Annotated in this window: 104 protein-coding genes, 1 tRNA gene and 1 riboswitch (2 of these 106 running past the window's edge); of the genes, 77 read left to right on the top strand and 28 right to left on the bottom strand. The window is 70.0% G+C overall.

Going from position 1 to position 115,343, the window contains the following annotated elements:
- The 15 genes from dop to AB0H36_RS14090 form a co-directional block, all read left to right on the top strand.
- A protein-coding gene (gene dop, locus AB0H36_RS14160; RefSeq protein WP_360521585.1) for a depupylase/deamidase Dop crosses the window boundary here: on the top strand, window positions 1-577 show its final stretch. Its footprint begins 944 nt before the window's first position; only the last 577 of its 1,521 coding nucleotides appear in the window; the start codon falls outside the window, past its left edge; it ends in the stop codon at window positions 575-577.
- A 57-nt stretch (window positions 578-634) separates the two neighbouring features.
- The gene (locus tag AB0H36_RS14155) at window positions 635-844 is read left to right on the top strand and encodes a ubiquitin-like protein Pup (RefSeq protein ID WP_132145168.1); all 210 of its coding nucleotides are present in this window, start codon (window positions 635-637) and stop codon (window positions 842-844) included.
- 8 nt (window positions 845-852) lie between these two features.
- The gene (gene prcB / locus AB0H36_RS14150) at window positions 853-1,695 is read left to right on the top strand and encodes a proteasome subunit beta (RefSeq protein ID WP_360521581.1); all 843 of its coding nucleotides are present in this window, start codon (window positions 853-855) and stop codon (window positions 1,693-1,695) included.
- Between the two features lie 37 nt (window positions 1,696-1,732).
- Window positions 1,733-2,578: a proteasome subunit alpha gene (prcA, locus tag AB0H36_RS14145; protein ID WP_360521578.1), complete on the top strand. Its 846-nt coding sequence runs from the start codon at window positions 1,733-1,735 to the stop codon at window positions 2,576-2,578.
- On the top strand, window positions 2,575-3,291 hold the full coding sequence (locus AB0H36_RS14140; protein ID WP_360521575.1) for an NUDIX hydrolase: 717 nt from the start codon (window positions 2,575-2,577) through the stop codon (window positions 3,289-3,291). Before prcA ends, AB0H36_RS14140 begins: the two co-directional genes overlap by 4 nt.
- A 138-nt stretch (window positions 3,292-3,429) precedes the next feature.
- Window positions 3,430-6,066: a beta-N-acetylglucosaminidase domain-containing protein gene (locus AB0H36_RS14135; RefSeq protein ID WP_360521572.1), complete on the top strand. Its 2,637-nt coding sequence runs from the start codon at window positions 3,430-3,432 to the stop codon at window positions 6,064-6,066.
- Window positions 6,067-6,102: 36 nt separating this feature from the next.
- Complete coding sequence (locus AB0H36_RS14130) at window positions 6,103-6,738, top strand: GNAT family protein (protein WP_360521569.1); 636 nt, start codon at window positions 6,103-6,105, stop codon at window positions 6,736-6,738.
- Window positions 6,739-6,743: 5 nt separating this feature from the next.
- A riboswitch (ZMP/ZTP riboswitch) is annotated at window positions 6,744-6,832 on the top strand.
- 30 nt (window positions 6,833-6,862) lie between these two features.
- On the top strand, window positions 6,863-7,696 hold the full coding sequence (locus AB0H36_RS14125; RefSeq protein WP_360521566.1) for a bifunctional 5,10-methylenetetrahydrofolate dehydrogenase/5,10-methenyltetrahydrofolate cyclohydrolase: 834 nt from the start codon (window positions 6,863-6,865) through the stop codon (window positions 7,694-7,696).
- Between the two features lie 1,446 nt (window positions 7,697-9,142).
- Window positions 9,143-9,511 carry a chorismate mutase gene (aroH, locus tag AB0H36_RS14120; protein WP_360521563.1) on the top strand — a complete coding sequence of 123 codons (369 nt, stop codon included), beginning with the start codon at window positions 9,143-9,145 and terminating at the stop codon, window positions 9,509-9,511.
- 7 nt (window positions 9,512-9,518) lie between these two features.
- Window positions 9,519-10,583, top strand: a complete 1,065-nt coding sequence (locus tag AB0H36_RS14115) for a prephenate dehydrogenase (RefSeq protein WP_360521560.1) — start codon at window positions 9,519-9,521, stop codon at window positions 10,581-10,583.
- A gap of 39 nt (window positions 10,584-10,622) precedes the next feature.
- Window positions 10,623-11,309, top strand: a complete 687-nt coding sequence (gene cmk / locus AB0H36_RS14110) for a (d)CMP kinase (RefSeq protein WP_360521557.1) — start codon at window positions 10,623-10,625, stop codon at window positions 11,307-11,309.
- Window positions 11,306-12,034 (top strand): lysophospholipid acyltransferase family protein, encoded by a 729-nt coding sequence (locus AB0H36_RS14105; protein ID WP_360521554.1) that lies wholly within the window; start codon window positions 11,306-11,308, stop codon window positions 12,032-12,034. Before cmk ends, AB0H36_RS14105 begins: the two co-directional genes overlap by 4 nt.
- On the top strand, window positions 12,027-13,406 hold the full coding sequence (gene der, locus AB0H36_RS14100; RefSeq protein ID WP_360521551.1) for a ribosome biogenesis GTPase Der: 1,380 nt from the start codon (window positions 12,027-12,029) through the stop codon (window positions 13,404-13,406). Before AB0H36_RS14105 ends, der begins: the two co-directional genes overlap by 8 nt.
- A 71-nt stretch (window positions 13,407-13,477) precedes the next feature.
- Window positions 13,478-13,551, top strand: a tRNA-Pro gene (locus tag AB0H36_RS14095).
- Between the two features lie 298 nt (window positions 13,552-13,849).
- Window positions 13,850-14,383, top strand: a complete 534-nt coding sequence (locus AB0H36_RS14090) for a group I intron-associated PD-(D/E)XK endonuclease (RefSeq protein ID WP_360521548.1) — start codon at window positions 13,850-13,852, stop codon at window positions 14,381-14,383.
- A gap of 38 nt (window positions 14,384-14,421) precedes the next feature.
- Here the strand turns inward: AB0H36_RS14090 and AB0H36_RS14085 are convergent, their stop codons facing one another.
- Both AB0H36_RS14085 and AB0H36_RS14080 read right to left on the bottom strand, forming a co-directional pair.
- The gene (locus AB0H36_RS14085; RefSeq protein ID WP_360521545.1) at window positions 14,422-16,581 is read right to left on the bottom strand and encodes an MMPL family transporter; all 2,160 of its coding nucleotides are present in this window, start codon (window positions 16,579-16,581) and stop codon (window positions 14,422-14,424) included.
- Window positions 16,582-16,626: 45 nt separating this feature from the next.
- Complete coding sequence (locus AB0H36_RS14080; protein ID WP_360521542.1) at window positions 16,627-17,175, bottom strand: TetR/AcrR family transcriptional regulator; 549 nt, start codon at window positions 17,173-17,175, stop codon at window positions 16,627-16,629.
- A gap of 117 nt (window positions 17,176-17,292) precedes the next feature.
- Here AB0H36_RS14080 and AB0H36_RS14075 point away from each other — a divergent pair, with 117 nt between their 5' ends.
- The gene (locus tag AB0H36_RS14075; protein WP_360521539.1) at window positions 17,293-18,237 is read left to right on the top strand and encodes a trypsin-like peptidase domain-containing protein; all 945 of its coding nucleotides are present in this window, start codon (window positions 17,293-17,295) and stop codon (window positions 18,235-18,237) included.
- On the opposite strand, the gene AB0H36_RS14070 is transcribed toward AB0H36_RS14075, so the two are convergent.
- The 3 genes from AB0H36_RS14070 to AB0H36_RS14060 all read right to left on the bottom strand — a co-directional run bounded on the left by AB0H36_RS14070 (window position 18,224) and on the right by AB0H36_RS14060 (window position 18,768).
- Window positions 18,224-18,409, bottom strand: a complete 186-nt coding sequence (locus tag AB0H36_RS14070; RefSeq protein WP_360521537.1) for a hypothetical protein — start codon at window positions 18,407-18,409, stop codon at window positions 18,224-18,226. The genes AB0H36_RS14075 and AB0H36_RS14070 overlap by 14 nt on opposite strands.
- Window positions 18,410-18,478: 69 nt before the next feature.
- Window positions 18,479-18,673 (bottom strand): hypothetical protein, encoded by a 195-nt coding sequence (locus AB0H36_RS14065; protein WP_360521534.1) that lies wholly within the window; start codon window positions 18,671-18,673, stop codon window positions 18,479-18,481.
- The gene (locus tag AB0H36_RS14060) at window positions 18,613-18,768 is read right to left on the bottom strand and encodes a hypothetical protein (protein WP_360521531.1); all 156 of its coding nucleotides are present in this window, start codon (window positions 18,766-18,768) and stop codon (window positions 18,613-18,615) included. Before AB0H36_RS14060 ends, AB0H36_RS14065 begins: the two co-directional genes overlap by 61 nt.
- 23 nt (window positions 18,769-18,791) lie before the next feature.
- On the opposite strand from AB0H36_RS14060, the gene AB0H36_RS14055 reads away from it, so the two are divergent.
- Entirely contained in the window at window positions 18,792-19,415 is a 624-nt protein-coding gene (locus AB0H36_RS14055; RefSeq protein WP_360521528.1) for a tetratricopeptide repeat protein, read from the top strand.
- Here the strand turns inward: AB0H36_RS14055 and AB0H36_RS14050 are convergent.
- Window positions 19,404-19,673 (bottom strand): helix-turn-helix transcriptional regulator, encoded by a 270-nt coding sequence (locus AB0H36_RS14050; protein ID WP_360521525.1) that lies wholly within the window; start codon window positions 19,671-19,673, stop codon window positions 19,404-19,406. The genes AB0H36_RS14055 and AB0H36_RS14050 overlap by 12 nt on opposite strands.
- A gap of 13 nt (window positions 19,674-19,686) precedes the next feature.
- Between AB0H36_RS14050 and AB0H36_RS14045 the strand changes: the two genes are divergently transcribed.
- Both AB0H36_RS14045 and AB0H36_RS14040 read left to right on the top strand, forming a co-directional pair.
- Complete coding sequence (locus AB0H36_RS14045; RefSeq protein WP_360521522.1) at window positions 19,687-20,001, top strand: hypothetical protein; 315 nt, start codon at window positions 19,687-19,689, stop codon at window positions 19,999-20,001.
- Window positions 19,998-20,054 (top strand): hypothetical protein, encoded by a 57-nt coding sequence (locus AB0H36_RS14040; protein ID WP_360521643.1) that lies wholly within the window; start codon window positions 19,998-20,000, stop codon window positions 20,052-20,054. Before AB0H36_RS14045 ends, AB0H36_RS14040 begins: the two co-directional genes overlap by 4 nt.
- 156 nt (window positions 20,055-20,210) lie before the next feature.
- On the opposite strand, the gene AB0H36_RS14035 is transcribed toward AB0H36_RS14040, so the two are convergent.
- Window positions 20,211-20,870 carry an MBL fold metallo-hydrolase gene (locus tag AB0H36_RS14035; RefSeq protein ID WP_360521519.1) on the bottom strand — a complete coding sequence of 220 codons (660 nt, stop codon included), beginning with the start codon at window positions 20,868-20,870 and terminating at the stop codon, window positions 20,211-20,213.
- Window positions 20,871-21,042: 172 nt separating this feature from the next.
- Between AB0H36_RS14035 and uvrA the strand changes: the two genes are divergently transcribed.
- From uvrA to AB0H36_RS13970, 13 genes are all read left to right on the top strand, one after another.
- A complete protein-coding gene (gene uvrA, locus AB0H36_RS14030; RefSeq protein ID WP_360521517.1) occupies window positions 21,043-24,108 on the top strand; it encodes an excinuclease ABC subunit UvrA in 3,066 nt (1,021 codons plus the stop codon).
- Window positions 24,109-24,227: 119 nt separating this feature from the next.
- Complete coding sequence (locus AB0H36_RS14025; protein WP_360521514.1) at window positions 24,228-24,395, top strand: hypothetical protein; 168 nt, start codon at window positions 24,228-24,230, stop codon at window positions 24,393-24,395.
- 6 nt (window positions 24,396-24,401) lie between these two features.
- On the top strand, window positions 24,402-24,851 hold the full coding sequence (locus tag AB0H36_RS14020; protein ID WP_360521511.1) for a DUF6507 family protein: 450 nt from the start codon (window positions 24,402-24,404) through the stop codon (window positions 24,849-24,851).
- Window positions 24,848-25,120, top strand: a complete 273-nt coding sequence (locus tag AB0H36_RS14015) for a hypothetical protein (protein WP_360521508.1) — start codon at window positions 24,848-24,850, stop codon at window positions 25,118-25,120. The genes AB0H36_RS14020 and AB0H36_RS14015 overlap by 4 nt, the downstream gene beginning before the upstream one ends.
- Window positions 25,117-29,478 carry a toxin glutamine deamidase domain-containing protein gene (locus AB0H36_RS14010; RefSeq protein WP_360521505.1) on the top strand — a complete coding sequence of 1,454 codons (4,362 nt, stop codon included), beginning with the start codon at window positions 25,117-25,119 and terminating at the stop codon, window positions 29,476-29,478. The genes AB0H36_RS14015 and AB0H36_RS14010 overlap by 4 nt, the downstream gene beginning before the upstream one ends.
- Before the next feature lie 120 nt (window positions 29,479-29,598).
- Window positions 29,599-29,982, top strand: coding sequence for a hypothetical protein (locus AB0H36_RS14005; RefSeq protein WP_360521502.1), 384 nt, complete (start codon window positions 29,599-29,601; stop codon window positions 29,980-29,982).
- Between the two features lie 206 nt (window positions 29,983-30,188).
- Window positions 30,189-30,527: a hypothetical protein gene (locus AB0H36_RS14000; RefSeq protein WP_360521499.1), complete on the top strand. Its 339-nt coding sequence runs from the start codon at window positions 30,189-30,191 to the stop codon at window positions 30,525-30,527.
- A 14-nt stretch (window positions 30,528-30,541) separates the two neighbouring features.
- The gene (locus AB0H36_RS13995; RefSeq protein ID WP_360521496.1) at window positions 30,542-30,847 is read left to right on the top strand and encodes a pore-forming ESAT-6 family protein; all 306 of its coding nucleotides are present in this window, start codon (window positions 30,542-30,544) and stop codon (window positions 30,845-30,847) included.
- A 100-nt stretch (window positions 30,848-30,947) separates the two neighbouring features.
- Window positions 30,948-31,325 (top strand): DUF6507 family protein, encoded by a 378-nt coding sequence (locus AB0H36_RS13990; protein ID WP_360521493.1) that lies wholly within the window; start codon window positions 30,948-30,950, stop codon window positions 31,323-31,325.
- Window positions 31,322-31,603, top strand: coding sequence for a hypothetical protein (locus tag AB0H36_RS13985; RefSeq protein ID WP_360521490.1), 282 nt, complete (start codon window positions 31,322-31,324; stop codon window positions 31,601-31,603). Before AB0H36_RS13990 ends, AB0H36_RS13985 begins: the two co-directional genes overlap by 4 nt.
- 65 nt (window positions 31,604-31,668) lie before the next feature.
- Window positions 31,669-38,940, top strand: a complete 7,272-nt coding sequence (locus AB0H36_RS13980) for a toxin glutamine deamidase domain-containing protein (protein ID WP_360521487.1) — start codon at window positions 31,669-31,671, stop codon at window positions 38,938-38,940.
- Window positions 38,937-39,461, top strand: a complete 525-nt coding sequence (locus AB0H36_RS13975) for a hypothetical protein (RefSeq protein ID WP_360521484.1) — start codon at window positions 38,937-38,939, stop codon at window positions 39,459-39,461. The genes AB0H36_RS13980 and AB0H36_RS13975 overlap by 4 nt, the downstream gene beginning before the upstream one ends.
- A gap of 42 nt (window positions 39,462-39,503) precedes the next feature.
- Window positions 39,504-39,743: a hypothetical protein gene (locus AB0H36_RS13970; RefSeq protein ID WP_360521481.1), complete on the top strand. Its 240-nt coding sequence runs from the start codon at window positions 39,504-39,506 to the stop codon at window positions 39,741-39,743.
- Between the two features lie 93 nt (window positions 39,744-39,836).
- On the opposite strand, the gene AB0H36_RS13965 is transcribed toward AB0H36_RS13970, so the two are convergent.
- Window positions 39,837-40,709, bottom strand: coding sequence for a hypothetical protein (locus tag AB0H36_RS13965; RefSeq protein ID WP_360521478.1), 873 nt, complete (start codon window positions 40,707-40,709; stop codon window positions 39,837-39,839).
- Between the two features lie 189 nt (window positions 40,710-40,898).
- On the opposite strand from AB0H36_RS13965, the gene eccCa reads away from it, so the two are divergent.
- The 6 genes from eccCa to AB0H36_RS13935 all read left to right on the top strand — a co-directional run bounded on the left by eccCa (window position 40,899) and on the right by AB0H36_RS13935 (window position 50,038).
- Window positions 40,899-44,924, top strand: coding sequence for a type VII secretion protein EccCa (gene eccCa / locus AB0H36_RS13960; protein WP_360521476.1), 4,026 nt, complete (start codon window positions 40,899-40,901; stop codon window positions 44,922-44,924).
- The gene (locus tag AB0H36_RS13955; RefSeq protein ID WP_360521473.1) at window positions 44,921-45,325 is read left to right on the top strand and encodes a hypothetical protein; all 405 of its coding nucleotides are present in this window, start codon (window positions 44,921-44,923) and stop codon (window positions 45,323-45,325) included. The genes eccCa and AB0H36_RS13955 overlap by 4 nt, the downstream gene beginning before the upstream one ends.
- A gap of 1 nt (window position 45,326) precedes the next feature.
- Window positions 45,327-46,376 (top strand): DUF6177 family protein, encoded by a 1,050-nt coding sequence (locus tag AB0H36_RS13950; protein WP_360521471.1) that lies wholly within the window; start codon window positions 45,327-45,329, stop codon window positions 46,374-46,376.
- 28 nt (window positions 46,377-46,404) lie between these two features.
- A complete protein-coding gene (eccD, locus tag AB0H36_RS13945) occupies window positions 46,405-47,727 on the top strand; it encodes a type VII secretion integral membrane protein EccD (protein ID WP_360521468.1) in 1,323 nt (440 codons plus the stop codon).
- Window positions 47,728-47,739: 12 nt separating this feature from the next.
- Window positions 47,740-49,293 carry a hypothetical protein gene (locus tag AB0H36_RS13940; protein ID WP_360521465.1) on the top strand — a complete coding sequence of 518 codons (1,554 nt, stop codon included), beginning with the start codon at window positions 47,740-47,742 and terminating at the stop codon, window positions 49,291-49,293.
- Window positions 49,294-49,477: 184 nt separating this feature from the next.
- A complete protein-coding gene (locus tag AB0H36_RS13935; protein WP_360521462.1) occupies window positions 49,478-50,038 on the top strand; it encodes a Rieske (2Fe-2S) protein in 561 nt (186 codons plus the stop codon).
- 57 nt (window positions 50,039-50,095) lie between these two features.
- Here AB0H36_RS13935 and AB0H36_RS13930 read toward each other — a convergent pair whose 3' ends face one another.
- Together AB0H36_RS13930 and AB0H36_RS13925 are read right to left on the bottom strand one after the other, a co-directional pair.
- The gene (locus AB0H36_RS13930) at window positions 50,096-51,316 is read right to left on the bottom strand and encodes a S8 family peptidase (RefSeq protein ID WP_360521459.1); all 1,221 of its coding nucleotides are present in this window, start codon (window positions 51,314-51,316) and stop codon (window positions 50,096-50,098) included.
- Window positions 51,317-51,463: 147 nt separating this feature from the next.
- Window positions 51,464-51,919 (bottom strand): DUF6194 family protein, encoded by a 456-nt coding sequence (locus AB0H36_RS13925; protein ID WP_360521456.1) that lies wholly within the window; start codon window positions 51,917-51,919, stop codon window positions 51,464-51,466.
- Between the two features lie 82 nt (window positions 51,920-52,001).
- On the opposite strand from AB0H36_RS13925, the gene uvrC reads away from it, so the two are divergent.
- The 3 genes from uvrC to yvcK are packed head-to-tail and all read left to right on the top strand — an operon-like array spanning window position 52,002 to window position 55,956.
- Window positions 52,002-54,068: an excinuclease ABC subunit UvrC gene (uvrC, locus tag AB0H36_RS13920; RefSeq protein WP_360521453.1), complete on the top strand. Its 2,067-nt coding sequence runs from the start codon at window positions 52,002-52,004 to the stop codon at window positions 54,066-54,068.
- Entirely contained in the window at window positions 54,068-54,931 is an 864-nt protein-coding gene (gene rapZ / locus AB0H36_RS13915; protein WP_360521450.1) for an RNase adapter RapZ, read from the top strand. The genes uvrC and rapZ overlap by 1 nt, the downstream gene beginning before the upstream one ends.
- 56 nt (window positions 54,932-54,987) lie before the next feature.
- Complete coding sequence (yvcK, locus tag AB0H36_RS13910; RefSeq protein ID WP_360521447.1) at window positions 54,988-55,956, top strand: uridine diphosphate-N-acetylglucosamine-binding protein YvcK; 969 nt, start codon at window positions 54,988-54,990, stop codon at window positions 55,954-55,956.
- Here the strand turns inward: yvcK and AB0H36_RS13905 are convergent.
- Window positions 55,953-57,428: a hypothetical protein gene (locus AB0H36_RS13905; RefSeq protein ID WP_360521444.1), complete on the bottom strand. Its 1,476-nt coding sequence runs from the start codon at window positions 57,426-57,428 to the stop codon at window positions 55,953-55,955. The two genes, yvcK and AB0H36_RS13905, sit on opposite strands and share 4 nt — an antisense overlap.
- Complete coding sequence (locus AB0H36_RS13900; protein WP_360521441.1) at window positions 57,425-57,931, bottom strand: SigE family RNA polymerase sigma factor; 507 nt, start codon at window positions 57,929-57,931, stop codon at window positions 57,425-57,427. The genes AB0H36_RS13905 and AB0H36_RS13900 overlap by 4 nt, the downstream gene beginning before the upstream one ends.
- Window positions 57,932-58,064: 133 nt before the next feature.
- Here AB0H36_RS13900 and whiA point away from each other — a divergent pair, with 133 nt between their 5' ends.
- From whiA to AB0H36_RS13860, 8 genes are all read left to right on the top strand, one after another.
- A complete protein-coding gene (whiA, locus tag AB0H36_RS13895) occupies window positions 58,065-59,048 on the top strand; it encodes a DNA-binding protein WhiA (RefSeq protein ID WP_328520667.1) in 984 nt (327 codons plus the stop codon).
- 92 nt (window positions 59,049-59,140) lie between these two features.
- On the top strand, window positions 59,141-59,362 hold the full coding sequence (locus tag AB0H36_RS13890; protein ID WP_360521438.1) for a hypothetical protein: 222 nt from the start codon (window positions 59,141-59,143) through the stop codon (window positions 59,360-59,362).
- A gap of 220 nt (window positions 59,363-59,582) precedes the next feature.
- Window positions 59,583-61,115 carry a M4 family metallopeptidase gene (locus AB0H36_RS13885; RefSeq protein ID WP_360521435.1) on the top strand — a complete coding sequence of 511 codons (1,533 nt, stop codon included), beginning with the start codon at window positions 59,583-59,585 and terminating at the stop codon, window positions 61,113-61,115.
- A gap of 196 nt (window positions 61,116-61,311) precedes the next feature.
- Window positions 61,312-62,319, top strand: a complete 1,008-nt coding sequence (gene gap / locus AB0H36_RS13880; RefSeq protein ID WP_360521432.1) for a type I glyceraldehyde-3-phosphate dehydrogenase — start codon at window positions 61,312-61,314, stop codon at window positions 62,317-62,319.
- Window positions 62,320-62,396: 77 nt separating this feature from the next.
- Window positions 62,397-63,599 (top strand): phosphoglycerate kinase, encoded by a 1,203-nt coding sequence (locus AB0H36_RS13875; protein ID WP_360521429.1) that lies wholly within the window; start codon window positions 62,397-62,399, stop codon window positions 63,597-63,599.
- Window positions 63,600-63,605: 6 nt separating this feature from the next.
- Window positions 63,606-64,418, top strand: coding sequence for a triose-phosphate isomerase (gene tpiA / locus AB0H36_RS13870; RefSeq protein ID WP_360521426.1), 813 nt, complete (start codon window positions 63,606-63,608; stop codon window positions 64,416-64,418).
- Window positions 64,415-64,648, top strand: coding sequence for a preprotein translocase subunit SecG (secG, locus tag AB0H36_RS13865; protein WP_337010487.1), 234 nt, complete (start codon window positions 64,415-64,417; stop codon window positions 64,646-64,648). Before tpiA ends, secG begins: the two co-directional genes overlap by 4 nt.
- Before the next feature lie 15 nt (window positions 64,649-64,663).
- On the top strand, window positions 64,664-65,023 hold the full coding sequence (locus AB0H36_RS13860) for an RNA polymerase-binding protein RbpA (RefSeq protein ID WP_360521422.1): 360 nt from the start codon (window positions 64,664-64,666) through the stop codon (window positions 65,021-65,023).
- Between the two features lie 48 nt (window positions 65,024-65,071).
- Here the strand turns inward: AB0H36_RS13860 and AB0H36_RS13855 are convergent, their stop codons facing one another.
- The gene (locus AB0H36_RS13855) at window positions 65,072-65,755 is read right to left on the bottom strand and encodes a response regulator transcription factor (protein WP_360521419.1); all 684 of its coding nucleotides are present in this window, start codon (window positions 65,753-65,755) and stop codon (window positions 65,072-65,074) included.
- Complete coding sequence (locus tag AB0H36_RS13850; protein ID WP_360521416.1) at window positions 65,752-66,882, bottom strand: sensor histidine kinase; 1,131 nt, start codon at window positions 66,880-66,882, stop codon at window positions 65,752-65,754. Before AB0H36_RS13850 ends, AB0H36_RS13855 begins: the two co-directional genes overlap by 4 nt.
- 111 nt (window positions 66,883-66,993) lie before the next feature.
- On the opposite strand from AB0H36_RS13850, the gene AB0H36_RS13845 reads away from it, so the two are divergent.
- Genes AB0H36_RS13845 through AB0H36_RS13835 form a run of 3 tightly spaced genes read left to right on the top strand, consistent with a single transcriptional unit; the run spans window position 66,994 to window position 70,123 of the window.
- The gene (locus tag AB0H36_RS13845) at window positions 66,994-67,914 is read left to right on the top strand and encodes an ATP-binding cassette domain-containing protein (protein ID WP_360521413.1); all 921 of its coding nucleotides are present in this window, start codon (window positions 66,994-66,996) and stop codon (window positions 67,912-67,914) included.
- On the top strand, window positions 67,914-69,326 hold the full coding sequence (locus AB0H36_RS13840) for an ABC transporter permease subunit (RefSeq protein ID WP_360521410.1): 1,413 nt from the start codon (window positions 67,914-67,916) through the stop codon (window positions 69,324-69,326). The genes AB0H36_RS13845 and AB0H36_RS13840 overlap by 1 nt, the downstream gene beginning before the upstream one ends.
- Window positions 69,326-70,123: an ABC transporter permease gene (locus AB0H36_RS13835; RefSeq protein WP_360521407.1), complete on the top strand. Its 798-nt coding sequence runs from the start codon at window positions 69,326-69,328 to the stop codon at window positions 70,121-70,123. Before AB0H36_RS13840 ends, AB0H36_RS13835 begins: the two co-directional genes overlap by 1 nt.
- On the opposite strand, the gene AB0H36_RS13830 is transcribed toward AB0H36_RS13835, so the two are convergent.
- From AB0H36_RS13830 to tkt, 7 genes are all read right to left on the bottom strand, one after another.
- Window positions 70,120-70,923 carry an isocitrate lyase/phosphoenolpyruvate mutase family protein gene (locus AB0H36_RS13830; RefSeq protein ID WP_360521404.1) on the bottom strand — a complete coding sequence of 268 codons (804 nt, stop codon included), beginning with the start codon at window positions 70,921-70,923 and terminating at the stop codon, window positions 70,120-70,122. The genes AB0H36_RS13835 and AB0H36_RS13830 overlap by 4 nt on opposite strands.
- Window positions 70,924-70,991: 68 nt before the next feature.
- On the bottom strand, window positions 70,992-71,762 hold the full coding sequence (gene pgl / locus AB0H36_RS13825; RefSeq protein ID WP_360521401.1) for a 6-phosphogluconolactonase: 771 nt from the start codon (window positions 71,760-71,762) through the stop codon (window positions 70,992-70,994).
- Window positions 71,759-72,937 carry a glucose-6-phosphate dehydrogenase assembly protein OpcA gene (locus AB0H36_RS13820; RefSeq protein ID WP_360521398.1) on the bottom strand — a complete coding sequence of 393 codons (1,179 nt, stop codon included), beginning with the start codon at window positions 72,935-72,937 and terminating at the stop codon, window positions 71,759-71,761. Before AB0H36_RS13820 ends, pgl begins: the two co-directional genes overlap by 4 nt.
- Complete coding sequence (zwf, locus tag AB0H36_RS13815; RefSeq protein WP_360521395.1) at window positions 72,934-74,484, bottom strand: glucose-6-phosphate dehydrogenase; 1,551 nt, start codon at window positions 74,482-74,484, stop codon at window positions 72,934-72,936. The genes AB0H36_RS13820 and zwf overlap by 4 nt, the downstream gene beginning before the upstream one ends.
- Before the next feature lie 19 nt (window positions 74,485-74,503).
- Window positions 74,504-76,108, bottom strand: coding sequence for a glucose-6-phosphate isomerase (locus tag AB0H36_RS13810; RefSeq protein WP_360521392.1), 1,605 nt, complete (start codon window positions 76,106-76,108; stop codon window positions 74,504-74,506).
- A complete protein-coding gene (gene tal / locus AB0H36_RS13805; protein ID WP_360521389.1) occupies window positions 76,105-77,226 on the bottom strand; it encodes a transaldolase in 1,122 nt (373 codons plus the stop codon). The genes AB0H36_RS13810 and tal overlap by 4 nt, the downstream gene beginning before the upstream one ends.
- A gap of 33 nt (window positions 77,227-77,259) precedes the next feature.
- A complete protein-coding gene (gene tkt / locus AB0H36_RS13800; RefSeq protein WP_360521386.1) occupies window positions 77,260-79,473 on the bottom strand; it encodes a transketolase in 2,214 nt (737 codons plus the stop codon).
- A 263-nt stretch (window positions 79,474-79,736) separates the two neighbouring features.
- Between tkt and AB0H36_RS13795 the strand changes: the two genes are divergently transcribed.
- Together AB0H36_RS13795 and AB0H36_RS13790 are read left to right on the top strand one after the other, a co-directional pair.
- Entirely contained in the window at window positions 79,737-80,651 is a 915-nt protein-coding gene (locus AB0H36_RS13795) for a heme o synthase (protein ID WP_360521640.1), read from the top strand.
- Between the two features lie 1,019 nt (window positions 80,652-81,670).
- Window positions 81,671-82,795, top strand: coding sequence for a ScyD/ScyE family protein (locus AB0H36_RS13790; protein ID WP_360521383.1), 1,125 nt, complete (start codon window positions 81,671-81,673; stop codon window positions 82,793-82,795).
- A gap of 58 nt (window positions 82,796-82,853) precedes the next feature.
- Here the strand turns inward: AB0H36_RS13790 and AB0H36_RS13785 are convergent, their stop codons facing one another.
- From AB0H36_RS13785 to AB0H36_RS13775, 3 genes are read right to left on the bottom strand one after another with little or no spacing between them, the layout of a single operon-like run.
- Window positions 82,854-83,780, bottom strand: coding sequence for a COX15/CtaA family protein (locus tag AB0H36_RS13785; protein ID WP_360521380.1), 927 nt, complete (start codon window positions 83,778-83,780; stop codon window positions 82,854-82,856).
- 28 nt (window positions 83,781-83,808) lie between these two features.
- Complete coding sequence (locus AB0H36_RS13780; RefSeq protein ID WP_360521377.1) at window positions 83,809-84,585, bottom strand: ABC transporter permease; 777 nt, start codon at window positions 84,583-84,585, stop codon at window positions 83,809-83,811.
- Window positions 84,582-85,298, bottom strand: coding sequence for an ABC transporter ATP-binding protein (locus tag AB0H36_RS13775; RefSeq protein ID WP_360521374.1), 717 nt, complete (start codon window positions 85,296-85,298; stop codon window positions 84,582-84,584). Before AB0H36_RS13775 ends, AB0H36_RS13780 begins: the two co-directional genes overlap by 4 nt.
- Window positions 85,299-85,488: 190 nt before the next feature.
- Between AB0H36_RS13775 and AB0H36_RS13770 the strand changes: the two genes are divergently transcribed.
- The 9 genes from AB0H36_RS13770 to AB0H36_RS13730 are packed head-to-tail and all read left to right on the top strand — an operon-like array spanning window position 85,489 to window position 92,648.
- A complete protein-coding gene (locus tag AB0H36_RS13770; protein WP_360521638.1) occupies window positions 85,489-86,193 on the top strand; it encodes a metalloregulator ArsR/SmtB family transcription factor in 705 nt (234 codons plus the stop codon).
- Window positions 86,190-87,602 (top strand): Fe-S cluster assembly protein SufB, encoded by a 1,413-nt coding sequence (sufB, locus tag AB0H36_RS13765; protein WP_360521371.1) that lies wholly within the window; start codon window positions 86,190-86,192, stop codon window positions 87,600-87,602. The genes AB0H36_RS13770 and sufB overlap by 4 nt, the downstream gene beginning before the upstream one ends.
- Window positions 87,602-88,801 carry a Fe-S cluster assembly protein SufD gene (gene sufD / locus AB0H36_RS13760; protein ID WP_360521368.1) on the top strand — a complete coding sequence of 400 codons (1,200 nt, stop codon included), beginning with the start codon at window positions 87,602-87,604 and terminating at the stop codon, window positions 88,799-88,801. The genes sufB and sufD overlap by 1 nt, the downstream gene beginning before the upstream one ends.
- Window positions 88,798-89,136: a non-heme iron oxygenase ferredoxin subunit gene (locus AB0H36_RS13755; RefSeq protein WP_360521365.1), complete on the top strand. Its 339-nt coding sequence runs from the start codon at window positions 88,798-88,800 to the stop codon at window positions 89,134-89,136. Before sufD ends, AB0H36_RS13755 begins: the two co-directional genes overlap by 4 nt.
- A 25-nt stretch (window positions 89,137-89,161) precedes the next feature.
- A complete protein-coding gene (sufC, locus tag AB0H36_RS13750; protein ID WP_360521362.1) occupies window positions 89,162-89,923 on the top strand; it encodes a Fe-S cluster assembly ATPase SufC in 762 nt (253 codons plus the stop codon).
- Complete coding sequence (locus AB0H36_RS13745; protein WP_360521359.1) at window positions 89,920-91,176, top strand: cysteine desulfurase; 1,257 nt, start codon at window positions 89,920-89,922, stop codon at window positions 91,174-91,176. The genes sufC and AB0H36_RS13745 overlap by 4 nt, the downstream gene beginning before the upstream one ends.
- Window positions 91,176-91,646: a Fe-S cluster assembly sulfur transfer protein SufU gene (gene sufU / locus AB0H36_RS13740; protein ID WP_360521356.1), complete on the top strand. Its 471-nt coding sequence runs from the start codon at window positions 91,176-91,178 to the stop codon at window positions 91,644-91,646. The genes AB0H36_RS13745 and sufU overlap by 1 nt, the downstream gene beginning before the upstream one ends.
- Entirely contained in the window at window positions 91,639-92,022 is a 384-nt protein-coding gene (locus AB0H36_RS13735) for a metal-sulfur cluster assembly factor (RefSeq protein ID WP_360521353.1), read from the top strand. The genes sufU and AB0H36_RS13735 overlap by 8 nt, the downstream gene beginning before the upstream one ends.
- Entirely contained in the window at window positions 92,019-92,648 is a 630-nt protein-coding gene (locus AB0H36_RS13730) for an acVLRF1 family peptidyl-tRNA hydrolase (protein WP_360521350.1), read from the top strand. The genes AB0H36_RS13735 and AB0H36_RS13730 overlap by 4 nt, the downstream gene beginning before the upstream one ends.
- Here the strand turns inward: AB0H36_RS13730 and AB0H36_RS13725 are convergent.
- The 3 genes from AB0H36_RS13725 to AB0H36_RS13715 are packed head-to-tail and all read right to left on the bottom strand — an operon-like array spanning window position 92,630 to window position 100,878.
- Window positions 92,630-93,190, bottom strand: a complete 561-nt coding sequence (locus AB0H36_RS13725) for a hypothetical protein (RefSeq protein ID WP_360521347.1) — start codon at window positions 93,188-93,190, stop codon at window positions 92,630-92,632. The two genes, AB0H36_RS13730 and AB0H36_RS13725, sit on opposite strands and share 19 nt — an antisense overlap.
- A gap of 3 nt (window positions 93,191-93,193) precedes the next feature.
- Complete coding sequence (locus tag AB0H36_RS13720) at window positions 93,194-93,724, bottom strand: hypothetical protein (RefSeq protein WP_360521344.1); 531 nt, start codon at window positions 93,722-93,724, stop codon at window positions 93,194-93,196.
- 26 nt (window positions 93,725-93,750) lie between these two features.
- Complete coding sequence (locus AB0H36_RS13715; protein ID WP_360521341.1) at window positions 93,751-100,878, bottom strand: hypothetical protein; 7,128 nt, start codon at window positions 100,876-100,878, stop codon at window positions 93,751-93,753.
- A 153-nt stretch (window positions 100,879-101,031) separates the two neighbouring features.
- Between AB0H36_RS13715 and AB0H36_RS13710 the strand changes: the two genes are divergently transcribed.
- The 13 genes from AB0H36_RS13710 to AB0H36_RS13650 all read left to right on the top strand — a co-directional run bounded on the left by AB0H36_RS13710 (window position 101,032) and on the right by AB0H36_RS13650 (window position 113,034).
- A complete protein-coding gene (locus AB0H36_RS13710; RefSeq protein ID WP_360521338.1) occupies window positions 101,032-101,493 on the top strand; it encodes a hypothetical protein in 462 nt (153 codons plus the stop codon).
- A gap of 164 nt (window positions 101,494-101,657) precedes the next feature.
- On the top strand, window positions 101,658-102,278 hold the full coding sequence (locus tag AB0H36_RS13705; protein WP_360521335.1) for a hypothetical protein: 621 nt from the start codon (window positions 101,658-101,660) through the stop codon (window positions 102,276-102,278).
- Window positions 102,278-103,081, top strand: coding sequence for a hypothetical protein (locus AB0H36_RS13700; RefSeq protein WP_360521332.1), 804 nt, complete (start codon window positions 102,278-102,280; stop codon window positions 103,079-103,081). The genes AB0H36_RS13705 and AB0H36_RS13700 overlap by 1 nt, the downstream gene beginning before the upstream one ends.
- A 76-nt stretch (window positions 103,082-103,157) precedes the next feature.
- Window positions 103,158-104,468: an ATPase, T2SS/T4P/T4SS family gene (locus AB0H36_RS13695; protein ID WP_360521329.1), complete on the top strand. Its 1,311-nt coding sequence runs from the start codon at window positions 103,158-103,160 to the stop codon at window positions 104,466-104,468.
- A gap of 12 nt (window positions 104,469-104,480) precedes the next feature.
- Window positions 104,481-105,383: a type II secretion system F family protein gene (locus AB0H36_RS13690; RefSeq protein ID WP_360521326.1), complete on the top strand. Its 903-nt coding sequence runs from the start codon at window positions 104,481-104,483 to the stop codon at window positions 105,381-105,383.
- Window positions 105,383-106,303 carry a type II secretion system F family protein gene (locus AB0H36_RS13685; RefSeq protein WP_360521323.1) on the top strand — a complete coding sequence of 307 codons (921 nt, stop codon included), beginning with the start codon at window positions 105,383-105,385 and terminating at the stop codon, window positions 106,301-106,303. The genes AB0H36_RS13690 and AB0H36_RS13685 overlap by 1 nt, the downstream gene beginning before the upstream one ends.
- A gap of 101 nt (window positions 106,304-106,404) precedes the next feature.
- On the top strand, window positions 106,405-106,623 hold the full coding sequence (locus AB0H36_RS13680) for a hypothetical protein (protein WP_132210455.1): 219 nt from the start codon (window positions 106,405-106,407) through the stop codon (window positions 106,621-106,623).
- Between the two features lie 5 nt (window positions 106,624-106,628).
- Window positions 106,629-107,042: a TadE/TadG family type IV pilus assembly protein gene (locus AB0H36_RS13675; protein ID WP_360521320.1), complete on the top strand. Its 414-nt coding sequence runs from the start codon at window positions 106,629-106,631 to the stop codon at window positions 107,040-107,042.
- Window positions 107,043-107,050: 8 nt separating this feature from the next.
- Window positions 107,051-107,551 carry a TadE/TadG family type IV pilus assembly protein gene (locus AB0H36_RS13670; protein WP_360521317.1) on the top strand — a complete coding sequence of 167 codons (501 nt, stop codon included), beginning with the start codon at window positions 107,051-107,053 and terminating at the stop codon, window positions 107,549-107,551.
- Complete coding sequence (locus AB0H36_RS13665; RefSeq protein WP_360521314.1) at window positions 107,541-108,269, top strand: Tad domain-containing protein; 729 nt, start codon at window positions 107,541-107,543, stop codon at window positions 108,267-108,269. Before AB0H36_RS13670 ends, AB0H36_RS13665 begins: the two co-directional genes overlap by 11 nt.
- Window positions 108,270-108,288: 19 nt before the next feature.
- Window positions 108,289-108,939, top strand: coding sequence for a hypothetical protein (locus AB0H36_RS13660; RefSeq protein ID WP_360521311.1), 651 nt, complete (start codon window positions 108,289-108,291; stop codon window positions 108,937-108,939).
- A 108-nt stretch (window positions 108,940-109,047) separates the two neighbouring features.
- Window positions 109,048-109,980, top strand: coding sequence for a hypothetical protein (locus tag AB0H36_RS13655; protein ID WP_360521308.1), 933 nt, complete (start codon window positions 109,048-109,050; stop codon window positions 109,978-109,980).
- 33 nt (window positions 109,981-110,013) lie between these two features.
- Window positions 110,014-113,034 (top strand): BTAD domain-containing putative transcriptional regulator, encoded by a 3,021-nt coding sequence (locus tag AB0H36_RS13650; protein ID WP_360521305.1) that lies wholly within the window; start codon window positions 110,014-110,016, stop codon window positions 113,032-113,034.
- A 91-nt stretch (window positions 113,035-113,125) separates the two neighbouring features.
- On the opposite strand, the gene AB0H36_RS13645 is transcribed toward AB0H36_RS13650, so the two are convergent.
- On the bottom strand, window positions 113,126-114,031 hold the full coding sequence (locus tag AB0H36_RS13645) for a neutral zinc metallopeptidase (protein WP_360521302.1): 906 nt from the start codon (window positions 114,029-114,031) through the stop codon (window positions 113,126-113,128).
- Window positions 114,032-114,137: 106 nt separating this feature from the next.
- On the opposite strand from AB0H36_RS13645, the gene AB0H36_RS13640 reads away from it, so the two are divergent.
- A protein-coding gene (locus AB0H36_RS13640) for an ABC-F family ATP-binding cassette domain-containing protein (RefSeq protein WP_360521299.1) crosses the window boundary here: on the top strand, window positions 114,138-115,343 show its 5' portion. The gene runs 393 nt beyond the window's last position; 1,206 of the gene's 1,599 nt are visible here — the first part of the coding sequence; its start codon is at window positions 114,138-114,140; the stop codon falls past the right edge of the window.

Below are 115,343 nucleotides of genomic sequence, written 5' to 3'. Positions count from 1 at the left end.
GGAGTATCTCGAGCAGGCCCGCAAGTACGTCGAGGACAAGTACGGCGACGACGCGGACCGGCAGACCAAGGACGTGCTGCACCGCTGGGAGCAGCTGCTCGACCAGCTCGCCACCGACCCGATGAAGCTGGCCGACCAGCTGGACTGGGTCGCCAAGCTGAAGCTGCTGCAGTCCTACCGCGACCGCGACGGCCTGGAGTGGGACGACCCGAAGCTGCACCTGATCGATTTGCAGTACGCCGACCTGCGCCCGGACAAGGGTCTGTACTACAAGTTGATCAAGGCCGGCCGGATGCAGCGCCTCGTCACCGACGAGGAGATCCGGATGGCCGTCTCGCACCCGCCGACCGACACCCGCGCCTACTTCCGCGGCCGCTGCATGCAGCAGTACGCGCCGCAGGTCGCGGCCGCCTCCTGGGACTCGGTGATCTTCGACCTGCCGGGCAAGGAGTCGCTGCAGCGGATCCCGACCTTGGATCCGTTACGGGGCACCAAGGCCCATGTCGGAGCACTTTTGGACCAGTGCGACACCGCGAGTGACCTGGTTCGCACCATTACTGGGGGCGCCGCCGGGTAGGGTCGCTATTGAGGGTCGGTTGGGCGGCCCTCCCAGCGGTTCTAGGAGGTGTGTGCCATGGCTAAGGACGGCGGGCAGCAGCACAAGCAGCCGAAGCGTTCGTCGACCGAGGAAGAGGTCGAGCAGGTCGAGACGTCCGAGGACGTCCAGGAGCGCAAGGAGCGGCTCGACGAGGACGTCGACTCGATCCTGGACGAGATCGACGAGGTGCTCGAGGAGAACGCCGAGGAGTTCGTCCGCGGGTTCGTGCAAAAGGGTGGGGAGTGAACCGCTCGATGACATTCGATGCCTCCGGCCGGTTGCCGGAAGCCTTCCTGACCCCAGGTGGCTCGTCGTTCATGGACTTCCTGGCCGGGCACGCGCCCGACCTGTTGCCGGGACGGCGCAGCCTGGGGTCGGCCGACTTCTCCGCCGACGTCCCGCACGGTACGACGATCGTCGCGGCCACCTTCCCCGGTGGCGTCGTGATGGCCGGCGACCGGCGGGCCACGATGGGCAACATCATCGCCCAGCGTGACATCGAGAAGGTGTTCCCGGCCGACGAGTACTCCGCGGTGGCGTTCGCGGGCTCGGCCGGGTTCGGGCTGGAGATGGTGCGGCTGTTCCAGGTGGAGCTCGAGCACTACGAGAAGCTCGAGGGCACCACGCTCAGCCTGGACGGCAAGGCCAACCGGCTGAGCGCGCTGATCCGGGGCAACCTGGCGATGGCGATGCAGGGCCTGGCCGTGGTGCCGCTGTTCGCGGGCTACGACGAGGACATCAAGGGCGGCCGGATCTTCTCCTACGACCCCACCGGCGGGCGCTACGAGGAGACCCACTTCCACAGTGTCGGCTCGGGTTCGCTGTTCGCCCGGGGCGCGCTGAAGAAGCTCTACCGCGAGAACCTGTCCGCGACCGACTGCGCGACGGTGGCGATCCAGTCGCTGATCGACGCCGCCGACGACGACTCGGCGACCGGCGGCCCGGACATGCTGCGGCGGATCTTCCCGGTGGTCGGTGTGGTCACGTCGGACGGCTACCAGCGGCTGCCCGAGGACGAGGTGGCCGACATCGTCGACCGTGCCTGGGCCGAGCGGCACCAGCGGCCCGACGGCCCGGCCTCGGCGTCCCTGACCTGACCCCCTCCCGATCGACTGATAGAGGACGACACCTTCGATGAGCGTTCCGTTCTACGTCTCGCCCGAACAGCTGATGCGGGACCGGGCCGACTTCGCCCGGAAGGGCATCGCCAAGGGCCGCAGCGCGATCGCGCTGCAGTATGCCGACGGCATCCTGTTCGTCGCGGAGAACCGGTCGCCGGCGTTGCACAAGGTGGCCGAGATCTACGACCGGATGGCGTTTGCCGCGGTGGGCCGGTACAACGAGTTCGAGAACCTGCGGATCGCCGGCGTCCGGCTGGCCGACATGCGCGGGTACTCCTACGACCGGCGTGACGTCACCGGCCGGGCGCTCGCCAACGCCTACGCGCAGACGCTGGGCGCGATCTTCTCCTCCGGCGGCGAGAAGCCGCTCGAGGTGGAGATCCTGGTCGCCGAGATCGGCACCAGCACCGCCGAGGACCAGATCTACCGGCTCACCTACGACGGCTCGATCGCGGACGTCCGCGGGTACGCCGTGATGGGCGGGCCGGCCGAGCAGGTCGCGGACTACGTCGGCGAGCACTACCAGGAGGGCATCTCGCTGGCGGGTGCGCTCCGGCTCGCGGTGGACGCGCTCGGGCACGACAGCAACGAGGTCCGGGAGCTGACCCCGGACCAGATCGAGGTCGCGGTGCTGGACCGGACCCGGACCCAGGTGCGCAAGTTCAAGCGCATCTCGGAGGAGACGCTCGCGCGCATCCTGTCCGAGTCCCGCCCGGACACCACGCCGACGGAGCCTCCGGCCGGCAAACCGGCTGAGACCGCCGAGGCCACGCCGGCCGACGACACCCCGGTCGCCCCACCGGAGGACGACGCCCCCGTCGCCCCGCCGGAAGACCCGGACGACAACCGCCCGCTGTGACAGACGCACAAAGCAACCGGCAGCCGGCCGCCACGGACAACACTTCCGCGGCGGCCGGTCCCGTCCCACCTGCAAGCCGCGCGGCGGTAGTAGGCGAGCAGCCGTCGGCGGTGAACGGCGTGCCGACGGTGGGTGGTTCGGCCGGCGTGCGTGCTCGGGCCGGGGATCCTGAGGACTGGGTGTTGGTGGGGGAGCAGCCTGGCTTCAACGGGTTCTTGACGGTCAACCAGCGGCGGTACCGGTTGCCGGACGGGCGGGAGGTGGACTGGGATGTGTTCGGGCCCAAGACCGCTTCGGGGATCACGTCCGGGATCACGGTGCTGCCGCTGACGCCGGAGGGGAAGGTCGTCACGATCCGGATCTTTCGCCCGGGCCCGGATCAGGTGGTCACGAACCTGCCGGGCGGGCTGGTCGAGCCGGGTGAGGATCCGGCCGTGGCCGGCGTGCGCGAGCTCGAGGAGGAGACCGGCTACACCTGCGAGTCGTTCGAGCTCGTCAGCTGGAACTGGTCGGCGGCCTCCTCGGTCTACCGCAAGTACGTCGGCATCGCGCGCGGCTGCCGGCCCGACGGCACGCAAGCCCTGGACGAGTTCGAGGACTGCGTCCCGGTCGAGCTCACCGTCGACGAGTTCCGCGCCGAGCTCCGCACCTCCGGCGCGATGACCGGCATCGACGCGGCCTACTTGGCCCTCGACCACGCCGGCCTGCTGTAGTCGATCACGCCAGCTGTGACTCGACCACGCCCGCTGTGACTGGGCTTTGACTGAAACTGGTCACGCCAGAGGCTTGACGAGCAGGTCTGCGCACTGAATGGATGGGAGGTGCAAACGCCTTCCGCCCGAGGAGTTGCCATGCGCCGGTTCGTCCTCCCCGCACTCCTGCTGCTCGCCGCCCAGACCCTGTCCGCTCCGGCCGCGTCGGCCGACGCCACGATAGGGGCGCCGCCGGTGTCGCCTGAGCCTCAGCAGACCACCAGCCGCCCCGACGGCTTCAGCCTCGGCCGCACCGTCGGCCTGATGCACGGACCGACCACGGATCCGGACGCCGAGCGCGTCGTCCGCGAGACGCTCGAGCGGGCCGGCGTACAGACCGTCCGGGATCAGCCGGCGGCGGTGACCATTTGGCTGGGCGGGAACGAGCAGGTGCTGCGGCAGCTGAACGTGGAGCCCGCCAAGGGCTTGCCCGCCGAGGGGTATGTGCTCGCCGCCGGCGGCAAGAACGTCGTACTCGACGGGGTCGACACCGACGGGACGTACTACGCGGCGCGCACCTTCGCACAACTTGTCCAGGGCAACCAGTTGTCCGGGGTCGAGATCCGGGACTGGCCGACGATGCGCTACCGCGGCTCGATCGAGGGCTTCTACGGTACGCCGTGGTCGCATGCGGACCGCCTCGATCACCTCGACTACCTCGGCGCGCACCGGATGAACACCTACGAGTACGCGCCGAAGGACGACCCGTACCACCGCGAGCAGTGGCGCGACCCGTACCCGGCCGACAAGCTGGCCGAGCTCGGCGAGCTGGTCGAGCGGGCCCGGGGCAACAAAGTCGACTTCACCTTCGCGCTCTCGCCGGGGCTGTCGATCTGCTACACCTCCGACAGCGACTACCGGGCGCTGATCGCCAAGTTCGAGGCGCTCTACGGGCTGGGCGCGCGGGCGTTCAACGTGCCGCTCGACGACATCGATTACAACACCTGGCACTGCCCGGAGGACCGGGAGAAGTACGGCACCGGCGGCGGCGCGGCCGGCCAGGCGCAGAGCGAGTTGCTGAACCGGATCCAGCGCGAGTGGGTCGCCTCCAAGCCGGACCTGGCGCCGCTGCAGATGGTCCCGACCGAGTACTACAACGTGTCGGAGACGCCGTACAAGAAGGCGCTGCGGGAGCAGCTGGACAGCGCCGTGGTCGTGCACTGGACCGGCATCGGCGTCATCCCGCGCACGATCACAACCGCACAAGCGGCTCAGGCCAAGGCCGTGTTCGGGCACGACATCCTGATCTGGGACAACTACCCGGTCAACGACTACCTGGCCGGGCGGATCCCGCTGGCCGACTACAGCGGCCGGGAGCCCGGGATCGCGCAGCACGTCGCCGGCGTGATCTCCAACCCGATGAACCAGGCCGCGGTCAGCAAGCTCGCGCTCTACTCGTTCGCCGAGCTGGGCTGGAACCCGGCCAAGTACGACGAACAGGCGTCCTGGCACCAGGCGATCGCCGAACGCGCCGGGGGAGATCGCAAGACGATCGCGGCGCTCGAGGTCTTCGCCGACCTGAACACCTACGACTCGACGCTGCATCCGGAGAAGGCGCCGGTGCTGGCCGCCCGGACCGCCGCGTTCTGGAAGACCTGGCAAGCCGGCGACCACGACGGCGCGATCGAGGCGCTCGAGCCCTACTTCAACGCCATCGAGAAGGCGCCCGCTCAGCTCAGGGGTGGAGTGCAGGATCCAGCGTTCGCCGACGAGGCGAAGGCCTGGCTGGATGCGACCGTGCTCTGGGGCCAGGCGCTCCGGCGGTCGTTGCGGCTGCTCGACGAAGTGGCCGACGGCAACGGAGCGGCCGCCTGGGCGAGCCGGCAGCAGATCGACGCACTGGTTGCCCAGGCCAAGGAGATCCGGGACGTCCGGCTGCCGCACTCCAACACCTACCCACGGATCGGTGAGGGCGTCGCCGACGCGTTCCTCGCCGAGGCCGGTCGGGTGCACGACCAGTGGATGGGCATCGAGCCCGGACGTACGGCGTCCAGCTCGCAGGGCACGTACGCCGAGAACACCCCCGACCGCATGGTCGACGGCGACGAGTCGACGTACTTCTGGAGCAACGGCGCACCCGTGGCCGGGGACGAGATCCGCGTCGACCTCGGCAAGGCGCGGGCGATCGGCGACATCGCCGTACTGATGGGGAAGTCGGGCAGCCCGAGCGACTTCATCCACTCCGGTGTGCTGGAGTACTCGACCGACGGCTCCACCTGGACCGAGCTCACGCGGGCGACCACAGCCGAGGTGCGCTTCACCGCCGCCGTGACGGCGCGCTATGTCCGCTATCGTGCGATTGTCGACAATCCTTCGTTCTGGCTGGTGGTCCGCGAGTTCTCGGTCCAGGTCACCGACGGCTCCGAGTTGGTGCTCACGGCAACAGGCACACCTGCGCCCGCGGAGGGCTCGTCGCTGTCGGACGCGGTCGACCTCCAGGTGAGTACGGCGTACGTCGCAGGCGTTGCACCGACGGCGTCGGACGCGTTGACCGTCGAGCTGTCGTCGGCAACGTCAGTCGACCGGATCACCGTGCTGCAAGCCGAGGGCGCGGCTGCATCTGGACGCATCCAGGTCCGGACGAGCGACGGTTGGCAGGACATAGGCCCGGTGAAGGCCGCCTACAGTGCAGCGAACCTGCCGGCCACCACGATCGAAGTGGTCCGGATCGCGTGGGCGGCCGGCGCCGTACCGCCGCGGGTGCACGAGGTGATCGTGCACCGGGCCGGGAATTAGGTTGCCCGCGGTCGCACCGGGCCAGAGGATGGCCCGGTGCTGATCGATCACTGGCCGCTGCGCCGCCTCCGGCTGACCACCGAACGCCTCGTCCTGCGTCAGCCCGGTGAGGAGGAGCTCGCCGAGCTGGCCGACGTCGCGGCCAGTGGAGTGCACAAGCCGGGGGAGCGGCCGTTCCTGACCCCGTGGACGGACGCGCCGCCTGCGGAGCGCGCCCGGGGCGTCATGCAGGGGCACTGGGGCTCGCTGTCCTCGTGGAGTGCGCAGGACTGGACGTTGCAGCTCGGTGTGTTCCGGGAGGGCACGCCGATCGGGATGGTCGCTTTGCGGGCACAGGACTTCGCCGTACTCCGGGAGGTGAAGACGTGGTCCTGGCTCGGCCTGCCGCACCACGCCCAAGGCTTCGGCACCGAGGCGCGCCGTGCACTGCTGCATCTCGCGTTCGAAGGATTGGACGCGGTCGCGGCGCTGACGGAGGTGTTCCAGGACAACGCGGGCTCGCAGGGCGTGTCCCGGAAGCTGGGCTATCAGCCGGACGGGATCTCGCGGGACGTGCTGGACGGCCGGCCGGTGGTGTCGGACCGGCTCCGGCTAACCCGGGACAACTGGCAGCCGTCGGGCCGGGTCGAGGTCACCGGGCTGGAGGAGTGCCGGTCCTGGTTCGTCGCGTAGGCTGGACGCCGGACCGCGACTGGCGTTGAGGTGGAGAACCACCGGGGAACGGTCCGCCGGAGAACCGGCTCAGCCGCGCGCCTGGGCACTCGACCTGATGTCGACGCCCGAAGGAGCGCGCCGTATGACCAATCTGATGACCGGCACCGACCTGGCCGCCGAGATGGTGGCGAAGGCCGCCGACCGGGCCCGGGACCTGCAGGAGAAGACCGGCGTCCAGCCGTGCCTGGCGACCGTGCTGGTGGGCGACGACCCCGCGTCGGCGACGTACGTCCGGATGAAGCAGAACCGGTGCAAGAAGGCCGGCATCGGGTCCCGCAGCGTGGTCCTGCCCGCGGAGACCACGACAGAGGATCTCGTCGCCGAGCTCGAGCGGCTGTCCGGCGATCCGGAGGTGCACGGGATCCTGCTGCAGCACCCGGTGCCGGGACACATCGACGAGCGGGCCGCGTTCGAGGCGATCGACCCGGCCAAGGACGTCGACGGGGTGACCATGCATGCGTTCGCTGCGATGGCGTTCGGCGAGCCCGGGTTCCGGTCCTGCACGCCAGGCGGCATCCTGCGCCTGCTCGAGGCGTACGACGTACCGCTCGCCGGCGCCCACGCGGTCGTCATCGGCCGCAGCCCGATCCTCGGCAAGCCGGCCGGGATGTTGCTGCTGGCATCGAACGCCACCGTCACCTACACGCACTCGCGGACCGTCAACCTGCCGGAGATCGTGCGGACCGCGGACATCGTGGTCGCCGCGGTCGGCAAGCCGAACTTCGTCCGCGGCGACTGGCTGAAGCCGGGGGCGGTGGTGGTCGACGCCGGCTACAACGAGGGCAACGTCGGCGACGTCCACTTCGACGAGGCGGCCGCCGTGGCGAGCCTCGTGACCCCGGTCCCGGGAGGCGTCGGACCGATGACGATCGCCCTCCTCCTGGAGCAGACCGTCGACGCCGCCGAACGCATGTAATCACCTGTGATCGGCGGAGGGGGAGACGCTCCGGGAAACACACAACCTCCGGCCGCGGCGGTTCTTTTGGCCGCCTTCGGCGGCGCGCCGAGTCGAGTCGTGACCGGAGGTGATCGGCGCTGAGGGGGTGCTCCTGGAAGGACACGGCCTCCGGCCGCGGCGGTTCTTTTGGCCGCCTTCGGCGGCGCGCCGAGCCGAGTTCGGGCTGGAGAGATGATCGGCGACGGGCACCCTGGTTGGGCGCGCCGGCGGTGGCGGCCGCTGAACATCTGCGGCCGAACGCGGTGTCCGGCCTACTGGGCCGCCTTCGGCGGCGCGCCAAGCTGCGGTTCGGCTGGAGGCGGTCGGCATCGGGAATGTGTTCTGGACACTCGCAGGGACCGGCCTATGGGCTCCGCGCTGAACCCGGGCAGCACCAACTGCCGCTGGGCATTCCGGGGGATAACCCCGCGCGTTGCCCCTTCTCCCGCCGTATCAGCAGGGAGAAGGGGCAACCTCACGGGATATCCGGCTGTTCTGACGGATGTGTGGATCGGCTTGGTGCCCCAGTTCGCCACCATGGCGGTCGGCTGAGCCGCGCCCGCGCAACCCGGCCACTCGCGAACGGGATCCCGAGTTGCGGACCGCCAGGCCATCACAATCGCCACCTCCAACCCGGCACCTGCCTGGTGCCGCCGACGCCGGGCGATTGTGATGGCCCGGCAGTCCGCCGTCGAGCTCACAGACCCGACAACCCGGTGGCGTGCGCCCGCCCAACCCACGCCCACACACGTCCGTCACAAGAGCCGGATATCCCGTGAATTGCTGCCTTCTCCCCTCGTATGAGAGGGGAGAAGGCAGCGTCCGAGGGGAGATCCCCTCGGACGCTGCGGGTGCCGGGACACGACTCGGGTTCGGATGTCTGTTGTATGCCGCGACGTTTCCGCATGCGCCGATCGGGGGTTGGTCCCGCGCTGCAGGTGATCGGCGACGGCGAGGTGTTCCGGCGATGGAGGCGTCCTTCGGCGGTGGCAGTTGTTCTGGCCGCCTTCGGCGGGAGAGGTCACGGTCTTCGGTCGCGGCTGTCCGTTGCCCGCCTTCGGCAGCGGGCCGAGTCGAGTTATGGCCCGAGGTGTCGGCGCTGAGGGGTGCTCCGGACAACCGACGGAAGTCGGCGGCGGGGGTGCCACTCGACTATCCCGAGACGGTCGTCGTCCTCGACGCCGCCAGCCGTGGGTGTTGGCGTGCGCGATACTGCCTTGCGTTGGAGAGCAGGGCGTGTTGGGTGCGCACACCTATGCGGTTGTTCCGCGCCAGTGGCGTTGGCCCGTGCCCGCGGCTGCGGCTCAAAGAAGGTGCCGCCGCCGACGGTAGTGTCCGTTGCTTGGGCGCACAATCCGAGACGCGTGTCCACTCTCTGGCTGGTCTGTCCTAGGGTTGGGCCTAGACGACCAAGGAGGCGAGCACGTGGCGGTACGGGCGATCCGGGGTGCCACCCAGCTGGAGGTGGACGAGCGCGAGCACCTGCTCGAGCGGTCCGCCGAGCTGGTGAAGGCGGTCCTGGAGGCGAATGATCTGGACCACGAGGACCTGATCAGCATCCTGTTCACCGTCACGCCGGACCTGCGGTCGGAGTTTCCGGCCGTGGCGGGCCGCCAGATCGGGCTGACCGACGTACCGCTGATGTGCATGCAGGAGATCGACGTCCCGCACGCGCTGCCGCGGGTGGTGCGGATGATGGTGCACGCCGAGACGCCGCGGTCGCGGGAGAAGATCCAGCACGTCTACCTGCACGGCGCGGTCGCGCTCCGTCCGGACCTGACTGGCGCCCAGTGAGGGCCTCGTGACCGAGCTGCGCGGGCCGGTCCGGATCGTCGGCGCCGGACTGATCGGCACGTCGATCGGTCTCGCGCTGGGCCGGTTGGGCGTGGTCGTGGAGCTGGTCGACGCCGACCCGGACAACGCGTTGATGGCCGAGCGGATCGGGGCCGGCTCCCGGCTGGTCCAGATCGAGCCCCAGCTCGTGGTGGTCGCGGTACCGCCGGATCACGTCGGCCGGGTGGTCGCCGAGCAGCTCGAGCAGACCCAAGCGATCGTCACCGACGCCGCGAGCGTGAAGTCGAAGCCACTCGCCGATGCGCGCCGGCTGACCTCCGACCTCAGCCGGTACGTCGGCGGTCACCCGATGGCCGGGTCCGAGCGCAACGGGCCGCTGGCCGCCCGCGCGGACCTGTTCGACGGCGCGACCTGGGCCATCACCCCGCACGAGACCAGTTCGCCGGAGGCGGTCGAGCTTGTACGGCGTCTCGCCGAGGCGTCCGGTGCTCGGACGGTCGAGTTGTCGGTCGAGGACCACGACCTCGCGGTGGCCCGGGTGTCGCACCTGCCGCACCTGATGTCCGCCCTTGCGGCCGGGACGCTCGCGGACGCGCCCGACTCGCACCTGCAGCTGTCCGGGCAGGGCGTCCGAGATGTCACCCGGATCGCGGCCGGCGACCCGAAGCTGTGGACCCAGATCGTGTCCGCCAACTCGTCGGCGTTGACTGGCCTGCTGGAGCAGATCCGCGGCGAGCTCGACCGGGTCCTCGTTGCCCTGGGCAAGGAGGAGGCCGGCGAGGAGCTGACCTCGATCCTCGGCCTGGGCGTCTCGGGCGCGGTCAGGGTGCCTGGCAAGCACGGCGCCCCGCACATCGACCTGGTGTCCGTGCTGGTCACCATTCCCGACCGGCCGGGACAGCTGGCCCGGCTGTTCGCGGACGCCGCCGAGTCCGGGGCGAACGTCGAAGACCTGCGCATCGACCACAGCCCGGGCCGTCCGGTCGGTGAGGTCGAGCTGGCCGTCAAACCGGGGTCGGTGGACCAGTTGGTCGCCGTACTGACCGAGCGTGGCTGGGTCGTGCACAGGTAGGACACAGCTTTGTCCCCGGCCGCGGGTAATCTCTGGGCCATGATCATCGCTGTGGACGGCCCGAGCGGGTCCGGCAAGTCGAGCACCGCCCGAGGCGTCGCGACCAGGCTGGGGCTGCGGTACCTCGACACCGGTGCGACGTACCGCGCGGTGACGTGGTCGGCGCTCGAGCACGACCTCGACCTGGACGACACCGCGGCGGTGGCCGAGCGGGCGCGTGAGCTCCGGTTGGAGGTCAGCACCGACCCCGGCAAGCAGTACGTGATCGCCGACGACGTCGACGTGACGAGCGCGATCCGGGAGCCGCGGATCAGCGAGAGCGTCAGCAAGATCGCCACCAATCTGGACGTCCGCAAGGAGCTGATCCGGCGGCAGCGGGCCATCATCGACGACGCCCAGCCGACCGGCGGGATCGTGGTCGAGGGCCGCGACATCGCCACCGTGGTCGCCACCGACGCGGAGCTGAAGGTGCACCTGACCGCGGACCAGGACGCCCGGATGGAGCGGCGCGGCGCCGAGCTCGCCACCGGGGCGGTCACCGCCGAGCAGTTGCGGGACCAGATCGTCCGCCGCGACGCCGACGACGCGACCGTCTCGCAGTTCCTGGTGGCCTCGGACGGCGCGGTCACCATCGACTCGACGCATCTGTCCCTGGAGGAGGTCATCGACGTGATCAGCCGACTCGCGAAGGAGGCCGAGGCAGCGCCCCGTGACCGGGAGTCATGACAGCAGAACTCACGGGGCACCTCGAGCTGCCCCGTACCGATGACCTGCCTCGGCTGCCTTATCGGCTCGCGCTGCCGGTTCGCAGGTTCGCGCAGCCGTACTTTCAGCGCAAGTACCGGCTGACGATCCACCACGAGGACCTGTTCCCGCGGAGGGGACCGGTGCTGATGTCGCCGAACCACCTGAGCCTGCTCGACGGCCCGCTGCTCGGGGCGATTGCGCCCCGGATGCTGCACCAGCTCGGCAAGATCGAGGCGTTCGGCGGTCTCCAGGGCCGGTTCCTGCGCCGGATCGGCCAGATCCCGGTCGACCGGTCGGCGTACGACGTCCGCGCCATCCGGCAGTCGATCCAGGTGCTGCGCGACGGCCGGGTGCTGAACATCTACCCGGAGGGGACCCGCGGCGCCGGCGACTTCGCCCGGATCCGGACCGGGGTGGCGTACCTGGCGATGGTGACCGGCGCGCCGATCCTGCCGGTCGCGCTGCTCGGGACCAGGCTGCCGCACGGCTCCGTGGAGGCCTTTCCACCGGCCGGGAGCCGGATCGACGTGGTCTATGGCGAGCCGTTCTCGATCGACCGCGTACCCTTTCCCAGGAGGCACTCCGACGTACGGGCGGTTGCCGACCAGATCGGCGACGTGCTGCGGACTCATGTCAGGGCGGCCGTCGAAGCTACCGGCCACCCGCTCCCGGGCGCGCCAGACGTGAAGGATCCTGATGAGTGACCTGCCCACCGGCTACGACTTTGCCGAGCCCACCCACGAGCGCGAAGACACCGGGCCGCTGCCCGTGCTCGCGATCGTGGGCCGGCCGAACGTGGGCAAGTCCACGCTGGTGAATCGCATCATCGGCCGCCGCGAGGCCGTCGTCGAGGACACCCCGGGCGTCACCCGGGACCGGGTCTCGTACGACGCCAACTGGGCCGGCCGCGGTTTCACGGTCGTCGACACCGGCGGCTGGGACCCGGACGCGGTCGGGATGGCCGCGCTAGTCGCCGCCCAGGCCGAGGTCGCGATCAACGCCGCCGACGCGGTCCTGTTCGTGGTGGACGCAACGGTCGGGATCACCGACGCCGACGAGGCCGTCGTGCGAGTACTGCGGAAGTCCGGCAAGCCGGTCGTGCTGGCCGCGAACAAGGTCGACGACCAGCGGGTCGAGTCCGAGGCGATGAACCTGTGGAGCCTCGGCATCGGCGAGCCGTTCCCGGTGTCGGCGATGCACGGCCGCGGCACCGGCGACATGCTCGACGCCGTACTGGCCGCCCTGCCGGAGGCGCCGCCGGAGCGGGACGCCGAGGCGGGCGGGCCGCGCCGGATCGCGATCGTCGGCAAGCCGAACGTGGGCAAGTCCTCGCTGCTGAACAAGGTCGCCAAGGAGGACCGCGTCGTCGTCAGCGACGTCGCCGGTACGACGGTCGACCCGGTGGACGAGCTGATCACGCTCGGCGGCCAGGAGTGGCGGTTCATCGACACGGCCGGGATCCGGCGGAAGGTGAAGAACGCCAGCGGCCACGAGTACTACGCCTCGCTGCGGACCAACGCGGCGATCGAGCGCGCCGAGGTGGTCGTGGTGGTGATCGACGCCTCCGAGGTGATGTCGGAGCAGGACATCCGGATCATGAACGCGGTCGAGGAGGCCGGCAAGGCGCTGGTGATCGCGTACAACAAGTGGGACCTGGTCGACGAGGACCGGCGCTACTACCTGGAGCGCGAGATCGACCGCGACCTGGTGCAGTTCCGGTGGGCGCCGCGGGTGAACATCAGCGCGCTCACCGGGCGGCACATGGAGAAGCTGGTGCCGGCCATCGAGGCGGCGCTGGAGGGCTGGCAGACCCGCGTCCCGACCGGTCAGCTGAACGCGTTCCTCGGCCGCCTGGTCGCCGCGCACCCGCACCCGGTCCGATCGGGCAAGCAGCCGAAGATCCTGTTCGGCACCCAGGCCACCACGATGCCGCCGACCTTCGCGATCTTCACCTCCGGCGCGCTGGAACCGTCGTACCAGCGCTTCATCGAGCGCCGCCTCCGCGAGGACTTCGGCTTCGTCGGCAGCCCCGTCCACGTCCAGGTCCGGGCCCGCTCGAAGAAGCAAAAGCGCTGACCGGACCCTGGTCAAAGCACTCCGCAGGATGGGGTAAGGTTTACCCCGGTCGCCTCTCCGGAGGCGAGCCACGGGCTGTGGCCTAGTCAGGTAAGGCGCTAGTCTGGGGGACTAGAGATCCCGAGTTCAAATCTCGGCAGCCCGACCCCAAGAGGGGCACCGATATCTGTCGGTGCCCCTCCTTATGTTTGGCGTCATGGAGAACACGGGGAACCGACGCACCTGGACCGATGCTCAACTATGTAAGGCGGTCGAGAGCAGCCCGTCGTGGCGTGCGGTCGCGCGCGCACTGGGCTTGAAGGGAACATCCGCGGGGACGATCCGGGTGATCAAGCGGCATGTGGCCCCGTCTCGAGCTGGACACATCGCACTTCACCGGACAACGTCGCTGGTCTGATCTGCGACTGCGTGCAGCCGTGGCGGGGGCGAGTTGCTGGGCGGACGTGCTCGCCAGTCTCGGTGTCATCGACAACGGAGAGGACCGAGTCCGGATCAAGGGTCATGCGGTCCGGCTGGGCTTGGACTGCACTCATCTGAAGTCGCCGCAAGCCCGGTCGAACCCGGTCGAAGTATTCGACGAGCCGGTCCGGCCGGACATGCTTCGCTATTCGGCGGCAGCCCTGGCAATGGCCTGGTTCTCCTTGCGTGGATGTGCGGTTGCGTTGCCGATCGAGCCCCAGGAGTACGACCTCCTGGTGACGACATCCAAGGGCGTTCAGCGTGTACAGGTGAAGTCCTGTGCATCCCGCAACGGACGGGGTTACTGGGATGTCGGTATCGGACGTCGGCCGTATGTGCTCGACAAGTCCGCGAGCAAGATGCCTTATGACCCTGACGTGATCGACATGTTCTTCATCGTGCTCGGCGACGGCAGCATCTATGTCATCCCCAGCTCTGTCCTGGCTGGGCCGGGTGAGCATCTCGGCGGAGAGCTACACGCCGTATCGCGTGGGCGACGCGTCGAGCTTGTTACGTAGTGGGGCACCAGCAGGCGCTGATGCCCCAGGCGTCGGAATCAGCGCACGCCCGCGAGTTCCGTGGGCTCCGGTTCCTCGACGCGCAAGGACTCGCCTTCGATGTCGACTTTGGGAGTGATGCGGTCGAGCCAGCGGGGGAACCACCAGGCGCGGTCGCCGAGGAGGCTGAGGACGGCGGGGACCAGGGTCATCCGGACGATGAACGCGTCGACCAGGACGCCGATGGTGAGGCCGAAGCCGATCGCCTTGATGATCGGGTCGTGCACGAAGATGAAGCCGGCGAAGACGGAGGCCATGATCAGGGCGGCCGCCGTGACCACGCGGGCGCCGTGGCCGAGGCCTTCGACGGTGGCCTCGGTGGCGTGCTTGCCGTGCACGAACTCCTCGCGGACCCGGGACACGATGAAGACCTCGTAGTCCATCGCCAGCCCGAACAGCACGCCCATCATGATGATCGGCAGGAAGCTGACCAGCGGCCCGGGCGAGTCCACCCCGAGCAGCGACGCGCCCCAGCCCTGCTGGAACACCGCGACCGTGATCCCGAACGTCGCCCCGATCGTCAGCACGAACCCGAGCGTCGCCTTCAACGGCACCAGCAACGACCGGAACGCCAGGAGCAGCAGCAGGAACGACAGCCCGATGACCACCAGCAGGTACGTCGGCAACGCGTCGGACAGCTTGTTGGACACGTCGACCCCGACGGCCGTGTTGCCGGTCACGGAGATCGTCGTGTCACCGGTGGCGAGCGGCGCGATCGCGGACCGCAGGTTCTTGACCAGGTCCGCGGTCTCCTCGGTCGCTGGTCCGCTGGCCGGGATCACCTGCAGCAACCGCGTCGTACCGTCGGCGCTCGCGGGACCGGGTTGGGCCGCGACGACATCCGGGAGCCCTTGGGTCTTCGCTAGCACCTGCTGGACGACGGCCTCCGCGTTGTTGCTCTTGACGACGACCACGAGCGGACCGTTGGCGCCCGGTCCGAAGGCGGCCGCGGTGAGGTCGTAGGCGACCCGCTGGTTGGTCCCGGCCGCGGCCGACGCGCCGTCCGGCAACGCCAGCCGCATGTCCTGCACCGGGAGCGCCAGCGCCCCGAGCCCGATGATGCCGAGAGCAACGATCGGCACGCGGAAGCGGGTGGTGAACCGGCCCCACCGGAACCCGAACCCTTCGGCGGCCGGAGCTGTCGGTGCCTTCCGCAACTTCCGCGGCAGCACCCGCTTGCCCACGAACCCGAGCAATGCCGGCAGCAGCGTCAACGCCACCAGTACGGCGGTCAGCACGGTCGCCGCGGCCGCAAGGCCCATCGCGGTCAGGAACGGTACGCCGACCACACTGAGCCCGGCCAGCGCGATCACGACTGTCGCACCGGCGAACAGCACCGCCGACCCCGCGGTCGCGGTCGCGCGGCCGACCGACTCCTCCTCGTCCATGCCCTCGGCCAGCTGAGTCCGGTGCCGTGAGCTGATGAACAGCGCGTAGTCGATCCCGACCGCGAGTCCCAGCATCAGCGCCAGGATCGGCGCCGTCGACGACACGTCGATGAACGCGGTGACCAGGAACAGCCCGGCCATGCCGGCGATGACGCCGAGCAGCGCGGTGAGCAGCGTCATCCCGGCAGCAACGAGCGACCCGAACGTGACGACCAGTACGACGGCCGCGACCGCGACCCCGATGATCTCGGTGGCGCCGACCTCGGGGACACCGCCGGCGATCTGTCCGCCCGGGACCACCTGAAGATCCCCGGAGCTGAGTTCGCTGAGCGCGTCGTACGCCTCGGTGCTGTCCTTGCTCAGCTCGTCGGCCGGCTTGGCGAACTGGACGCTGATCAGGCCGGTCTTCCCGTTCGGGCTGATCGCCTTGCTGGTGAACGGGTCGACCGCGCCGATCACCTCCGGGACCTTCGCGACCTTGGCGACGGTCGTGCCGACGGCGGCCTTCACGGCCGGGTCGGCGAGCGTCTTGCCCTCAGGTGCCTTCACCACCACGGTCGCAGAGGCGCCACTCGCGGCCGGGAGCTCGGTCTTCAGGGCGTCGAGCGCGCGCTGCGACTCGGTGCCCGGGATCGAGAACGTATTGGTCGTCTTGCCGCCGAGGGTCAGTGCGCCGACCCCGAGCAGGACGAGGAAGACCGCCCAGACGGCAGCGACCAGCCGTCGGCGCTGGTAGGAGAACCGGCCGAGCCGGTACAGCAGATTGGCCATCGGGAATGCGTCCGTTTCGTGTGCAGGGGGAGGTTGCGGTGCAGATCAGGCGCGCTTGAGCAGCCGTCGTAGGGCGGTGTCGCAGAGCGTGCGGAGCTCCTCGTCGGTGCGTTCGCCGGGATGCCGGCACTCGCCGAGCAGGCCGTTGATCCCGAGCGTGGCGAGGTCGCGCTCGAGTTTGTCGTCACTGCCGGCCAGGAAGCCGGACAGCTGCATGCCGTCGGTGATCAGGCCGCTGATCTCAGGGATCTCGTCGATCACCGGGAGGATGTCCTGGACGACCTGGACCACCCCGCGGTGCTTGACGGAGAGGTCGGTGAACTGCTGGATCGCGATCTCTTGAGCCACCGCCCGCGGCAGCCCGTCGACGGTCCGGATCAGAGCGGCGAGGTCGGCGGCCGCGGGCTCGAGGACGGCGGCGAGCACGGCGGGCTTGCCGTGGAAGTGGTAGAGCACCGTCGCTTTCGAGCAGCCGGCCGCGGTCGCGATGTCCTGCAGCGACGTCGCGTTGTAGCCCTTGGCCTGGAACAGGCCCATCGCCTGACGCACGATCTCGTGCCTGGTCCGCTCCCGGGCGGGGGTGGTGACTGCCATCTCAGTAGCTTCCCTGACCGATCGGCCAGGTTTCAACCGATCGGTCAGGATTGTGGCCTGCCTCACCAGAACTCCGGGCTTTGTTTGCGGCGTAATGTTGTAATTCAGGAGGCGGAGATGGCCGAGGAGACTGCTGGGGACGACGTACTGGACGCTTACTCGCGGGTGGTCTCGGGTGTGGCGGAGCACTTGATCCCGCGGGTGGCCAGCCTGCGGAGCGCGAGCCGGCGCGGTGATTCGTCGGGTTCCGGCGTGGTGCTGACCGAGGACGGCCACCTGCTCACCAACGCCCACGTGGTCGGCAGCGCCGAGCAGGCGACGGCCGAGTTCGCGGACGGTACGGCGGCGCAGGCCCGGGTGATCGGGGTCGACCGGCTGTCCGACCTCGCCGTACTGCGGTCCGACCGCGACATCCCGGATCCGCCCGAGTACGGCGACGCGGACCAGTTGAAGGTGGGCAACCTGGTAGTGGCGGTCGGCAACCCGCTGGGCCTGGCCGGGAGCGTGACGGCCGGCGTGGTCAGCGCGCTCGGGCGGTCGCTGCCGGTGCGGACCGGAAATGCGACCCGCATGATCGAGGATGTGATCCAGACCGACGCGGCCCTGAACCCGGGCAACTCCGGCGGAGCGCTTGCCGACGGCAACGGGCGGGTGGTCGGCATCAACACCGCGGTCGCCGGGATCGGCCTCGGCCTCGCGGTCCCGGTGAACCAGACCACCCGGCGGATCATCTACGCGCTGCTGCATGACGGGCGGGTGCGGCGCGCGTACCTCGGGCTGGTGACGACGCCGGCGCCGTTGCGTCCACAGCTCGCGGAACGCTTCGACCAACGAACCGCGCTCCGTGTGGTCGAGGTGATCACCGGCAGCCCCGCCGCACAGGCCGGTCTCCGCCAAGGCGATCTCGTCCTGGCGGTTGACGGCGTACCCCTGCGGGATGCGCAGTCGCTGCAGCGTCAGCTCTTCGAGGATGCGATCAACCGCCGTACCGAGATCACCGCGATCCGCAACGGCGCCTTGGTCGACGTGGTGGCTCTGCCGGCCGAGCTCACTGACCGGTAGTCAGGTCCGCTCGCAGCAGGACGCCCGTACCAGGACGCAGTGGGTCGCCGGGGAACGAGAACGCTCGGGTGAGCTCGGTGAAGCCGAGGCGGTGGTGGAGGTCGAGCGTGGCGCCGTTCGCGAGGTTGGCGAAGTAGTAAACGCAGTCGGCACGGCCGGAGGTCCAGCGCATTCGGTCGACGGTGAGGAGCTCGCCGACGCCGTGCCGGCGCCAGGCTGGTGCGACGATCAGGCCGACGAGCTAGTACCCGGTCGGCGCCGTGTCCGGCGGATCGCCGGGGGAGACGTGGTGGTGGATCACGCCGCCGTACCCGATCACCTCGTCGCGGGCGCAGGCGACCGCGGCGTACCGGTGCGGGTCGCGCAGGTCGTCCCTCAGGCGGTGTGCGCGTTCTTCGACAGAGCGCCGGTCCGGGACACGATCAGTCGAGCGCACGCCTCGAGATCCGCGACGTGCGCCGGGCGCACGATGATCGACGCGCCGACCGGTCGTCGGCCGGCGCCCGGCTGGTAATCCGCGAACCCGCTCACCTCGGCAGCTTAGGATCGGCCGGGTGGACGAACGAGTGAGGCTGGCGGGGGAGCTGTACGAGCGGGCGATCTTCAACGGTGAGGCCGGCGTTCTGGCGCGGGCCGATCGGGAGCTGGACGCGGCGGAGGCTGAGCTCGCGTTGGCGCGGGGGAAGGTGTTGCATGGGCGATTCCTGGAGACCGGGGTCGAGGACGCTCGAGAGTTGGAGTTGTTCGAGCGGGCGTTGGGCCTCTACGACGCGCTGGGTGATGAGCGTGGGCAGGGCGAGGCGTACTTCTGGATCGGCTGCTTCCACCAGGTCGTGCGCGACGACAGCGAGCCTGCGGTGTCGGCGTTCACCCGCTCGCGTGAGCTGGCGCAGAAGCGCGGCGACGACCTGATGCTGTCCTACGCTCTCCGCCATCTGGGCGTCGCCGCTCATATGGCGGGCGACGCTGACCAGGCCCGCGCGCTGCTGGAGGAGTCGACGGCGCTGCGCCGTACCCTCGGCTTTACTGCCGGCGTGGCGGCGAACATGGTCGGCCTGATCTACCTGTCCAGCGGCGACGAGGCGCATGCATTGGCCGACGAGGCCGCCAGCCTCGCGGCCTCCGTCGGCGCCGACGCCATCAGCAAACAGATCGAAGAAGCCCGCTCACGCCTGTAGCGGTCCGCCCCGGAGCGGTTGGCCGGTCTGAGTACGGCGCTCGTTGTCGCGGACCCGCGGTTCGTAGTGCGCGAAGAAGATCTTGCCGACCAGGTCACGGCGGCTGTGCACACCGGTCTTCTCGAAGATGCTCTTCAGGTGCTGCTGAACGGTGTGCGCGGAGACGACCAGCCGGTCGGCGATGTCCACGGTCGACTCGCCCTGCAGCACCAGCCGGGTCACCTCCTGCTCGCGCTCGGTCAGCCCGTACGCCGCCATCAGCAGCGGAGCGATGCGGATGGGGTGGGCCGGGGGATTGGTGGTACGAGCCAGGAGCCTGCGGGGGCTGCTCTGGGCACTGCTCGACGCACAGTCCGCCGGCCACGACGTACCGCGTGAGGTCCTGACCGGCCTCATGGACCTGGCGCGCGAAGACGTCTCCGTGGCCGCGAACGGCGTCGTCACCCCACACTCCACCGAGGGTGCGCTCGCGACCATCGCGCTCCACGGCATCAAGCTGGCACTGAGCCCGCCGCCCCAACCGGTCCGCACCTGCGATCGCTGCGGCTGGTTCTTCCTCGCCCGCGCCGCCGCTGGTGCAGCATGAAAACCTGCGGCAACCAAACCAAAGCCGCCCGCTACCGAGCAACCCACCCCTGACCCCGTCACCACCCCCGGGCAGGGCGGTTCACGCTTCGTCGGGTTAGCTCTCCACGACGCCGACATGCGGAGAGAGGTAAGCGTCTGCTTCTGGGAAGACCGAGCCGCGCTTCATCCCTGGCTGAGGTTGTCAGCCTTCCCGCCGAACGCGTCTGCCTACCAGCCGCGGGCGCGCCATTCCGGGAGGTTGGGGCGTTCTTTGCCGAGGGTGGTGTCGGCGCCGTGGCCGGGGTAGACCCAGGTTTCGTCGGGGAGGGCGTTGAACAGCTTGGCCTCGACGTCGTTGATGAGTGAGGTGAAGCGCTCGGCGTCGCCCTGGGTGTTGCCGACCCCGCCGGGGAACAGCGAGTCGCCGGTGAACAAGTGCGGTGCGCCGGCCGGGTCGTCGTACAGGAGGGCGATCGAGCCCGGGGTGTGGCCGACCAGGTGGATGACGCGGAGCGAGCACTGGCCGACCGGGATGGTGGCGTTCTCGTCCACGAGCTCGTCGGTGGGGACGTCGATGCCCTCGGCGTCGTACCGGCCCGCCACTGTGGTCGCGTTGGTCCGGGCCACCACCTCGGCGAGCGCCTGCCAGTGGTCCTGGTGCCGGTGCGTCGTGACGACTCGCTCGAGCCCGCCGTCGCCGATCAGCCGGAGCAGCGTCTGCGCCTCATTGGCCGCGTCGATCAGCACCTGCTCGTCGGTACGGCGGCAGCGCAGCAGATAAGCGTTGTTGTCCATCGGCCCGACGGCGACCTTGGTGATCATCAGCTCGGCCAGCTCGTGGGTCTGCACCGGCCCACCCACCCTGACGTTCCCGTGGTACTCCGCCATCAGCCCTCCTGGGTCTCGGTCCTCCGGGTCCGATCCTTGCACCGATCGGGCCGTGCGGTCATGTCGGCCGAGTTGCCAGAACCGGTGTCGGCGGTCGAATATACTTTCGAAGCCGGGTCGAGCAGGACCCCCGGTCCGGCGCCGGAAGTTTTTGTCGGTGGGCCTGGTTAGCATGACCGGGGCATGCCATGCGACCACCTGGAACCCCTCGAGAACGGCTGAGAGTGAGCTTGTGTCTGACCGTCTGATCGTGCGCGGAGCACGTGAGCACAACCTGAAGGACGTCTCGGTCGACCTGCCGCGGGACGCCATGATCGTCTTCACCGGCCTGTCCGGGTCCGGCAAGTCCAGCCTGGCGTTCGACACGATCTTCGCCGAGGGCCAGCGGCGCTACGTCGAGTCCCTGTCGGCCTACGCGCGGCAGTTCCTCGGCCAGATGGACAAGCCGGACGTCGACTTCATCGAGGGCCTGTCCCCGGCGGTCTCGATCGACCAGAAATCCACCTCCCGGAACCCGCGCTCGACCGTCGGCACGATCACCGAGGTCTACGACTACCTCCGGTTGCTGTTCGCCCGGGCCGGCCGCCCGCACTGCCCGGAGTGCGGGGAGCCGATCGCGCGGCAGACTCCGCAGCAGATCGTGGACCGGGTGCTCGAGCTGGACGAGGGCACCCGGTTCCAGGTGCTCGCGCCGGTCGTCCGCGGCCGCAAGGGGGAGTACGTCGACCTGTTCCGCCAGCTCAGCGGACAGGGATTCGCGCGGGCCCGGGTGGACGGCGAGACGATCCAGCTGACCGAGCCGCCGAAGCTCGACAAGCAGAAGAAGCACAGCATCGATGTCGTGGTCGACCGGCTCGCGGTGAAGAGCTCCGCGAAGCAGCGGCTGACCGACTCGATCGAGACCGCGCTCGGCCTGGCCGGCGGCCTGGTCGTGCTCGACTTCGTCGACCTGCCGAGCGACGACCCGCACCGCGAGCGCCGCTTCTCCGAGAAGCTCGCCTGCCCGAACGACCACCCGCTCGCCATCGACGAGCTCGAACCGCGGTCGTTCTCCTTCAACTCGCCGTACGGCGCCTGCCCGGTGTGCACCGGACTCGGCACCCGGATGGAGGTCGACCCGGAGCTGCTGGTCCCGGACCCGTCGAAGTCGCTCGAGGAGGGCGCGATCCAGCCGTGGTCGGGGGCGAACGTCACGCAGTACTTCGAGCGGCTGCTGGCGGCGCTGGCCAAGGACCTGAAGATCAAGACCACGACGCCGTTCGGCGAGCTGCCGGCGAAGGCGAAGAAGTCGCTGCTCACCGGCCACGACCGGCAGGTGCACGTCTCCTACAAGAACCGGTACGGCCGCGAGCGGTCGTACTACACCACCTTCGAAGGGGTGATCCCGTACGTCGAGCGGCGGCACGCGGAGGCGTCGAGCGACACCAGCCGGGAGCGGTTCGAGGAGTACATGCGCGAGGTGCCGTGCCTGGCCTGCAACGGCGCGCGGCTGAAGCCGATCTCGCTGGCGGTCACGCTGGGCGGCAAGAACATCGCCGAGATCAGCGCGATGTCGATCGACGAGGTGCACGACTTCCTGCGCCAGATGGACCTGACCCCGCGGGAGAAGCAGATCGCGGAGCGGGTGGTCAAGGAGATCGGCGAGCGGCTGCGGTTCCTGCTCGACGTCGGTCTGGACTACCTGGCGCTGAGCCGGCCGGCCGGTTCGCTGTCCGGTGGTGAGGCGCAGCGGATCCGGCTCGCGACCCAGATCGGGTCCGGCCTGGTCGGCGTGCTGTACGTGCTCGACGAGCCGTCGATCGGCCTGCACCAGCGGGACAACCGGCGGCTGATCGAGACCCTGGTCCGGCTGAAGGAGCTCGGCAACACGCTGATCGTGGTCGAGCACGACGAGGACACCATCGACCACGCCGACTGGGTGGTCGACATCGGCCCCGGCGCCGGTGAGCACGGTGGCCAGGTGGTCGTCTCGGGCACCGTCGAGGACCTGAAGAACCACCCGGACTCGATCACCGGGGCGTACGTGTCCGGCCGCCGCGAGATCCCGATCCCGGCGGTTCGCCGGCCGCTCACCGAGGGCCGCGAGCTGACCGTGTACGGCGCCCGGCAGAACAACCTGAAGGACATCGACGTCACCATCCCGCTCGGGGTGTTCGTCGCGGTCACCGGGGTGTCCGGCTCGGGCAAGTCGACGCTCGTCAACGACATCCTCTACACCTCGCTGGCGCGGCAGATCTACGGCGCCCGCGCCGTACCCGGCCGGCACACGAAGATCTCCGGCATGGAACTGGTCGACAAGGTCATCCACGTCGACCAGTCGCCGATCGGCCGGACGCCGCGGTCCAACCCGGCGACGTACACCGGCGTCTGGGACCACGTCCGCAAGCTGTTCGCGGAGACGCCGGAGGCGAAGGTCCGCGGGTACCAGCAGGGCCGGTTCTCGTTCAACGTCAAGGGCGGCCGGTGCGAGGCCTGCTCCGGTGACGGCACGCTGAAGATCGAGATGAACTTCCTGCCGGACGTCTACGTCCCGTGCGAGGTGTGCCACGGCGCCCGGTACAACCGGGAGACGCTCGAGGTGCACTACAAGGGCAAGACGGTCGCGGACATCCTGGACATGCCGATCGAGGAGGCGTCGGAGTTCTTCGCCGCCATCCCGGCGATCTCGCGGCACCTGACGACACTGACCGAGGTGGGTCTGGGCTACGTGCGGCTGGGCCAGCCCGCGCCGACGTTGTCCGGCGGTGAGGCGCAGCGCGTGAAGCTGGCGTCCGAGCTGCAGAAGCGATCGACCGGCCGGACGGTGTACGTGCTGGACGAGCCGACCACCGGCCTGCACTTCGAGGACATCCGCAAGCTGCTCGGCGTCCTCGGCGGCCTGGTGGACAAGGGCAACTCGGTGCTGGTCATCGAGCACAACCTCGACGTGATCAAGACCGCCGACTGGATCATCGACCTCGGCCCGGACGGCGGCCGCCGCGGCGGCACGCTGGTGGCGGAGGGTACGCCGGAGGACGTGGCGGCGAACGCTGCGTCGTACACCGGTGAGTTCCTGTCCGAGATCCTGAACGGGCGGGCCGCGAAGCCGAGCGCCAAGAAGCAGTCGGCGGCCGCCAAGAAAGCCCCGGCCGCGAAGAAGGCGGCCGCGGCCAAGAAGGCGCCGGCGAAGAAGGTCGCCGCCGCGAAGAAAGCGCCGGCGAAGAAGGCCACCGCGACCAGGAAACGCGCGGCCAGCTGATCGTCGTTTAACCGCAACCCCCAGCCAACTCAACCGGCTGGGGGTTGCTGCTGTCTGCGCGAGATCACCCGAAAGCGCGTGGAAAGCAGGTGGAAAGGTCGGATTGGCAAGGTGGCCCCGTGATCAAATCCGACAGTGTCCCGGTCGACGAGGTGACCGCAGCGGTCAAGGCGCTGCACGCGAACGTGGCGACCCTGCGCGGTCTGGCCCAGCAGGTCAGCGACATCGGTGACGACATTCAGGACACCTGGCAAGTCGTGGGCTCCGACGACGCCATGGCCGGCTGACCCGCAGTGGGCTGGGACATCGACGTCGAAGGCACGGGGCAGGTGCTCATCGACACGGCGACCGCTGCGGAGCCGTTCAACGAACTACTGACGACGTACGGCGAGGCGCTGGAAGCTCTGATGCTGGGAACGACCTACCTGGTCGTGGATTCCGGCGCTCGGCGGGCTGGCGCACGCGGCGGTCAAGGCGTTCTGGCGGGGGACACGGCGGCGCTGGGTTGCCTCAACGTCGTCTCGGCGGCCATCGGCGAGTACTCCGCGCATTGGGCGCCGACCCTGGAGGATGCGGCGACGCAGGTCACCGCCTCATTGACCGGTCTGCAGAACGCCCTCGAGGCCTACCTGAACGGGCAGGAAGAGATGGTCATGAACGCCCAGCGGAACGCTGCGAACGGCTACATCCCGGACCCGACGGCCGAGATGCCGACGACTCACGGCGGCGACGTCGCGGTATGACCGATCAGCAGCCGGCCGTGGTGCCGGAAGAGGTTGCCCAGGCCGCGCGGGTGCGGCTCGCCGAGTGGCTGACCGCCCAGGCGCCACTCCCTGAGTTGGGCACCACGGCCGCGGAGCTGGCGGCGTGGACGGCGTACCACGCAGGGGAGTGCGTCGTCCTCGTTCCACCCGGCTACGCGAACCTGCTGTTCCTGGTGGCCGATCACGGCATCAGGTCGTTCGCGCCGAGCGAGCAAACCCTCGAACGAGCAATGGCTGAACTGACATGATTCATCCGGAAGGCATCCCGGTCGAGGAACTGAGCCTGGTGGCCTCTGCCCTCGAGGAGCACGTCTCGGAGCTGAGCCGGCTCGGCGAGCCGTTCACCGACCTGGGCAACGACATCCACAGCACGTTCCAGGGGCTGAACGCGGTGTACGAAGCCCCCGAGCGGGAGCTGCTGGTCGGCTCGACGCTGAAGATCAAGACGAACCTCGACGAGTTCGGCCCGAGTCTGCCGGCGATGGCGGGGCATCTGGTGACCCTCGCCGGGGAGATGCGCGCCTTGGCGTCCTTTCTCGGGACCATCCAGGAAGATGCCTACGACTGGGAGCGCCGGAAGGACGCTGACCCGGAGTGGCAGAGCGATCAGGCCATGGTGGACGAATGCAACATGCTGGTCGGGTTCGTCGACGCGATCATGACGGAGCGACTCCCGGAGATCTGCTTCACCGCCGCCAACGAGATCGTCAAGCTACACGGCGGCGACACCTGGGACCCGGAGACCGGCCTACGCGAAGACGAGGAGCCACCCCCACCACCGGAGGACGCCCCGGAACCGGAGGACCCGCCGTGGGGGACCGCAGAGGATGTGGATTATCCGTGGTGGGCGGACACCCTCATGGCCCCGGGCTACTTCTGCCAGGGCGTCCTCACCGTCGTCGCCGAGACGGTCGAGAGCGTCCTGACCCTGGTGCCGGTGCTCCCGTTGCTGGGCGAGAACGACCGGTTGCGGGACTGGGCGAAGGACACCCTGAACTACGACATACCGACCTGGGAGGACGCGGGGAACGCCTGGAAGGGCTTGGGAATCTTCGTCGGGCAACTCGCGTCGGCTCCGGGCCAGCTCCTCGCCTGGGGCCAGGAGGAACTCTTCGGCATCGAGCGGCCCGACTGGCTCAAGGAGTGGAGCGAGACGGGCCTGACCATGGGTGACCAGATGATCGAGGGCTTCCTCGCCTGGGACGAATGGAAGGAGAACCCGGCCAAGGCCTTGGGGATGGTGACCACGAACATCGTCGCCACCGTCTTCTCCGGCGGCTCGGCCGGCGCGATCAGGGGCGCCGCGATGGCGGGCAGGTTCGGCATGCTGAGCAGCACGGTGGCGAGGGTCGCCGGCGTGGCCTCGAAGGTGCAAAGCGTGCGGATCACCATGCACGACGCAGCGCTGGCCGCGGCGATGAGGATCCCGAAGGTCAGCGAAGTGGTCTCCGGGCTGTCCAAGATCCCGGTCATCGGCGACACCTTCAGGTTCGAGGGCGTTCAGCCGGTAGACGTCTCAGCCAACGCGCCCGACCTCACCGACTCGACCTCGACGACCTCGTCAACCTCGTTCGACTCATCCGACGCCACGACCGACACGTCGTCCTTCGACACGTCGTCCGTGGACACGTCGTCCGTGGACACCTCGTGGACGGACTCGACCGACGTCACGACAGCCAACCCGCCGGTCGACACCCCAAGCGTGAACGTCCCGCCGGCCTCACACATCGACCCGGTCACCCACCCAGACCCCGACACCACCACACCCGCTTCGCCCGTAGCTCCCGGCACGACGTGGCCGAGCCCCCACGCCCCGGACGCGCCCCCAACCCCGGGCACCCACACACCAAGCTCACCCCCGCCCTCAACCACCCCCCGCACATCCGACACCTCGCCAACGCCTGACACATCACGTACGCCGGACACCCCACGCACACCAGACACATCACGTACGCCGGACACCTCACGCACACCCGACACCTCGCGCACGCCTGACACCTCACGCGCCCCCGACACGACTCGCTCGCCGGACACCTCGCGCACGCAGGAGTCGACGCGCACGCCCGAGACATCGCATGCGCCAGAGTCGACCCGCACACCGGAGTCGTCGCGTACACGGGAGACGTCGAACACACCGGAGTCGACCCGCACGCCTGAGACGTCGGGCACGCCTGAGACGTCGCGTACGCCTGAGACGTCGCGTACGCCTGAGTCGACGGGCACACCCGAGACGTCGCGTACGCCGGAGACGGGTAGATCCAACGCGCCGGTTGGGTGGCGTACGTCGGAGAGCACTCCGGGTGAGCGGACGCCCGAGCACTCGTCGCAGCCGCAGGCGGGCAGGACTGAGGATCCCGTCGTGGCACCGGTCATGCCTATGCATCCCGGCGTACCAAGCCATGCCGGTGCACCGCACACACCGAGCACCCCGGGCCGGACCGGCACGCCGAACCAGCCGGGCCAGGTGGACGCACCGGCCGACGGCACTCCGCGCGGCGGCGACCGCGCTGGATCGGACTACAAGCCACCGTGGGAGCGCAGCGACCCGCGCGGTCCGGTGCGCGGACCGGACCCGAACACCCCGGCGTGGCAGCGCAACGACCCGATGCGTCCACAACGCGAGCCGTACACGCACATCGACGCCGCGAACGACCCGAAGTGGGACGACCCGCTGACCCGGCAGGTCGAGCTCGACAAGCTGAAGCCGGACTACCTGCGTCCGGAGCCCGGCAAGCCCCGGCCGGAGGTCGACCCGTTCAGCCACATCCCGGCGGACCTCAAGGATCCGCGGGCCGGCGAGCTGGCCGACTCGATCGGTGACCCGCCGCACAGCAACGTCCCCGAATGGATGGGAAGGGTGAACCCGGACTTCGGCAAGAGCAAGCACTACGAGATGAACTGCCCGGAGACCGGGCGGATCGCCTGCGACATCCTTTACGGGAAGAATCCGCGACTGGCGGCCGGCAACCGGTTCAGAAGTGGCGAGCAGCCCGACACCACGCTGGAGTGGATGGACCTGGCGGACTTCAAGCCGGAGCACAAGATGTGGGCGTACCCGGAGCCGAAGAACCCTGCCGACTTCACCGACGCCGCGTACCGCCGGGTGTTCGACGCGCTGAACGGCCGGCCGCCGGGCACACACGCGGACATCTTCGTCACCTGGCGAGGCACCAAGCCCAACATCCCGGGTGGTGCGCACGTCTTCAATGCGTTCGTCGATGACAGCGGCCGGGTCAATTTCCTCGATATACAGCCGGATGGCGGCAAGCTCGTGGACGCGTACCCGGACGGGCACACGGGGCCGGACCCAGCGAATCCCTACTGGGTCGACTGGCCGATTCCGGGCGGCGGTACGAGGCGTGAGCCGATCGACATCACCTCGATCAAGTTCGCCGTCCGGGAGCCGGGCGGTGAATGGGAGGGTGTCCCGCGTACGCCGGACACCCCGCCCGCGTCCCAGTCGCAGATCCCGCGCCCGCACCCGCACCGCGCCAACGCACCCCACACCCAGGCCCCCCACGCACAGGATCCGAACGCTTCGGTGCCTGGCACGCCTGACTCGCGTGTGGCGGAGGCGGGGTCACCGGGGTCTGGTGATCCGTACGGCGGTTTGGGTGACTGGTTCAAGCGGCGGACAGGTTCGGATTCGACGCATTCGGTCCCGCAGGACGGGGTCCGCGCCGGCGAGCGTCCGGCCGCGCCCGCCATGCGCGGGGAGCCGGAGTTGGCGGATCGGAGGTTCCAGGCGTCGAGGTACGACGAGGCCGAGTTCCTGCGCCGGGACGGCGGCTACCAACCAGGCCGGATTGAGGAGCTTCGGCGACGTGGCCGGCTGCAGCCGAGCTCCAATGTTGACAACCTCAGAGACGCTGACATCCGCGCCCTCGAGAAGTTGCTGACCATCGACCACCAGCACATCAACTGTGCCTATCGCGCGGGCGACTTCAGGATCGAGCGCGACCCGACGGTCCGTTTGGCGGTGTCCGCGATGAACAAGATGCCTGACGTCGCGGGGACCCTGCACCGCGGGCTCGCGATCGACGACCTGCAGGCGTTCGTGGAGCGGTACAGGCCCGGCTCCACCGTTCGCGAGCCGGCCTTCCAGCACTCGGCCAAGACGCCGGACGGCGCCTTCGGGGACGCCGAGACTGCGGACGGCGGCCGCGGGTACAACGTGCTACTGGAGATCGACGCTCGGCACGGCAAGGACCTGAGCTTCCTGCGCGACGGCTTCCAGGAGGTGATGCACCCGCCGCACACCACGTTCCATTCCACGGAGATGTGGTACGACAAGGGCAAGCTCCACGTCAGGCTCCGTGACCACGGCGGACCGCCGGAGCCGCCACCCAGCGGCTGGCCGCCGTTGCCGACGGTCCCGGGCCTGGACCCCGGGCGCGCGTTCTACCGCGAGCAGCAGGATGCGATCCGTCCGCCGGTCACGTCCCAGACCCCGCCGATCCCGCAGACGCCGCGCGATCCGTTCGCCGGAGGTTCATCGCCGTCCCAGCCGCAGCCGTGGCAGCCGCCGCAGCCGCGGTTCGTTCGAAGGCGCCAACAACGTCAGCGCCCGAATCCGCCGGGTCACCAGCCGCCACCACCGCCGTAGTAGGGCGGTCAGGCCTCACCACCGCAGTACGGCGGTCAGCCGTCGCAGCCGGAGTACGGCGGTCAGCCGCAGCCTCAGTTCGGTGGGCAGGGTTGGCGGGCGGGTGACAGCAGCTTCGGTGTGAGCAACAAGCCGGGTTTCGATCCCGCGCTTCACCACCAGGCGCTCGGGGACCAGGCTTTGCGATCGAGCCGAACTACCACGTCGAACAGGACCCGGAGCCGGACGACGTCCAGGCGATCGAGCGGCTATCCGATCGAGGTCGACATCTGGCTGGGCCGGGACGAGGTGGTACAGGCGCGGGAGGCGCGGCTGGTGTTCGGCCGGCTGGTGGAAGCGCGCCCGCAGACGCCGATGCTGCTCTGCCATGACCTCGGTGGGCTGGTCGTCGCCTACGTTCCGGGCCGGGGCGTCCACGAATTCCCTGCCGGTACGACGATGGACGCAGCAGACGCCCACGAGTGGCGCGACTGGGTCCCGGACCTGGCGGAGCGGGACGAGTGATCTCGTCGTGCACCAGCCCCCAGCCGGCCGGCTGGGGGCTGGCCTGCGTTGCCCGAACAGGTTGATTGAGGCAACCCTCACAGGTCCGTCACACGGACCTTTCGATCCTGCTCGAAAGGCTCGGCCAGGCGGCGGGCGGCACCAGGATGACCCATAGCTGCGACTAAGGTTTCGTTGCGGCGCAACCACACTTCGAAGGAGAGATTGTGACCGGACGCTGGGACATGGGCCAGGACACCCTGAGCCAGTTGGCCAAGAAGACCACGACCGGAACCCAGGACCTCGGTGGGCTGGTGAAGCAGCTGGTCGCCGCCGCGCAGCCGCTGGAAGGCAAGATGAGCGGCGCCGGCAAGCAGATGTTCGACGCGTTCAAGGCGAACGTGGACGGCATCGCCGCCGACCTGAACGCCGGGCTCGCCGCCATCAACCAGGGTCAGTCCGGGATGGACACCGCCTTCCGCACCGGTGACAGCGAGATGGCCGACACCGCGAAGAAGAACCAGGGTGCGGCCGACTTCAACGCCGCCAAGTTCGGCAAGCGCTGAGAGAGGAATCGACGATGGCAAACCGCAACAGCTACGACACCGCGGCCTCGGGCGAGGTGCAGTCGAAGATCAACAGCCTCTCCGGCCAGATCTCAGGCCTGATCGCGACCCACAAGCAGAACGTGACCGCGGCCCTGTCGGACGCCTCGGCCAGCGGCGTGACCGAGAACTACCGTGGCGTCGAGGACCGCTTCAACAAGGCGGCCGACCAGACCCTGGCGATCATCCAGTCGCTGAAGGACACGCTGGCGCAGAACGACTCGACCGCCGCCGCGACCCTGAAGAAGGCGTCGGCCGCGGTCGACGGTATCGGCGGCTGACCGCCGTACCGCACAGCATCACCCGCCCTGGACGTTCCCCGCTCGGCGGGGCGCGTCCGGGCTTGTTGTGGGCAGGGTCCGGCAGATCTGAGGAGTGACAGTGGACTGGGACATCGACGTCGCGGGAGCGAGCAAGGTCCTCACCGACACGGTGACCGAGGCGGAGCCGTTCGACGGGCTGGCGAAGTCGTACGGCGAGCAGCTGGGCGCGATCATGGAGGGCCTCAACTACGAGACCTTCACCATCGTCGCGGTCGCCCTCAGCGAGTACGGCCAGCACTGGCAGCCGACGCTGGAGGCCGCCGCGAAGCAGGTCGGCGCCTCGCTGACCGGCGCCCAGAACGCGCTCCAGGCCTACATGGACGGCCAGGAGGAGATGGTCCTGAACGCCCAGCGGAACGCATCGAAGGGTGAGGTCCCCAACCCGCCCGGCGGGAACCCGCAGCCGCAGCCGACCGGAAGGAACAAGGCCGTATGAGCGAGCAGGAAGCGGCAGTCGCGCCGCCGGAGGTCGCACAGGCCGGCCGGGTGCGGCTCGCGGAGTGGCTGACGGCCGAGGCGCCGTCGCCGGAGCTGGGTGCGACGGCCGAGGAGCTGGCGGACTGGGCGGCGTACCAGGTCCAGGAGTATCTCGTCTTCGTTCCGCCGGGCTACGCGAACCTGATGTTCCTGGTGGCCGACCACGGCATCAGTTCGTTCGCGCCGAGCGAGAAGACGATCGAGCAGGCGATGGCCGAGGCCCGCCCGCAGTCGTGATCACGGCCGTCCGCCGTACCAGCAGCAATCGTTGATCCCGTGTCTGACCGAGGACTGAACCTGACATGATCAAACCCGAAGGCATCCCGATCACAGAGCTCGACAAAGTGGTCTCGGCCCTCGACCGGAACGTGTCGAAGCTGGGCGGTCTCGGGCAGGGTTTCACCGACGTCGGCAACGGTGTGCACAACACCTTCCAGCGGCTGAACGGCGTGTACCACGCGCCGGAGCGGGAGCTGCTGGTCAGCTCGACGAAGAAGATCCAGACCAACCTCACCGAGTTCGGCCCGAGCCTGCCGAAGATCTCCGGGCACCTGGACACCCTCGCCGACGCGGTGCGCAGCCGGCTGGGGACGCTGAAGGACATCCGGGAAGAGGCCTACGAGTGGCACCGCCGGAAGAACCGGAACCCGGAGTGGCAGAACGACCAGGACATGATCGACGACAACAACCGGATGGTTGGTGACGTCACCCGGATCGTCCAGGAGGAACTGCCCGACCTCTGCTTCACCGCGGCCAACGAGATCGTCAAGCTGCACGGCGGCAAGACCTGGGACCCGGAGACCGGCGTCCGCGAAGGCGAGAAGCCGCCGGAGCCGAAGGAAGAGGAAGGCGACCCGCCGGAGCCCGCGTGGGGTACGCCGGAAGAGCGGGACAAGCCGCTGTGGCAGGACATCGTCGAGTTCCCGGTCGACTTCGTCGTCGGCGTGGCCACGGTCGTCGGCGAGACGATCGAGGGCCTCCTGACGCTGATTCCGGTGCTGCCGCTGCTCGGCATGATCCCGGGCCTGAAGGACTGGGCGAAGGACACCCTCGGGTACGACATCCCGACTTGGGAGGACGCAGGCAACGCCTGGGTCGGCCTCGGCACCATGGTCGGCCAGATAGTGACAGCGCCGATCCAGCTCGCGTGGTGGGGCATGGACAAGCTCACCGGCCAGGACACCCGCCCGGACTGGGTGAAGGACTGGGGCGAGATGGGCCTCACCATGGGCGAGCAGATGTTCAAGGGCTTCGTCGCGTGGGACGAGTGGGCGAAGAACCCGGGCAAGGCGCTGGGTATGGCCCTCACCAACGTCGTCGCGACCGTCGCCAGTGGTGGTACTGCGGGCGCGGTCAAGACTGCTGCGATGGCCGGCAAGTTCGGCGCCGCGAGCATGGCGGTGTCGAAGGTCGCCGGCGCGGCCTCGAAGCTGCAGAGCATGCGGGTCGGCATGCACGACATGGCGCTCGGCGCGGTGACGAAGATCCCGAAGGTCGGCGACGTGGTCGGCGGACTGTCGAAGATCCCGATCGTCGGCGACACCTTCAAAATGCAGGGCGTCCCGAGGATCGACGTACCGTCGGTGGACACGCCGAGCGTCGACGCGCCGAACGTGTCCGTGGACGCTCCTTCGGTCGACACGCCTTCGGTGGACGCGCCGACGACGACGCACGCGCCGAGCGCGGACTCGCCGTCGACGCCTGTCTCGCACTCCGACCCCGGTACGACGACGCCGACCAACCGCGCGCCCGACACCACTTCCCCCGGCACCACCACGCCGGACACAACCGCGTCCCCGACCACGCGCACCCCCGACACGACCACGACGACCCCCGGCGGCCGCGGCGCGGACGCTCCGACGTCGTCAAGCACCCGCACACCGGATTCGACCACCTCGCCGGGCACTACACGTACGCCCGACTCGTCCACCTCGCCCGGTACGACGCGCACGCCCGACTCGAGCGCCCCGAGCACGTCGCGGACGCCGGATTCGAGCGCCCCGAGCACCTCGCGGACGCCGGATTCGAATGCGCCGAGCACCTCGCGGACCCCTGACTCGAACGCGCCGAGCACGTCGCGCACGCCGGATTCGAACGCCCCGAGCACCTCGCGGACCGCCGACTCGAACGCGCCCAGCACATCGCGCGCTCCTGATTCGAATGCGCCGAGCACGTCGCGTACGCCCGACTCGACGACGCACACCCCGGAGGCGTCCCGGACGCCGGACTCGACGCACACGCCCGAGACCTCCCGGACGCCGGACTCGACGACGCACACCCCGGAGACCTCGCGGACGCCGGACTCGACGACGCACACTCCGGAGACGTCGCGGACCCCGGAGACCACGACGCCGGGAACGTCGCGGACGCCGGAGGCACACACCCCAGGCACCACGCGGACCCCCGAGACACACACGCCGGGCACCACGCGCACGCCGGAGACAAGCACTCCGAACACGCCCGACACCTCGCGCGTACCGGAGACGAACACGCCGACCACGCACACGCCCGACCCGGTCGCAGCGCGGAACGCAGACCCGGCAGTCGCACCGGTCATGCCGCTGCATCCCGGCGTACCAGGTCATGCCAGCCACGCACCGAACATCCCCAACACTCCGAACACCCCGCACACGCCGAACCAGCCGAACACCCCGAACACGCCGAACCAGCCGAATACCCCGAACACGCCAAACCAGCCGAACACCCCGAACCAGCCGAACACCCCGAACCAGCCGAACACCCCGAACCAGCCGAACACCCCGAACCAGCCGCACACGCTGGACCCGGCGCAGACGCCCAGCGCGTTGCTCCGGCCAGGTCCGCCGGCGGCCAGTCGTCGGCCGGGCGACGAGTCCTTCGGTCCGCGCGGCTACGACCCGGAGTTCGACCCGGACGCCGTACGGCGGGAACCGGATGCGCCCGACGGCGGCAACGACCCGACGTACGACACCCCGCTGGCGCGCCAGATCGAGATCGACCGGCTGAAGCCGGAGTACCTGCGCCCGGAGCCGGGCAAGCCGCGGACGCAGATCGACCCGGACCAGTACATCGAGCCGCACCCGGCTGACCCCCGCCGCAGCGACCTGCGCGACTCGGTCGGCCGCCCGCCGCACGAGAACCCCGAGAACTGGGTCGGTAACATCAACCCGGACCACGGGGTGGGGCCGCAGTACCGGATGAACTGCGCGGACGTCTCGCGCAAGGTCGCCGACATCCTGAACGGCGGCACCCCGGACCTGGCCGCCGGGCGGAGGCTCGCCAACGGCGAGAACCCGGAAGCCACCCTCGAGTGGATGGACCTGGAGGACTTCCCGGCGGACCAGAGGATGGCCGTCCAGGACTGGAACGCCGACCCGGCCGACTTCACCAACGCCGCCTACCGGCGGGTGTTCGACGCGCTGAGCGGCCGTCCGCCGGGCACGCACGCGAACATCTTCGTCACCTGGCGATCCTCGATGCCCAACATCCCTGGCGGTGGGCACGTGCTGAACGCGTTCGTCGACCAGCACGGCCGGGTCAAGTTCCTCGACGCGCAGCCGCCCGGTGGCAGGATCGTGGACGCGTTCCCGGACGGGCACCACAGCCCGTACCCGAGGAACCCGTACGCCGACCCCGCGAACGGCAACCCCGGCGACATCACCTCGATCCAGTTCGCCGTCCGCGAGCCCGGCGGCCGCTGGGAAGGTCCGCCGCGCACCCCCGACACCCCGCCGGCGTCGCAGCTCCAGTACATGCGCCCCCAAACCCCCCTCGGCACCAACCGCACCCCAGACGTCCACACCCCCGGTTCCCCCACCCCGAACCCGAGCACCCCAACTGGACGTGCCCCGGATGGGCGTATGCCGGACACGGGCACGCCAGACGGTCGCACCCCAGACGGTCGCACCCCAAACGGGCGCACCCCGGACTCGCGCACCCCGGACGGGCGCACGCCGGATGGGCGTACACCGGAGACGGGTACGCCGGACGCGCGTACCGCGGATGGGCGTACGCCGGACGGGCGCACCCCGGATGGGCGCACGCCGGACGGGCGAACCGCGAATGGGCGTACGCCGGAGAGCAATGCTCCAGAGTCTCGTGCTCCCGAGTCACGCGGACCCGAGTCCGGTGCGCCGGACTCTCGCACCCCGGACTCTCGCACCCCGGACGGGCGTACCCCGGACAGGCGTACCCCGGACGGGCGTACCCCGGACGGGCGCACGCCGGACGGCCGTACACCGGAGACCGGTACACCGGATGGCCGCACCCCGGACGGACGTACGCCGGAGTCGCATGGGCCGGACTCGCGCACTTCCGAGACGCATGCGCCGGATGGGCGTGCGCCGGAGTCGCGTGGTCCCGAGGCCCACGGGCCGGATGGGCGTGCGCCGGAGTCTCGTGCCTCCGACACTGACGCTCCGGACTTGCACGCGCCGGACGGTCGCACGTCGGACACGGCTGACCCGTACGGTGCGGGGTCTGATGGTTATGGTTCGGCGCCGCATGGGCGGGAGGAGCCGTTCAGTCGGTCGCCGTTGGCGGATCGGCGGTTCCGGGCCTCCGGTGCTGACGAGGCGGCGTACCGGAACACGCTGCGGTCGATCGACACGGCCAGGATGGCTGAGCACCGTGGTCGCGGCCGGGCGCAGCTCGGTGACAGCATCGACGACTTCTCCGACCTCGAGCTGAACGCGATGGAAGAGATGCTCGGGATGCCGCACCAGGACATCAACCGGGCGTTCCGCGAGGGAGACCCGCGGGTCGAGCAGATGCCGCTGGTCCGGATGGCGACGTCGGCGCTGAACCGGCTGCCCGACTTCCACGGCGAGATCCACCGCGGGATCACGCTCGACAGCGTCGAGGAGCTGCAGGCGTTCCTCAACAGGTACCGGCCGGGGAACACCGTGCGGGAGCCGGCGTTCACGCACGCGGACAAGGACGTCGACGGCGCGAGAATCTTCAGCGGCGGCGATTTCGCGCCGGCGCGGGTGATCATGCACGTCGACGCCCGGCACGGCAAGGACGTGTCCTTCCTGCGCGACAAGGCCCTTGGGGTCGACGAGGTCATCCACCCGCCGCACACGCCGTTCTACCCGACGAAGCTGGAGTTCGATCGGGAGACGAACACGTGGCATGTACACGTCCGCGATCACGGCGGGCCGGTCGACGTACCGCCGGGTCAGCGGATGGATCCGATCGTGGTCGAGCCGGACACGCGGAACAACTACTGGCGGGACCACGCGCAGGCGCGTACGCAGCAGCCACGCTGGGAGCCGAACAACCCGGCGCAGAACCAGTTCGGTCCCACCGGCCAGCAGCCTGGTCAGTTCGGTCCGACGGGGCAGCAGCCCGCCTACAACCCGGGCCAGCCTGAGGCCCCGTCGTACGAGCCGCCGCCGGGCTACCTCCAGGGTCAGCAGCCGAGCCAGTTCGGTCCGACGGGACAGCAGGGCGGCTACCACCCGGGGCAGCAGCCCGGGGGCCAGTTCGGTCCGACGGGACAGCAGCCGGGGCAGTACGGTCCTGGGCAGTCGCAGGCGCCGCACCAGCAGCAGCCTGACTACGGTCCAGGCCCGCAGCAGTCTGACTACGGTCCGGGTTCGCAGCAGCCGGACTACGGACCGCCGCAGCAGACCTACGGTCCTGGGCAGTCTCAGGCGCCGCCCCAGCAGCAGCCGGTGGATCCGTTTGCCCCCAGGCAGCCGGAGCAGTCGTTCGGTCCGGGCCAGCCGCAGCAGTCGCATGGTCCGGGTCAGCAGGGGCAGCCGTACGGGCCGGGGCAGTCTCAGGCTCCGGGGCAGCAGGGGCAGTTCGGTCCGGGTCAGCATCAGGGGCAGCAACCGTACGGACCTGGGCAGCAGCAGCCTGGGTACGACCCGCGGCAGCCTGGTCAGTACCCAGCGCAGCAGCCGGGCCAGCCTGGTCAGTACCCGGGCCAGCAGCCTGGGCAGTATCCGGGCCAGCAGCCTGCGTATGACCCGCGGCAGCCGGATCCGTACCAGCAGCCCGGTCAGCCGGGGCGGCCGCCGTACGAGATGCCTGCGCCGCATCGGTACCCGGAGCAGCAGCCGGGCGGGCAGCCTGGGTACGACTCGAGGCAGCCGCAGCAGTTCCCGCCGCCCGGACAACACCCGGGACAGCCGGGACAGCATCCGGGCTACGACCCTCGCCAGCCGAATCCGTACCAGCAGCCGGGTCAGCAGCCTGGGTATGACCCGCGTCAGCCGGACCCGTATCAGCGGCCCGGTCAGCCAGGCCAGCACCCCGGTCAGCCGGCGTTCGATCCGCGGCAGCCGGATCCGTATCAGCGTCCGGGGCAGCAGCCTGGTCAGCCTGGGTACGACCCGCGGCAGCCGGATCCGTACCAGCAGCCTGGACGCCACGACCCGTACCAGCAGCCCGGTCAGCCGGGGCAGCACCCGGGCTACGACCCGCGGCAGCCGGATCCGTATCGGCAGCCGGGTCAGCCGGGGCATGACCCGTACCGGCAGCCTGGGCAGCAGCCCGGGCAGCCGGGTCCGCATCCGGGGTATGACCCGCGGCAGCCGGGGCAGGCGCCGTACGAGGTGCCGCGGCAGCCGTTTGGGCCGGGGAGTCGACCGGATGAGTTCGGTCCGTACGCGCGCCACACGCCGGAACAACCGCACACGCCTGGCCAGCCGCGAGCACCGGAACAGCCGCAAGCACCGGGGCACTTGCGTGCACCTGAGCAGCACGCGCCGGGCCAGCACGCTCCCGGGCATCACACGCCGGATCAGCATGTGCCGGGGGAGCGGGTGCCTGGGCAGGGTGCGCCTGGGGATCGGGCGCCGGGCGGCCAACCCCGCAACCAGCCCGACCCCTACGGCGGCCAACCCGACGCGCACGCGCCGCAGCCGGACCCGTACGGCTCGCAGCCCGACCCCTACGGAAGCCAACCGGATCCGTACGGCTCGGCCGAGCCGCCAACCCCCGCGGAGCAGCCGCTCCGGATGGGGACCGGGCCGAATGCCGACTATCCCGTCTACGCGCCGAAGCAGAACGAGTTCGTCAACAACTACCCGGAGGACGCGGCGTGGGAAGACGTCTACCGCGACATCCGGAATGCGACCGACGACGTACCGAAGGTCGCCGAAGCGGCGGACGTCGATCCTGCCGTGGTCGAGGTGGCGAAGCGGAACGTCTTCCTGACCACTCACGACGTCGCGAACATTCCGGGCGAGCTTCGGCACGGGTACTTCACACCGCTGGACCACATCGGTCAGCTGTGGAAGGCGGCGATGGACGGGAAGGAGTTGAGTCCCGCGCAGGTCAACGAGTTGCGGTCTCTGATCGCGCACGAGTACGTGGAGGGCAAGCTGCTCGAGGCAGGCGCACCGTATAACCTGGCCGGTGACGGGCCCTGGGACGAGTTCGGCGTGTACCGGGCGGTCAACGAGGAGTTCGCAGGTCCGCACGAGGTCGCACCGAGGTCATTGCAGTCCGGGCCCGACGTCGACCTGCTGGACAACTGGCCGAAGATGGGACTGACCAAACCCGAAGGTGGTCTGACACCGTCCGATCTGTCGAACCTGGACAAGGTCCTCGAGATTGCGAGAAAGAGGTTGGGATTGTGACCGACACGGTCGCCGCGGAGCGCATGGTCGCGCGCCTCCTCGCCGTGCAGTGGGACGACGACGCGGTCTACCGGCATCAGCGTTCCCGTGGCCTGTTGATCCGGGAGTTCGTCCGGCGTACGGCGCAGTGGGCGCAAGCCCTGGGAGCCAAGGAAGGCTGGCCGTTCGGCGATCTGGCCAGGGCCCTGGATCCGGAGGTCTCCGTGGATCCGGCGCTGTTGGCGAAGCTCGAGATCGACGCTGCGACGGCGGGGATCAATCCGATTCGGCCGGAGCATGCCGCCGCGATCGTTCGGTGGGCGGCTCTCGGCGACCTGCCCCGGCAGCGGTTCCCGGAGCTGGACGATCCGTACGAGCCGCTGCTGGCCCTGTTCGACCGGGGCGGCGGCTATTCGCAGGCGAACGGGTTCATCGAGATCGGCTACGGCGCGTTCCCGAAACTGTCGGTGGCCGAACGCGCCGAGCTGGAGCCGCTGGCGATAGACCCGGCGACGCTGGACGCGCTTGACAGGAAGAGCTGAGCGCGAGTGTCTGGTTCGTATGGGACTCAGGTTATTGAGTCGGTGGCGGTTCGGCGGCGGCGGTTGCGGGAGGCCTGGTTGTTTGGGGCTGAGCGGGCCAAGAACACGTTGAACGAGCAGACCGGTCGGGTGCTGGCCAGTGTGATGATCGGTGCGGTGGCTTGTGCTGGGTGTGCTGGGGTTTCGTACTTCCAGTCGGCGCAGGCTAAGGAGAAGGAGAAGCAGCAGCCGGCGCCGACGCAGACCACCTCCGGCCCGGTCAGCCCTTCGCCGTCGAAGTAGTCCGGTCCCGCGCGGTTGGCGGGTTGTTGGGCCGCTGTTGGGTTGTAACCCGTCAGCCGCGCAACAAGCCGCCAGCGGTCGTGCGGGAAGGGCCTAGCGGCCGAAGAGGTGGCGTAGCCACGTCCGGCGCGGCTGGGGTTTCAACGCGGCTGGGAGTACGGCGCTGGGCGGCTTGGCCAGCGTGACCGGGACCTGGACCATCTGGTCGCCCTGCAGCCAGAACAGGTCGGGGGAGCACTGGTCCGGGGCGCCGCGGTAGCTTTCGGCGACCCAGCGGGCCAGCGCGTCGGCGCGCTCCTGGCCGGCGTCGGCGGGGCAGTAGGCGACGGTACTCAACCGGGGCACGCCGATCAGCACGCCCGCGCCTATGGATGCCTGAGGCAACAGGTTTTCCCGGTCGACGATCGCCATCGACACCAGCGGGTCGCCGTCGCGGCTGAGGATCGAGATCCCATCCTGCTGCTGCGGCTCCAGGTCGGCGATCTCGGCCAGGGTGAGCCGCACCGGCGACGGCACCCCCGGGTCCCCGAGCCCCAGCATGGACCGCCGTACGACGGTCAGCCGCCGCAACTCGTCACCCGTCCGGACGAACACGACCACCTCGAAGTGGTCGCCGAACGGCAGCAGCGCGTCGGCGACCGGGCCGGCCGTCCGCGCCGACCAGCCGCGTTGCACGAGCAGCGCACGCTGGCGTTCCGCGACGTCGCCGAACCGGTGCTCCTCGGTCGCGAGCTCACCCTCGGCGACGACCGCGCGCAGCCACGCCTCGATCTGTTCCGGCCAGCGTTCCTGTGGTAGCTGAAGGCAACGATCGACGATCTCGCCGACGCCCACCACCGCGGACATCTGCAACGCGCCGCGTCCCCAGCCCACCTCGACCGTGCGCTGTGTGGCGTCCACCACGCAGCCCGGCAACCAGATCGGCGCCAGCTCCGCAATCATTTCGACCACGGTGGAATCACTCATCCACGTCCTCGCTTCGCTCCGGGCGCGGAGGAGGCACAAACGTACTGTGCTTGATTGCAGACTCGCTGCGCTCGCCTGTACCTGTCATTCGATGACCTCACCCACCACTACAGTGTCTCGCACGTCCGTCGGTAAGAAGTACGAAGTCCCCCGCGCAACCGCGGGCTGGTCCAGCGGAGGAAAACCTTAGTGGCAAGCCGGATCGTGCACCGCCCGGCGCGGCGCACACCTGCCCCCGGGGTGCAGCAGCAGCGCGTGATCGAGGTCGCGCCGAGCCTCGGTGGCGGTGGAGGCGGCGGGGGTGGCGGCGGCGCGCTGCAGATGCTCCTGCCGATGGTGGGCAGCATCGGCTCGGTGGCGATGATGACGATGGGCCGCTCCGGCCCGATGGTCATGGTCGGGATCGGCATGCTGGGGCTGACCCTGGTCGGCTCGGTCGGCGGGATGCTCGCGTCCCGCGGCAGGGGCGGCAAGGACCGCAAGAGCCAGCGCACCCGCTACCTGGACTACCTCGAGCGGATGCGTGACGACTTCGCCAAGGAGGAGCGCAAGGCCCGGGCCCAGGCGCTCGAGTTGAACCCGCCGCCGGACGCGTTGCTCGACTGTGTGACGGATGTCTCCCGGTTGTGGGAGCGGCGCCGTACGGACAGTGACTTCCTGCAGCCGCGGTGCGGCAGCGGGCGGGTGCCGGTGGTGCCGGCGACGGTCGGCCAGGGCGGTTCCGCGATGGAGCCGCCGGACCAGTTCATGATGGCCGAGGCGAACGCGCTGGTCCGCCGGTTCACCGAGATGCCGGACATGCCGCTGACCGTCCCGCTGGACCACGTCGGCAACGTCAGCATCGTCGGGGACCGCGAAGGCGTGGTCCGGATCGCCCGGTCACTGCTCGTGCAGACCGCGGTGTTCCACGCGCCCGAGGACGTCATGATCGCGGCGGCGTACCCGCAGGCCGCGCTGCCGGACTGGCACTGGCTGAACTGGCTGCCGCACGTGCTGGACGCGGAGCGCAAGAACGGCCCGACGCCGTTCCGCCGGATCGCGGAGACTCCGCTCAAGCTGTCGCGGCTGCTCTCCGACGACCTGAGCGAGCGGGTGCAGTGGGCGACCGAGTCGCGCCGCGGGTCCGTGGCCTTCGAGGACCGCCGCCGGCTGACCCGCCGGCTGCTCGTCCTGCACGACACGTACGGCGAGGTCGCCGCCGAGGTCCGCCCGCAGGCCGACGACTCGCTCGTGCCGGGCGAACTCGGCGTCACCGTCCTGCACCTGGTCGCGGACCGGCTGCAGGAGCCGAGCTCGGTGACCATGCGGATCACCGTGTACGGCGACGACGTCCGGATCGAGGACCTGCGCGGCCAGTACCCGATGGCCGCCAGCGGCCAGGTGGACCGGATGGAGGCGCCGATCGCCGAGGGCATCGCCCGGGAGCTGGCGCCGCTGCGGCTGTCCGCGGAGTCGCTGGACGAGGACGGGCAGCGCGACGACGTCGACTTCATGGGCCTGATCGGCATCACCGACGTGGCCAAGCTGGACTTCCACCAGCTGTGGCAGCCGCGGTCGGACCGGGCGTTCCTGCGCGTGCCGCTCGGCGTCGACGACAGCGGCGCCGTCGTACTCGTGGACCTGAAGGAGTCGGCGCAGCTCGGTATGGGCCCGCACGGCCTGTGCGTCGGCGCGACCGGTTCCGGCAAGTCCGAGGTGCTGCGGACGATGGTGATGGCGCTGATGGCCACCCACAGTCCCGAAGACCTCTCGTTCGTCCTGGTCGACTTCAAGGGTGGCGCCTCGTTCGCGCCGTTCGAGCGGGTGCCGCACGTGGCCGGCATCATCACCAACCTGCGCGACGACGCGAGCCTGATCGAGCGGGCCTACAAGAGCCTGGAAGGCGAGGTGCTGCGCCGTCAGCAGGTGCTGAAGGACGCCGGCAACATCGCCAACATCACCGACTACCGGCTGCACCGCCGGCAGAAGCCGGACATGCCGCCGCTGCCGCATCTGTTCGTGATCATCGACGAGTTCGGCGAGTTGCTGAACGAGCGGCCGGACTTCATCGACCTGTTCCTGTCGATCGGCCGGATCGGCCGGTCCATCGGTGTCCACCTGCTGTTGTCCAGCCAGCGGGTCGAGTCCGGCAAGCTGCGCGGTCTGGAGACCTACCTGTCCTACCGGCTCGGTCTGCGGACGTTCTCCGAGGAGGAGAGCCGGACGGTGCTGGACACCACCGACGCGTTCCACCTGCCGCCGCTGCCGGGCTTCGGCTTCCTCAAGGTCGACACGAGCGTCTACCAGCGGTTCCGGGCGGCCTACGTGTCCGGTCCGTACATCCCGCCGAACGACGAGGTCATCGAGGACGAGGGCACGGACGTGCGGCCGCACGAGCTGACGCCGTACCAGCTGTCCGAGGCGGAGCTGGAGGCGGCCAAGCCGGCCGCCGAGGCGAAGGCGACGGAGCGTACGACGGGGCCGACCGAGCTGAACGTGTTCGTCGACCAGGTACGGCGGGCCGCGCAGCAGGTGCTGAAGATCTGGCTGCCGCCGCTGCCGTCCGCGTGCACGCTGGACGCGCTCGGCGGCCGGGCGGACTACGTCGACGGCCGCGGCCTGCAGCTGGCGGCCCGGGCGCCGCAGATGAAGCCGCCGGTCGGTGTCGTCGACGACCCGGCGAACCAGCGCCAGGAGGTCTTCCGGCTGGACCTGACCCGGGCCGGCGGGCACGCCGCGATCGTCGGCGGTCCGCAGTCCGGCAAGACGACCGCGCTGCGCACGCTGGTCACCTCGCTGGCACACACCCACACCCCGCAGGAGGTCGCGATCTACGCGCTCGACCTCGCGGGCGGCGGGATGCAGGCGCTGTCCGAACTGCCGCACGTCGGCGGGGTCGCGCTGCGCACCGACCGGGAGCGGATCCGGCGGACGGTCGAGGAGATCCGCGCGATGATCGACCACCGCGAGCGGGTGTTCCGCAACCACGCCATCGACACGATGGAGGGCCTGCGCAAGGACCACGCGGAGGGCCGGATCCAGGAGCTGCCGACGGCCGACGTCGTCCTGGTGATCGACAACTTCGGCGCGATCCGGACCACGTTCGACGAGCTGGACGAGCCGATCACCGACATCCTGCAGCGGGGCAGCAGCTACGGCGTGCACGTGGTGGCGTCGATGATGCGCTGGAACGACGTCCGGATGCAGAACCAGGCGATGTTCGGCACCATGCTCGAGCTCCGGCTGAACGACCCGTCGGACTCGAGCATCGACCGGCGGCTGCAGGAGGTGCTGCGCAAGGCAGGCGCCGGCCGGATGCTGGTGCCTGGCAGCAAGCTGTACGCGCAGTTCGCGCTGCCCCGGGTGGACGGTGTCGCCGACGACGACAACCTGTCGGAGATCCTCGAGGCCCAGGCGGTGGCGGTGCGGTCCACCTGGCAGGGCCCGCGCGCCCCGCAGGTCCGGATCCTGCCGCTGCAGCTGCCGCGGGACCAGGTGGCCGACGAGGTCCGCGAGCCGGCCGTGGTGCCGATCGGGGTCGACGAGCGCGCGCTGGCCCCGGTGTACCTGGACCTGGGCGGTCGCGACACCAACCTGGTCGTGTTCGGCGACAGTGGCTCCGGCAAGACCAACATGGTCCGGCTGGTCGTACAGCAGCTGATCGAGCGGCACGCGTCCGAGCAGCTCGTGTTCGCGGTGATGGACCCGCGGCGCGGTCTGCGCGAGTTCGTGCCGGAGGCGTACGTCGGTGGCTACGCGCCGACCGGACGGGTCGCCGCCGGACTGGCGGCCGGGGTGTCGCAGGAGCTCGCGAAGCGGATGCCGGACGACTCCGGCGCGATTCCGGAGGCCGGTCAGGGTGGCCCGCGGATCGTCGTACTGGCTGATGACTACGACCTGCTGACGTCGGGTGGGCAGTCGCCGATGGACCCGTTCCTGCCGTACGTCGCGGCCGGCCGGGACATCCGGTTGCACTTCATCGTGACCCGGCGCGCCTCGGGTGCGTCGCGGCAGCTGTACGAGCCGTTCCTGTCCGCGGTGATGGAGTCCGGAGCGGCCGGCCTGGTGCTGTCCGGCGACCGCAGCGAGGGCCAGCTCTTCACCGGCGCGTACCCGGGTGACTACCCGCCCGGCCGCGGCTTGTTCGTACGACGCGGCGACGGACCGCAACTGGTCCAGACGGCCATGGCCGACCCGGTCGAGGCCGCCAGCAACACCAGCGGAGGAAGCAGATGACCTACGACCTGGTCGCACTCGTCGACGGACGTCCGTCGAGTGCCGACGTCCTGGCCGGCCTGGCCGCTGCGGGGGAGGAGCTCGGAGTCCGAGCGGTCAGCGGCGGCGCCGTCGTCCAGCTGTGCGGCGAGGACAACCTGCCGCTGGTGTCGATCGAGCTGCCGCTGCTGATCCAGGTGCCGGGCGAGGTGGAGCGGATGCTCGGCATGACGGTCGGCGTGGTGGACACACCGGCCTGGTGGGTGGAGATCCGGGCGACCGCGCGGGACGGCGCGCGCGAGGTCGCGGAGCAGTACGCGACCACGCTGATCAACCGGCTGGGCGGCAAGGTCTGGACCTCCGAGGGCGTCCGCACCGCCCAGCACGAGGCACCGCAGACCGCGAGCGAGGGAACCGACTGAGATGCCGAACGACCTGATCTTCAGCCCGGGCGTCGACCTGATCACGGAGAACGTCGCCGTCGTCATGCAGGACCGCCCGGTGATCGGCATGTCGGCCTGGCTCAGCGACGCGCTGACGTCGGCGAAGATGGCCCGGCGGGACGTGCAGCTGGTGACGCCGAGGAGCTCGAAGCTGACCTGGCCGGTCCGGTCCACGCTGTTCAAGGGCGCGTTCTCGAAGTGGGTCGTCACCGGGGAGGACGGCGAGTACTTCGACGGGCTGAACGGCGTCCGGCTGAAGTGGAACGGCGACATGTTCATCGCCCGCTCGGCGGTCAAGCCCGGTGAGCAGAGCTCCGACCTGCACCCGGACTTCGTGATCCAGGAAGACCCGTTCGGCCAGTTGCAGTTCACTGTGCGGGTCAGGCACAAGCCTGTCGACAGCCTGATGCTCGGCCGGGTCGCCGAGCGACTGTTCACCGCGGCCACCGGCAACGGTCCGGCCGGCTGGTCGACGTCCGAGCCGGTGACCCAGCCGTGGAGCCCGGAGGCGCTGACCGAGTACTGCCGGGACCGGGCCCCGGAGCCGACCTGGCTGATCCTGGCCGGGCAGCCGGGCGCGGAGTTCCGGCCGTCGGTCGGCACGCTCGAGGCCCGCCGGACCAAGTCCGGCGTGGACGAGACCGTCACGCTGGCGGTCTCCCAGCCCGGGATGGAGTTCCCGAGCATGCACAAGGTCGGCGAGTGGATCGACGAGATCGCCGACGACTTCGAGCTGATCTCGGCGATGGTGATGGGCTCGTACGGCGAAGCCGACGGCACCTACGCGCCGCGCTTCGTCGGGATGGCCTGCCCGATCGGGATGGCCGCCGGGAACGAGGCGGTCCGCGCGTCGAGCCTCAACGAGATGCTCACCGTCGAGGGGATCAGCAAGGCGCTGGCGATCGGGCCGGCGCACGCGCCCGCGGTCTGGTACCCGATCGGGGACGGGCGCAACCCGCGCGACTGGGAGACGTACGCGACGTTGATGAAGAAGCTCATCCCGGCCGACGCGCTGGCGGGCAAGCGGTGACGAACGACCAGAACAGGAGTATGCAGGCATGAGCACCTACAGCCGGGTGACGGTGATTGGCCAGCGCCGGCGGCTGGACGCCGTACTGCCTGCTGACGAGCCGCTCGGCGTGCTGCTCCCGGACCTGCTGCGGATGCTGGACGAGCCGCTGCAGCAGACCCCGCAGCGCCGCTTCCTGACCACCGCGACCGGTGTGCTGGTGCCGCCGGAGGGAACGCTCGCCGCGGCCCAGATCATCGACGGCTCGGTGCTGCGGCTGGCCGCCGAGGGCGAGCTTCCGCCGCCCCCGACCGTGTACGACGTGACCGAGGAAGCGGTCGAGGACCTCAAGCGCCGCGGCTCGACCTTCAAGCCCGCGCACCGGCGGATCCTGGCCGGCGCCGGGTTGGTGTTCTCGGTCGTTGCGGGCGCGATCTCGCTGCTGGTCGCCGCGCCGAACGTGCTAACTGGCGTTGCCCTGTTGGTCTTGGCGGCGATCTGCGCCTTCGTCGGAATCGCCCTCGGCCGGTCCGGCAACAAGGTCGTCGCGATCCCGCTGGTCACGGTGGCGACCGTCGTACTGGCGCTGACTGCCGCGTTCTGGGCGCTGGATGCGGGCTGGAACCTCGGGCTGTCGATCGCGGTCGGCGCGCTGTGCCTGGCGTTCGGTCCGATGTTCTACGCGGCCGCCGGCGTGGCCGGTGGCGGTGTGGTCGCGGGTGCAACGGCGATCTTGTTCGTGGCGATCTGGATGATCGGTGCGGGCACTGGGCTCGACGCGCATCGCATCGGCGCGTTGGCGGCGTTGTTGGCCGTCCTGCTGCTCGGCCTGCTGCCGCGGCTGGCGCTCGCCTTGTCCGGGCTGTCCGGCCTGGACGACCGGCGTGCGTCGGGTCAGGAGATCATGCGCGGTGACGTGCAGGCTGCGCTCAACGCTGCACACCTCGGCCTGGCGCTCGCGGTCGTGCCGATCGCGATCTCGTCCGCGGTCGCCGGGATCATGCTGCTGCGTCAGGGCGGGGCGTGGGCGGTCGCGCTTGCGCTGGTGCTGGCGTTCCTGCTCGCGTCGCGGTCCCGGCTGTACCCGTTGGTGAGCGAGGTCGCCGTACTGTTCGCGGCCGCGTTCACGATCGTGTCGGGATGTGTGCTGATCGCGGCGGTGAACGGTCAGGGCGGCGCGTTCATCGCGCTCGGCCTGCTGGTGCTGGTGGCGATGTTCTGCGCGTTCGGTCTCAGTTTCGCACCGGCGGAGCATGTCCGCGCGCGGCTCACCCAGCTGCTCGACTATCTTGAGGTCGGGGCGATCATCGTGACGGTCCCCCTGGCGCTGGGAGTCTTCGGCGTCTACTTCGACCTGCTGAACGCGTTCTGACGACCGGATGGAATGACTGAATCGAACTGGCAGGGTGACATGCTGCGCCGGATGGCGGAGCAGCCACCGGCCGAAGACCCTGACCGCCCGGACACCCCGCCCGCCCCGCCGCCGGCCCCCGCTGGGCAGGGCGGCGCCGCGATGCCTCCTGCGCCTCAGCAGGGCTATCCGCAGCAGCAGCCCGGCCCGCCGCCGGCGCAGCAGCAGCAGGGAATGCCTCCGCAGCAGGGTCCTTACCAGCAAGGGCCGTATCAGCAGCCGTACGGGCAGCAGCCACCGCCGCCGCCTCCTCCGGAGTACCACCAGCAGTATCCGCAGCAGTACCCACCTCAGCCGTACGAGCAGCAGCCACCGCCACCCCAGTACGCGCCGCAGCAGCCGCCTCCGCAGTATTCGCCGGAGCAGCAGTATCCGCCCCAGCACTACCCGCCGCAGCAGCCCTATCCGCCGGAGCAGTACGCGCCGCCGCCGTACCCGCCTCAGCAGGGTTATCCGCCGCAGCAGGGGTATCCGCCGGAGCAGTATCCGCAGCAGGGGTACCAGCAGCCGCCGCCGTACCAGCCTGGGCCGTACGACCAGCAGCAGTACGCGCCGCCGCCGTACGAGCAGCAGCCGCCGTACGAGCAGTACCCGCCGCAAGGGCAGCATCACCCGGGGCAGGTGCCGCACGAGGACTACTACGACCAGCAGCCGCCACAGCAGCACGGCGGAGGCTGGGCGGAGCCGCCACCGACTCCGCAGTCGGACCAGATCGGCACGCCGATGCCCGAGCCGGAAGGGGACTCGGTCTTCCGCCGGTTCCGCCGGATCGCCTCCGAAGCGGCGTACCTGGTCGGCGCCTCGGGCCGGATGCAGCGCGACGTCGACAACATCGCGACCATCCGCCGGCCGATCGCGATCATGCGCCGGATCGGCGTCCTGAGCCCGGTCACCAACGGCGGTACGTCGACCGTCACCGCATTGCTGTCCACCATGCTGGCCGCGCAGCGCTCCGACCGCGTCGTCGCGGTCGACGCCGACCCGAGTGGTGCCGAGCTGTCCCGGCGGCTGGAGCAGTCCGTCGGAGCCGGTCCGATCGAGCGCGTGACGCTGGTGCGCAGCGAGGGCACCGCCGACGCCGTGCGTACGACGCTCGCGGAGGCGCAGGGCCAAGGGTCGCGGGACGTCGGGCTGGCCGTGGTCGACTGCCCAGGCGGCATCTTCGACGAGGTGGGCAGCGAAATGGCCGGCTCCGGCCACTGCGTTGTCGTGGTGCTGCCGTCCGTGCAGCACGTGGCGGAGTACTGCCTGTCGCAGCTCGACCAGCTCACGCCGGACGGCCAGGACGTGCTGCTCAATCGCGGCATCATCGTCATCACCGTTGTCGAGAACGTCGATCCGGCGTCGGTGAGCTGGCTGGTGGCGGCGTTCCGCCAGCGCGGGATGGTGCCGGTCGTGCTGCCGTTCGACCTGCACATCGCGCAGTCGTGGCCGCTGTACAGCGAGCAGTTGCAGTCCGACACCCGCCGTACCGTCCTCGAGCTGGCCGCGCGGGTCGTGGAGACGGTCACTCGCACTGCCAGCTGACCCACAGGCGGTTCACAGCAAAGCCTCAACTCCCGGTTGAATCCTGAAAAGGTGCTCGAACGCTGAACCGTTCGGGTGATCCGGTCGTTTGTCCCGGTATCCGCCCCGTACTCGAGGGGCCGGGTAGAACATGAAGAAGCAGAGCGTTCAACTACTTTGACGGAAGCTCCTGGAGGTCCAGTTCATGAGCGATGACACCATGGCCCCGCCGACGACCCCTGAGGCCGGGCCTGCGGCGGACGACCTGCGCAACCGGAGGTCGGTGCTGCGCTGTGCCGCGATGGTCGCGCTGGCCGGCGCCGGCGCGCCGATCCTGGCCGCCTGCGGTGGGGGAGACGACGCGGGCTCGGCCGGCACCACCGGGACCAGCTCGGCCCCGACGACGAGTGCACCGTCGTCGAGTGCGCCCTCGTCGACCGCCCCGTCCTCGAGCGCTCCGGCGACGACGGCGAGCGGGACGGTGCTCGGTCCGACATCCGACGTGCCGGTGGGTGGCGGGAAGGTGTTCACCGAGGCCAAGGTCGTGGTGACCCAGCCGTCCGCGGGCCAGTACAAGGGCTTCTCGGCCGTCTGCACCCACCAGGGCAACCCGATCGGCTCGGTGGAGGGCGGCGAGATCGTCTGCCCGTTCCACAACAGCCACTTCAGCATCACCGACGGCAGCCCGGTCAGCGGCCCGGCCCAGAGCCCGCTGCCCGCCGTCAACGTCGCCGTCCAGGGCAGCAACATCGTCCAGTCGGCCTGAGACAGGCGAAGAGCCCGGGCCTCGGGGGACCGGGCTCTTCACCTCCAACAGAACAGATCAGCCCTGGGCGGCCGGGTCGGCCTTCCCGACGAACAGCAGCTTGTTCGGCGAGCCCTCGCCCGGGTCGCCCACCTTGTCCGGCGTGGACGCGCCGACCAGCGCGGTCGTGACATCGGCCGGCGTGGCGTCCGGGTGGTCGGCCAGGTACAGCGCGATCCCGCCGGCCACGTGCGGCGTGGCCATCGACGTACCGCTCATCTTCGCGGTCGACTCCGGGTCGGTGATGCCGACGGACTCGACGTCGACGCCCGGTGCGAACAGGTCGACGCACTTGCCCCAGTTCGAGAACGACGCCTTCTGGTCCTGGTCGTCGGTCGCGCCGACCGTGATCGCGGACGGCTCCCGGGCCGGCGAGCCTCCGCAGGCGTCCGAGCTCTCGTTGCCGGCAGCAACGGCGTAGGTGATGCCGGCGTCCACCGACGCCTTCACGGCCGCGTCCAACGCGTCGTCGGCGCCGCCGCCGAGGCTCATGTTGGCGACCGCAGGCTTCTTCGCGTTCTTGGTCACCCAGTCGATCCCGCCGATCACCGACTCGGTCGAGCCGGAGCCCTTGCAGTCGAGCACCCGGACGCCGAACACCTTGGCGCCCTTGGCCAGGCCGTACGTCGTACCGGCGATGGTGCCGGCCACGTGGCTGCCGTGTCCCATGCAGTCGACGCCGTTCTGGCCGTCGCCGACGGTGTCGGTGCCGACCGCGGCACGGTCGCCGAAGTCCTTGTGCGCGGCGTAGATGCCGGTGTCGATCACGTAGACGTTGACGTTCTCGGCGGCGCTGGACGGGGTGAACTTCGTGTCCAGCGGCAGGTCGCGCTGGTCACTGCGGTCGAGGCCCCACGGCGGGTTGTCCTGGCTGACCGTGATCTTCTGGTTCTGCTGGACGAACGCGACCCGCTTGTCAGCGGCCACCTTCTTCGCCTGCTCCTCGTTCATCGTCGCGGAGAAGCCCTTGACCGAGGCGTCGTACTGCTTGCGTACCTTCACCTTGTAGCTGCTGGCCAGGCCGGCGTTGGTGGCGCGGGTCTCGGCCTGGCTGCGCTGGCCGGCCAGGACGACGATGTAGCTGTCCGGGATGGCGTTGGCGCTGCCGGCGGCGCGGATGCTGACGCCGGCGTCCGGTGCGGCGTCGCTACCGGCTGCGGTGGCGACGATGCCGGTGGCGGCGAGCGCGGATGCGGCTAGCGCTCCCAGCACGGCCCGCGGTCTGCGGATGGGGGACATGGGCGGCTCCCTCGAGTCAGCGCAAGGCCCAGTTGCCTCACGCAAAGGTCCTGCGCATCTACCCTGGGTCACACGCTACGGAGTCCGCTCATCCCAACCGGGGGTCAAACCGGGCTTATGAGGCAAGCCGCAACACGACCGCAAGGTTCAGTTGGTTTGGCGGGCCCGGTGCTTGGCGTACTTACGCGCGGCGAACTCGTAGGCCTCGTCGAGCAGGCCCTGGAGCGGAGCGAGGTCGGTGGGGGAGACGATGCAGACCCAGTACTGCGAGGCATAGAACGGGTGCGGCATCAACTGGTCACGGGCGGCGTAGTCATGGCCGGAGTCCAGCACCCAGTCCGCGTCCCGCTCGGTCGGCACGGCGCCGAACAGCGACGTGTACGTCGCCTTGGTCAGGCCGAGGTTGAGTCGCCATGCTCCGGGCTCGTCCAGCCGGGACACCTTCTCGTAGTGGTCGCCGGTCACGATGGTGGCGAACGGCTGCTGCCGCTCGGGTGGCAGGTCGCCGTCGGGGTCGTAGAGGTAGAACAGGTCGTCCTGCGCCTCGAGGATCCGGACGCCGTCGTACCACTTGATCAGGAGGTCCATCTCGTCGACTGTCATGCCTTCAAGTGTGTCATTGAAGCTGCAGTAGAAGCTTTGACGGAATTCCGACTTTGTCCGTGCGGCGAACTAGGGTGGATGGGTGGCTGATCCGTCCTCCTACCGTCCCGCTCCAGGGTCGATCCCCGACTCGCCTGGCGTCTACCGCTTCAGCGACAGCGCCGGGCGGGTGATCTACGTCGGCAAGGCGAAGAACCTGCGGGCACGGTTGTCGTCGTACTTCCAGGACGTGGTGAACCTGCACCCGCGGACGCAGGCGATGGTGACGACGGCCGCGAAGGTCGAGTGGACGGTGGTCGCCAGCGAGGTCGAGTCGCTGCAGCTGGAGTACTCCTGGATCAAGGAGTACGACCCGCGCTTCAACGTGAAGTACCGCGACGACAAGTCGTACCCGTGGCTCGCGATCACCCTCAACGAGGACTACCCGCGGGTGATGGTCGGCCGCGGCCAGAAGAAGAAGGGCGTGCGGTACTTCGGCCCGTACAGCCACGCCTGGGCGATCCGCGAGACCGTCGACCTGCTGCTGCGGGTGTTCCCGATGCGCTCGTGCAGCAAGGGCGTGTTCAACCGGCACCGCCAGATCGGCCGGCCCTGCCTGCTCGGCTACATCGGCAAGTGCGCGGCGCCGTGCACCGGCCAGGTCAGCCAGGACGAGCACCGCAAGATCGTCGACGACTTCGCCGCGTTCCTCTCCGGCCAGACCGCGACGTACGTGCGCCGGCTGGAGAAGGAGATGAAGGCCGCCGCGGCCGAGCTCGAGTACGAGCGGGCCGCCAAGATCCGGGACGACCTGGCCGCCCTGGAGAAGGCGCTGGCCAAGAACGCGGTCGTCCTCGGCGACGGCACCGACACCGACGTGATCGCGCTCAGCGAGGACCCGCTCGAGGTCGCCGTCCAGATCTTCTACGTCCGCGGCGGCCGGATCCGCGGTGAGCGCGGCTGGATCGCCGACAAGGCGGACGGTACGGCGACCACCGGCGACCTGGTGTCGCGGTTCATCCAGCAGACGTACGCCGGTGACTCGGGCGACGCGATCCCGCGGGAGATCCTGGTCCCGACCGAGCCGGAGGACACCGACGCGCTGACCGAGTGGCTGTCCGAGCTGCGCGGCTCGAAGGTCTTCATCCGGGTCCCGCAGCGCGGCGACAAGAAGGCGCTGATGGAGACCGTCGAGCGGAACGCGCTGCAGACGCTCACCATGCACAAGACCAAGCGGGCCAGCGACCTGACCACCCGCAACCAGGCGCTCGAGGAGATCCAGGCCGGGCTCGACCTGCCCGAGGCGCCGCTGCGGCTGGAGTGCTACGACGTCTCCAACCTGCAGGGCACCGAGGTGGTCGCCTCGATGGTGGTGTTCGAGGACGGCCTGCCGCGCAAGAGCGAGTACCGGCGGTTCGTGATCAAGGGGGTCGACGGGCAGAACGACGTCGCCTCGATCGCCGAGGTGCTGACCCGGCGGTTCAAGCGGCTCCTGGACGAGCGGGCCACGCTGCAGGACGACGAGGACCCGGCGGCCAACCTGATCGACCCGGAGACCGGCCGGGCCCGCAAGTTCTCCTACGCGCCCGGGCTGGTCGTGGTCGACGGCGGCCCGCCGCAGGTCGCGGCCGCGCGGCAGGCGCTGGACGAGCTCGGTCTCGGCGACATCCCGGTCTGCGGCCTGGCCAAGCGGCTCGAAGAGGTGTGGCTGCCGGACGAGGAGGACCCGGTCATCTTCTCCCGGACCTCCGAGGGGCTCTACCTGCTCCAGCGGCTGCGCGACGAGGCCCACCGGTTCGCCATCACCCACCACCGCAACCGGCGGTCGAAGTCGATGGTGGAGAGCGTGCTGGACGAGGTTTCCGGCCTCGGCGAGGTCCGCCGCAAGACCCTGCTGAAGCACTTCGGCTCGCTGAAGAAGTTGCGCCAGGCCACCATCGACGAGGTGGCCGCGCTGCCCGGATTCGGCCGCCGGACGGCGGAGTCCGTCGTACTCGCGGTGAACGCTGCGGCAACGCTGTCTAACCCTGGGGGTCTGGAGGCCGAAACCGGCCGGGCGCCCGCGGTGAACATGGCCACGGGCGAGATACTGGACGACGACGTCCCGGCGCCGGCCGGACAACGGTCGGTGGAAGCGGCCGACGGGGATCCAGGGAGAACAGAGAACTGATGGACGACGCAGGCAATCTCGTCATCGTGTCCGGCATGTCCGGCGCGGGGCGGAGCTCGGTCGCGGACGTGTTGGAAGACCTCGGCTGGTTCGTGGTGGACAACCTGCCGCCGATGTTCCTGACCACCATCGTCGAGCAGGTGGTCGGCACCGGCGCCGCGCCGCGGCTCGCGGTCGTCGTCGACGTCCGGACCGGGATGTTCTTCGACGAGCTCCCGCAGGCGGTGCACGACCTGCGGCTGAAGGGGTACCGGCCGCTGACGCTGTTCCTGGAGGCCTCCGACGACGTGATCGTGCGGCGGCAGGAGAGCGTTCGCCGGCCGCACCCGCTGCAGGGCGAGGGCCGGCTGCTGACCGGGATCCAGCGCGAGCGCGAGCTGCTCGGCGACATCCGGGCCGGCGCCGACCTGGTCATCGACACCTCGAACATGAACATCCACCAGCTCGCCGCGAAGATCGTGAACGCCTTCGGCGACGAGGAGAACGTCGAGCTGCGGGCCACCGTCGTGTCGTTCGGGTTCAAGTACGGCATCCCGGTCGACGCCGACGTGGTGGCCGACATGCGGTTCATCCCGAACCCGTACTGGCAGCCCGACCTGCGCCCGATGACCGGACAGGACCGTCCTGTGTCAGACTTCGTCCTCGGCCATCCGCTGGCCCAGCAGTTCCTGCAGAACTACGTGGACGTGCTGGACACCCTGCGGACCGGCTACCTGAACGAGGGCAAGCGCTTCGTCACCGTCGCGATCGGCTGCACCGGGGGTAAGCACCGCAGCGTCGCGATGGCCGAGGAGATCGCCCGGCGGCTGCGGGAGAAAGGGTCACCGACCTTGGTGGTACACCGGGATCTGGGGCGGGAGTGAGCCAGAGTCCCTGGGACATCCCTGCCCGCGAAGAGCACGGGCTGGAGCGCTCTGGCGTGTCGTCTGGGGGGCGACCCCCAGACCCCCGCAGAGCTCCCCGGGTTGTCGCACTGGGCGGAGGGCACGGACTGGCAGCCTCCCTGTCCGCGCTTCGTCATGTCACCGACCAGCTGACCGCGGTCGTGACGGTCGCCGACAACGGCGGCTCGTCCGGTCGCCTGCGCAGCGAGCTCGGGGTGCTGCCGCCGGGTGACCTGCGGATGGCGCTGGCCGCGTTGTGCCGCGACGACGAGTGGGGCCGGACGTGGGCCGACGTGCTGCAGCACCGGTTCCGCAGCGACGGCGCGTTGCACGACCACGCGGTCGGCAACCTGCTGATCGTCGCGTTGTGGGAGTTGCTCGGCGAGGCGGTGGACGGGCTCGACTGGGTCGCCCGGCTCCTCGGCGCCCAAGGCCGGGTGCTGCCGATGTCCGCCGTACCGCTGGACATCACGGCGCGGGTGCTCGGGCTGGATCCGGACCATCCGGAGGCGATCACCGAGATCCGCGGTCAGGCCGAGGTGGCGACGACCGAAGGACATGTGGTCGACGTGGCGCTGGACCCGGCCGACCCGCCGGCCTGCCCGGAGGCGTTGGTGGCGATCGCGGAGGCAGACTGGGTCGTCGTCGGCCCGGGGTCGTGGTTCACGTCCGTGATCCCGAACCTGCTGGTCCCGGCGTTGTGCCGCGGTCTGGAGCAGACCAGCGCCCGCCGGGTGCTGACGCTGAACCTGGGGGAACAGAAGGGCGAGACCGACGGTTTCTCGCCGGAGACCCACCTCGAGGTGCTGGCCGCGCACGCCCCGGACCTGCGGATCGACGTGGTCCTCGCCGACGAGGGCCACGTGCCCGACCCGGCGTCCCTGCGCCGTACGGCGGAGGCGCTCGGCGCGGAGCTGGTCGTCGCCGACATCGCCGACGACGACCGCCACCTCCACCACGCCCCGGACAAACTGGCCAAGGTCTACCGGGAGCTGCTCGTCTAGCTCGCGTCGACGTCGTGCTTGGCGTCGTACACCTGCTTGCCCTGGGCGTCGAAGCCGCGGACCCGCACGTTCTTGACGTCGGAGTTCCCGCCGGTGAGGCCCCAGATGAAGAACCCGTTCGAGATCAGGGCGCGGACCGGGCCGCTCGGCAGGTCGACCACGATCTGCGCGACCCCGTCGGGGACCTGGCCCCACTCCAGCCCGACCCCGAACTTCCCGGTGGCAGGGACGCCGCCGCGGCTGTAGTCGTAGTGATCGGCCTGGTCGTACATGTGGCACCACGCGACGACGTTCTCGCCGGGGGAGACCAGCAGGGCGGTGAAGTCGATCCCGGTTCCGGTCTTCAGGGCGACCTTCCAGTCCGGCGTGAGCTTCCCGGCGTCGTAGGTCCGTTCGTCCTGACCCGACGGGACGCCGTCCTTGAAGTAGGCGTCGTCCGGCTTCTTGCACCGGGTCCGGATCGAGTCGTCGCTGACCGGACTGACCGGCGGCGCCGGCTGCAGCGCCTTGCCGGTGGCCGGATCCTTGGTGAGCACGACCTCCGGGGTGATCGGCGCGGCGAGCTGGATCTTCCGGTCCGCCGGCACGGTCGGTTGCTGCGGCAGTTCCACTGGCTTGTACTTCCAGTCGTAGATCCGGCGGCCGCCGGCGTCGTACGCCCGGACCCGCTGGAGTGTCGGCTCGGGCCGACTCGTCCGGCCCGACGCGTCGGGGGACGGCCGGTAGAACTGCTCCCAGTCGGGGTAGCCCAGGGTGAAGAACCCGTCGGGGCCGACCAGCGCCTGCCGTGGCGCCTTCTCGCCGACGAAATCCACCAGCACGCGGGCGACGCCGTCTACCGGGATCCGGACCTTCGCCGCGACGGCCTGCGGCTGGTCGTCCGAACTGCCGGCGATCTTGGCGAAGCTCTCGGTGGTGCTGTAGCGCCCGTTGATCTTGGGCCGCTGCGGGCCGTCCATGGTGCAAGTGGAGACGATCGACCGGTCCGGCGCCAGGAACAGCGCCTGCAGGCGGTTCTGGTCTCCGCTCTTCACGAGGACCTTCCAGCGCGCGTCGATCGGTCCCGCCTTGTCGAAGCTGTTCGAGCCTCGCTCCTTGTTGGACTGGACGTACTCGTTGTCGAACTGCTTGCAGCGCTGCAGGACCTCGGCGTCAGACAGAGGGCTGACCGGCGGCGGCGCCGCGGCCTGCCGGCCGGACTCGTTGTCGACGACCTGTCCGGTCTTCGCGTCGACGGTGATGGTCTGGGTCTTCGGGTCGCCGGCCGGGTCCGCGGAGTCGTTCACGGTGTTCGACCAGGCGGCGATACCGCCGATGATCGCCACGGTGGTGAGGACCGCGGTGGACGCGACGGCGATCCGGCCGCGGCGGACCGAACGGCGGCCGCGGACGAGGATGTCGTCGACGGAGTGACGCAGCGGCTGGTCCGCGTCGTCGGACGCGGCGTCGAGCAGTCTCTCGATGTCGTTCACGAGGCGCTCCTTTCGGTCAGGCCGAGGAGCTGGCGCAGGTGCGCGAGACCCCTGGATGTCTGGCTCTTCACGGCACCCTCGCCGATGCCGAGGATCTCCGCGGTCTGCTCGACGCTGAAGTCGGCGTAATGACGCAGTACGACGCATGCGCGTTGACCGGGCGCGAGCGCGGCGAGCGCCGCGATCACCACCGAGCGGTCGTCGACGGCCTGCAACGCGTCGGGCGCGGTCAGGATGTCGTCGCCCGGATCGTCGAGATGCTCGCGCCGCCACGGCCGCCGCGCCTGGTCCAGCACCGACGTCACGACGGCCTTGTGGGCGTAGCTGACCAGTCCCTCGCTGCGGTCGATGCGGTTCCAGCGGCGGTAGACCTTCACCAGCGCGTCCTGGGCCGCGTCCTCGGCCCGGTGCCAGTCGCCACACATCAGGTACGCCGTACGGCGTAAGCGGCGTATGGTGACGGCCGCGAACTCGGTGAACTCGTCTTCGTCGGGTCTTCGCATTCGGCCCCCTCTGCTGATCATTGTGTCGCCGAGGGAACGCGGCGGGCGCTTCGTGAGGTTGCACCGCTGCGTAACCAGTTCCGGGATGCGCACGTTGAACGAGGGTCTTTGACAACGGTGGGAGGATGCCTTCATGGCGATGACTGCACAGGTGAAGTCCGAACTGACCAGCATCCAGGTCACGAAACCCTGTTGCCGCAAGGCCGAGGTGTCGTCGGTACTGCGCTTCGCGGGCGGGCTGCATCTGGTGTCGGGGCGGATCGTCGTCGAGGCGGAGCTGGACAGCGGGGCGGCGGCCCGGCGGCTGCGCAAGGACATCGCCGAGATCTTCGGGCACCCGTCGGACGTGGTGGTGATCTCCCCGTCCGGTATCCGGAAGCAGACCAAGTACGTCGTACGCGTGGTGCGTGACGGTGACGCGCTGGCCCGGCAGACCGGACTGGTCGACAACCGCGGCCGCCCGGTCCGGGGCCTGCCGCCGGCCGTAGTGTCCGGTGCCTCCTGTGATGCCGTGGCGGCTTGGCGGGGTGCGTTCCTGGCGCACGGCTCGCTGACCGAGCCGGGGCGCTCGTCGTCCCTCGAGGTGACGTGCCCGGGTCCGGAGGCGGCGCTCGCGCTGGTCGGTGCGGCCCGGCGACTCGGGATCGGTTCGAAGGCCCGCGAGGTGCGCAACGTCGACCGCGTGGTGATCCGCGACGGCGACGCGATCGGCGCGCTGCTGACGCGGCTGGGTGCGCACGAGTCCGTGCTGGCCTGGGAGGAGCGCCGGATGCGTCGCGAGGTTCGCGCGACGGCGAACCGGCTGGCGAACTTCGACGACGCGAACCTGCGCCGTTCCGCCCGGGCGGCAGTGGCTGCCGGCGCGCGGGTCGAGCGCGCGCTGGAGATCCTCGGCGACGACGTACCGGATCACCTGCAGGTGGCCGGCAAGCTGCGGCTGGAGCACAAGCAGGCCAGCCTGGAGGAGCTCGGGCAGCTGCACGAGCCGGCGCTGACCAAGGACGCGGTGGCCGGCCGGATCCGCCGCCTGCTCGCGATGGCCGACAAGCGCGCCGCCGACCTCGGCATCCCGAACACCGAGGCCAACCTCACCCCGGAGATGCTCGACCCGGCCTGACCGGATCGTTATCAACCACGCGCCACGCGGTCCTGGTCACGTTGGTTGGATTCCCCCACGGGAACTGCCATCCGATGAACAAGTGAGGACCGATGGGTACCCAAGAAGAAGAAGCCGCGGCGCTGGAGGCGGCCGAAGCGGCGCGCAAGGCCGCGGAGGAAGCGGCCAAGCAGCAGAACAGCATGGTCGCCGACAGCCCGGTCGTGATCGGCTGGCCGGACAACGAGGTGCGGGCGGAGCGCGGGTTGCGGGACAACGAGAAGCTGGGCGCCGTGGTGAACGCGCGGGGGACGGCGCAGGCCTTCGGGGGCTGAGAAATCGAGTTGTGGTCCGAGCGTACGGCGGTCTCCGCAGGGCCTGCCGTACGCCGGTCCTGGCCGCGGGCCTCGAACCGGGTGGCTGAAGGATTTCCCGGGACTTCGGTGGATTTCGGGAACGATCGATTCCCTTTGGATGGAAGTTCGCGCAGGGTGTGCCTGCCCATCGCGCACGGCAGGTCCCGTCCGTGCGCGTCTTCCGCCCAAGGGAGTCCCCATGAAGCGCATTCGTCGCGCCGGTCTGGCCGCGACCGCGATCGCCGGTCTGGCCGTCCTGTCCACCGCCGCCGGCGTGCAGGCTGCCCAACCCGGTGCCGGCGGCGATCCGGTGTCGCCGGTGGCCGCGGCCCGGGCCAATGCCGAGCAGCTCGGTGTCGGCGCCGCCGGTGACCTCGTCGTCCGCGATGTCGTGGTCGACGGCGACGGCACCAGCCACATCCGGTTCGATCGCACCTATCAAGGCCTGCCGGTCGTCGGCGGTGACGTCGTCGTCCACCAGGACAAGGCCGGGAAGGCCCGCTCGGCGTCCGGTGGTGTGGGCAAGCTGAGCCTGTCGACGAAGCCGGCCGTCTCGGCTGCCACCGCGACCGCCGCCGCCAAGCAGAAGTCCGGCAAACAGCAGCTCGTCGTGTTCGTCACCGACGCCGGTCAGTCGAAGCTGGCCTACCAGGTCGTCAGCGAGGGCCGGAAGTCCACCGGTGAGCCGACCGGCACCGAAACCTACGTCGACGCACAGACCGGCAAGTTGCTCGCCAGCTGGAGCACCGTCCACGACGACCTCGGCAGTGGCACCGGCCTGTACTCCGGCACCGTCGCGCTCGACACCACCAAGTCGGGCGCGAACTGGACCATGGTCGACCCGGTCCGGGGCGGCAACACGACGTACAACGCGGGAACGCTGTTCTCCGACGCGGACAACGTGTGGGGGACCGGCAGCAACAGCAACCCGCAGTCGGCCGGCGTGGACGCGCACTACGGCATCGCCGAGACGTGGGACTACTACAAGAACGTTCACGGCCGTAACGGCATCGCCAACGACGGCGTGGGCGCACGGTCGTACGTGCACGACGGCGCCTACGTCAACGCGTCCTGGAGCGACTCCTGCTTCTGCATGCGGTACGGCGACGGCGACCCGAGCCAGGGGATCGGCCCGCTGGTCGAGCTGGACATCGCCGGTCACGAGATGAGCCACGGTGTCACCAGCCGCTCGGCCAAGCTGCGCTACAGCGGCGAGTCCGGCGGCCTGAACGAGTCCACCTCGGACATCTTCGGCACGGCGGTCGAGTGGTACGCCGCGAACGGCTCGGACAGCCCGGACTACGTGCTGGGTGAGGAGATCTTCGCCGACTACGACCCGGCCGCCAACTTCATCCGGCGGCTCGACAAGCCGTCGATGGACGGCGCCAGCGCGGACTCGTGGTCGAAGAGCGTGGGCCGGCTGAACGTGCACTACTCGTCCGGTGTAGGCAACCACTTCTTCTACCTGCTGTCCGAGGGCAGCGGCGCCAAGACCATCAACGGGGTCGCTTACAACAGCCCGACCGTGAACGGCATCACCGTCACCGGTATCGGCATCGGCAAGGCGGAGAAGATCTGGTACCGGGCGCTGACGACGTACATGACGTCGCGGACCGACTACCACGGTGCGCGGACCGCGACGCTGAACGCGGCCACCGACCTGTACGGCGCGAGCAGCGCCGAGCGGGCCGCGGTGGAGCAGGCCTGGGCCGCGGTGAACGTGGTCGGCTGACCGCTGCGAACGGCGGTTTCCGGAGAGAGGTTCCGGAAACCGCCGTTGCCGTACCACCAAGTGGTCTGGTCTGAAACCGGAGCGGGAGTGGTGGTGGTCTCATCTGGACGCTACCAGTTGATCGAGTGGGCTGTTGGGCTAGTGTTCGGGCTGTAGCGGCAGTGCTCGACAGCTAGTTTTGAGGAGACGCAGTCCCGTGACCGTACGCGTAGGTATCAACGGCTTCGGCCGGATCGGCCGTAACTTCTTCCGCGCCGTGCAGGCGTCCGGTGCCGACATCGAGGTCGTCGCCGTCAATGACTTGACCGACAACCAGACCCTCGCTCACCTGCTGAAGTACGACTCGATCCTGGGCCGCTTCCCCGGTGAGGTCTCCGCGACCGACGACGACATCACCGTCGCCGGCAAGAGCTTCAAGGCGTTCGCCGAGCGCGACCCCGCGAACCTCAAGTGGTCCGACGTCGGCGCCGACGTGGTGATCGAGTCGACCGGCTTCTTCACCGACGCCACCAAGGCCAAGACGCACGCCGACAACGGCGCCAAGAAGGTCATCATCTCCGCACCGGCGAAGAACGAGGACCTGACCGTGGTGATGGGCGTGAACCACGACCTGTACGACGCCGAGAAGCACACCGTGATCTCGAACGCGTCCTGCACCACCAACTGCATCGCCCCGCTGGCCAAGGTCCTGCACGACGCGTTCACGATCGAGCGTGGCCTGATGACCACGATCCACGCGTACACCCAGGACCAGAACCTGCAGGACGCCCCGCACAAGGACCTGCGCCGCGCCCGCGCCGCCGCGCTGAACATCGTGCCGACCTCCACCGGCGCCGCGAAGGCGATCGGCCTGGTGCTGCCGGAGCTGAAGGGCAAGCTGGACGGCTACGCCCTGCGGGTCCCGGTCCCGACCGGCTCGGCCACCGACCTGACCGTCAACGTCGGCCGCGAGGTCACCGTCGACGAGGTCAAGGAGGCCTACAAGGCGGCCGCCGCCGAGGGCGCGCTGAAGGGCTACCTGACCTACACCGAGGACGAGATCGTCTCCGCCGACATCGTCACCGACCCGGCCTCCTGCATCTTCGACGCGGGCCTGACCAAGGTGATCGGCAACCAGGTCAAGGTCGTCGGCTGGTACGACAACGAGTGGGGCTACTCGAACCGCCTCGTCGACCTGGTCAAGCACGTCGGCGCCTCGCTCTGACACCTGCACTGTCGACAGCCTGCGTCCGGTTCGCCCCGGACGCAGGCTGATCCCTGAGCCGCAAGGATTGCTGAACTGTGAAGACCATCGAAGACCTCGGGGACGTGGCCGGCCTGCGGGTGCTGGTGCGCTCCGACCTGAACGTGCCGATCAAGGACGAGACGATCGGCGACGACGGCCGGATCCGGGCCGGCCTGCCGACGCTGGTGAAGCTGGCCAAGGCCGGCGCCAAGGTGATCGTCACCGCCCACCTCGGCCGCCCGAAGGGCAAGCCGAACCCGGAGTTCACGCTGGCCCCGGTGGCCAAGCGGCTCGGCGAGCTGCTCGAGCCGGAGGGCATCAAGGTGCTGTTCGCCGACGACGTCACCGGCGACAGCGCGCAGTCCGCCGTACAGGATCTGGACGAGGGTGAGGTCCTGCTGCTCGAGAACGTGCGGTACGACGCACGTGAGGAGAGCAAGGACGAGGCCGAGCGCGACCAGCTTGCCGACGAGCTGGCGGCGCTGGCCGACGTGTTCGTCAGCGACGGCTTCGGTGTGGTGCACCGCAAGCAGGCCAGCGTGTACGACGTGGCGCGCAAGCTGCCGCATGCCGCCGGCGGCCTGGTGCTGGCCGAGGTCGACGTACTGAAGAAGCTGACCGAGGAGCCGGCCCGGCCGTACGTCGTCGTGCTCGGTGGCGCGAAGGTGTCGGACAAGCTCGCGGTGATCGACAACCTGCTGGGCAAGGCCGACAAGCTGCTGATCGGCGGCGGGATGGTCTTCACCTTCCTGAAGGCGCAGGGTCACGAGGTCGGCAAGAGCCTGCTCGAGGAAGACCAGCTGGACACGGTCAAGGGCTACCTGGAGACCGCGAAGGCCAAGGGTGTGGAGATCGTGCTGCCGACCGACATCGTGGTCGCGCCCGAGTTCAAGGCCGACTCCCCGGCGACGGTGGTGGCCGCGGACGCGATCCCGGCCGACCAGCTCGGCCTGGACATCGGCCCGGAGTCCGGCAAGGCGTTCGCCGCCGAGGTGGCCGCGGCCAGGACGGTGTTCTGGAACGGCCCGATGGGCGTGTTCGAGATGGCCGCGTTCGCCGGCGGAACCAAGGCCGTCGCGCAGGCGTTGACCGAGGTGGACGGCCTCAGTGTGGTCGGCGGCGGTGACTCGGCCGCGGCGGTGCGCCAGCTGGGCTTCGCCGACGACGCGTTCGGGCACATCTCCACCGGTGGTGGGGCGTCGCTGGAATACCTGGAGGGCAAGGAGCTCCCGGGTCTCGCCGTACTGGAAGAGGACTGACACCCGATGGCTGACAGCGCAGCTGCCCGTACGCCGTTGATGGCGGGCAACTGGAAGATGAACATCAACCACGTCGAGGCTGTGCACCTGGTGCAGAAGCTGTCCTGGACGCTGCAGGACAAGAAGCACGACTTCGAGCGGGTCGAGGTGGCGGTGCTGCCGCCGTTCACCGACCTGCGCAGCGTCCAGACGCTGGTCGACGGCGACCGGATGAAGATCAAGTACGGCGCCCAGGACGTCTCGAAGTACGACGCCGGCGCCTACACCGGCGAGATCTCGGCGTCGATGCTGGCCAAGCTCGGCTGCACCTACGTGCTGACCGGGCACTCCGAGCGGCGCCAGTACCACGGTGAGGACGACGCCCTGGTCAACGCCAAGACGACCAAGGCGCTCGAGGCCGGGCTGACCCCGATCGTCTGTGTCGGCGAGGGGCTCGACGTCCGCAAGGCCGGCGAGCACGTCGAGTACACGCTGGCCCAGGTGGACGGCGCGCTGGCCGGGCTGAAGCAGGACGACGTCCGCAAGCTGGTCCTGGCCTACGAGCCGGTCTGGGCGATCGGTACCGGCGAGGTGGCCACGCCCGAGGACGCGCAGGAGGTCATCGCGGCCATCCGGGGCCGGATCGAGGAGACGATCTCACCGTCGGTCGCCGACTCGGTACGGATTCTTTACGGGGGGTCGGTGAAGATGGCCAGTGCAGGTGGCATCATGGCCCAACCGGACGTGGACGGCTGCCTGGTCGGAGGTGCGAGCCTTCAGGCGGACGAGTTCGCCGGAATCTGCCGTTACCTGGACCTTCAGTTAGGCTACTCCTCGTGATTCTCGCTTTTTCGATCGTCGTGATCGTCTGCAGCCTCATCCTCACGTTGCTCGTGCTGCTGCACAAAGGCCGCGGTGGCGGTCTGTCGGACCTGTTCGGTGGCGGGGTGTCGTCCAGCCTGGGCGGCTCGTCGGTCGCCGAGCGGAACCTGGACCGGATCACGATCGCTGTCGGTCTGATCTGGTTCGCTGCCATCGTCGCCCTCGGCCTGCTCTACAAGCTCGGCTGAGGGGAGTAGGTTCCCGTGGCTGGTGGTGGCAGTGCGATTCGTGGCAGCCGGGTCGGCGCAGGCCCGATGGGCGAGGCGGAGCGCGGTGACACCGCGCCCCGGCAGCGCATCGTGTTCTTCTGCGCCAACGGGCACGAGACCGCGACGGTGTTCGCGGTCGAGGCGTCCATCCCGGAGGCGTGGGACTGTCCGCGGTGCGGTCTGCCGACCAGCACCGATGTGAACAACCCACCCCCGCCCCCGAAGATCGAGCCCTACAAGACCCACCTGGCGTACGTGAAGGAACGCCGCAGCGAGCAGGAGGCCCAGGAGATCCTCGAAGAGGCCCTGGAAAAACTCCGCGCCCGCCGCGCCCGCGGCGAAGTCATCTTCTAGCCCAGACGCGAACAGCCCGGCCCGGCATCGGTCCGGGCTGTTCGCGTTTCACGACCGGCGGGCTGTTCCCGGGACGACCAGGCCGGACTCGTAGGCGGCGATGACGGCCTGGGTCCGGTCCCGGAGGCCGAGCTTGCCGAGCAGCCGGCTGACGTGGGTCTTGACGGTCTCCTCGCTGACCACCAGCCGGCCCGCGATCTCCGGGTTGGACAGGCCTTCGGCGATCAGGCCGAGCACCTCGACCTCCCGCGGGGTGAGGTTGCCGAGGGCCTGGGTGGCGGCCGCGTCGCGGGCGGGACGGTGCCGGGCGAACTCCGCGATCAGTCGCCTGGTCACCGTCGGTGCGAGCAGGCCGCCGCCGGACGCGATCACCCGGACCGCGTCGAACAGGCGCTCTGCAGTCACGTCCTTGAGCAGGAACCCGCTGGCGCCGGCGGCCAGCGCGTCGTACACGTGCTCGTCCAGGTCGAAGGTGGTCAGCATCAGGATCCGGGGGCCGGGTCCGGCGGCCGCGAGAATCTGCCGGGTCGCCTCGATACCGTCCAGGACCGGCATCCGGACATCCATCAGGACCACGTCGGGGTTGCGGTCCCGACACAGCCGGACGGCCTCGGCGCCGTCGGCCGCCGTCCCGGTGACCTCGAAGTCCGGCTGGGTGCCGAGCAGAGCGCCGAACCCGGCCCGGACGACCTCCTGGTCGTCGACGACGGCGATCCGGATCCGTGCGCTCATGGCTCGGTCGGTGGGATCGGCAGCACCGCTCTGACCACGAACCCGCCGCCGGTCGACCGGCCCTCGGTCAGCGTCCCGCCCACCATCGCGGCTCGTTCGCGCATGCCCACCAGCCCGTGCCCGCCGGCGCCGTCCTGGTCGGCGGTCGGCCCCGGGCCGTTGTCGCGGACCTGGACCAGCAGCGCCGCCGCCGTGTAGCCCAGCTCGACGTCCACGGCTGCGCCCGGGGCGTGCCGGCGCGCGTTGGTCAGCGCTTCCTGGACGATGCGGTACGCCGTCAGCTGCACACCCGGGTCGAGGGGGACGACACAACCACGCACGATCAGGCGGGTGCTCGCGCCGGAGGACGCCCGGGCCTCGTCGACGAGCGCGTTCAGTTGCTCCAGGCCGGGTTGCGGTGCGCGCACGGTCCTGGTGGCGGGGTCGACGTCTTCGCGCAGCACACCGAGCAGCCGGCGCATCTCGGTGAGGGCAGAGCGCGCGGTGTCGCCGATCGCGACCAGCCGCTGCGCTCCCTCCGCAGGCAGGCCGGGTGTCGTCAGCCGGGCGGACTCGGCCTGCACGGCGATGAGCGAGATGTGGTGCGCCACCACGTCGTGCAGTTCGCGGGCGATCCGGGCCCGCTCACCCCGAGCGGCGAACTCGAGCTTGTTGTCCAGGCTCGTCCGGCCGGCTGCGGCCGAGTCGGCGGCGGCGCCGCGTTCGCGCGCTGAGGCGCCGAGCAGGACGGCCGCGGTCATCACCACCAGGAGCACGACCGAGTCCAGCTGCGGCTCCCCGAGAGCGAGCAGAACGAACGGCAGCAGGAACGGGAACGCCACCCGGCGAGACCGGCTGCGCGCCAGCCGGTACAGGGCGATGAGTCCGGCCAGCACTCCCGCGGCGTAGGGCGGTTCAGGGCTGGCGAGCATCACCGCGTTGGCCAACGTGACGGCCAGCGCGACTGGCACCGGATGAGCCGCCAGGAACGCAAGTGGCACTGTCGCGCACAGCCCGAGCAGCATCGCCGTCCCCAGATCCATGCCCGTCCCGTCGCCGCGACCGCCGGCCTCGACGACGGCGAACAGACCGAGCACGGCCGCCGCGACGACGAACGCCCGGTCTTTCAGCTCACGGAACCGGCTCACGTCCCTCATTGTCCGCCCGGCCGTCACCCCGGGCGTCACCCTCGTGGGGGACAGCAAGGGCGCTCGGCAGCGTGACGACAGCCGCCGGGACGAGCCGTAGCGTCGAGTGCCATGGAGGCGAACACCGTCGAGGTCCGCGAGCTGCACAAGAGGTACGGCGCCACTGTCGCGGTGGACGACCTGTCCTTCACCGTCCGGCCGGGTCAGGTGACCGGCTTCGTCGGGCCGAACGGCGCCGGCAAGTCGACGACGATGCGGGTGATCCTGGGGCTGGATGCACCCGACGCGGGCAGCGCCCTGGTCGGCGGCCGCAGGTACCGGGACCTGGCCACCCCGCTGCGTGAGGTCGGTGCGTTGCTCGACGCGGGTGCGGTCCATCCCGGCCGGAAGGCGCGGGATCACCTGCTGTGGATGGCGCAGTACAACGGCTTGCCAGGACGGCGCGTCGACGAAGTGCTGGAACAGGTGGGTCTGACGCAGGCAGCGAGGCGCCGGGCCGGCGGGTTCTCACTGGGGATGCGGCAGCGGCTGGGGATCGCTGGTGCCTTGCTGGGCGATCCGCCGGTGTTGTTGTTCGACGAGCCGGTGAACGGGCTCGACCCGGAGGGGATCGTCTGGATCCGTGGCATGCTGCGGTCACTGGCCGCCGAAGGCCGATCGGTCCTGGTGTCCAGTCACCTGATGGGTGAGCTCCAGGACACCGCGGACCATCTGATCGTGATCGGCCGCGGCCGGCTGGTCGCGGACACCACAGTGCGCGAGTTGGTCGCCGCCGCATCGGAGGACCGGGTCGGGATTCGCACCCTGGATCGGATCCAGGCCATGACCGTGCTGGCCAACGCCGGGGCAACGGTGGCCGCGACCGGTGCTGATCGGTTGACCGTCACCGGCCTGACGCCAGAGCACGTGATCAAGCTGCTGAACCAGCACGACCTGTCGTTCACCGAGGTGGCCGCGCACCGGGCGTCGCTCGAGGAGGCCTACATGGAGCTGACTCGGGACGCGGTCGAGTTCGGGTCGCGGGAGCCGTGATGAAGAGCTTTCTGCGGGTGTTGCACGGGGAGTGGACGAAGTTCCGCTCGGTCCGGAGCACCTGGTTGTGCCTACTGGCCGCGGTGGCCGTCTCGGTGGTGCTGGAGGTCTTGGGTTCGACCGCCGGCTCGACGGAGGCCAACGAGCAGCCGCGGTACTCCGATCAGGCCTACTTCGTGCACAAGCCGCTCGCCGGCGACGGCTCGGTGGTCGCCCGAATCGTCAGCCAGCAGGGCAGCCACGAGTGGGCGAAGGCAGGCCTGCTGATCAAGGCCGAGGTCGAGCCGGGTTCGCCGTACGCCGCTGTGATGGTCACGCCGGATCACGGCGTGCGGATGCAGGCGATGTTCGACACCGATCTGGCCGGATCGGCCGATCCCGCGCCGCGGTGGCTCAGGCTCACTCGCGCGGGTTCCTCGATCACCGGGTACGAGTCCGCCGACGGCGCCGAGTGGCGTGAGATCGGCACGATCACCGTGGCGCTGCCCACGCAGGTCGAGGTCGGGCTGTTCGTCGCGTCGCCACCGTTGTACGTCACCCAACGGACGGGCAGCGGTACGTCGGTCGGCCTGCGAAACACTGTGGGTACGGCGATCTTCGACGACCTCGCTGTGACCGGAGCGCAGCCGGCGGCGGAGTGGACCGGCCAGAACATCTCGACGCTGCCGTCGAAGCAGACCGGGGGAGTGCCCGTCGGGGAGCTGCACCGCAACGGCGACACGTTCACCGTGATCGGATCGGGCGACATCGCCGGCTACGGCATCGCCAGCTGGCGGTCGCCGGGCGAGGACGACGTGGTGCTGCTCAGTCTGTTCGGCCTCCGGATCGGCATGCTCGCGGTGATCGCGCTCGGTGTGTTGTCGATGACCGCCGAGTACCGGACCGGCCTGATCCGCACAACGCTCACGGCCGGCCCGCGACGCGGCGAGGTTCTCGCGGCGAAGGCGGTCGTGCTCGGGGCCGCGGTCTTCGTGACCGGGCTGATAGCGAGTGTCGCCTCGTTCCTGCTCGCCCAGCCGGGGTTGCGCTCAGGCGGCTACAACCCGCCGGCGTACCCCCACGTGTCGTTGCTAGAGGCAACGGCTCTGCGTGCGGTCGTCGGCACGGCCGCGGTCCTCGCCCTGGTCGCGCTGTTCAGCCTCGGTGTCGCCGTACTGCGGCGTCGTACCGTCGGGGCGATCGTGTTCGTGGTTGCGCTCGTGCTGGTGCCGCAGTTGGTCGCGCCGGTGATCTCACCCGAGGCCGATGTCTGGATGAGCCGGCTGACGCCGGTCGCCGGCCTGGCCATCCAGCAGACGGTCGACCGGGCCGGACAGGTGATCGGCCCGTGGACCGGGCTCGCGGTGCTGTCCGGGTACGCCGCCGTCGCGTTGGCACTGGCCCACTGGCAACTCGGTCGCCGGGACGCCTGATGCTGATCGGGCGGGCGCTCAGGGCCGAGTGGACCAAGCTGCGCACGGTGCCGAGCACCGGCTGGACGCTGCTCGCAGCGATGGTGCTGACGGTGGCGGCCGGCGCCCTGGTGACCTGGGACCTCACGCCGCCGGACTGTGCGCGTGATGATCCGTCCTGCGACTTCGACCTTCCCAGGCTCAGCCTCACCGGGGTCTACCTCGGCCAGACGGCGGTGATCGTGCTCGCCGTGCTTGCTGTCAGTGCCGAGTACGAGTCGGCCATGATCCGGACCACGCTCTCGGCCTGTCCGCGCCGGGTCGTCGTGCTCGCCGCGAAGGCGATCGTCGTCACCGCAGCGGTGCTCGGCGCCGCGGCCGTCAGCGTGGGGGCATCGCTGCTCGCCGGTCGAGAGGTGCTGGCCGGCAACGGATTCACCGAGGTCGCGGGCTACCGGCTTCCGACGCCGGCTGACGGGCCGACGCTGCGGGCGTACGGCGGAACGGCGCTGTACCTCGGCCTGGTTGCCCTGCTCAGCCTCGGTGTCGCCTTCGTAGTCCGTCACACCGGCGGCACCGTGACGATTCTGCTCGTGCTGCTGTACGTCGCGCCGATCGTGTCGCTCGTCGTCACCGATCCGCGGTGGAAGGAGTGGATCGAGAAGGTGTCGCCGATGACCGCCGGACTCACGATCCAGTCCACGCTGCGTCTCGACGCGCTGCCGATCGCACCGTGGTCGGGGCTCGGCGTACTCGGCCTCTACGCCGTCGCGTCGATCGCGACCGGCCTGGTCGTGTTTCGGCTGCGCGACGCTTAGGCCTTCCTGGCGAACAGCTGGTTGAGTTCGGCTTGGGGGATCTGGCCGGCGGCGAAGTCGATTGTGCCGGTGGTGAGGATTTCCTGGGCTGCTTGGCGGACGAGGCCCAGGGCTGCGCGGGCGATGCTGCCGCCGAGGCTGATGCGGGTGACGCCGGCGGACTGGAGGGTGGGGACGGTCAGGGTGGAGGTGCCTAGGCCGAGGACGACGTTGAGGGGGCCGGCGAGCTCCTTGACGAGGGTGCGGATCGAGTCGAGGTCGTTGACGCCGGGGACGTAGAGGCAGTCGGCGCCGGCCTCGTGGAAGCGGTTGGCGCGGTCGATCGAGTCGTGCAGCGAGGTCGGCGTACGCAGCAACTGGCCGTCGGTACGCGCGGTGAGGACGAAGTCGGGGCCGGCGGCCTCGCGGGCGGCGACGATCCGGTCGACCGACAGCTCGACGTCGTACAGCTCCCGTCCGTCGTAGTCCTCGATGTTCCCGCCGGCCAGCCCGGCTTCCCGGGCCAGGCGGATCGTCTCCGCCACGGCCGACGGGTCCGCGCCGTACCCGTCCTCGAGGTCGCCGTTCACCGGTACGGCGCTCGCCGCGGTGATCTCCTGCACCCGCGCGAACATGTCCTCCCGCGACACCGCCGGCGCACCGTCGGGCAGCGTGTGATCACCCTTGCCGAGCGAGAACGCGATCCCCGCACTCGTGGTCGCGATCGCCGGGAACCCGGCATCCGCCAGCACCACCGCACTTCCGGCGTCCCAGGCGTTCGGCATCACGAAGAACCCGTCGTGCAGCTCGCGAAAAGTCATACCGCCATCCTCGCAGCCGCACTGTTCGGCACCGGCCGAACGATCAGAGGCAGCCGGGCTGGTTTCGGCTAGGTGCGGGGTGCGCGGATGCTGCTGGGGATCTCGCCGGCGGACGCCTCGTCGAGGAGCCAGAGGGTGCGGTTCAGGCCTTGGACGCCGGCGGCCGGGATCTGCAGGCGGCCCGTCCCGGCCAGGGCCAGGCGGACGGCTTTGGCCTTGTCGTCGCCGGAGACCACGAACCAGACCTCGTGGGCCCGGTTCAGGGCCGGGAAGGTCAGCGAGATGCGGGTCGGCGGCGGCTTGGGGGAGCCGTGGACGGCGATCGCCGCGGTGTCCTCCGAGTACAGCCCCGCGTGCTCCGGGAAGAGTGACGCGACATGGCCGTCCGGGCCGACACCCAGGAGCAGTACGTCGAAGGTCGGTACGCCGTCCCGATCGCCGGCCCCCACCGCCTTGGCCAGCTCGGATGCATACGCAGCCGCGGCCGCCTCCGCGCCCTGACCGGTATCGGCGGGCATGACGTGGACCCGGGCCGGATCCACGTCCACGTGGTCGAGCAGAGCCTCGCGAGCCTGGGTCTCGTTGCGGTCGGGGTCGCCATCCGGCAGGAACCGCTCGTCACCCCACCAGAACTCCACCCGCCGCCAGTCGATCGCGCTACGGGCCGGCGACTCGGCGACAGCCTGGTAGACGACCGAGGCGACCCGGCCGCCGGTCAGCACGACCTGGGCGACCCGGCCGCTGCTCTGCACGTCGACGAGCCGAGTGATGAGCCGGGCCGCGACGGCGTGGGCCAGGCCCTCGGCGTCGCGGTTGACCAGGATCGACGGTGAGCTCATGACCGCCCCGCCACCCGCTTGCCCGTGCTCTTCTTCGCCGCCGTCTTCTTGGCCGCGGTCTTCTTCGAGGTGGACGTCTTCCGCGCCGCAGACTTCTTCACGGCAGCAGACTTCCGGGCAGGCGCCGCCTTCTTCGCGGCGATGGCCTTCTTCTCCTTGGTGGCAGCCGGCGTCGGCGCGTCCGCGGCCGCCGTACGCGTGGCCGCCTTGGACGCCGCGGTCTGGGCCGACCGCCGGTCCTCCGCGCTCACCTTCTTGGCCTCAGCCGGCATGTTCTCCCGCTCGACCATGCACGCCAGCGTCTTCGCGTACACGTCGTCCGGGTCGAGCCGCCGCAGCTCCTCGCTCAACAACTCGGACGTCGTACGGCGCTTCAGCGCCACCGGCCGGTCCGGAGCGCCGGGCACGCTGAACGTCGCCACCGCGCCGTCCGGCCTGGTCAGTGAGATCGGCCCGGTCGGCGTGAACAGGCGGGCCGCGGTGATCCCCGGGCCGCGCGACACTTTCTGCTCGACCGTGACACCCAGCCGGTGCTGCAGCCACGCGGCAAGCAGGTCCGCACTCGGGTTGCCCTTGGCCGACGTGATCTCGGCGCCGGTCACCTTCGTCGGGTACTGGTCGAGAGCCGCCGCGAGCAGCGCACGCCACGGCGTGAGCCGCGTCCACGCGAAGTCGGTGTCGCCCGGTTCGTACCCTTCGGCCCGCGCCGAGAAGTCGACCGACGCCCGCCGGGTCGCGGCCGCGTCGGTCACCCGGCGCCGGCCGAGCCGGCCCAGGGGGTCCTCCGCCGGAGCCTTCGGCCCGCCACCCGGCCACCACACGATGACGGGGGAGTCGGGCAGCAGCAGGGGAGTGATGACGGACTCGGGCACCTTGGCCAGCTCGCCGTGCAGCCGCAGCAGCACCGCCTCACCCGGAATCCCTTCACCGACACGTACTTCGGCGTCCAGGCCCGACGCACCCCGCCCGGGTCGCAGTATCGCGACCAGCACGCGGGACGGGTGCTCACGGCCTGCTTCGTTCGCGGCCTTCATCGCGTCGTGGTGGGACGCCTCGTCGACGACCACGACGATCGTGCCGACCATGCCCATGGCCGGAGAGCCCGCGTTCCGGCGGGCCTTCAGCAGCGCCGAGGCGATCTCGCTCGACGTCGTGCCGGTCAGGTCGATGATCATGGCCGCCTCCAGGCGCGTCCGTCGCGGGCGAGCATCTCGTGCGCGGAGTCCGGGCCCCAGCCGCCGGACTCGTACTGCTCCGGCTTGCCGTGCCCGGCCCAGTAGTCGATCACCGGGTCGAGGATCTTCCAGCCCAGTTCCACCTCGGTGTGCTGCGGGAACAATGGCGGGTCGCCGAGCAGTACGTCGAGGATCAGCCGCTCGTACGCCTCGGGGGAGGACTCGGTGAAGGAGCCGCCGTACGCGAAGTCCATGTTCACGTCGCGGATCTCCATCGAGGTGCCGGGCACCTTGGCGCCGAAGCGCATCGTGATGCCCTCGTCCGGCTGGATCCGCAGCACCAGCGCGTTCTGGCCGAGCTCCTCCGTCGACGTCTTGGTGAACGGCAGGTGCGGCGCGCGCTTGAACATCACCGCGACCTCGGTGACCCGGCGGCCGAGCCGCTTGCCGGTGCGCAGGTAGAACGGGACGCTGGCCCAGCGGCGGGTGTCGACGTCCACCCGCAGCGCGGCGAAGGTCTCGGTCGCGGAGTCCTGCGGGATGGCGTCCTCCTGCAGGTAGCCCTTGACCTTCACGCCGCCGGCCCAGCCGGGGGCGTACTGGCCGCGGGCCGTGTGCAGGTCGAGGCGCTCCGGCAGCTTGACCGCGGCCAGCACCTTCTTCTTCTCCTGGCGCAGCGACCAGGCGTCGAAGCTGACCGGCTCCTCCATCGCGACCAGCGCGAGCAGCTGGAGCAGGTGGTTCTGGATCACGTCCCGGGCCGCGCCGATGCCGTCGTAGTACCCGGCCCGGCCGCCGATGCCGATGTCCTCGGCCATCGTGATCTGGACGTGGTCGACGTAGTGGCTGTTCCAGACCGGCTCGAACATGGCGTTGGCGAACCGCAGCGCCAGCATGTTCTGCACGGTCTCCTTGCCCAGGTAGTGGTCGATCCGGAACACCGCCTCGGGCGGGAACACCGACTCGACCACGTGGTTCAGCTCGCGGGCGCTCTTCAGGTCGTGGCCGAACGGCTTCTCGATCACCACCCGCCGCCACGAGCCGGGCACCTCGTCGGTCAGCCCGTGCTCGGACAGCTGCTGCACGACCTGCGGGAACAGGCCGGGCGGGATGGACAGGTAGAACGCGTGGTTGCCACCGGTGCCGCGGGTGACGTCCAGCTCGTCCACGGTCTCCCGCAGCCGCTTGAACGCCTCGTCGTCGGTCAGGTCGCCCGGCACGAACCGGAAGCCCTCGGCCAGCTGCTGCCAGACCTCTTCCCGGAACGGCGTCCGGGCGTGCTCCTTGACCGAGTCGTGCACGATCTGGGCGAAGTCCTGGTTGCTGTAGTCACGCCGGGCGAACCCGACCAGGGCGAAGCCCGGGGGCAGCAGCCCCCGGTTCGCCAGGTCGTAGACCGCCGGCATCAGCTTCTTGCGGGCCAGGTCGCCGGTGACACCGAAGATCACCAGGCTGCAGGGCCCGGCGATCCGCGGCAGCCGCCGGTCCTGCGGGTCCCGCAGCGGGTTGACCGGTCCGGTCAGCTCTTCGTCGAGCTCAGCGGTCATCAGCCGCTTTCCTCCGAGACTAGTTGTTCAACAGAGACGAGAGTTGCTGTACGCCGGCCGCCGGATCGGTCAGGTGGAGCCGCAGCACCGGCCGCCCGCGCTCGGCGAGGACATTCGCGTCACCGGCCGCCTGGGCCGAGATCAGCGTGCCGAACGTGAACGGGCGATCGGGGATCTCCACGTCCGCCGGGTGCGCCGCAGTGATCTGCAGGAACACGCCCTCCGGGTGGCCGCCCTTGTGGTACTGGCCGGTCGAGTGCAGGAACCGCGGACCCCAGCCGAAGGTCACCGGCCGCCCGGTCTGCTTCGCGAGCTCCGCGCGGATCGACGCCAGGCCGGCGTCGCGCTCGGAGTCCAGGTACGCCATCACGGCCAGGTAGCCCTTGTCGTCGAGCTGGCCGAGCAGTGCGTTGATCGCGCCCTTGAGCGAGTCCACACCGTCCAGCAGCCCCTCGGAACCACGCACCTCGATAGAGCCGTCGGTGAACGCTGCCTCCTCCGGCTCGGGCTGCGCGTCCAGCAGACCGCGAGCTGCCGCCTTCGCGCTCTCCACGTCCGGCTGGTCGAACGGGTTGATCCCCAGCAGGTAGCCCGCGACCGCGGTCGCGACCTCCCACAGCAGGAACTGCCCACCGAGCGAACCTGTGGTCACGACCGTCGGTGTGCCGGAGGCGACGCTGGCCGAGCTGCTGTCGGCGGCGAGCAGAGCGTGCACGAGGTCGCCCGCACCGCTGTGCAGCTCCGGTGCGTCGAGGCTCTCGACCGCGACGGGCAGTACGCCGGTGCCGTTCTTGCCGGTGCTCTCGGCGATGAGCTGCTCGGCCCAGTCGGGGAACCCGACGATCGACGAGCCGCCGGAGGCGATGATCGCCTTGTCCCGGCCCGGGCTCGCGGCGAGCACCGCACCCAGGACGAGCGCCGGGTTCGACGCGTCGTCGGCCTGCAGCGCCGGGGCCACCTCCGCGGCCTGGTCGAGCAGCTCGGCCACGTCCGCACCGGCCAGCGCCGACGGGACCAGCCCGAAGGCGGTCAGCGCGCTGTAGCGGCCGCCGACGTTCGGGTCGGCGAGGAACGTCTTGCGGTACCCCTCGTCCGCCGACAGCTTCTCGAACGGCGAACCAGGGTCGGTCACCACCACGATCCGGCCGGCCGGATCGATGCCCGCGTCGGTGAACGCCTTGACGAACGCCCGCCGGTGGCTGTCGGTCTCGACCGTGCCACCCGACTTGCTGGACACCACGACGACGGTCTTCTGCAGGTCACCGGCCAGGGCCCGGCCGACCACGCTCGGGTCGGTCGAGTCAAGTACGACGAGGTCCACGCCTGCGGTCCGGGTGATCACCTCGGGGGCCAGTGACGAGCCGCCCATCCCGGACAGCACGATCCGGTCCAGGCCCTCGGCCCGGAGATCGGCCTGCAGGGCCTCGATCTCGGCCAGCAGCGGCCGCGACGAGTCGTGCAGGTCGACCCAGTTCAGCCGGATCGCCGACTCCGACTCGGCGTCCGGACCCCAGGTGGTGGCGTCCTTGGCGGCGATCCGGGAGGCGATCTTCTCGTCGACCAGCCGGTCGACGACCTCGCGCCAGCCCTCGCCGTACGCGTTGACAGTGACATTGTCGGTCACTTGGCCGCCCCCTGCTGTGCACTCTTCAACGCCGCGGTGACGGTGTCCTGAAGTTCGGACCACGAGGCGTCGAACTTCGCGACACCTTCGTCCTCGAGCACCTGGACGACCTCGTCGTACGAGATGCCCAGCTTCTCCAGGTCGTCGATCACCTTGCGGTCGGCGGCGTAGTCGCCGCGGACCGTGTCACCGGTCACCTCGCTGTGCTCGGCGACCGCCTTGATGGTTGCCTCCGGCATCGTGTTGACGACGCCGCGGGTGACCAGGTTGTCGACGTACAGGGTCGGCGGGTACGACGGGTCCTTCACGCCGGTGGACGCCCACAGCGGCCGCTGCGGCTTGGCGCCGGCGGTCTCGATCTCGCGCCAGCGGTCGGAGCCGAAGATCTCCTCGTACGCCTCGAACGCGAGCCGGGCGTTGGCGACCGCGGCCTTGCCCTTCAGGGCCTTCGCCTCGTCGGTGCCGATGGCGTCGAGGCGCTTGTCCACCTCGGTGTCCACCCGGCTGACGAAGAAGGACGCGACGCTGGCCAGCTTGGTCACGTCGTGGCCGTTCTCGATCGCCTTCTCCAGGCCGCTCAGGAACGCGTCCGCGACCGCCTTGTAGCGCTCCAGCGAGAAGATCAGCGTCACGTTCACGCTGATCCCGGCGGCCAGCGTCTCGGTGATCGCCGGCAGGCCCTCCTGGGTGGCCGGGATCTTCACGAAGACGTTGTCCCGGCCGACGGTCTCCCACAGCTCCTTAGCCTGGGCGATCGTCTTCTCGGTGTCCCGGGCCAGGCTGGGCTCGACCTCGATCGAGACCCGGCCGTCGACGGTGTCGGTGTCGTCGTACACCGGCTTGAACAGGTCAGCCGCGTCCCGGACGTCGTCGGTGGTGATCACCCGGATGGCCTCGTCGGTGGAGACCCCCTCGGCGGCCAGCCGGGACACCTGCTCGGCGTACGCGTCCGCGTCGGAGATCGCCTTGGCGAAGATCGTCGGGTTGGTGGTCACGCCGCTGATGTGGGCGTCCTGGATCAGCGTCGCGAGGCCGCCGCTGGTCAGCCGCTGCCGGGAGAGGTCGTCGAGCCAGATGGAGACACCCGCGTCGGCGAGTGCTTTCAAGCGATCGTTCATGTCCGAAGCCTCCGGATGTTCTGTTGTGGTGTGTCAGTTGCGCTCGTTGGTGGCGTCGGCGTTCGGGTCGGCGCTCACCGCCGGGTCGTCGCCGGGGCCGATTCCGCCGGCCGGGCGTCGCCCTGCCGGTACCCCGGAGCCGCCGAGTTCCGCGGCGGCGGCGATGCTGTCCTTGGCGGCCTGGACGACGGCAGCTGCGGTGATGCCGAACTCGTCGTACAGGACCTTGTAGTCGGCGGAAGCGCCGAAGTGCTCCAGGCTCACGCTGCGACCGGCGTCACCGACGACCTCGCGCCAGCCCAGCGCGATCCCGGCCTCGACCGAGACCCGGGCCCGGACCTGCGGCGGGATCACCGCGTCGCGGTAGGCGTCGTTCTGCTCGTCGAACCACTCGCGCGACACCATCGACACGACCCGGGCCTTGATGCCCTGCTCGGCCAGCGTGTTCCGGGCCTCGACGGCCAGCTGCACCTCGGAGCCGGTGCCGATCAGCACGACGTCCGGCGTCCCTTCGGTGTCGAGCAGCGTGTAGCCGCCCCTGTGCACGTTCTCGGTGCCGGCGAAGCCGTCGGCGCCGCGCGGGAACACCGGGACGTTCTGCCGGGTCAGCGCCAGGCCGGCCGGGCGGTCCTTGTGCTGGAGGATCGCGGCCCATGCGGCCGCCGTCTCGTTCGCGTCCGCGGGGCGTACGACGTCCAGGCCCGGAATGGCCCGCAGCGCCGCCAGGTGCTCGATCGGCTGGTGGGTCGGGCCGTCCTCGCCGAGGCCGATCGAGTCGTGCGTCCACACGTAGGTGACCGGCAGCTTCATCAGCGCGGCCAGCCGGACCGACGGGCGCATGTAATCGCTGAAGACCAGGAAGGTCCCGCCGTACGGGCGGGTGCCGCCGTGCAGCGCGATGCCGTTCAGGATCGAGCCCATGCCGTGCTCGCGGATGCCGAAGTGCAGCACCCGGCCGTACTCGTCGCCCTGGAACTCCTTGGTGGAGAACTCGGCGGGGACGAAGGACGGCTGGCCCTTCGGGGTGGTGTTGTTCGAGCCGGCGAGGTCGGCCGAACCGCCCCACAGCTCGGGCAGCCCGGGCGCCAGCTTGGTCAGCACCTCACCGGAGGCGGCCCGGGTGGCGACCCCCTTGGCGTCGGCGTCCCAGCTCGGCAGCGCGTCCTGCCAGCCGGCCGGCAGATCGCGGTCGCCCAGCCGGGCGAACAGCTCGGCCCGCTCCGCGTTCGCGGCCTTCCAGGCGTCGAAGCCGGTGGTCCACTCGTCCTCGAGGGCCTGGCCGCGCTCGATCGCCGTGCGGGTGTGCGCGATCACGTCGGCGGCCACGTCGAAGGACTTCTCCGGGTCCCAGCCGAGCACCCGCTTGGTGGCGGCGACCTCGTCGGCGCCGAGCGCGGAGCCGTGGATCTTGCCGGTGTTCTGCTTGTTCGGGGCCGGCCAGCCGATGATCGTGTGCAGCCGGATGAAGCTCGGCTTGTCGGTGACCGCCTTGGCCGCCTCCAGGGCGTCGTACAGGGCTTGGACGTCCTCCTCGTAGCCGGTGCCGCCGTTGGTCCAGTCGACGGTCTGGACGTGCCAGCCGTACGCCTCGTAGCGCAGCGCCACGTCCTCGGAGAACGCGATGTCGGTGTCGTCCTCGATCGAGATCTTGTTGGCGTCGTAGATCACCGTGAGGTTGCCGAGCTTCTGGTGCCCGGCCAGCGAGGACGCCTCGGACGAGACACCCTCCTCGAGGTCGCCGTCGGAGGCGATCACGTAGATCTGGTGGTCGAACAGGCTCTCGCCGTTGGCGGTCTCCGGGTCGAACAGGCCGCGCTCACGGCGGGCCGCCATCGCCATCCCGACCGCGTTGCCGACGCCCTGGCCGAGCGGGCCGGTGGTGGTCTCGACACCCTTGGTGTGGCCGTGCTCCGGGTGACCCGGGGTCAGGCTGCCCCAGGTGCGCAGCGCCTTCAGGTCGTCCAGCTCCAGGCCGAAGCCGGCCAGGTACAGCTGGATGTACAGGGTCAGGCTGGAGTGACCGGCCGACAGCACGAACCGGTCCCGGCCCGCCCACTCCGGGTCCGCCGGATTGTGCCGCATCACCTTCTGGAACAGCAGGTACGCCGCGGGCGCCAGGCTCATCGCCGTACCGGGGTGGCCGTTGCCGACCTTCTCGACCGCGTCCATCGCAAGCACCCGCACGGTGTCGACCGCGCGCTGGTCGAGCTCGGTCCATTCAAGCTTGGGGCTGGTCTTCTCCGTCACGCCGGCGGCGCTCCTCTCATGGCTGCGGGCACTCCTGTCGGTCCCCCGCCAGGAGCCTACTCGCCAGCACGTTTCAGGCTTCTCACAGATCACCAACTCGGACATGTACATCCTTGTTCCCGGGGGGTGGTCAACGACTCCTACGGGGCGTCGTAGACTGTCGAACCGTCAGCGCCGGTCACCGGCGTCAACCCATCGAGTTCGAGGTGTTCGTGACGGCCGTCGACCCGCGTCCAGCCGCGACGACGTCCTACCCGACGCCGCTGCCGGACAGCCCTGCAGTGCTGAGTCCGTCGGTGCGCGACGTGGTGAAGGCGTACGTCGGGCTGACCAAGCCACGCATCATCGAGCTGCTGCTGATCACCACGGTGCCGGTGATGTTCCTGGCCGCCGGGGGAGTGCCCGAGCTCGGCGTCGTCGCCGCCACCCTGGTCGGCGGCATCCTGGCCGCCGGCAGCGCGAACACGATCAACTGCGTGCTCGACCGCGACATCGACGAGCAGATGCGCCGGACCCGCCGCCGCCCGCTGCCCCGGCACGCGGTCAGCCCGCGGTCGGCGACCGTCTTCGGCGTCGTCCTGGGTGTGCTGGCCACGCTCGAGCTCGGCTTCTTCGTGAACTGGCTGTCCTCGATCCTGGCGCTCGCGGCGAACGCCTTCTACGTGTTCGGCTACACGATGGTGCTGAAGCGCCGGACCGTGCAGAACATCGTCTGGGGCGGGATCGCGGGCTGCTTCCCGACCCTGATCGGCTGGACCGCGGTCACCAACGAGCTGGCCTGGACGCCGTTCGTGCTGTTCCTGGTGGTGTTCTTCTGGACCCCGCCGCACACCTGGGCGCTGGCGATGCGCTACCGCGAGGACTACGCATCGGTCGACGTACCGATGCTGCCCGTGGTCGCCACCCCGGTCGCCACGGCCCGCCAGATCATGGCGTACTCGGTGGTGATGGTGATCACCTCGATCGCGCTGTGGCCGATCGCCGACACCGGTTTCGTCTACCCGCTGGCCGCGATCGCGCTCGGCATCGTCTTCCTGCGCGAGGCGCGCGCCTTGTTGCTCCGGGCCCACACCGGCGCCGAGGGCGCGGCCCTGCGACCCATGCGCCTGTTCCACTTCTCGAACATCTACCTGGCCCTGCTGTTCATCGCCGCGGCCATCGATCCGCTGCTGCACTAGTACGGCGCGCGCCCCTCGCGGGCCGTGGCCGAGCGGCGTTCCGGGGTTGCTGTGGGTAGGTGGCCTTCGGGGTGCTGTGCTGAGGTGTTTCGGACTGCTGCGGTTGGGTGGCCTTCGGGACTGCTGGGGGCGCGGTTCCGGGCTGCGGGAGTGTGCCGACCAGGGAAGGACGCAGCTATCCCGGAGCCGCTCACCGGTGTGGTCCCGCTGCGGGCTCGTCTCCTTCGGAGTGGACTGTGGTCGCTGCGATTTCTCTTCCCCGGGTCCGTTGGCGGGCTCTGGTTGCGTCGAGTCGTGGAAATTGGCGGTGGTGGAGCGGAAATCCGAGCCAGATTCCACAACTCGACGACCGGGCGGCGGGTGGTTCGGGCGTGGTTTGGGTGCGGCGGCGGGTTCCCGGGATGTGGATGGATCTGTCCGTATGGCGGGATCTCGCGCCCGAAACGGTGCGACTGCCGGGGGTGTCCACGGTGCAGCGGGACCGTGAACAGGTTATCTACTGTCCGAGCCCCCCAGTAGGGGTTCACGCCCCCGACCCCCAACCCAACCAGACCGTTCCACTCCAAAGCACCCGCCCACACGTCCCATCCGCCGACAACCCGACCGGTCGCAGGGCGAAGCGCTGTCGCGGATTCACGTGCGTTGACCACGCCGGCTCGGGATCCGGCCGACTCTCCGGAATCACCTGTTCGGGCTACAGCTCCCCGCGGGAGCCCGCGAAACCACGCCGACGTCGTTCCGCCACCAACCCACCAGTACCAGTACCAGTACCAGTACCAGTACCAGCACCAAGCGCCCGCATCGCTGTCGCCCGCGCCCGCGCCCGCAGCAGCATCAGCAGGCCTCGCAGCGAATGGCTGCGGTTGCAGTGAAACGCTTGTGTGATTGGGGTTTGCGGGGTGTGGCTGGGTGGGCGCAGGGAGTTTTCCCGTTGACCTGATCGTGATCTGATGTTGCGATGTCTGGGTCTGTGGAGGGGGATCCACGCCTGGGGAGACACAGATGCATGGGGGTTCGCAGTGGGGGTACGAACACGTATTGCTGCCGTCGCAGCGCTGGCGCTGGCCGGGTCCGTGCTGGTGGCGGCACCAGCCGAAGCAGGGAAGAAGTACGGCACCACCATCAAGCCGATCGTCTCGGGTCTGACCAGTCCGCGGGGGGTGGCCACGTTCGGCGGGAAGATCATCTACAGCGTCGGCGACGGCTCCGTCTACGAAGCCTGGGCCCACAACGGCAAGGTGATCCGCAAGCTCGGCCAGGTGCAGGGCGGTTTCCCGCCGGCGATCGACACGAACGCCTGGGGTACGACGTACGCCCTGACCGGCGGCGGCGCACCGGCCGAGGAGTTGCCGCCCGGCGCGGCGACGCTCTACCGGCTCCGGCCCGGCAAGGCGCCGGTGAAGGTCGCCGACATCGGCAAGTACCAGATCAAGGACGGGGATCCGTACGACCTGGAAGGGAAGCCGACCGACACCAACCCGTACGGGCTGGCGGCGCTCCGGGACGGCACGGTGCTGGTCGCCGACGCCGGGAACAACGATCTGCTCCGGGTCTGGCCGAACGGGACGATCAAGACCGTGGCCCGGCTCAAACCACGGGTCGTGCCGGTCCCGACCGGTCTGCCGGCCACGGATCCCGAGGGCAACCCGCTGCCGCCGGCCGGTACCCCGATCCCGAGCGAGGCGGTCGCCACGTCGGTCACCGTCGGGTCGGACGGCTACTGGTACGTCGGTGAGCTGCGCGGCTTCCCGGCAACGCCTGGCAAGTCACAGATCTGGCGGATCAAGCCGGGTTCGTACAACGCCGTCTGTGACCCGGCCAAACCGCACACGGGCAAGTGCACGCGGTACGCCGACGGTTACACGTCGATCGTCGACCTGGCCGGCGGCCCGAAGGGCACGCTCGCGGTGGTCGAGTTGGCGAAGGTCAGCTGGCTCCAGTGGGAGCTGGGAGGCTCGCCGATCGGCTCGCTCTACCTGCAGTTCCCGGGCAGGTGGCACAAAGCCGGAGTCAAGAAGGAGCTCGCCCCCGGCAAGCTGACTCTGCCGGGCGGTACGGCGATCAGCCGGTCGGGCAAGGTCTACGTGACGTCACCGCTGTTCGGACCGCCAGGGGCGGTTTACCAGGTGGTGGCGAAACACTGAGTGAGCAACCCGGGGCGTCAGGTCTACTCACCGGGCCAGGCGCCCCGGGTCCCACCCGCTAGGTGGCCGGTGTGCCGCGTTCGCCGTACACCGCCGTCACCAACGCGATCAGCACCGCGGCGAAGAACATGTGGATGAGCACCAGGACCCACGGGAGTCCGGTGAAGTACTGCGTGAAGCCCACCACACCCTGGAGCAGCTCCATCGCGAGCAACCAGGCGGCCAGCTTCCGCAGCGTCCGCGAGGTCGCGGTCACCCGGGTCGCGATCACCAGGGCGATCGAGATCCCGAGCAGCGCGAACACCACGTCCGCATGCAGCTGACTGATCAGCTCCTCGTTGAACCCGTTCCGGCCGGTCTCGGGATCACCCGAGTGCGGACCGGCGCCGGTCACCAAGGTGCCGAGGGCAACGGCCAGCCAGACTGCCACCACACAGGCGGTGGCGAGGGCACGGACCACCGGGGGAGTGTGCGGGTACGGACTCGTCCGCGACCGCCGCATCAACGACACGGTGAGCGTGATGATCACCGGTGAGACCAGGAAGTGGGCCGACACGATCCACGGGTTCAGCCCGGTCAGGACGCTGATGCCGCCGATCACGGCCTGCAGCGGGACACCGAGCGCGGCCGCGGTCGCCAGCCGGCGCAGGTCCTTGCGGACCGGGCGGTACCGCATCACCGCCAGCCAGGTGCCGATCGCAATCACCGCGACCACGAAGCCGAGCATCCGGTTGCCGAACTCGATGGCGCCGTGGATGCCGAGCTCCGGGTGCGGCACGTACGACTCGTCGGTGCACGACGGCCAGGTCGGGCAGCCGAGGCCGGAGCCGGTCAGCCGGACCAGTCCGCCGGTCACCACGATGCCGATGTTCGCCACCACCGACGCCCAGCCCCAGTGCCGGACCGTGTCCAGGCTCGGCTCTGGCACCAGCCGCCAGAATCCGGTGACCGGTGTCGTCTCTTGGGGCGGCGTCTCCGTGCTCATCACCGGCACACTCTAAAGAAGCGCTCGCTCAGTCCCATCGGAAGGTCCGGGAGACGAGGTATCCGATGACTGCCGCCCAGAGCGCCAGCGACAGCGCCGCGGCCCACGGGACGACACCTTCGATGGTCGAGTTGGCCAGCCCGCTGGCCAGCGCAGCACTCGGCAGCAGGCGTACGACGCCCTGCATGCCCGCCGGGTACTCGTCGACCGGCGTGAGCACAGCGCCGCCGACCAACAGCAGCAGGTAGATGAGGTTCGCCGCCGCCAGCGTCGCCTCTGCCCGAAGTACGCCGGCCATCAGCAGACCGAGTGACGCGAAGGCCGCCGTCCCGCACAAGACCATCAGCACGACACCGAAGACGGCGTCAGGGCCACCGACCGGCTTCCAGCCGAGTGCGAAGCCCGCGCCGATCAGCACGACGAGCTGGATCAGCTGAACGGCCAGCACCGCACCGATCTTCCCGGCCAGCAGGCCGGTCCGGGACAGGGGAGAGGCACCGAGTCGCTTGATCACGCCGTACCGCCGCTCGAAGCCGGTCGCGATCGCGAGCGACGTGAAGGACGAGGACAGCACCGCGAGGGCGAGCACCCGGGGGACCGCGTCGTCGATCGGTCGCGCGTCACCCAGGGGAAGGCGATTGCCGAGCCCGGTCCCGCCCAGCAGCAACAGCAGGCCGAGCGGGATGACCAGGGCCAGCAACAGCTGCTCGCCGTTGCGGAGGAGCAGCTTGAACTCCATCCGGGTGTGCGCGATCACCTTGGTCGGCCACGGCGCGCTTCCGGGCTGCGGTGCATAGGTTGTCATCGTGGTTCCGGCTTGGTGAGCTCGAGGAAGACGTCCTCGAGGGACTTCGTGTGGTGCTCGGTCAGCGCGTCCGGGGTGCCGGAGGCGATCACCTTACCGGCTGACACCACGTGGACCTGGTCGGACAGCTGCTCGGCCTCGTCCATCGCGTGCGTCGTCAGCACGACGGTCACGCCGTCGTCGCGCAGGTCGCGGATCAGCTGCCAGATCTCCCGGCGGCCGTGCGGGTCGAGGCCTGTGGTCGGCTCGTCCAGGAACGCGATCTCCGGCCGGCCGACGATCGCCAGCGCGAACGACAACCGCTGCTTCTGCCCACCCGACAACCGCCGGTACGGCGTCTTGCCGCAGGTACCGAGGTCGAGCCGGTCGATCAGCGTCCGGATGTCGAGCGGGTGGGTGTGCAGGGCGGCGACGTACCGGAGCATCTCGACCGCGCGGACGCCGGACCAGGCGCCGCCTTCCTGCAGCATCACGCCGATCCGCGGCATCAGCTCGTCGTGGTCGGCGACCGGGTCCAGCCCGAGGACGCGGACGCGGCCGGAGGCCGGCCGGCGGAAGCCCTCGCAGCTCTCCACGGTGGTGGTCTTGCCGGCGCCGTTGGGCCCGAGCACGGACGTCACGGTGCCGCCGGTTACGGTGAGACTGAGGCCGTTGACCGCGGCCTTCTCGCCGTACCGCACGACGAGGTTGTCGATCTCCACCGCGACTGGCACGGAAGAAGTCTAGGACCGGCCCGCGGAGCGCTCGGCCCGGGCTCGGGACGAACACTCCGGGCGTGACGCTGGTCACGGTGAGCGGCCACGCCCCGCGGGAGCGTGCGAACCGGTTAGGGGACCCTTATTTGAAGGGCCTGGTGAATTACGCGACACTGATGTTGTGAAAACTCCTGCGACGAACGGATCGGTGCCCGCGGGCGCCGCGACGCCGGCCGCGCGGGACGAGTCCACCCGGGACCGGGTCGCCCGCTCGATCCTGACCAACGGTCCGTCCAGCGCCGCGGTGCTCGCGGAGCGCCTGGAGCTGACTCCGGCGGCAGTCCGCCGGCATCTCGACCACCTGCTCGACGAGGGGCTGGTCGAGGCCCGCGAGGAGCGGGTCTACGGCCCGCGCGGCCGTGGCCGCCCCGCGAAGGTCTTCGTGCTGACCGACACCGGCCGGCACGCGTTCCACCAGGCGTACGACGACCTGGCGGCCACCGCGCTGCGGTTCATCGCCGAGGCCGGCGGTGACGAGGCGGTCGCGGAGTTCGCCCGGCGCCGGGTCGCCGAGGTGGAGAAGCGGTACCGGGAGCTGGTGGACGCGGCTCCCGAGGAGAAGAAGGCGGAGGTGCTCGCCCAGGCCCTCACCGCGGACGGCTACGCGGCGTCCACGGCGAAGGCCGCGCACGGCGAGCAGCTGTGCCAGCACCACTGCCCGGTCGCGCACGTGGCCGAGCAGTTCCCCCAGCTGTGCGAGGCGGAGACCGAGGTGTTCGCGCGACTCCTCGGCAAGCACGTCCAGCGGCTGGCCACCATCGCCCACGGCGACGGTGTCTGCACGACGCATATCCCCGGCGAACTGCCGGTTGCCCCTGTATCCCACGGCGAATCTGCGAGGACTGCACGATGACGCAAACCGCTCACCCCGAACTGGAAGGCCTCGGCAACTACCAGTACGGCTGGGCCGACTCCGACGCCGCCGGCGCGGTCGCCAAGCGCGGCCTCAGCGCCGACGTGGTGCGGGGCATCTCCACCCTCAAGAACGAACCGGAGTGGATGCTCGACCTGCGGCTGAAGGGCCTGAAGCTCTTCGACCGCAAGCCGATGCCGTCGTGGGGTGCCGACCTGTCCGGGATCGACTTCGACAACATCAAGTACTTCGTCCGCTCGACCGAGAAGCAGGCGTCGAGCTGGGAAGAGCTGCCCGAGGACATCAAGAACACCTACGACAAGCTCGGCATCCCGGAGGCGGAGAAGCAGCGCCTGGTGGCCGGTGTCGCGGCGCAGTACGAGTCCGAGGTCGTCTACCACCAGATCCGGGAGGACCTGGAGGCCCAGGGCGTCATCTTCCTGGACACCGACACCGGTCTGAAGGAGCACCCGGAGCTCTTCAAGGAGTACTTCGGCTCGGTGATCCCGGTCGGCGACAACAAGTTCGCCTCGCTGAACTCGGCGGTCTGGTCCGGCGGCTCGTTCATCTACGTCCCCAAGGGCGTCAAGGTGGACATCCCGCTGCAGGCCTACTTCCGGATCAACACCGAGAACATGGGCCAGTTCGAGCGGACCCTGATCATCGTCGACGAGGACGCCTACGTGCACTACGTCGAGGGCTGCACGGCGCCGATCTACAAGTCGGACTCGCTGCACTCCGCGGTGGTCGAGATCATCGTGAAGAAGGGCGCCCGCTGCCGCTACACGACGATCCAGAACTGGTCGAACAACGTCTACAACCTGGTCACCAAGCGCGCCACCTGCGAGGAGGGCGCGACGATGGAGTGGATCGACGGCAACATCGGCTCCAAGGTGACCATGAAGTACCCGGCCGTCTACCTGATGGGCGAGCACGCCAAGGGCGAGACCCTGTCGGTCGCGTTCGCCGGCGAGGGCCAGCACCAGGACGCCGGGTCGAAGATGGTGCACAACGCGCCGTACACCTCCAGCTCGATCGTGTCGAAGTCGGTGGCCCGCGGCGGTGGCCGGACGTCGTACCGGGGCCTGGTCGAGGTGGCGCCGGGGTCGCACCACAGCAAGTCCACGGTGCGCTGTGACGCGCTGCTGGTCGACACCATCAGCCGTTCGGACACCTACCCGTACGTCGACGTCCGCGAGGACGACGTGGCGATGGGGCACGAGGCGACCGTGTCCAAGGTCAGCGACGACCAGCTCTTCTACCTGATGAGCCGGGGCATGGCCGAGGACGAGGCGATGGCGATGATCGTCCGCGGCTTCATCGAGCCGATCGCCCGCGAACTCCCGATGGAGTACGCGCTGGAACTGAACCGACTGATCGAGCTGCAGATGGAAGGGGCCGTCGGCTGATGTCGTCCTCCGAGACCCTGGTTGCCACCGGCAACCGGGCGCACTCCCACGGCGGCGGGACGATCCCGCTGCAGGCACGCAGTGAGCGGCCGACGTCGTACGACGTCGCCGACTTCCCGGTGCCGAACGGGCGCGAGGAGGAGTGGCGCTTCACCCCGGTCAAGCAGCTCAAGGCCCTGTTCGACGACGCGGCCGGCACCGAGACCCCGAAGGTCGGGGCGGCCGGCCCGGACGGCGTCGTGATCGAGACCGTAGCGGCCGACTCGCTCAAGGTCGGCACGCCGCAGGACCGGTCGGCCGCGGTCGCGTGGAACCACGCGGCCGAGGCGCTGGCGGTGCGGATCCCGAAGGAGGCCGAGCTCACCGAGCCGGTGCACGTGAACGTCGCGAGCCTCGGCGCCCGTGGTTTCGCGCACCTGATCGTGGACGCCGGCCGGCACAGCAAGTCGATCGTGATCATCGACCACACCGGCGCCGGTGAGCTTGCGGTGAACGTCGAGATCGTCGCCGGCGACGGCGCCGACCTGCGGGTCGTCTCGATCCAGCAGGCCGACCACGAGTCGATCCACCTCGCCCAGCACGACGCGCTGGTCGGCCGGGACGCCCGGCTGCACCACGTCGCGGTCACCCTCGGCGGCAAGATCGTCCGGATCGCGACCAACGTCCGGTACGCCGGTCCCGGCGGCGACGCCGAGCTCGTCGGGGTGTACTTCGCCGAGTCCGGCCAGCACCACGAGCACCGGCTGTTCGTCGACCACGAGGCGACCCACTGCAAGAGCAACGTGCTCTACAAGGGCGCGCTGGCCGGTGACAACGCCCGCTCGGTGTGGATCGGCGACGTGCTGATCCGGGCCGCGGCCGAGGGCACCGACACGTTCGAGCTGAACCGGAACCTGGTGCTCACCGACGGCGCCCGCGCCGACTCGGTGCCGAATTTGGAGATCGAGACCGGTGAGATCGAGGGCGCCGGGCACGCGTCCGCGACCGGCCGGTTCGACGACGAGCAGCTGTTCTACCTGCAGGCCCGCGGCATCCCCGAGGACGCGGCCCGGCGGCTGGTGGTGTCCGGCTTCTTCAACGACATCATCGGCAAGATCGGCGTCCCCGAGGTGGCCGAGCACCTGCACGACGTGATCGAGGAGAAGCTGGCCCGGACCGCGGAGCTCAGTGCCTCCGCCAAGGCGGTCATCGGCCAGTGAGCGACTCCTTCGAGCGCGCCTGCGCCGTCACCGACGTACCGGACGAGGGAGTCGTCCCGGTCGAGGTCGGCGGCGTCGAGGTCGCGGTCGTGAAGAGCGATGGACAGTACTTCGCGGTGCGGGACGAGTGCTCGCACGCGCAGATCCAGCTGTCCGAGGGTGACGTCGGCGAGTGCGAGATCGAGTGCTGGCTGCACGGGTCCCGCTTCGACCTGCGCACCGGCGAACCGACCAGCCTGCCCGCGTACGACCCGGTGCCGGTGTACCCGGTGCGTCTCGACGGCGACGACGTACTCGTCGACGTGAAGAACCCCCTGAACCAGTCCTCCCTGTAAAACCGACGGAGATAGAAGAAACCTCATGGCGACACTCGAGATCCGCGACCTGCACGTGTCGGTCGACACCGAGGCCGGCCCCAAGCAGATCCTGCGCGGCGTCGACCTGACCATCAAGGGCGGTCAGACGCACGCGATCATGGGCCCGAACGGTTCCGGCAAGTCGACACTGGCGTACTCGATCGCCGGTCACCCGAAGTACAACATCACCAGTGGAACCGTGACGCTGGACGGCGAGGACGTCCTCGACATGAAGGTCGACGAGCGTGCCCGCGCCGGTCTGTTCCTGGCGATGCAGTACCCGGTCGAGGTGCCGGGGGTGTCGGTGGCGAACTTCCTCCGGACCGCGAAGACCGCGATCGACGGCGAGGCCCCGAAGCTGCGCACCTGGGTCAAGGACGTCAACACCGCGCTGTCCGACCTGGAGATGGACCCCGAGTTCGCCCAGCGCAACGTCAACGAGGGCTTCTCCGGCGGTGAGAAGAAGCGCCACGAGATCGTCCAGCTCGAGCTGCTGAACCCGAAGATCGCGATCCTCGACGAGACCGACTCCGGCCTCGACATCGACGCGCTGCGGATCGTCTCCACCGGCGTCAACCGGTTCTCCGAGCAGGGTGACAAGGGCGTTCTGCTGATCACCCACTACACGCGGATCCTGCGCTACATCAAGCCGGACTTCGTGCACGTGTTCGTCGACGGCCGGATCGCCGAAGAGGGCGGCCCGGAGCTGGCCGAGGAACTGGAAGCCAACGGCTACGAGCGTTTCCTGAAGGCAGGCGCCAAGTGACCGACGCCCGGACGTTCAGCAGTCCCCTGGACCTGCAGTCGGTCCGGGCGGACTTCCCCATCCTCACGCGCGAGCTCGCGAACGGGTTCCCGCTGGTCTACCTGGACTCGGCGAACTCGTCGCAGAAGCCGCGCCAGGTGGTCCAGGCGCTCGAGGACCACTACCTGCAGCACAACGCCAACGTCGCCCGGGCCATGCACCAGCTGGGTGCCGAGGCGACGGCGGCGTACGAGGGCGGCCGCGACAAGGTGGCCGCGTTCCTCGGCGCGCCGAGCAGGGACGAGATCGTCTTCACCAAGAACGCCTCCGAGGCGCTCAACCTGGCCGCGCACACGCTCGGCGCATCGCTGAAGCCGGGCGACGTGGTGGTGATCTCCGAGATGGAGCACCACAGCAACATCGTCCCGTGGCAGCTGGCCTGTGAGCGGACCGGTGCGACGCTGAAGTGGTTCGGCGTCACCGAAGAGGGCCGGCTCGACCTGAGCAACGTCGACGAGCTGATCACCGAGAACACCAAGGTCGTCGCGCTGACCTGGGTCTCGAACGCGCTCGGCACCATCAACCCGATCACCGACATCGCCGCCAAGGCGCACGCGGTCGGCGCGACCGTCGTCGTGGACGCCTCGCAGGCGGTGCCGCAGTTCCCGGTCGATGTCTCGACGCTCGGCGCGGACCTGCTCGTCTTCACCGGTCACAAGGTGGTCGGCCCGACCGGCATCGGCGTCCTCTGGGGCCGCTACGACCTGCTCGCCGAGCTGCCGCCGTTCCTCGGTGGTGGCGAGATGATCGAGGTCGTGCGGATGACCGGCTCGACGTACGCCGCGCCGCCGGCCAGGTTCGAGGCCGGTACGCCGCCGATCGCGCAGGCGGTCGGCCTCGGTGCGGCGGTCGACTACCTGTCCGGGATCGGCATGGACAAGATCGCCGCCCACGAGCGCGCGGTCGTCGAGTTCGCGCTCGAGGGGCTGAAGACCGTTCCCGGGCTGACGATTCTCGGGCCGACCGATGCGACCGACCACGGTGGCGCGATCAGCTTCGAGCTGGACGGCGTCCACCCGCACGACGTCGCGACCGTGCTGGACACCCGCGGGATCGCGGTTCGGGCCGGGCACCACTGTGCGCGGCCGGTGCACGAGCGGTTCGGCGTGCAGTCCTCGACGCGGGCTTCCTTCTACCTCTACACGACCCCGGAGGAGGTCGAGGCGCTGGTCGACGGCCTCGGTTTCGTCCGGTCCTTCTTCAAGGTGGCTTGATGCAGCTGGACTCGCTGTACCAGGAGATCATCCTGGACCACTACCGCAGCCCGCACCACGCAGGCCTGGCGGAGCCGTACGACGTGGAGGTGCACCACGTGAACCCGTCCTGCGGGGACGAGGTCACGCTCCGGGTCGAGCTCGACGGCGACACGGTGACCGGCGTGACGCACGACAGCGTCGGCTGCTCGATCAGCCAGGCCGCGACCTCGGTGATGACCGACCTGGTGATCGGCAAGCCGGTCGCCGAGGGGATGGCGACGTACGAGAAGTTCCTCGAGCTGATGCAGGGCCGCGGGAATGTCGAGCCGGACGAAGAGGTTCTGGAGGACGGCGTCGCCTTCGCCGGCGTCGCGCAGTTCCCGGCCCGGGTGAAGTGCGCGCTGCTGGGCTGGTCGGCCTGGCGGGACGCCACCGCCCAGGCCCTCGCCCAGACCGAAGCGCAGCACAAAGGAGTGAGCAATGGCTGACCAGACCGACGAGAAGATCGAGCTGCCCGAGGTCGACCTGACCGCGGCGGCTCAGCCCGGCACGGAGCCGGCCAAGGTCGAGGACGTGAACGAGGCGCTCAAGGACGTCGTCGACCCTGAGCTCGGGATCAACGTGGTCGACCTGGGCCTGATCTACGGGATCACCGTGGACGACAGCAGCACCGCGATCATCGACATGACGCTGACGTCGGCGGCCTGCCCGCTGACCGACGTGATCGAGGACCAGACCCGGATGGCGCTGGACGGCCTGGTCAACGACTTCCGGATCAACTGGGTCTGGATGCCGCCGTGGGGTCCGGAGAAGATCACCGACGACGGCCGCGACCAGCTTCGCGCCCTCGGCTTCAACGTGTGAGCAGAGTTGTTTCGGTCGCACCGGAGAGGCTGGACAAGTGGCTGGCCGGATTCGGTGAACGCCACGGCGACGTCTCGTTCGACGTAGCACCGCATCAGGTGACGGTGTCTGCGGCGGACGGAGCGATCGCCGTGGTGGAGATACCCTTCCAGCCCCTCGCGGATCTCAGCCGCGAGGGGCTGCTCGCACATGTGACCGGCGAGCACCGGCTGGGTGTCCTCCTGGTACGCCGGGGCGGGTACGGCGCCGGTGTGTTCGTGGGGAGCCGGCTCGTCGACTCGAAGGTCGGCTCGCGGCATGTGCAGGGGACGACGAAGGCGGGTGGGTGGTCGCAGCAGCGGTATGCGCGGCGGCGCGACAACCAGGCCCGGGAGGCGTTCGCGGCCGCGACGGAGGTCGCCGTACGGATCCTGGCCTCGGCGCAGCTCGACGCGTTGGTGTGTGGGGGAGACCGCCGGGCCGTCGACACCGTCCTCGAGGATCCGCGCCTGAAGGACCTGGCCGGCCTGGTCCGGCCGCCGTTCCTCGGCGTACCGGACCCCAAGCAGAAGGTCCTCGAGCAGGCCGGCGTGGACGCCCGCGCGATCCGGATCGAGCTGACCGACCCTCAGGACCTGTTGTCGTAGAGCGCGCGGAAGTCCTGCAGCGTGCCGCGGTAGTACTCAAGGTCGTCGGTCAGCTTGGCCCGTGTCACGAGCTCCGGGTTCTGCGCGCGGGACTGGCGGCCGAACTCGGACCACACGGCCTCGTCCGGCGCCACGTCGGCACCGTCGGGCAGGAACTTGAGCGCCTCACCGACCGCGTCCGCGGCGAACTCCCAGTTCAGCTCGACCGTCTCCCGGTCCTGGTCCGGAGCTCCGGTGTAGGCCATGTCCGCCGCGAGCGCCCGGCGTGCGTACGTCGCCGCCACCACGGCCCACTGCGCCGCGTCGACGAGCTGCGAGACACCCAGCCCGAAGCGGGCGCCGATCGTGCGGGCGGCGTCCTCGGAGGCGTACGGGATCTCGATCTCACCGGCCGACGACGCGAGCGTCCAGGCCTGCTCGCCCTCGGCGAGGTTCTCGCCCGGGACGATCGGGGCGGGCTCGGTGGCCGGGGCGGACTGGTCGGCGGCGGTCGTCAGGCTGACGTACACCTGTGCCTCGGCCAGCGTCCTTGCGGTCAGCATCGGTTATCTCGCTCCTGTCTCTCGGCCCCGCTCGCGGTAGGTGTCGCGGGCCGCCAGCAGCCGCTCCAGCCGGAACCGGTCCGGCTCGGCGTCCCAGAGCGCCCGGCCCTGCGGCGTCCAGAACTCGTCCTCCGGTACGGCGTCCTGCCCGGCCGGCACGAACTTGATCACCTCGTCGACCGCGGCCGCGGCGACGGCCAGCACCTTACCGGCCGCGCGCGGATCGGTGGGGACGTCGGCGGTGGCCCGGTCGGCCACGTCCAGCCACTGACCCGGATCCAGCAGCTCTGACGGCTCCGGACCGCCGAACGTCGGCCATCCCGCCACCCGGGTCTCGCGGGCCGGCAGACCGAACAGGTACTGCCGTTCGACGTCGCAGCCGGGACAGATCCCGGCGTAGCTGATCGCCAGCTCACCTTCCACGTCGGCCAGCCCGTCTTCCCACGGCGTGTCGATCGAACCGCAGTTCGGACAGGGATGTAGCTCCAGGTACAGGTGCGCCTCGTCCCTGGTCCGCGCCACTGCGAACGCCATACCGGCTCCTTCGTCGCGTTGCGCCGTCACGGACCCGCCATGGACGGGCCGCTCGTCGTCGGTGTGATGGTCCGGCTGGCAGCCGCGCCACCGACGGTCGGCTTCTTGCCTTGATTGGTCACCGGGGCCGCCGGGCGTACGGTCCGGCTGTAGTCGAGACCCTTCAGCATCGCGGTGGGAACGCCGTTCTGCTCGAGCGCGGCCGCGACCTTGGTGCTGAAGTTGCCACCGCGCTCTGTGGTGTTGAACAGCTCCCGCAGGTCGACCCGGAGGCGTCCGTCACCGGACGGGTGTGCGCTCTGGGCCATCTGCACCAGCCGCCGGTCCAGGCTGCCGAGGGCGGCGGCGAACCCGCCGTCGCTGACACCGGACAGCACGACGTGGACACCGCGCTCGTCCTGGACCGGCACAGCCTGGTAGAGCCGCTCCTGGCCGCCGTCCTCCTGCACGGCCAGCACCACGGTGGTCCGTTCGGCCATGGCCTTGTCGATCGCGGCCAGCATCGGCTGGTACGGCTGGTACGTCCGCTGTCCCGACGCGTCTTCGCCGTACTCGGTTGCTCGCATGTCCGGCTTCCCGAGCTTCTCCGGCATCGCCTGCAGTTGCAGGCCGTCCAGGGAGACGTCACCGCCGGACTCCATCTGCTGCAGGATGTCGAGGTACTCGTGGTACAGCATCCGCACGTAGAACTCGCCGCGCGCGGCGTCCCGCAGGTGCGTGGTGTTCTTGGTCGTCGGGGTGCCGCGGCCGCTGTCGGTCTGCTGGTTGATCGTGAGGTCGTAGGTGACCGGGAACCGGACGTCGACGAGGTCACCGCCTCGGGTCGCGATGGTCTCGAGCCGGGTGCCGACTGCGTCGGACGACTGCTTCTTGACCTGCTCACCGACCGAGGCAGACATCGAGACGATGCCGTTGTTGAAGCCTCCGGTCACCGTGACCGGAGCGACCTGGTTGCCGGTGGTCGAGCTCTGGACCTTGTGCTGGTAGCGCCGCACGATGCCCGACTGACCCGGTACGCCGTCGGTCAGCAGTTCGATGCCGACCGGCCGGGCGTTGACCTGGACGGCGATGGTCGTCCGGCCGTTGCCGCGCCCCATCAGCGGCTCGAGCTTGAGACCGCCCGGTCCGGTCAGCTGCTCGAACTTGGCTTCCAGCACCATCGGCAGCAGCTGGGTCCCGATCGCCACCTTGTGCTCGGCCAGGCCGGCAACTCCGAGCACGCCGGGCCGGGCCAGGTGCGCTGTCAGCCTGTTGTACAGCTCGTCGGTGACGACCGCGCCCTCGCGGTACGGCAGCATGGAGGCGACCTGTGCGCCCTCGGGCATCACGAACGGGCGGTGCTCCGGGCTGAACTCCCCGGTGGCCTGCTCGGTGCCGGCGTCAGGCGCCTCGCGGACGACTCCGCGCGGGACGAAGGACGTCAGCACGGCGCGCAGCTCGCGCGGCTGCGCGGTCGTGGTCAGCTCGGCCGGAGTCGTCCGGGTGAGCCGCCACCGCGTGCTCGACATCGCCGCCGCGCCGGCGCGGTGCACGCGCTCGACCTCGGTGGTGAAGACGACCCGCCGGGTCACCGGTGTCAGGTCGAGGTCGCCGGTGCGGTGCAGGGTGGTGTTCTGCTTGCCGCTGGCGGCCGAAACCTGCCGGATCCGGTCGGCGCTGAGTCCGCCCGACATCGACGTTCCGTCGCCGTCCTCGCCCTTCAGCTCCACGCCGCCGGAGTGGGTGATGCTGCGGCCGGTCGACTGGTCCTGGCTCTCGAAGCCGTACTTCTGGTCGAAGTCGACCGCCTCGACCTTCGGCAGACCGGGCGTGCCGTCGACCAGGATGTCGCCCTCGAAGTGCGCCTTGACGGTGACGAGCAGCAGGTCGGGATGGTCCTGTCCTTCGACCGGGATCTCGATCGGGGGAGCGGTGTAGCCGCGGGGGCCGAGCATGTTCACCAGGTGGCCCTTGAAGGCGTCCTTGGCGAGGGTCGCCTCAAGCGCGGGCGCGAGCAGTTGGTCGGTGGCCAGCCGCCCGGGCGCCACCTCCTCGACCTGCTCACGGATCTGGGGGAGCAGGTCGACGTCCAGCCGCTCCGGTCCCTCTTGCTTGAGCTCGTAGGGCTGGCTCGAGCCGAGCGTGGCGCGGTAGGAGTTGGGCAGGCCGACGGCACGCTCCTCCGCGGCCACCTGTTCGGTCCGCGCCAGAGTGTCCTCCAGGCGCTCCGCAGGTGTCGGCGCGGTGGATTCCGGGGCCTTGCCGTGCCCCATCACCTTCCGGGTCAGCCGCTCGTCGGTGTGCTCCGCGGCCAGGCCCGTCGTCACACCGGCCTTCTCCTGCTTGTAGCGGCGAACGAAGGCGCCCGCGGTCCGCGGGCTCATCTCGACCTTGTTGGTGAGGTACCGCTCGGCCACGTCCGCTGCGATCGGCAGCGGCAGGTCGAACTGCTCACGCCCGTACAGCTCCAGGGCGGTGTACTCCGGTATCACCTTCTGGACCAGCGCGTCCTGCAGCGGCACGGTCTGCACGACCTTGCCGTCCTGCATCACGTCGGCCACCAACCGGTGCCGCTCGAGCAGCTCGTAGTGCATGCCGGTGTTGATCAACAGCCGCTCGTCGCCCGACGTCTGACTCGTGCCGGTGGACTGCGACCGGCCGGCGACTCTGCCGACGTTCACCTTGCCGGTCGTCGTGGACGGGTCGCCTGGTGTGGCGGCCGGTCCGCCGCCGCCTTCGAGCCCGACCCCGCCCGAGGTCGAGCTGCCGGAGGTGAAGCCGGTGTCGACCATGGTGAGGTTGATGTCACCGGTGACCTGGTAGTTCATCGCCGCGAACGTCTGGCTGACCGGTTCGCTGCGGATCACGATCTTGTAGCTCTGCGGCAGCACCGTCCGGTCTTCCAGCGCCTGCGCCGGGTTCGCGGGCGCCGGCGTGATCACCAGCGGCAGCTCGTACCGGCCGTCGGTGATCCACTCCTTGTTGGAGAGCATGGCCTCCGGGGACAGCGCGGCGTGCAGCTGTGCGAAGCCGACGGTGTCCGCGCGGATCGCGTCGACCGCTGAGTACAGCCGGTCGGCCGGGTTACCGGCGTCCATCGCGACCGGGATCGACCGGCTGACGGCCTCTGGGTGCGGCGGCTGCGGGTCGGCCGCGAACTCGGGCTCCTCGGCCTGCGCCAGCGAGCTGTCGTACGCCACGGACATCGTGCCGACGACGTCGGCCAACGGCTCGGAGTCGCCGTCCGGGGTGACCTCGGTGAAGGTGATCCGGATCTTCTGGTCGAGGTTGTCGACCGGTGCGGTGCTCTCGTGCAGCGTGACCCGGTTGATCCGGCTGCCCACCGTCTGGCTGAAGGATCGCGCCAGGGCGTTGCGGCTCAGCTTCACGCCCAGCCGGCCGAGGAAGCCGGGCTGTCCCTCCGCCGGTCCGTCGCCGGCCCCGATGCCGCCGGAGACCGGAACGGATCGCGAGCGGCCGAGCATCGCCTGGATCGCCCGAGAGCTGATGCCGAGCCGGGTGACGGTCCGGGACGGGTTGCTGCCCGCGGGCTTGACGTCGCCGAAGTCCTGCGTGACCTTCAGCCGGAACAAGCGGTCCCGCGGCGTGCGGCCGGAATGGTCGACGAGGTGAATCATCAGGCCGGACTGGCAGGCCGTGTTCATCGCGCTCACCATCCGGTAGTCGGTGAACGCCTCCACCACGCGGTCGTAGTTCCGCTGCTGAGCGGTCCGCTGCCGGTTGGACGGCTCCTTGTCCTCGAGGGGCTGGAAGTCGTTGTCGAGCGGAGGCACCAGGCCCAGTTCGCTCAGTTTGGTGAGCGCCTGCTGCCGGGCCTCGTCGACGCCGGTGAGCCCGTCGGGCAGGGCCTTGCCCGTGCCGCGCATCTGGTTCTCGCCGGTCCCGTGCCACGGCGGCACGGTCTGCGGACCGGCGGGCGGTTCGGGGTCGCCGACCAGGAGCGCGCGCCCGTGCTGGTCGAGCCGGATCTCGCTGTCGTCGTCCCGCAGTACGGCGTCCTTGCCGGCCGCGGCGCCCGTCCGCAGCAGCCGGTTCGCCGTCAGCCGCAGCTTCGCCTGGCAGGTGTCGGAGACGACCACCGGCTCGGTGTCCGGATCGCCGATCTTGCGCAGCGTCGCGGTGACCTTGAGGTCGACCAGGACGCCTTGGGTCGGCGACATGTCGCGGTCGACCACCGGCGTGATCGCCGTCGTACTGAGGTTCAGCCCGCCCTGGCGGGAGACGTTGCGGCCGGCCGAGACGTTCGCCGACAAGTCCACGGTGCTCGAGCCGACGTCGGACAGCGCCGTCGGGCTGGGCAGGTAGGCCGGAACGGGCTGGGCCGGATCGAGCGGTGTGCCCGGGTAGGCGACCGACGCCGAGCCGGACAGCGAGGTCCCCGAGGCGCGGCTCGCGCTGGTGGCGGCGAAGTCGACCTCGACCTTCTCCTGGCCCATCTCCCCGCTGCACGCGCCGACCAGCTCGGCGGTGGCCCAGACCGGCTCGACCTCGACCGTGAGCCGGTACGCCGACTCGCCGCCGACCTGGATGGTCCGGCTCAGCCCGCCGGGCTTGGCGAACTCGCCCAGCAGCCGGTACGGGTCCTCGGTGACCCGCCCGAGGATCTGCTCGTACCCGATCCGGTCGATCGCGCCGAGCTTCTGCGTGGCCTCGATGACGAGGCGGTCGTTGAGGTCGTGCAGGCCGGTGATCCGGTTGACCGTGTGCCGCGGGAACCCGGCGTCGAGGTCGGCCGCGAAACCGAGTTGCTCCAGCGTCACGGTGTCGGCCTGCGCCTTGACCGTGTAGGGGCTCGGGACCCAGGTCAGCTGCTCGCCGGCGCTGACGGTCGTGACCGCCGACCACGGCTCGGTCGGCGAGTTCCGGACCTGGATCTCGTACTCACCGGTCCAGCTGTAGGGGACTGACTCACCCTTGTGTACGTCGACCCAGCCGAGCTGAGCGTGGGTGCTCGCGCCGGCGGTCTCGGCGAGCGTCTTGCCGGTGTTGCCGTCGACGCGCGGCGCGAACACCTGCGAGGCCGCCTGGACGGCGGATCCCGGCGGTGCGGCGGCCAGGAGCGGCTGCAGGTTGAGGCCGACGGAGACGTTGCGGGCGTGGGTGTCGGTGATGGAGTTGTTGTGGCCGCCCTCGCCGAGGGTGGCGGACATCTGCTCCGCCATGTCGTAGTCGAGGTCGGTCCGCTCCCGCAGGTTCTCGGCCTTCACCCGGACCCGGACCTGCCGGACCTTGCCGACGGCGTCGTCGGGTGAGCCGGCGACGCTGAAGACCATGCCGTCCGAGAAGAGCTTGCGGTACTGGGCGCCCGGGACCGGGAGTGGACCGGTGTCGGCAACCTGCACGCCGCTCTGGTTCGCCAGCAGTGCCGCGTTGATCGCCTCGACCGGCAGGTTCAGGTGCTGGTCGGTCGGCACGCCTGTCTCGAGATGGTCGACCGGCAGCGCCGCGCGCAGGCTCGCCTGGTACTCGTCCGTCTTGGCGGCAGCCTCGCGCGCCAGCTCGGCGATCTGCTCCGGCTCGTGGTCCGGGTCGTCGATCCGGGCGAGCATGGCCTGGTAGCCGGCCAACGCCGCGCCTGCGTCGTTCGCCGCCTGCTGGTAGGCGTGCGCCAGCTCGGTGTGGCGGCGTGCCTTGGCGAAGGCGGCGGTCGCCTCGGCCCGCAGCTTCCGGGCTCGCTCCGGCGCACCGCGGTCCTTGAGCAGATCCTCGGCCTCGGCCAGGTCGACTTTGCTGGTCGCCTGATCGGCGGTCGTTGCCGCACTGTCGACCTTGGTGTCGGCCTGGTGCTGCAGGTCTGCGGCGGCAGCTTCGAGCTCGGCGATCTGGTCGACGACCTGCTGTCGCAGATGCTCTGGCGTGTTCGCTTCGGGGTTGGCTGCTGCGACAGCTCGTTCGGCGGCGATGCCATCGACGGCCGCGCTGGGGGAGTAGGTCGAGTCCTGCGCCCAAGGAAGGGTCGGCATGGTGCCGCTGCGCCACCAGATCGCGCCGGCCTGGAGGCGGATGTCGCGTTCCAGGTCCGCGACACTGCGCGGTCCGCTCGGCTGACCGTTCGCAAGGGTTTCGGCCTGGGCCTGTTCCCTGTCCCGGGACAGCTGCTGGTAGGCGGTGTAGTCCTCGTTGAGCCGCTGCTCGCGCCGCTCCGAGCCGAGCATCGAGCGCACCTGGCCGAGGATCCCGCGCGGCCGTTCAGCCTGCTCGGCCTGCATCTGCTGCGTCATCCGGCTGAGCTGGCGGACCCAGATCTGCCGGTACTGGTGCTCTGGCACCCACGGCGCGATCCGTAGCACGTGCGGGTCGTTCGCCGTACCAGACCGGAGTGTGCCCTGGGCTGCCAGGCCGCGGTTCGTCGGGAGGATCTCGACGCGGACGTGCTGCGGTGCGTCGCGGGTGGTGAGCGTCATCGTCGCCAACCGGGACTGCCGGCTCACGGCTGGCCGGCTGGTGACGGACGAACCCAGGTCGGCCTCACCCAGCTGTGTCAACGCAGCCAGTGCGGCCAGCTCGCTCTGCTGGGGATCTGCGGTGGCCGTGCGGCCCGTGGGGTCCAGAGCAGTCCCGCGGACGACCTGAGTGTCGGTGCGCCGGTGGCTGACGCCGACCGGGTTCCGGTGGCGGCCGCTGCGTCGCTGCGCAGGGGCCGGCGTACCGAGCTGGCTGGCGTTGCGGCTGATCTGCTGCGCTGCCGAGACGATCGCCGTGGCGACCGGGACTCTGGTCTCGCCAGGCATCGCGGCGAGCCGTGCGGCCGCCTCGCTGGACTCCTGCGCGTGCAGCCGCAGCGCGAGGCGAAGCATCGCCTCACCCTCGGTACGACGCGACTGGTCCAGCCCGGGCGTGTGCAGCAACCGGTCGAGCGCGTCCGTCGCGCCGGCTTCGGTCGACTCGCCACGGGCCCGGGCGATCTCCGTGCCCAAGGTTGCGACGGCCTCGGCGAGCATGCGCTCGTCACTGATCCGGTCTGCTGCGCGGGCGCTGAGTTTCTCCTCCAGCGCCCGGGCGACGTCCGCCGGCAGCACGTCCCGCCGGCTCGTCAGCCAGATCCGCCCGTCACGCAGCGGCACGGCTGACGGCACGACGATGCCCAACGCGGTTCCGAGGGTTGCGCGAGCGCGACCCGCCGGATCCGGGGCGGTGACACCAGGCGTCGTCAAGACGACCCACCCCTCCCGATCGCGACTCGGTGACCACCAGTTGTCACCGAGCCTCTGGTTTCCGGACGTTAGCAAACTTTCGGTTACTGGCCAGCCACTCAACTCATCCGAACTGTTAACGATTTACGCCTGTCGCCTCCTTACGATCGTCACATGACCGACCGGTTGGGAGCCTCTGAGTGGAGTGTCCCGGAGGCACGGAGCGTTGTGGCCCAGCTGCGATCCGTGGCCGAGCCTGGCCTGGAGTACGACGCTGTCGAGTTGTTCCTCGCTCTGTGTGACTACCTCGACCAGCTCCACGGTTCCCCCGGATTCGACCGGGTCCTGCCCGAGGCCGAGCGTTCCGGGCTGGCCGACGTCGTACGGCGGGTCCGGGGGCGGAGCGCCGTACCGGACGAGGACGGTGAGCGGCTGGTGCAGCCGGTCAACTCGGCCGTCACGCTGGCCGAGGGGCGCGTGCTCGCGGCGCACCTGGAGGCGGCCGACGGGTGGCAGCGCGAGCTCGGACTGGCGCTGCAGGGCCTGTTTAGCTATCTAGACCAGTTGTACGGCGAGCCGGGGTCGTTCACCGAGCTGCTCACGTCCGCGGAGCGGGACCGGGTCGCGAGCCGGTAACGGCACCGGACTCGTGGCGTGGATGGCACCTCGCTGCCATTACGGTAGGGCGCGTGAGTCTCTCCTCCTCCACGCGTACTTCCTCCCAAGGCACCCGCGGAGCGGGCAGATCGGCGGGCAGTGGTACAAACCGCCTGCCGAGCAGCCGGGAACGCCGCCCCGCCTTGGCCGCCCTCGCCGTCATCCTGATCCTGCTCGGCGCCGCCGGCTCCGCGCTGATCGCGGTGAACAGCGGCAACCGGTCCGACTTCGTCGCGATCTCGGCCGACAAACTCCAGCCCGGTCACAAGCTGGACCGCAAGGACCTGGCCCGCGGTGACCTGGCCGGCGCGACCGGCGCGCTGATCCCGTGGTCGGAAGCCGAGGACTACATCGGCCAGTACACGACGACCTGGCTCTACAAGGACCAGTTCGTCACCAAGGCCAACTTCACCAAGACCAAGCCGATCCCCTCCGGTGGCGCCCTGGTCGGCGTCACCTTGGAGGGCGGCCGGGCGCCGTCCGAAGGAATCGGGGTCGGCGACATCGTGTCGGTGATCCGGGTGCCGACCGCGAACCAGGACAGCCAGCAGGCCGCGCCACTGGTCGCCGCGGCCGAGGTGACCGCCAGTTCGGGCGGTATCGCGGACTCGAAGAACAACGCGAACACGCTGAACGTGACCATCCTGGTCCCGACCGAGAAGGCGACCGCCGTCGCGGCTGCTGCGGCGGCCAAGACCTTGGTGCTGACCGTGCTCAATCCGGGCACGCCGGCCGAGGTCTCCCGCACCGACGGAGACGGTTGATGGCACTGGTGGCACTGGCGAGCGCAAAGGGCTCGCCCGGGGTGACGACTGCCAGCCTCGTCTTCGGCGCGCTCTGGCCGCGGCAGGTGCTGCTGGCCGAGTGCGACCCGGCCGGCAGCGACGTGGCGATCCGGATGACCGCACCGGGCGGCACCCCGCTCAACTCCGACCGTGGTCTGGTCAGCCTGGCCGCAGCCAGTCGCAAGGGGCTCAGCGACGAGGTGATCCTCGCGCACAGCCAGCAGCTCGATGGTGGTCTCGATGTCATGCTCGGCGTGCGTTCACCCGAGCAGGTCGGCGGCATGGGCGGTCTGTGGCATCCGCTCGGCATCTCGTTCAACCAGATGCAGAACGGCGACGTACTGGCCGACTGTGGTCGCATCGGAGCGTCGTCCCCGCAGCTGCCCGTCGTGCAGTCCGCCCGCCTGGTCGTCCTCGTCTGTACGGCGACCGGCTCGTCGGTCGCGCATCTCCGCGAGCGCTTGTCGTCTTTGGTGCACCACGTCGACGCACAGCTCGGTGTGGTCGTGGTGGCCGACCCGAAGCGGCGGGACGGCGTCAAGCAGGTGTGGACCGTGCTGGACGCGATGTCCGTGCCGGTGCGGCACCGGTGGCACCTGGCCTACGACCCGGCCGGCGCGGCGTTCTTCGACGGGCGCGGTCACGGCCGGCTGGACAAGACCCAGCTGATCCGGTCCGCGACCGACATCACCGCGGAGATGGCCGCCATCGTCGCGGCGCCGCCGCCGGAGAACTTCGACATGGCGCACGCCGCTTTTCCACCGCAGGGTGATTGGCAGTGAGCGAGCGAAGCGAGGTCACCATCAAGCGCAGTGCGTCTCGTGTCTCATCGGCGCCCGGAGCGAAGCGAGGACGTCGATGAGCGCCGACCAGGAGCTGGTTCGGAAGCTGCGGGTGCAGGTCGCCGAGCGGCTGAACGAACAACGCCGGCGCGACCAGGTGAACGGCGTACCGCCGATGAGCGCCGAGGACGAGCGTGAGTACGCGCGCTCGCTGATCGTCCAGGTGCTCGAGGACCACGCGCGCTACGAGCTGGCCGAGGGCCGGACGCCGCCCACGCCCGACGACGACGCGCAGATCGCCGGCGCCATCCACTCGGCGCTGTTCGGGGTCGGCCGGCTGCAGCCGCTGATCGACGACCCCGACGTCGAGAACATCGACATCAACGGCTGCGACCAGGTGTTCGTCCAGTACGGCGACGGCCGCGAGGAGAACCCTGGTCCGGTCGCCGAGTCCGACGACGAGCTGGTCGAGCTGATCCAGGTGCTCGCCGCCCACGCGGGCCTCACCAGCCGGCCGTTCGACTCGGCCAACCCGCAGCTCGACCTGCGGCTGCCGGACGGCTCCCGGTTGTCCGCCGTCATGGGCGTCACGGCGCGACCGGCGGTCTCGATCCGGCGCGCCCGCCTGGGCCGGGTGTTCCTCAAGGACCTGGTTGCCAACGGCACCATGTCCGAGGACGTCGGCTCGTTCCTGCGGGCGGCGGTCGCGGCCCGCAAGAACATCATGATCGCGGGCGCGACGAACTCGGGGAAGACGACGCTGCTGCGTGCCCTGGCCAACGAGATCCAGCCGCACGAGCGGCTCATCACGGTGGAGCGCTCGCTCGAGCTCGGCCTGGGCGAGTTCAAGGACCTGCACCCGAACGTGGTCGCGTTCGAGGAGCGGCTGCCGAACTCCGAGGGCGTCGGCCAGGTCAGCATGGCCGACCTGGTCCGCCGGTCGCTGCGGATGAACCCGTCCCGGGTGATCGTCGGCGAGGTGCTCGGCGACGAGATCGTCACCATGCTGAACGCGATGAGCCAGGGCAACGACGGCTCGCTGTCGACGATCCACTCGAACAGCTCGATGGAGGTGTTCAACCGGATCAGCACCTACGCGATCCAGGCGATGGAGCGGCTGCCGATGGACGCCACCCAGATGCTGATCTCCGGCGCCCTCGACTTCGTGGTGTTCGTCCGCAAGCACAACGACTACCAGCGCGGCGGCGGCCTGAGCCGGTACATCGAGAGCATCCGCGAGGTCACCGGCTGGGACGGCCGGGTGCTGTCCGGCGAGGTGTTCGCGCCGGGTCCGGACGGGCGGGCGGCCGCGCACGCTCCGATCGCCTGCATGGACGAGCTCGAGTACTTCGGATACCAGCCGCTCGTGCACGGAACGTGGGCCTGAGGTGAGGCGGCGATGAACGACCGGACCCTGCTCGCACTGCTCTGCGGAGCGGTGGTCGGCGGCGCGCTCCTGCTGCTGGTCGTCGCCATCCGCGGCACCGTGCCCAAGGACGAGACACCGTCGCTGTTCCGCCGTGGCACCGGCGTCGAAGGGCGGAAGAACCTCGTCCGCCTCGGCACCGGGATCGGCGTTGGCCTGCTCGTCCTGGTGGTGACCCGCTGGCTCGTCCTCGCCGTCGCGCTCGGCCTGCTGGCCGCGATGGCCGACCGGTTCTTCGGCGGCACCGGCGAGGAACGCCGGGCGATCGAGCGGCTGGAGGCGCTGGCCACCTGGACCGAGGCGCTGCGCGACACCATCGCCGGCGCGGTCGGCCTCGAGCAGGCCATCCCCGCGACCGCGGTGAACGCCGCCCCGGCGATCAAGCCCGGCCTGAACCTGCTCGTCGACCGGCTGCGCATCCGCGAACCGTTGCCCTCGGCACTGATGCGGTTCGCCGACGACCTGAACGACCCGTCCGCCGACCTGATCGTCGCCGCCCTGGTGCTGAACGCCCGGCTGCGCGGTCCCGGTCTGCGTGAGGTGCTGACCGCGCTGGCCGACTCGGCCCGCGAGGAGCTCGACGTACGGCGGAAGGTCGCGGCCGAACGGCGGTCGACCCGGCGCTCGGTCCAGGTGGTCGTCGCGATCACGCTGCTGGTCGCGGCCGCGCTGGTGCTGTTCAACCCGACGTACGTCGCGCCGTACACCAGCTTCATCGGGCAGTTCGTGCTGTTCATCGTGATCGCGCTGTACGCGCTCGGGCTGGTCTGGCTGCGCAAGCTGGCCAAGATCGAGGTCCCGGAGCGGTTCCTGATCGGCAGTGCCGACAAGCGGGCCAAGCGGGCCGGCGACGACCGGATGGAGGTGGTGGGCTGATGACGTGGGCCTTCGTCACCGGTGGCCTGGTCGGCCTTGGCGCGTACCTGCTGGTGCGGATGTTCATCAAGCCGTCCGCGAACGTGCTGTCCACCATCGCCCGGATCGACGCCGGGCGGACCGGGTACGGCGGCGCCGCCACCCAGAGCGCGGCCGGCGAGAAGGTGCTCGGCGGTCTCGACCGGGCCCGCGAGTCGCTCGGCCGGCGGCTCGAGTTCGAGGCGAACGCCCGCGGCTGGGCGTTCGGCCGGCTGCGCCGCGACCTCGCGGTGATGAACCAGCCGTTCGCCGCGATGCTCGCGACCAAGGTGTTCTTCGCGCTCGGCGCGATGATCTTCATCCCGGTCGTGCTGTTCCTGTTCGCGATGCTCGGCCTCAGCGCCCCCGGCGCGACGCCGGCGATCGTCACGCTGGGCGCGATGGCGTTCGCGTTCTTCCTGCCCGACCTGGCGTTGCGGCAGGAGGCGGAGGCGCGGCGGCGCGACTTCCGGCACGTGGTCGGCAGCTTCCTGGACCTGGTCGCGATGAACCTGGCCGGCGGCCGCGGCCTGCCCGAGGCGCTGATGACCGCGTCCACGATCGGCGACCACTGGGCGATGGCCAGGATCCGGCAGGCGCTGGCGAACGCGCGGCTGATCGGCATCACGCCGTGGGACGCGATGGCCCGGCTGGGCGAGGACCTCGGCGTCGAGGAGCTCCGCGACCTCGCGTCGGCGCTGGCGCTGGCCGGTGACGAGGGCGCGAAGATCCGGGCCTCGCTGCTGGCCCGGGCGGCGTCGCTGCGCCGCAAGGAGCTCGCGGACGTGGAGGGCAAGGCGGGGGAGCGGTCGCAGTCGATGCTGGTCGCCCAGCTCGTCATGTGTGCCGCGTTCATGCTGTTCCTCGGTTTTCCGGCCGGGATCGCGATCCTCGGGAACTGAAACGGGTAAGGGCAACCTGGACGGATCCGTCGAGCGGAATGGTCCGTCGTACAGGGCATACTGAGGCCCGCACTGGGCCTCATGATCGGGAAGGCATACGGATGAACTCGGAACTGCAGTTCTGGCGCGCGATGGCCGGCTACGCGGTGGCGCGGGCCCACACCCAACGGGCCCGGGCTCGGCAGGGACGGACCCAGCTCGGCGCCTCGGCGCTGGAGTGGGCCATCATCTCGGCCATCCTGGTGGCCGCCGCGCTGGCGATCGGCCTGGTGGTCCGCCGCGTCATCGACAAGCGCACCGGCGAGATCGAGAACGGCTGATCCTGGTGCACCGGCGACGGTCCGAGGGAGGTGCGACCTCCCTCGAGCTGGCGATCCTGGCGCCGATGATCCTGGCGCTGATCTTCATGTCGATCCAGACGGCGCTGTGGCTGTACGGGCGGTCGGTCGCGCTGAACGCGGCGCAGGAAGGGGTCTCGCGCCTGCGCCTGGTCCAGCCGCCGGTGTACAACGAGGGCGTCGGCGAGCAGATCCGGGGCGACATCAAGGCGTACGCGCAGCAGCTCGGCGGGACCACGCTGCAGAACGCCGAGGTCGAGCCGCCGTCGTACAACAACCCCGAGGGGATGGTGTCGTTCACCGTGACCGGTGACACCGTCTCGCTGGTGCCGGGCCTGAAGCTGCACGTCGAGCGCACCGCGACCGGGCCGATCGAGCAGTTCGAGGCCGACGACAAGTGAGTGAGGACATGGAGCGGAAGCTGGGGGCCCGCCGACCGCCTCGGCACGCCCGCCCGACGGTGCGGTACATCCGCTCGGGCGGACGGCACCGGAAGCCGACGGAGCAGGGCACGATGGCTCTCGAGCTGGCCGTGCTGGCGCCGATCCTGCTGATCCTGTTCATGTTCCTGCTCGCCTGCGGCCGGTACTTCCAGACCTCCTCCCTGCTGGAGAGCGCGGCCCGCGACGGCGCCCGCTCGGCCAGCCAGGCGCGCTCACTGAGCGAGGCCCAGGGGTACGTCGACGACGCGGTGAACCGGACGATGGGCCAGGCGTTCAAGTCCTGCAAGGAGACCGCCAGCGGCACCATCACCACCCAGTTCGCCGCCGGCACGCCGTTGTCGGTCGAGGTCACCTGCACGATCGACTACCGCGACCTCGGCCTGCTCGGGATCGGCGGCGACACCACGATCACGAAGCGGTTCAGCTCCTCGGTCGACCCGTACCGCGGGGTGCGCGATGGCTCGTGAGCGCCGGTCCCGGGTGGCGGACTTCTTCCGGATCGATGCCCCGAGCAACCATCGGCGGACGATCGGCCGCGGTGCGCTGAGCCCGGCGGTGGCGATCCTGGCGGTGATGATCTTCACGCTGGCCGGCCTGGTGATCGACGGCGGCCGCCAGCTCGGCGCCCGGTCCCGGGCGGTCGGCTACGCGCAGGAGGCGGCCCGGGTCGGCGCCGCGAGCATCCAGCTGAACTCCGCCGAGGCGAAGATCGACACCGCCAAGGCGGCCACCGCGATCGCCGGGTTCTGCGCGCAGGTGTCGTCCAACGACCCGGCCGTGACCTCCTGCGGCCCGACCAGGCTGACCGACGAGCAGGTCGAGATCCGGGTTGCCCTGGACAACAAGACGACGTTCCTCGGCCTGATCGGCAAGACCAGCCTCAAGGCCAGCGGGATCGGCACCGCGCACGCCGAGCAGGGCATCAAGAAGGCCGACGAGAGCCCGACGATCCCGCCGATCGCCGTGCAGACCACGCGGGACGACCCGGGCGCGCCGATCACCACCGCGGTGCCGCCGACGCTCGACCTGCCGTGCCCGTCCTGGACGATCGGCTCGCCGACACCGACGTGGACCCTGGAGCCGCTGCCGTTCCCGAGGACCTGTACGCCGAGCATCACGCCGACTCCCGACCCGGAGAGCCCGCCGCCGTCGTCGACGCCGCCCACCAGCCCGCCGACCAGCTAGAGCCGAAGGAATGCCACCCGTGCGAAGCCTCGCCCTTCCCGCAGCCGTCCTGGCCGGCCTCCTCCTGCTGTCCGGCTGCGGCGGCGGCAACGAGAACGACGGCGGCCGCCCAGTCCCGGTCGACGGCCCCGGCGGCTCCGGTACGACGTCCGGGACGCCGTCCGGGACGCAGTCCACCCCGACAAGCGAGCCCAGCAGCCGGCCCTCGCAGTCGGCCGCCACAGCAGAGGCGAAGGCCCAGGTCATCATCAAGGCCGGGAACTACGCGTCCAATCCAGCCGTCCAAGGCCTCGTGTCCAGCTACCCGCTCTACTTCCAGGCGCTTGTCAGCAAGGACGACACGATCCTGAAGAAGCGGTTCCCCTCGTTCTTCTACGCGGATGTGTCGGAGGGGATCGTCGATGCCAAGCGCAACGGCTGGATCATGCGCCCGCCGGGGAGCGTCGTCGTGGTCGGCGCGCGCGGCCAGTCCGACGGCACTGTCCGGGTGCAGACCTGCCGCTCGCAGACCACGCAGTACTGGGACCCGAAAGCGCGGGCCTGGACCGTGGTAGCCCCGAAGGGCTCGCCTGAGGTGATCGAGATGATCAAGACCGGCATCGGCTGGCTGCCGTACCGGCTGGCGCCGTCGAAGGGTGTGAACTGTGCGCGAGTGAAGTATCCGGCCTAGGCCAGAAGGATCGAATTGAGATTCCGAATAGGTGACGGGGAATCGAGCACCGGGCATGATGCACCTGGTCGAAGATAATCTGCGGGTAGCCGAATCTGGGGAGTGAGGATGCAGAACCGAGTGGGCCGTGGACTTGTCGTCCTGAGCGCCGTACTCGCACTGGTCATGGCCGCACCGGCCACCACTGCCACCGCCGACACCATCCACAGCGGCACCACGGTCTGCAGCATGTACGTCAACTCGATCGGCTTCGGTGCCTACTGCAGCAACGGCGAGCCCTACCTGGGGAACGGGACCCCGCCGCCCACGTGGCAAGAGCGGCTGGGCGGCCGGCCGTTCATCCCGTGTCGCGACTTCCCCATTCCCGACGGCATCCAGCTTCCGCGGGCGCCGGAGGGAAAGAAGTGGGTGCTCCGGATCACGATCACCGACTACAAGCTCGACACGTACGACGGTGGTCCGACTGCCCACCTGGAGCGCGCCTACATTCCAGTGAGCCCGGAGGAGGAGGCGCAGTGCCCGTTCCCGGACTACATGGCGTACTTCTGGCGCGAGTTCAGGAGCAGCTACCCGGAGCCGGCGCTGGTGATCATGCCGACGTTCACGCCGCGGGTGAACGTGCCTGCCTTCTTCTCCCTGACCCGGGAGAGTTCGCGGGCGGAGGCAGCAGTGGGTGCGTTGAGTGGCTACATCAACCCGACTCACAACCTGACGATGCGGGGCCTGGTCGTCGCGATGAAAGTCGATCCCGGCGACGGGACGCCGCCGTTCGACTGCCTGATGGGTGCCACACCGCTCGACGATCCCGACGGGTATGACGAGAACCAGGACCCTTTCCACCAGATGAACACGTGCAAGCACACGTACAAGCGATCCAGCGCGAACCAGCCGGACGGCATGTACACGGTGAAGCTCACCATCACGTGGGAAGTGTCGTACTGGATCGGCAAGGACGCCGGCGGTTGGCACTCGATCGGTAAGGCCAACGTCAATGCGGTGCAGCGGTTGCCGGTGCAGGAAGTGCAGGCCATTGGTGGCTGAGGGTGGGGCAATGCGTGGGGGTATGGAGGAACGATGGTAAGGACGAATGAGCCGGTGCAGTCGGCACGCCTGCCGCAGCGACGGTCGGGGAGCCCGGGCGCGGACCGGCTGAAGGGTTTCGTCGCGCTGCTCGCGATCCTGGCGATCGTCGGCGGCGTCCCGTACGTCCTGCTGCGGTTCTTCGGCACGCCGTGGCCGGAGCAGGTCCCGAGCCGCGACGTGCTGTTCAGCGAGCTCAGCATCGACACCGTGCTCGGCATCCTCGCGTTCTTCATCTGGATCGCCTGGCTGCACTTCGTCGTCTGCCTGGTCGCGGAGGCGGTCGCGGAGATCCGCGGCCACGGCCTCTCGCCACGGATCCCACTCGGCGGCGGCTCGCAGGGCCTGGCTCGCCGGCTGATCTCCACCGTCGTCCTGATCGGCGCTGCCGCAAGTGTGAGCGTCCCGCTCGCGAGCGCCGCGACCACCCACAGCACCGGTGCCCCGACGGTCGCGACGGCGACGCAGGGCGGGGACCAGGAGTCGAAGAACACGTTCCGCCAGACCGAGTCGCGCAGCACGGTGCTCAGCGGCAACCAGGCCGGCACCACGCACACCGGCGTACGGACGAACAGCGACGACAAGGGCCAGGTGGTCAAGTACACCGAGGTCCGTCCGCCGCAGGGCCGCAACTACGACTGCCTGTGGGACATCGCCGAGCGGTACCTGGGTGAAGGCCGCCGTTACAAGGAGATCTACGAGCTCAACAAGAACAAGCTCCAGCCCGACGGCCGCCGGCTGACCAACCCGGACCTGATCCTGCCGGGCTGGCAGGTGCGGCTGCCCGCCGATGCCAAGGGCCCGGGGGTGCACACCGTCCGGGTGAAGATCGACGGCACCACCACGACCGTCAGCCAGGGAACCAAGACGACGCCGTCGACCGGAACCAAGACCTCCACCGGCACGAAGACGTCGACGGGGACCAAGACCACGACGGGTACGGCGTCGAAGACCGAGCCGGGGCCGGGGAACCGGTTCTTCGAGGGCCAGGCCACCGAGAAGGGCTCGTCGGTCATGATCGGCAGCGCGGGCCGGGACCCGGGCGCGAAGAACGTGAAGCCGGGCGAGCCGGGGATCTCGGTCGCCCCGCACGGTCCGGGCACCCAGTCCGAGCAGGGCGAACCGGCGGCCGGTGGCACGAAGGTGCCCGAGCCGGCTCCGGTCGCGGTGGAGGACGGCGGGATCAACGCCACCGAGGCCGGGATCTACGGCTTCGGCGCCACGCTGCTCGCGGCCGGCCTCGCGCTTGCGCTGCGCCGCCGCCGCGGCTGGGCACAGGGCCCCGGTCCGAAGGCGGCCGGGCACCGGCAGACGGAGATCGGGCTGCGGCTCGCCTCCGACATCCCGACCGCCACCTTCGTCGACAACGCGCTGCGCCAGCTCGGCGCGGACATGACCCAGGCGAGCCGGCCGATGCCGAAGGTCGTCGCCGCGCTGGTGACCGACCGCGCGCTGACGCTCGTGCTCGACCCGTACGAGGCGCAGACGCCGCCGCCCGCGCCGTGGCAGGTCATTGCCGACGGCACCCGCTGGACGCTGCGCCGGGCCTACGCACCGACCACGGACGTGACGGCGCCGGCGCCGTACCCGACGCTGGTGACGATCGGGCGGAACGCGGACGGCGCGACCGTGCTGGTCGACCTCGACACCGCGAACGGCATCGTCAGCTTCGGCGGGGTCAACAACCCGTCCCGGGACGTGGTCGGCTCGCTCGCGGTCGAGCTGGCGACCAACCTGTGGTCCGAGGGCGCGCACGTCAGCATGGTCGGGTTCGGTGACGACCTGTCCGCGCTGTCGCCGAGCCGGCTGAGCTACTGGGTGCGGCTCGACGACGCGATCGCCGAGGTCACCCGCCGTACCGAGGCGCAGGTCCAGGCCTGTGCGCGACGCAACCTGGAGTCGGTGGCCGAGGCCCGGATGGCGCACCCGGACGCGGCGATGTGGGGTGCGGAGATCATCTTCGTGTCGGCGCCGCCGTCGCCGGCCGAGCAGGACCAGCTGAACCGGCTGGCCGCGGACCACAAGCGCACCATCGCCGTAGTGGTGGTCGGCGACGTGATCGCCTCGCCGTGGCGGTTCGTGGTGGACGAGAAGAACCAGGCCGTCTGCCGGCTGCTCGGCCTCGAGGTCGATGCCCACAGCATCGATCCCGCCCAGTTCGCGGACCTGGTCGCGCTGTTCGAGGCGGCCGAGTCGGACTCGCTGGACAAGCGCCGGGCCGAGCAGGACATGCCGGCGTACGAGTTCTCCACCACCGACCTGAGCCAGCCGGCGCCGGTCGAGGTGGACCTGCTCGGGCCGGTCGAGGTGGACGCTCGCGGCACGATCGACGAGGGCCGCGTGCAGCTGTCGTCCGAGATCGTCGCGTTCCTGGCCAGCCAGGACTACGGCGTGCACCCGAACGTGCTGGCCGGCGCGATCTGGCCGCGGGGCATCAGCGAGGAGCTCCGGGACGCGGCGCTCGAGCACACCCGCCGCTGGGTGGGTGTGGACGCGATGTACGCCGACGAGTCCGGACGCTGGATGCTGAACCGCAGCGTCGTACGGGTCGACTGGGACGTGTTCCGCACGCTGGCCAAGCAGGCGACGATGATGGACGACCCGCGTGGTCCGCTGTCGACGGCGCTGAGCCTGGTGCACGGCCCGGCCTGGTCGGACCTGCCGGCCGGTCGGTACTCGTGGCTCGCTGCGTCGGGCATCGAGCGCCGGATGGCCGAGGCAGTCGTCGACGCCGCGCTCAAGCTGGCCGAGGCCTCGCTGCGGTACAACGACGGCAACCTGGCCCGCACGTCCCTGCAGACCGGCCTGAGCTTCTCGCCGGCCTCGGAGGAGCTGTGGCGAGCCACGCTGCGCCTGGCCTCGCACTTCGGTACGCCGGCCGACGTCACCAACGTGGCGTCGCAGATGTACGCCGCGCTCGCCAAGCACGGCGGCCCCCGCGGCCCCGAAGCCGAGACCGACGCCCTCGTCGACGAACTCCTCCCCGGCTACCACCGCCCAGCCGCCGTCGCCTGACCCACAACCCGCCGCACTCGGGGTTGCCCACTGAGGTTGGGGGTTGCCCACTGGGAATTTCAGTGGGCAACCCCCGAAGTCAGAGGGCAGGTCAGAGGGTGTCGGCGGACCAGGTGTCGCAGGCGGTCATGTCGCCGGAGTCCATGCCGGTCTTGAACCAGCGCATCCGCTGCTCGGCGGTGCCGTGGCTGAAGCTCTCGGGGTTGACCTGGCCCTGGGTCTTCGACTGGATCCGGTCGTCGCCGACGGACGCGGCGGCGTCGAGGCCGCGCTCGATGTCGTCCTGGGTGAGGCCGCTGATGAAGGTGTCGCCGTCCGCGTCCGGGACGGTGGTGGCGTGGTTGGTCCAGATGCCGGCGAGGCAGTCGGCCTGGAGCTCGGAGCGGACCGCGTCGGAGGTAGGCCCGTTGCGGATCTTGATCCGGCCCAGGATGCCGTACAGGTTCTGCACGTGGTGGCCGTACTCGTGCGCGACGACGTACGCCTCGGCGAAGTTGCCGCCCTTGGCGCCGAGCTCGGTCTGCAGGGTCTGGAAGAACCCGAGGTCGAGGTACACGCGCTTGTCGCCGGGGCAGTAGAACGGCCCGACCGCGCTGGTGGCCGGACCGCACGCGGTGTTCACCGAGCTGTCGAAGACGCGCATCGGCGCCCGGGTGTACTTCTTGCCGCGGCGCGGCAGCTCGGACGCCCAGAAGCCCTCGATCGAGTTCTGGTAGAACACGAACCGGCAGTCCGGGTTGTTCTGCAGGTCGGTGCCCTTCCTGCACGAGTCCAGGTTCCCGGCGGCGGTGTTGCGGACGGTGGGCTCCTCGCTGCCGCCGCCTCCGCCCGGCAGGCCGCCGTTCAGCAGCAGGATGACCACGAGCAGGATGATGCCGCCGATTCCGCCGCCGATCGGGATCGTGCCGCCGGGCAGCAGACCGCCGCCGCCTCCGCCACTACCACGAGTGTCCTCGACACCGCTGGTGTCGAGATCCGCATCCGGGTTGAATTTCACAGCACTTAGACTAGACGTGAGTGCGGGGGATTCAGCCGTGTCGTGACGCAGCGCCGCCGATCCGCCACCGACCGATCCCACGAGCTTGAGGACGCCTGCCACCGCGATGATCACTGTCTCCAGCCTCGAGGTCCGCGTGGGCGCCCGTCAGCTGCTCGCCCCCGCCTCGTTCCGGGTCGGGCCGGGTGACAAGGTGGGCCTGGTCGGCCGCAACGGCGCCGGCAAGACCACGCTGACCAAGATCCTGGCCGGTGAGGGCCTGCCGGCCAGCGGCTCGGTCAGCTCGTCGGGCGAGATCGGCTACCTTCCGCAGGACCCGCGCACCGGCGACCTCGAGGTCCTCGCGCGGGACCGGATCCTGTCCGCCCGCGGCCTGGACGACGTCGTACGGCGGTTGCGCAGCGCCGAGAAGTCGATGGCCAGCGCGGACGAGAAGACCCGCGCCAAGGGCATGCGGCGGTACGAGCGCGCCGAGGCCGACCTGCACGCCGCCGGCGGCTACGCGGCCGAGTCGGAGGCGGCCCGGATCGCGGCGAACCTCGGGCTGCCGGACCGGGTGCTGGGCCAGCCGCTGAGCACGCTGTCCGGTGGTCAGCGCCGCCGGGTCGAGCTGGCCCGGATCCTGTTCTCGCAGGCGGAGACGCTGCTGCTGGACGAGCCGACCAACCACCTGGACGCGGACTCGATCGTCTGGCTGCGCGACTTCCTGAAGTCGTACGCCGGTGGCGTGATCATGATCAGCCACGACGTCAACCTGCTCGAGGAGACCGTCACCCGGGTCTTCCACCTGGACGCGAACCGCGCCGAGATCGACGTCTACAACGTCGGCTGGAAGGCGTACCTGACCCAGCGCGAGACCGACGAGCGGCGGCGCAAGCGCGAGCGGGCGAACGCGGAGAAGAAGGCCGGCCAGCTGGTCGACCAGGCGAACAAGATGCGCGCCAAGGCGACCAAGGCGACCGCGGCCCAGCAGATGCTGCGCCGGGCCGAGCGGCTGATGTCCGAGCTCGAGGGCGAGCGCAAGGCCGACCGGGTCGCGAAGATCGCGTTCCCGACGCCGGCGCCGTGCGGCAAGACGCCGTTGATGGCGCGGGAGCTGTCCAAGTCCTACGGCTCGCTGGAGATCTTCACCGACGTCGACCTGGCGATCGACCGCGGCTCGCGGGTCGTCGTCCTCGGGCTGAACGGCGCCGGGAAGACCACGCTGCTGCGGATCCTGGGCGGGATCGAGAAGTCGGACACCGGCGAGGTGATCGACGGGCACGGCCTCAAGCTCGGGTACTACGCGCAGGAGCACGAGACCCTGGACGTG

This window comes from Kribbella sp. NPDC050820, from assembly GCF_040653975.1.
GTDB lineage: Bacteria > Actinomycetota > Actinomycetes > Propionibacteriales > Kribbellaceae > Kribbella.
Note: the sequence above shows the minus strand (reverse complement) of the source record. Positions and strands in the feature narration are given on the sequence as shown.

Coding starts and splice junctions, on each gene's coding strand:
- zwf (WP_360521395.1), bottom strand. CDS start 74,484: ATGACCGCTGAGCTCGACGAAGAGCTGACCGGACCGGTCAACCCGCTG.
- AB0H36_RS13735 (WP_360521353.1), top strand. CDS start 91,639: ATGGCTGACCAGACCGACGAGAAGATCGAGCTGCCCGAGGTCGACCTG.
- AB0H36_RS14105 (WP_360521554.1), top strand. CDS start 11,306: ATGACAGCAGAACTCACGGGGCACCTCGAGCTGCCCCGTACCGATGAC.
- AB0H36_RS13940 (WP_360521465.1), top strand. CDS start 47,740: ATGACTGAATCGAACTGGCAGGGTGACATGCTGCGCCGGATGGCGGAG.
- AB0H36_RS13690 (WP_360521326.1), top strand. CDS start 104,481: ATGAACGACCGGACCCTGCTCGCACTGCTCTGCGGAGCGGTGGTCGGC.
- AB0H36_RS13855 (WP_360521419.1), bottom strand. CDS start 65,755: ATGAGCGCACGGATCCGGATCGCCGTCGTCGACGACCAGGAGGTCGTC.
- AB0H36_RS14010 (WP_360521505.1), top strand. CDS start 25,117: ATGATTCATCCGGAAGGCATCCCGGTCGAGGAACTGAGCCTGGTGGCC.
- AB0H36_RS13830 (WP_360521404.1), bottom strand. CDS start 70,923: ATGACTTTTCGCGAGCTGCACGACGGGTTCTTCGTGATGCCGAACGCC.
- AB0H36_RS13955 (WP_360521473.1), top strand. CDS start 44,921: ATGACCTACGACCTGGTCGCACTCGTCGACGGACGTCCGTCGAGTGCC.
- AB0H36_RS13685 (WP_360521323.1), top strand. CDS start 105,383: ATGACGTGGGCCTTCGTCACCGGTGGCCTGGTCGGCCTTGGCGCGTAC.
- AB0H36_RS14085 (WP_360521545.1), bottom strand. CDS start 16,581: ATGGCCAATCTGCTGTACCGGCTCGGCCGGTTCTCCTACCAGCGCCGA.
- AB0H36_RS13655 (WP_360521308.1), top strand. CDS start 109,048: ATGCAGAACCGAGTGGGCCGTGGACTTGTCGTCCTGAGCGCCGTACTC.
- AB0H36_RS13725 (WP_360521347.1), bottom strand. CDS start 93,190: ATGCTGACCGCAAGGACGCTGGCCGAGGCACAGGTGTACGTCAGCCTG.
- sufC (WP_360521362.1), top strand. CDS start 89,162: ATGGCGACACTCGAGATCCGCGACCTGCACGTGTCGGTCGACACCGAG.
- AB0H36_RS13845 (WP_360521413.1), top strand. CDS start 66,994: ATGGAGGCGAACACCGTCGAGGTCCGCGAGCTGCACAAGAGGTACGGC.
- AB0H36_RS13935 (WP_360521462.1), top strand. CDS start 49,478: ATGAGCGATGACACCATGGCCCCGCCGACGACCCCTGAGGCCGGGCCT.
- AB0H36_RS13995 (WP_360521496.1), top strand. CDS start 30,542: ATGGCAAACCGCAACAGCTACGACACCGCGGCCTCGGGCGAGGTGCAG.
- AB0H36_RS13780 (WP_360521377.1), bottom strand. CDS start 84,585: ATGACAACCTATGCACCGCAGCCCGGAAGCGCGCCGTGGCCGACCAAG.
- sufU (WP_360521356.1), top strand. CDS start 91,176: ATGCAGCTGGACTCGCTGTACCAGGAGATCATCCTGGACCACTACCGC.
- prcB (WP_360521581.1), top strand. CDS start 853: ATGACATTCGATGCCTCCGGCCGGTTGCCGGAAGCCTTCCTGACCCCA.
- AB0H36_RS13670 (WP_360521317.1), top strand. CDS start 107,051: ATGGAGCGGAAGCTGGGGGCCCGCCGACCGCCTCGGCACGCCCGCCCG.
- der (WP_360521551.1), top strand. CDS start 12,027: ATGAGTGACCTGCCCACCGGCTACGACTTTGCCGAGCCCACCCACGAG.
- AB0H36_RS13650 (WP_360521305.1), top strand. CDS start 110,014: ATGGTAAGGACGAATGAGCCGGTGCAGTCGGCACGCCTGCCGCAGCGA.
- tpiA (WP_360521426.1), top strand. CDS start 63,606: ATGGCTGACAGCGCAGCTGCCCGTACGCCGTTGATGGCGGGCAACTGG.
- AB0H36_RS13835 (WP_360521407.1), top strand. CDS start 69,326: ATGCTGATCGGGCGGGCGCTCAGGGCCGAGTGGACCAAGCTGCGCACG.
- AB0H36_RS13785 (WP_360521380.1), bottom strand. CDS start 83,780: ATGAGCACGGAGACGCCGCCCCAAGAGACGACACCGGTCACCGGATTC.
- AB0H36_RS14155 (WP_132145168.1), top strand. CDS start 635: ATGGCTAAGGACGGCGGGCAGCAGCACAAGCAGCCGAAGCGTTCGTCG.
- AB0H36_RS14135 (WP_360521572.1), top strand. CDS start 3,430: ATGCGCCGGTTCGTCCTCCCCGCACTCCTGCTGCTCGCCGCCCAGACC.
- prcA (WP_360521578.1), top strand. CDS start 1,733: ATGAGCGTTCCGTTCTACGTCTCGCCCGAACAGCTGATGCGGGACCGG.
- AB0H36_RS13965 (WP_360521478.1), bottom strand. CDS start 40,709: ATGAGTGATTCCACCGTGGTCGAAATGATTGCGGAGCTGGCGCCGATC.
- AB0H36_RS13980 (WP_360521487.1), top strand. CDS start 31,669: ATGATCAAACCCGAAGGCATCCCGATCACAGAGCTCGACAAAGTGGTC.
- tal (WP_360521389.1), bottom strand. CDS start 77,226: ATGAACGATCGCTTGAAAGCACTCGCCGACGCGGGTGTCTCCATCTGG.
- pgl (WP_360521401.1), bottom strand. CDS start 71,762: ATGAGCTCACCGTCGATCCTGGTCAACCGCGACGCCGAGGGCCTGGCC.
- AB0H36_RS14075 (WP_360521539.1), top strand. CDS start 17,293: ATGGCCGAGGAGACTGCTGGGGACGACGTACTGGACGCTTACTCGCGG.
- AB0H36_RS13885 (WP_360521435.1), top strand. CDS start 59,583: ATGAAGCGCATTCGTCGCGCCGGTCTGGCCGCGACCGCGATCGCCGGT.
- AB0H36_RS13840 (WP_360521410.1), top strand. CDS start 67,914: ATGAAGAGCTTTCTGCGGGTGTTGCACGGGGAGTGGACGAAGTTCCGC.
- AB0H36_RS14080 (WP_360521542.1), bottom strand. CDS start 17,175: ATGGCAGTCACCACCCCCGCCCGGGAGCGGACCAGGCACGAGATCGTG.
- uvrA (WP_360521517.1), top strand. CDS start 21,043: ATGACCGGGGCATGCCATGCGACCACCTGGAACCCCTCGAGAACGGCT.
- AB0H36_RS13700 (WP_360521332.1), top strand. CDS start 102,278: ATGGCACTGGTGGCACTGGCGAGCGCAAAGGGCTCGCCCGGGGTGACG.
- AB0H36_RS13925 (WP_360521456.1), bottom strand. CDS start 51,919: ATGACAGTCGACGAGATGGACCTCCTGATCAAGTGGTACGACGGCGTC.
- AB0H36_RS13680 (WP_132210455.1), top strand. CDS start 106,405: ATGAACTCGGAACTGCAGTTCTGGCGCGCGATGGCCGGCTACGCGGTG.
- AB0H36_RS14125 (WP_360521566.1), top strand. CDS start 6,863: ATGACCAATCTGATGACCGGCACCGACCTGGCCGCCGAGATGGTGGCG.
- AB0H36_RS13900 (WP_360521441.1), bottom strand. CDS start 57,931: ATGCGAAGACCCGACGAAGACGAGTTCACCGAGTTCGCGGCCGTCACC.
- AB0H36_RS13695 (WP_360521329.1), top strand. CDS start 103,158: ATGAGCGCCGACCAGGAGCTGGTTCGGAAGCTGCGGGTGCAGGTCGCC.
- AB0H36_RS13710 (WP_360521338.1), top strand. CDS start 101,032: ATGACCGACCGGTTGGGAGCCTCTGAGTGGAGTGTCCCGGAGGCACGG.
- AB0H36_RS13665 (WP_360521314.1), top strand. CDS start 107,541: ATGGCTCGTGAGCGCCGGTCCCGGGTGGCGGACTTCTTCCGGATCGAT.
- AB0H36_RS14070 (WP_360521537.1), bottom strand. CDS start 18,409: ATGCGCTGGACCTCCGGCCGTGCCGACTGCGTTTACTACTTCGCCAAC.
- rapZ (WP_360521450.1), top strand. CDS start 54,068: ATGGACGACGCAGGCAATCTCGTCATCGTGTCCGGCATGTCCGGCGCG.
- AB0H36_RS13930 (WP_360521459.1), bottom strand. CDS start 51,316: ATGTCCCCCATCCGCAGACCGCGGGCCGTGCTGGGAGCGCTAGCCGCA.
- whiA (WP_328520667.1), top strand. CDS start 58,065: ATGGCGATGACTGCACAGGTGAAGTCCGAACTGACCAGCATCCAGGTC.
- eccD (WP_360521468.1), top strand. CDS start 46,405: ATGAGCACCTACAGCCGGGTGACGGTGATTGGCCAGCGCCGGCGGCTG.
- AB0H36_RS14045 (WP_360521522.1), top strand. CDS start 19,687: ATGCGGATGGGGTGGGCCGGGGGATTGGTGGTACGAGCCAGGAGCCTG.
- AB0H36_RS13820 (WP_360521398.1), bottom strand. CDS start 72,937: ATGATCATCGACCTGACCGGCACGACGTCGAGCGAGATCGCCTCGGCG.
- AB0H36_RS14050 (WP_360521525.1), bottom strand. CDS start 19,673: ATGGCGGCGTACGGGCTGACCGAGCGCGAGCAGGAGGTGACCCGGCTG.
- AB0H36_RS13890 (WP_360521438.1), top strand. CDS start 59,141: ATGGGTACCCAAGAAGAAGAAGCCGCGGCGCTGGAGGCGGCCGAAGCG.
- AB0H36_RS13950 (WP_360521471.1), top strand. CDS start 45,327: ATGCCGAACGACCTGATCTTCAGCCCGGGCGTCGACCTGATCACGGAG.
- sufB (WP_360521371.1), top strand. CDS start 86,190: ATGACGCAAACCGCTCACCCCGAACTGGAAGGCCTCGGCAACTACCAG.
- AB0H36_RS14035 (WP_360521519.1), bottom strand. CDS start 20,870: ATGGCGGAGTACCACGGGAACGTCAGGGTGGGTGGGCCGGTGCAGACC.
- cmk (WP_360521557.1), top strand. CDS start 10,623: ATGATCATCGCTGTGGACGGCCCGAGCGGGTCCGGCAAGTCGAGCACC.
- AB0H36_RS13985 (WP_360521490.1), top strand. CDS start 31,322: ATGAGCGAGCAGGAAGCGGCAGTCGCGCCGCCGGAGGTCGCACAGGCC.
- sufD (WP_360521368.1), top strand. CDS start 87,602: ATGTCGTCCTCCGAGACCCTGGTTGCCACCGGCAACCGGGCGCACTCC.
- AB0H36_RS14015 (WP_360521508.1), top strand. CDS start 24,848: ATGACCGATCAGCAGCCGGCCGTGGTGCCGGAAGAGGTTGCCCAGGCC.
- AB0H36_RS13720 (WP_360521344.1), bottom strand. CDS start 93,724: ATGGCGTTCGCAGTGGCGCGGACCAGGGACGAGGCGCACCTGTACCTG.